The organism is Pseudoalteromonas nanhaiensis, assembly GCF_051235485.1.
Lineage (GTDB): Bacteria > Pseudomonadota > Gammaproteobacteria > Enterobacterales > Alteromonadaceae > Pseudoalteromonas > Pseudoalteromonas lipolytica_C.
Genome location: NZ_JBPNYQ010000004.1, coordinates 57,672 through 173,014, shown reverse-complemented (window position 1 = coordinate 173,014; position 115,343 = coordinate 57,672). Strand labels below are relative to the sequence as shown.

The window sequence follows — 115,343 nt, the reverse complement described above, 5'->3', positions numbered from 1 at the left end:
GGGTGCCACGCTCTAAATCATCTTCTGTAAGTGGATAGTTGGCTGCTTTTATGCCGTACTGCAAAGCTAGATATAAACTAGTCGGTGTTTTACCACTTCGGCTAACGCCGACAAGAATAATGTCTGCCTCAGAATAATTTTTTATATTAGCGCCATCATCATTGGTCAACGCATAGTTCACCGCATCAATTCTAAAGTCATAGCTTTTCTCATGCATTGAATGTGTTCTATGTACTTTTGGTACAGGGGCAACATTGAGTTCTTGAGCGATTTTATCACTGTATTGCGATAAAAAGTCATAACATACCGCACATGACGATTTTATAATTTCACTTAATTCATGGTTCACAAAAGTGAAAAATACCAAAGGTTGCTCACCATCTCGTTGAGCTGTTGAGTTAATTAAGTTCCTAACTTCGTTTGCTTTTTTTTCTGTTTCAACAAAAGGAATTGTTTTGTGATTAAACTCCACAGGAAACATAGATAAGGTCGCATGACCAAAGACTTCGGAGGTGATAGCTGTTCCATCAGAGATATAAAATGCAGTTCTCATATTTAACCTTTTTATTACCTTTATCTGCAAAATAGGGGCTTCACGGTTTACGTGAGGTCTGTTGCCAGTGTAGAATGACTACGACCTTTTTAGAAGGTTTTCTTTCTTAACTCTCACAGTTAGTACTACAATTTGTTTATGGAGAAAGATCCGTGCAAGAATACGTTCTCTGGTATCAAGAGCTTGGTATGCAAGATGTTCCACGTGTTGGCGGTAAAAACGCTTCACTGGGTGAAATGATCTCAAACCTAGCTAACGCTGGTGTTCAAGTGCCAGGTGGTTTCGCTACAACCGCTGATGCATTCAATGAGTTTCTAGAGCAATCTGGTTTAAACTCAAAAATCCACGATATTTTAGACACATTGGATGTGGATGATGTAAATACACTCGCTAAAGTCGGTGCCGAAATCCGCCAATGGATTATCGACACACCATTCCAACCTAACCTAGACCAAGCCATTCGCGACGCATACAGCCAATTACATGGCGACGCATCTCAAGATGTATCATTTGCAGTTCGCTCATCTGCAACAGCAGAAGACATGCCAGACGCTTCATTTGCAGGACAACAAGAAACGTTTTTAAACGTACGTGGTATTGATTCAGTTATGACTGCAATCAAACACGTGTTTGCCTCACTATTTAATGACCGCGCTATTTCTTACCGTGTTCACCAAGGTTATGATCACCGTGGTGTTGCATTATCAGCTGGTATCCAACGCATGGTTCGTTCAGATAAAGCAGCTTCAGGTGTTATGTTCAGTATTGATACTGAATCTGGCTTTGAAGATGTAGTATTTGTAACGTCAAGCTATGGTCTTGGGGAAATGGTTGTACAGGGTGCTGTAAACCCAGATGAATTCTATGTTCACAAACCAACACTTGCTAACGGTAAACCTGCTGTAGTTCGCCGTAACATTGGTTCTAAAGCAATCCAAATGATTTACTCTGCAGATGAATCACACGGTAAGCAAGTTGAAATTGTTGATGTAGATTCTGCACTATCAAACAAATTCTCAATCACAGATGCTGAAGTTCAAGAACTTGCAAAGCAAGCTGTGATCATTGAAAAACACTACGGTCGTCCAATGGACATCGAGTGGGCAAAAGATGGTAACGACGGTAAGCTTTATATTGTTCAAGCACGTCCAGAAACTGTTCGTTCAAATGAAGACGCAAACGTAATGGAACGTTTCCAACTAAACGGCACAGGTGCTGTTGTAGTTGAAGGCCGTGCTATTGGTCACAAAATTGGTTCAGGTACTGTTCGTGTACTTAATTCAATTGACGAAATGGACAAAGTACAACAAGGTGACATCCTAGTTACTGACATGACTGACCCAGATTGGGAGCCAATCATGAAACGTGCCGCTGCGATTGTAACAAACCGTGGTGGCCGTACTTGTCACGCTGCAATCATTGCTCGTGAACTTGGTATTCCTGCAGTTGTTGGTTGTGGTAATGCAACTGATTTAATTAAAGCAGGTCAGGATGTAACAGTATCGTGTGCCGAAGGTGACACAGGTTATATCTACGAAGGTATTTTAGATTACGAAGTACTTACTTCACGTGTTGATGAAATGCCAGAATTACCAATGAAAATTATGATGAACGTGGGTAACCCAGATCGTGCATTCGACTTCGCGCGTTTACCACATGCTGGCGTTGGTCTTGCTCGTGTAGAATTCGTAATCAACCGTATGATCGGTGTTCACCCTAAAGCACTTCTTAACTTTGATGCTCAATCTGATGAGCTTAAAGCTGAAATTTCAGAAATGATGGCAGGTTATGAATCGCCAGTTGAATTCTATATTTCTAAACTTGTGGAAGGTATTGCAACACTAGGTTGTGCATTTGCACCTGAGCGTGTAATCGTTCGTATGTCTGACTTTAAGTCTAACGAATATGCAAACCTTGTTGGCGGCCAGCAATATGAGCCGGAAGAAGAAAACCCAATGATTGGTTTCCGTGGTGCAGCGCGTTATATCTCTGAAGATTTCCGTGACTGTTTCGCGTTAGAGTGTGAAGCAATTAAACGTGTTCGCAACGAAATGGGAATGACTAACATCGAAATCATGATCCCATTTGTACGTACACTTGAAGAAGGTAAACGCGTTATTGAATTACTTGAAGAGCACGGCCTTAAACGTGGCGAAAATGGTCTTAAAGTAATCATGATGTGTGAATTACCATCAAACGCTTTACTAGCAGATGAGTTCTTAGAGTATTTCGATGGTTTCTCTATCGGTTCAAACGACTTAACTCAGTTAACATTAGGTCTTGACCGTGATTCAGGTTTAATTGCACATCTATTTGATGAGCGTAACCCTGCAATCAAGAAACTATTATCAATGGCTATTAAAACAGCTAAAGCAAAAGGCAAATACGTAGGTATTTGTGGTCAGGGTCCTTCAGATCATGAAGACTTTGCAGCTTGGTTAGTTGAGCAGGGCATTGATTCTGTTTCTCTAAACCCAGATACAGTATTAGAAACTTGGTTATATCTTGCTAAAAAATTAGCCGACTAAGTACTTTATTTAGCTAAAATAAAGAACCTAATATAAAAAATGCCAGCAATTAGCTGGCATTTTTGTTTCTTCGAAGGACAACACGCGCTTTAGGGTAATAAAATGATAAACAAAAAAGCCCGGCAATAAAAAAAATAAGCGAAGGTCCAGGTACAACAATAAAAACTAAGCCCAGTAGTAAACTTAGTAAACCCAAACTGATTAATGCAATTTTCTTCATATCCATATCTCTTTGATGCTTTTATAAACAGTATAAAAGTAATGCTTTCAAAATCGATAAAAAGAGTGTTACAAACTGTAAAATCTTCAATTTAACTTAGCTACTAGCATGATATAATTTGCAAAATGTCTTAATTTGTCACCGTCATGATAGCAACAATAAGTCAACAACAAGTCGCATCTGAATTAGTCGCTAATTATTTAGAAACGATTAAAAAGCAAGGTTTTAACGGCGATACTGATGCAAGTTTTTCAACGCGTTTGAGCTTATCGACCGATAACAGCGTGTATCAACAAGTACCGCAGGGTGTTATCTTTCCAAAGTCAGCGAAAGATATACAGCTGGCTATGCAAATTGCCTCTCGTGATCCTTTTTTATCACTGACTTTTGGCCCGCGTGGCGGTGGTACAGGTACCAATGGTCAATCACTAACTCCTGGCATTGTTGTTGATTTATCACGATACATGCGTGAAATATTAGAAATCAATGTCGAAGAAAACTGGGTTAGAGTACAAACAGGTGTAATAAAAGATCAACTAAACGACTTTTTACGGCCTTATGGTTTTTTCTTTGCGCCCGATTTATCTACTAGTAACCGCGCAACAATTGGCGGAATGATAAATACAGATGCTTCAGGACAAGGCTCTTTGGTTTATGGCAAGACCAGTGATCATGTTTTAGGTCTTACAACTTATCTTGTTGATGGCACTGAAATGTCAACAACCCCAATGCCTATAGAAAAAGCTAAAGTAATTGCTGAACAAAACACCACGGTAGGTAAATTATATAAAACAGTTATCGATATTGGCCTTGATAATCGAGACACTATTTTAGAAAAGTTTCCACGCTTAAATCGCTTTTTAACCGGTTATGATTTAGAACATATTTTTTCTGATGATTTACAGACCTTTGATATGAGCCGATTAATTACTGGTTCTGAAGGTTCGTTAGGTATAGTTACCGAAGCAAAATTAAACATTACGCCAATTGCTGAATTTAAGACATTAATCAACATTAAATACGATAGCTTTGATTCTGCTCTTCGTCATTCGCCATTCTTAGTCGCAGCAAATGCGACTTCTGTAGAAACAGTCGATAGCAAAGTACTGAATCTTGCTCGAGAAGATATTATTTGGCATTCAGTATCGGACTTAATAACCGATGTTGAAAACAAAGATATGCAAGGCCTCAACATGGTTGAGTTCAATGCGGTTTCACCAGAAGATATTAAAGATAAAGTTGAGTCCCTATGTAAGCTACTTGATAAATGTGTCGAAGAGCAAACTAATGGGGTGATCGGTTATCAGTTAACCAATGATAAAGCTGATATTTTAAAAATTTATGCAATGCGTAAGAAATCAGTTGGACTTTTAGGCAATGTAAAAGGCAGTCAAAAACCGTTAGCTTTTGCCGAAGATACCGCTGTACCACCTGAAAACTTAGCCGATTTTATTGTAGAGTTTCGCGAACTACTTGATAGCCATAATTTGCAATATGGTATGTTTGGTCATGTTGATGCTGGCGTACTACACGTACGACCGGCACTTGATATGTGTGATCCTGAACAAGAAAAATTGCTTCGCCATATTTCAGATGAAGTCGTTAAACTGACTGCCAAATATGGCGGCTTAATGTGGGGCGAGCACGGTAAAGGATATCGTAGTGAGTATGGCCCTGAATTTTTCGGCGAGCATTTATTTACACAACTAAGAAAAATCAAAGCGGCATTTGATCCAAATAACAGAGTAAACCCAGGAAAAATATGTACGCCAATTGAAAGTAAAGACTCACTAGTTTCTGTTGACGATCAAAAGCGTGCCTGGTTCGACAAAGAAATTTCTATCGATGTTAAAACAGAATTTAATAACGCTATGACCTGTAACGGTAATGGCCTGTGTTTTAATTACGATGAAAAATCACCAATGTGTCCATCTTATAAAGTAACAGGTGACCGCCGTTATTCGCCAAAAGGTCGCGCAAGTTTAATGCGCGAATGGTTACGACTGCAAGAGTCTGAAAATATTGATTTACTCAATGTTGAAAAAGAATTGATGAATGGTGAAGTAATCACTTGGTGGGAGCGCTATCAACATAGTCGCGATAAGAAAAAAGGCGTTTATGATTTCTCTCACGAAGTAAAAGAATCAATGGACGAATGCTTAGCTTGTAAAGCATGTACTACTGCATGTCCTATCAAAGTTGATGTTCCTACATTCCGTTCACGCTTTTTAAATTTCTACCATAGTTATTATGCACGTCCTGCAAAAGATTACCTTGTTGCGGGTATCGAACAAACAGCACCGGTTATGGCAAAGTTTGCAAAAGTTATTAATCCGATAGTAAATAGCAAACTTGTATCTGGACTAATTAAAAATACCATCGGTTATGTTGATACGCCAAGTTTAAGCGTACCGCAACTTTCAAAACGTATTTCAAAAGATCAGCAATTCAATTTTGAATTACTAAATTCGCTCTCAAAAGAACAACAAGCCGAATATGTACTGATAGTACAAGATCCATTTACTAGTTTTTACGAAGCAGAATTAGTCGAAAGCTTTATTCAAGTAATTAAAGCGTTAGGCAAAAAACCGATGCTATTACCCTTTAAGCCAAATGGTAAAGCACAGCATGTTAAAGGTTTTCTAAATGAATTTAAAACGACAGCAAAAAATGCAGCAGAGTTTTTAAATTCACTCAGTGAAATTAATGCGCCACTTGTCGGACTCGATGCGTCTTTAGTTATGTGTTACCGAGATGAGTATGTATCAATTTTAAAAGAAGACCGTGGTGATTTTAAAGTTGAGCTTGCACATGAATGGCTTCAAACACAAAACTTCAATCAGCTTTCACTTACCACTAAGTCGAATTCTACTTTTAAATTATTAAGTCATTGTACTGAAACAACAGCAATGCCAAATGCGTCTAAAGTTTGGCAAACAATTTTTGCTGATTTAAATTTACATCTAGACACAACGAGTACGGGTTGTTGTGGTATGGCAGGAACCTATGGCCACGAAAAACAAAACCAAGAAAATTCACGTGCACTTTATGAAATGAGTTGGCAACCAATTATTTATAATAATGAGCCTGAAACTATTTTAGCAACAGGTTTCTCATGTCGTAGCCAAGTGAAGCGTTATGAAAAATTCAAACCAAAGCATCCACTGCAATTAATTGCAGAGCTACTTTAAAAAAATAGATTTTAATTTAAAGTAAAAAATTTAAAGGCGCTTAATGCGCCTTTATTATTGGTAACTTTTTGCGATGGGCTTGGTGCTCATACCATGAATGAACACGCTAAATAAAATTGTTGTTAAAGTTACTGTAGCAATTTGCTCTTTGTTCGCAATTGCAGTGTCCATCACCATTAAAGTGAATACGATAGATGCTAATCCTCGCGGACCAAACCAAGCAAACGTGAGCTTGTCTTTTAAATTTAAATTAGTAAACATCAGCGAAACTAATACCGGCACAATTCTAAAAACTGTCACACTTAATAATGCATAAAATACAATTGGCCAAGTAATATCATTCACAATTAAGTGACCACAAACAAAACCGAATAAACACCATATAAGTAATGCTACAAATTCAGCAATATGTTCAGAATCTTTAACTAATGTTGAACGAATTTTTTTAGGTGCTAAGTAATCAAATAAAAGCCCCGCTACAAATACGGCTATAAACCCACTGCCATGCAGGTTTTGTGTCAAAGAAAAAATGGCCATGACCAAGCCAATTAATAAAAATGGGCTGCTATTATTTGCAAAATAATGACGTGCTAATGCTACTTTTAATAATGGAATAAATATGGCCATTGACACGCCGGCAATAACAAGCGCCACGCCTAACTCTCGTGTAAAAACAAATAGAGTATCAAGCGTTGTTACAGCACTTTCTGGATTTTGAGCTAACAAAAGAAGAACTAAAAATATTGGAACACAAAGCCCGTCGTTTAAACCGCTTTCTGTATTTATTCCTTCTCGAACTTTTTCAGGTACAGAAGTACATTCTAAAATGCCTTTACTAAGCGCCGCATCAGTGGGCGTTAAAATAATAGCGATCAAGGCAGATTGAAAAAGTGACAACTCAGAAAAGAAAAATAATCCGCCAGCAACACCCAACATTAGTGTCATTGGTAAAGCAACAAACAGTAATAGGCTAGGGTATTGAAAACTATGTTTCAATACAGGCAGTTTTGATTTTGCAGCATCGGTAAATAAAAAAATACTTAGGGTTAATTCAACCAAAGGTAAAATGTCACTGAGTCCAGCTTCGCCTAACTTAAATTCGCTCGGCAAAAAATAAGTCATTGCGATACCAACAAAAACAAAAAACATTGGACCAGTAATTTCAGTTCGCTCTAGCTGACGAATTGTCAGAGAATAAAATAACAGGGCTAAACCAACAATCGCTAGTATTGTATATTCCATTAAACTTTCCTTTTTATTCCAGACTTTGCGCGTTCTTTTATATTTGTTTGAATATAAATTTGGTCTGTTGTGGCAATTTTGGCATGGCCTAAATCTTCAGATAAATGTTTAAGCGGCCTTGTTTGTGCATCGTGTGTTGCACCGGTATGTCGTAACCAATGTGCCGTCGCCGCTTCAAGTTGCTCAGCATCATCTTTAAAGCCATCGTCTAATAAAGATTGTTTTGCTAAATCAAAACTTTGTTGAACTAAACGTCGAATTTGCCTAACAGTCATACCACCTTTACCACGAATTTTATGAACTAATGGCTCCGATTCATCAACTCGGGGCAGGGCAGGTAAACCACGGTAAAGCCTATAACGTTTTAAATAAGTGATAAAATCTTCACTTAAAGTTACATCACGTAATTTATTACCTTTACCCATAATTCTTAAAAACCAAAAGCCATCATTGTCTTGCCAAAAATGCGACATAACCGGCGACCACTGTGGTCTTTCTGATAACTCAGAAATTCGTAAATACAATCCTTTTAAGCAAGCGAGTGTGAATAAATTTCTTTCTAAATTAGGTTGTTGTTCACATAAATCCCGGGTAACACCAAATACATACTCCCATTGAATATCACTGAGCGTATCTGGAATTTTAATCTGTGATTGCACAACTAGGTAAGGGCTGTTCTTTTTTACTACCGGTACAAAATTAGCAAAGGTTTTTTCTTCTAAAATCGCAAACTTATAAAATACATTAAGTGCAGTAAACATTGCAGCGAGTGTTTGTTGGCTCGCAATATTTTCTTTATTTATGAAGGGGCGCCAATTTGAATTTAATCGCCTAATACCTTGTTCATCTTTATAACGCCATTGCACCGAATCTGATAACCAAGCAGAGTCGGGATCAACCATGAAATCTACATAAGCTTCGATATCATCTCGTTTCAGATCAAATACTGATTTTTCAGCAACTAACCATGACCATAAACAAAAACGTTCAAGCTCATTTCGAAAGCGATTAAACGTTGCTTCAGATTTCCTGCCATAAACGTATAAGAATTGATAAACGAAACTTAAGTCATTTTTTGATTCAGCAACAGTCAATCCAACCTGATGTATAAATGTATCAAGTTCAGGATATTCTGTTGCGAGAGTATCATCTTCAAGATGGGCAATTTGGTAGCGAAGTTGTTTGAGTGTATCAACGAGAGCAACGAGCATAATATATAAATATCTTGTAAAATAACTAGTTATAAGATTACCATAAAGTCCGATACTGTCTAGTATTGGACTTAACATATCTGAAAATTAGTCTATTATATAGGTATCATTTTGCCATACGAGTATTCAAGGAATTAAGTATGAAAAAGTTATTAATCATTACCTCTGTTATTTTAACAACGCTTTTAACGGGTTGTGCCACAACAGGTAGTGCATCACCACAAGAAAAACGTGCATTAGTTCAAAGCATGAGAACTAATACACTTAACAAATTATATGCAGAAAAACCTGATGTTAAACAACAAATTGCAAATTCTGCAGGTTATGCTGTTTTTGATAACGCAAATGTAAATGTTGTTTTAGCGAGTTTCGGTGGCGGCTATGGTGTTGTAAAAAATAACCTAACAGGCCAATCAACTTACATGAATATGGGTGAAGCTGGTTTAGGTCTTGGTTTAGGAGTAAAAGACTTTAATGTAGTAATGGTCTTTCATAACCAGTCTGCATTAAATCGCTTCATTGAACATGGCTGGACCTTTGGTGGTAACGCTGATGCAGCCGCAAAATATGAAGATAAAGGTGGAGCATTAGTTGCGGAAGCCATTGCTGATCAAGTTACTGTCTATTCATTAACCGAAAATGGCCTTGCTTTGCAAGCTGTACTAAAAGGCACAAAATTTTGGGTAGATTCTGAACTGAATTAACTAAGTAAAGACCCTTCTAAAAGTGGGCTAGTTAGTAACCTAACGTCCACTTTTTATTATTTTATCCAATTTAACATAACGTAATTTATGGGCTATCTACGATACCGCAAATGCGGGGTCACTACCTGACCAGTTAGACTAGCAGCTGCAAGGATTCCCGCAATACACGCAGCGCTAATCTTTTTTACAATATCAGACCAAATTTTACCTTCTTCCTTCGATTTTGATTTTTCGATAGCAAGTTTTAATAAAGCTTCTTTTTGATCCATACCAACAGCGTTCGCCATTGCGATACACTGGTTCGCAGTTAAATGACGATTACCTTTTTTAATTTGAGACATGTTACCTGAGTTAAATTCAGTGAAATCTGAAATAACTTGTTTGTCCTGAGAGTAACCTTTAACTTCTTTATACTTTTCAATTAGTTCGTAACTAAAATTCATAGCGTTCTCCTCACTTACTTAATTATAACTGTCATTCTTGATAAATAAAAAGTTGACACCTGTCAAACCTGAATGTTAGATTCGCGAAAACATTCAAGATTGACAGTTTGACATATTAACAAGGATTACAGTTTGAAATTCTATCTCCAATACATAGCTGGCATTGAAGAATACGCGTTAGGTTTCAATAAAATTGAACACCCGCTTATGTATTCGTCACGCGCTGAAGCTATGGCTTTTTGCATAGACTATGCAAGTGGAGAACCTTTCGAAATCATCGATGTTGATGATTCAAACTGGCAAGAACTGTTCGACTCTGGAGCATTTGACTATGAACCAGACTTCTAAACAGTTAACCAAAATCGACTATTTAACCGTTGTTTTTTGCCCTGACGAAATTGCCCGTCTTCGCTTTGACGCCAAAATTGCGTTTGGTAAAGGTGACTTTGGCTCCTACAAAGAAGCTTATAACGCAATGCTTTGTGCTGAATTATTCGACCAACAAGCTACTGATGATTTAGACGTAGAAGTTAACGAATCGGTTGTTTATGACTCTGATTATTACTACGACCAGCTGTTTGAAAACAATCCTCGTTATCGTAATTACGGCTCTGTTGATGCTATTCCAAGTGAAGAACGGGCGCATTTTTTCAAGAACGTTGTACGTAAAACCAAACGTTATAAAACACTTAATTCATTGATTGAAGGTGATATTACTAAGTTTATGCACCTTCTAAATACTGAAGTTGCAACCGCTGCCGACCGCTTAACATCCGATGATTTAAGCTGGTCTTATCGCCACAATTCAGGCGGCATGTTCACCTATGAAAAGTCAGCCACCCTTTACCGCCATGATGTAAATTCGGGCGTTGTTGCTTGGGGTGCGAACAATGGCGGCGTGATGATTTCATTTTCTGGTGCAGGGTGTGCTGGTCTGGATATTCCAAAACTTCACGCCATGCTAAAGAAAATGCCGAATGTAAAAATCACCCGTTTGGACATTGCTTATGATGACTATGACGGCGAAAAGTCTGTTCTAAATTACTTCCAAAATTTAGAAGAAGGTGGCTTTTGTAAAACCAACCAAGCGCCCTCTTTCTCATGGATTCAAACTGGCGAACTGCAAAAATTATCTAATGAGCAACAAGCGCTTTGGAAGAAAAAACACGGCTGGCAAAAGCGGTATGACTGCGTAGCCAATGGCGGAAACACCCTGTATGTAGGAAGTCGCAAAAATGGAAAAATGGCGCGTATCTATGAAAAAGGCAAGCAAATGCAAAGTCAGTCTCAACCTAATTGGGTGCGTGCTGAGCTTGAGCTTAGGTCTATTGACCGTGTTATCTCCTTGGATGCACTTCTCAATACCGATGCCGTTTTTGCTGCTGCATACCCTGCTTTTGAGTTTGTTAGCGCTAAACGTCTTGAGATTAAAACCACCACTCGCAAACCAAAACACAACGGAATCTTAGTTGCTGAAAGACTAGAACGCTATTGCGCACAGTCTTACGGCAAGTACCTCAATTTCTTACGTCACGTTAAAGAACTGACTGATAACGAAATCATTAATCAATTAACTAAAGGCCTTAATCCGTGGGATATCCCCGACTCTATTAATCAGGCCTGTATATCACCACCTAATCAAATGGAGTGAACCCATGAAAGTAACATTATTATCTGCCGCAAATGGTAAAGGTATTTCTCAAAAAACTGGCGCACCTAAGCACTATGCGTTTTCGTCTATCAGTTACTTAGTACCTGAAAAGGACTTTATCCAAGGTGACCACCAAATCCAGAAATGCGGCTTTGAACCAAAGTCATTAAACATTCTTGATGAACAGTCTTTGTATCAAAAGTTTAAAAACATCCTAGACCAACACGGTATTTGTCAGGTTGATCTAACACTTCAACCAGACCCTGAAAACATGTCTCGTAATGTTGTATCTGATGTGAAATTTGCAGGCTAATCATGGGTGAAAACAAATACATTGCTATTTGTCCCGTTGCGCCTGTAGAGAAACAGTGTCCGGTGGAATTGGAAGTTGTGGAAACCCCCCTTCCCGTTCCGCTTGATTGGGACACCTTCAAAACTGAAGTTGCTCCGTCAATCATCGTCGTTCTTCTTACTGCTTATGGTTGGAAGAAATTAAACAAAATGGTTTGGAATAGATAAGGAACTTAACCATGAAAAACATCTTAAAAAGTAAATTAACAAAAGCTGGATTAGTGGCAACCTCTGTATTGGCCGCTGGTGCTGCTCATGCTGAAGCTGCTGCTGAAGTAACTGCTGCAACAACACAGTTTCAAACATTCTTTACTGATAACGCAAACTTAATCGGTGGTGTATTTCTAACTGCTGGTTTTGTGGCTATCGGCTGGAAATGGTTGAAAGGCACAATCTTTAGCTAATGTTCATCACATTAGACACAGTGCTAATTGTCTCAGGACTTTTAGCACTTTATATCCTTTTCGATGATTAAAACTAAGGCGCAATGATGCGAATACTAATATTTATATTGGCGCTAATGAGCGCCTTTTTTGTCTCTGCTGAAGAACCAGATTTAACAGATTTAAAAGAACCATCTTATAAATCACGCTATTTGTTGCAATGTGGTTATGGCGGTTCAGGCGAACACCCTACAGTTTGGTCTGATGTAAATTCTGGCACTGCCTGTCAGAGTATTTGGAATCAAAATATAAATTCAACTATACAAACTCATATTTCTTCGGGTTTCTATAAATCTGCTGGTGATATTACATGGACTTCTGACACGCATTATCAATATGAGTATGTTAGATGTAAATATGGTGATTGCGCCACCTATGGAGATGGCGATTCAGGCACTCAAAACGGATCATTTATTTTCATAGTAAAGGATGAAGAAAAAGCGTATCAATGTCCGCCTGATGGTTTTGGTGAATACACTATTCAAGTTCCAAAAGAGAACGCAACCCAAGAACCTACTTTCTCATGTGCTAAGCCATCAACCCTAAAAGATTGTCCTGCTGGTTATCATTCTAAAGGTGCATCTCAACAATTAGGTTCTACTGAATGTGTACCAAAAGAATGCCCTCCAGCTGGTAGTAGTGAAAGTTTATTCTCTTCACCAACAATTGGTGGTGCGCCTTTCGATGGTGGTGGTCTTTATTGCAATGATGGTTGTGCTTATAACGTTAACGCATCACAAATCTCATTAGGTAAATATGCAATTGGTGTCAGTCAAGGTGTGGCCTGTGGTGATAAACCTTATGACAATAAAAAATTAGCAGATGATGCCGATGCAGATAAATGCACTACTTCTACAGATGGAACTGTAAACGTCTTACAATGTCCTGACCACCATCAACCAGACCCTGAAGATGATCCTTTAGATAATTCAGATTCTAAAGTAGATGCTTCAAAAACACCTGATAAATCAAAAGAAACATGTGCCGAAGGTGATACCAGTTGTAACCTTAAAAATGTAGAAACTGAAATCGAAAACAGTATTAATAGCCTGATAGATAACGACAATGAATTACATAATAAAAAGATAGATGCTGACACTAAAAACGCGAAAGCATTTTTAAATGTGATGGAAAGTATCGATACGGCCATTCTCCTACAAACCAGCCAAGATGAACGTTTACATGCTGTAACGGTTGGTAAATTCAATGAGTTAATTGATGCTGTTAATGGTATTGAAACTGGCGGTGGCGGCGGTGGTGGTAATGGCACTGGTAACGGCAATATAGGCGGCCAAGATTGTGAAGGGTCTATCGAAGAATGTGCAGGTATTGGCTCTGGTGACGGTGTCGAAATTCCGCAAGAAACTAGAAACCTTGAACAATACGCACAGAAGTATAACAACTGGCTACCTAATGCAGAGTTACCACCTGAAAAATGTATCACGCTAACAAATGGTAAGTCACTGTGTTTTAGTTTTGAATATTTCATTGTTTTCTTCCAAGCCATCTCTGGGTTAATCGTCCTTAGCTCTTTAATTCATAGCGCTTCAATCATTGTGAGGTCTGTATAATGCCGTTTCTAATTCAAGCTTTTTTTACCGCACTTGCAACCCTACTCCCTAGCCTTGTTTCCAAGGTGCTTGTTGGTCTTGGCTTTGGATATGTTACTTACGAGCTAGGTTCATTTGGCATCGATTACATATTTAATTTGATTGTCGCTAATGCAGCCACTTTACCTGTTGAGGTAATTGCTGTTTTTAACTATGCAAAATTAGATCAAGCTATCGGCTTTATGCTTGGCGCTTATGCAGCTGCACTAACAATCCGTGGTTTAACATCGGGCGGCTCAGTAACGAAGATGAAATTGGGAGCACCTAACTCATGATTTATTTAAGAACAGGTGTGCCAGGCGCAGGCAAAACATTAAATACGCTGAAAGAAATTTGCCAAGACCCTTCTGTTACGCAAAAAGAAAAATTCTATAACAACATTAAGTGTTTTCTGCTTGATTTAGATTTCTTAAATAGTTTTGCAGGATGGTTCTATGGTTCGTTCTATCCAACCGTCCAACAAACTAAAAAAGGATCGCGTTATTCTAAGATTATTAAAAAAGCCCATGAGCAAGATAGATTGGTCGAGCTAACGGACGTTCCTTGGTTAGCGCCGTCTTATAAACAATATGATGAACAGGCCGCGATTTCTCTTTTCGTTAATTGGTGTCGTCGTTGTTATCCAAAACAAAATCTATCAGGATTAAACACCTATATAGCAGAAGCTGAACAACCAACCATTGAATCAATTAAACTGCTTAACTACCACTGGACGAAAGTAGACGACCCGACACAATGGTTCGATTTACCCAATGGCTCGATTAGTGTGTTTGATGAATGTCAGGATTACTTTTCACCAATGGCTAATAGTGCTAAGCGCCCTATTCATTACACCAAGTTTCAAACGCATAGACATTCAGGTGTTGATATTCACCTGATTACTCAGCACTACACATTTTTAGATAACGTTATCCAGAAGTGTACTAACTCCCATATTCATTACTTTAGGCCAATGGGCGGCTCTGCGATTACGCGTTTTCAAAGAGATAAACAATTTAATACTGATTACAAAGGCGACTTAGATAAATGTGCATCTAAGCTAATGCGCCGTGATGCTAACTTTTACGGTGTCTATTGGTCTGCTGATGAACACACTGCAAAGTTTAAACTACCGCCGAAGGCGGGTTTATTTCTACTAGCCATACCATTATTTATTTATGTCTTTTATAGCTTACTCGGTAGTTTAGGACTTACCGACTCTGACGAACCTGACACGGCCAGTACACCAGAAGCAAAAACAGTCGAAGTAAAACAACAACCAATAGTAAAACCCAAATTAGATTTAACGTATAAACCACAGAAGTTTGAACACCCATTAAATGATATGTGTGATGACTATGAATATGGTGGATATGTTCTAAAGAAAAAGCACGGTGTAGTCACTGTTGAGCATTACATTAACTGCGTTACTGGCAAGAACGTTGAAAGACAAAACACGACCATTTTGGGTGACGATGAAAATCAAACCGAGAAATCAGAAGTTATCAACGAGCCTGAAGTAATAACACTTAGCTCGAATTACTTAGAAAAAATCGGTTACTCAATCTACCTAACAGAAGATTTACCTATCTTAAAATTTTCTGACAAAAATATTTTCCTAAGACAGTTTTAACTAAGCAACACAAAGGCAGAAAGGCGAGCTTCGAGCCTCTGCCTTGTGTGCTTAAAACTTAGATCTACTACTTGTCACTGGTGACACTATGACTAGAAACCAAAAATACGAACAGAAACAAAAAGCTAAAGGATTAAAGAAAGTAACCCTTTGGATACCTGACGAATCAGAAGTTGAAATTAAACAGATGATAGAGTTTCTGATTGATAACCCAGACCATATACCTTTTATGGCAAGAAATGTCAGAACAGGCCGTATGAAAAAGGCCATTTAGTGGTACGTAATTTTTTACGTAATATTCGTATCGGTACGTAATAATGACCAAAATTATTACGTACCAGTCACCTTTGTATCTCCAGTTCTTGGAGGATGGCGTAGCCATGTCATACATTCCAGAAAATCATCATTTCATCGAGAATCTGTTTCCATTTTATAAACAGTTTATTAGGGTCGGGTATCAATTCAGTGATAGAGCCAATCGCACTCACTGCCCTAGTCTGTTTTCAACAAAAGTTGATTGCCTTCTGATAAACCATGCTGAGTTAAGGACGGCACAGCAGCCGAGGGAAACACCCTCCCCCCATATACTAATAGGGGGGGAGCGAAACCACTTACACCGATACCGAGTGTGCATTGTGATTTTAACAAAAAGGAGTAAATCACAATGAGCAACTTTAAATTGCAGTTCGTTACGCTATTCGGATATGACTATGCAAAAGGAGCTAAAGAACTCGGAGTAAGTGAACGTCAAGTAAGGAGATATGTAAAAGCTAACAAGGCCAGCAAACCAGTCGAAAAGCTTATTTGGATAATGTATCGCGGCTACTTACCTGATACTGGCCCGTGGGCAGAATGCAGCATTTCATATCATAACAACGTGATGACTACTCCTTGGGGGAAAGTAAAGCCATCAGATGTACAATTTGTACACCGTTACAAATGGTCAGCAAAAGAGCATGAATCCATGTATAAAAAGCTTAAATGTGAAACAAAAGTACAAGACAAGTATTTATTTGATCTTCAAGATAAATTGTTAGATATTGTAGGTGAACTAGCAATTAAAACAGGGAGTTAAGAATGGTAATCAATAGCGAAGTAAATAGGTTTTATAGAGAATTTGGTAGTCTGATGGTTGAGTTAGAAAATGGAACCATTTGGTGTTTTGTCGATGAACCCAAAATAAATTTATCTGGCAAAAAAGTTAAAATTTTTAAGGAAGGGGTTGATTTCGTATTAACGATAGAAGATCAATCTAGTTCATATGTTGTGACAGAGTTTTGATATGCACGATTTAACAGCACAAAAATCAACAAATATTATGTCTGATAGTTTTCTGAGGCAAAGAAGAAATTTATTAGTTGTTAATGGACTTATTTTATTTATGTACTTTTCTAAAGTAAAAGTAAATAAACTATCTGTCGCTGGTATGAACTTTCAAGACTTTGGTAATCCAACTGCAATTTATCTATTCATTTGGATAATTTGGATTTATTTTATATATAGATTTGCTCTTTACTTTAAAGAGGATGAGTTAAGCAAAGTAATTGATATTACAATTAAAATTTACCATTCTTGTCATGACAAATACTATTCAAAACTACTTAAAGGTAAGGGCTTTGAATCGAATATGGTAGATGAATATACTTTTCAAATTTTAAGGAGTAACAACTTTATTTGTAATGCTTACTGCGAGAAGAACCTTGGTGGTTATAGAAGTAATCAAACTGTGAAAGAAACATTACATTTCTCTTTTTTGGACTTCTTACCAGCAAAATTTAACTTCTGCTTTTACTTACTGCTAGCGACAACTATAACAACAAATTACATTGTGCCTCCATTTCTCAGTATTGTTACTTTCTATTTATCTTTCAATTCAACTTGGGAAGGTGCTTTAAAGAATGTCATAACCTCTTTATGATGCCAAACTGTCACACCTGACAGCAACCCTAACCAGTTAATAAAAAAGGGCTTTTTGCCCTTTCTTTTTATGTTACGTACCGTAATTTATGGGATGTTATTGGCATTTTAATTTTTAAGTATAATTATTCCATCAACCAAGCAATCAACATCATCTACATTTTAATGTGTTAATCATTTCATCTGTGTTCATAGATGAAATAGCTATGTTTCTACCTAACGTTAAAAACCTAAATTTTAAGCAATCTATTACCTCGCATAAGTTCAGATAAGAATGCCTTTGCTGTGCAATCAAGTTTCTTTACTGTTTATTACACTCTATTGAGTTTTTTAAAGTAATACAGCTTTAAAAATGCTACAAAAATAGCGCTAAATGTCAGCGAAGCTTTCAAAATTTCACCAATCCTTTTAAAGGATTGGTTATATAAATCATGATAGCAACGTATAAACAAACATCAAATCCAAAATAAATACTATAAGAAAGTTCATATTTTATAAATTTCCAACCTTTTATCTTTCTGATTTATCAGTCTGTTTTTAAAGTTTTATTGATTTTAATACTTGCTATAAATAAAAGTGTATATATCCGATTTCTAAGATATTTCAGATTTTCTTATTTTCAGCGAATACCCATTAAAAACTCAGTCGTTTGCTTTTAATATGTATTACAACCTTAATCTCGATTTTATAAATATTACTATCCATTTTTTAGTATCTTCAACAGGAGCTCATATGAGAAAAATTTTCTTACTAATTGTAATTGCTTTTGGAGCTTGGGCATTCTATGCAAATAATTACGGGGAAACTTCTGCTGTCGACACAATACAGCAGCAAATCATTGAGCCAATTCAAAATAAATATACGCATAAAAGACAAACTGATATTTCACAAGAACCTATCTATACATGTGATGGTAGGAAATACTGCAGTCAAATGAACTCTCTAGAAGAAGCTGTTTTTTTTATGCGTAACTGCCCTGATACAAATTTAGATAAAAATTTTGATGGTATTCCATGTCAGGATGAACCAAGGTTACATAACCGCTAGTATTTAAATATAATAAATCTTGCTACACCAACGGCTCTTGTTGGTGTAGTTAAATAACCATCTCCGAGCATTTAAATTCTAGTCATTTAATCTACCAAAAATTCCAAAATTCAACGTTAAATAAAGCTAAAATTTACTTAAAGAAGCTTGACACCTATGATTTAAGTAAATCACTTTTCAATTTGTAATTTTTTTAATGTTGTGTAGTTTATATTAATCTAAATAATTCAACAAATGAGAAATTTCCTACTTCTTTCGAATCAATTTACCGCTACATTATGTAATTAAATTCAACAACTTGCTTTAAATTGAGTTTTTAGTAATTAATTAAAATCTCAAATCTTAGTGTAGTTTCTTGTACAAATACCTCCTCTATTTCTGATTTGGATAATTTAAACGTGAAAATTGATAAAACAAACAATAAAGAAGTTAAATTTTCAGATTCTGACATTTTGCTTTCAACTACCGATTTAGATAGTTACATAACATATGCAAACCAAGAGTTTTGTAATATTTCAGGTTTTACATTAGCTGAAATGGTTAATCAGCCCCATAACCTAGTACGCCACAGCGACATGCCTAAACTTGCATTTGCTGATTTATGGCAACACCTACATAACGGTAGATCTTGGATGGGCCCTGTTAAGAATCGCTGTAAAGATGGTAGTTACTATTGGGTTAATGCATTTGTTACCCCCATCAAAGACGCCAGCGGCCAAACTGTAGAATACCAATCTGTACGTACAAAGCTTAATGATGACGTTTTAGCTAGAGCAACTGAAGAATACGAAAAGATTAATAAGGTTTCTAACTCAAAAGCACTGAAACAGCCTTTTGATTCAACTTTATATTTATCATGGTCTTTATTTTTAACTTTAATTCTTTCTTTTGTGCTTTTATTTACAAGTGGGTTTTCTGCAGTATCTTTATTATTACTTTGCAGTTTAGTTTCAATAAATCTAGGTTTGTTTTTTTGGCGAATGAAATATAAAGCGCTCATACAAAAAGCAAAAAGTATTTACGATAACCCTCTCATGGCTTATTTATATTCTGGTAGTAATGATGAAATTGGTTTTTTACACTTAGCTCTTGAAATGCAACAAGCAAAGTTAAAAGCTGTTGTTGGTCGAGTTAACGATGTGACCATGGGTGTAAATAACAATGCCCAGCAATGCGCTGATTCTGGGTTAGCTGTAACAGAACTTTTGACCAAACAAACTGATGAAGTTGCGCAAATTGTTGTTGCTACAGAGCAAATGACTGCTTCAATCAATGAACTTTCATCGAGTACTTCAGCGTCTACTCAAGCTGCTGAAGCATCTAAAAAATCAACAGAACAAGGAGTAACTTCTGTTCACCAAACTATTGATTCAATTTGTGAATTAGACAAAAAATTACACATTGCAAGTGAACAAGTGGTCGACCTTATTGAGGGAAATAAACATATTGTTGCAATTTTGAATGAGATTAATGCAATTGCTGATCAAACAAATTTATTAGCACTTAATGCAGCAATAGAAGCAGCAAGAGCAGGTGAACATGGACGCGGGTTTGCTGTTGTCGCAGGTGAAGTACGTGCCCTTGCCTATCGGACTCAACAATCAACAGAAGAAATTAAAACTGTCCTCAATCATTTAACTGAGGCTTCGCAACAAGCACAGCATGCGATGTCTGATGGCCTTGCTTTGTCAGCTAAAAGTGTTGAACTTGCTCATCAAAGTGGTGAGAGCTTAGAGCATATCAAAGCACAATCAGTGAAACTGAGTGAACTTAACAGCATTATTGCACACGCAATGACTGAGCAACTAACAGCAAGTCAGCTGATTGCAACAAACATAACCTCAGCACAAGAATTTACTCTTGAATGCACTGAGCTTGGCCATACTTCGCAACAACTCTGTGCAGCATTATTGAACAAGGTTAATGAACAAACAGCGCTAGTTAATCAGTTTAAGTAATAATTTGAATTTTTGGCTCTATAGGGTGCTCACAAAGCTTAACGAAGGCTTCGCCAAGGCGCTCTGTTTCGCTGAGCACTTGTCGCCAGTATTTAATACGTGTGTCAGCATCGAGTTCGGTGAAGTCAGTTCTATCGGGGATCTTGCCATAAGGTAATGACGCAATAAACTCAGCTGATGGGGTGATCATAACTACTTTGTCATAGTTTTTTGGTGTAATTCCGCGCTTTAAACTTTTATCAAACCACCCTGCTTTTGGTTTGTTATTAAAGTGCGGATACAAGATAAGCCCATCATTATGAATATTTAAATCAAAGTGATAATCGATGATACCACCATCACGATACATCCCTGGTGGTGTTCCTGTTATATTTTTAATACCTTGCATCACTAACGGAATAGAGCCTGAAGCAAGTAAAGCATCTGCTAAATTATCTTCGTTTAGCTCAATAGTATGGGTATTGAAGGTATTGTTATCTGAAAATGATAACTGGCTATCTGAAGGTTGAAACACATAACGCTCATACTGTTTGTTTAAAAAGCGTCTGTTTAATCTATTCGCTAAGTAACTTTTAGATAAACCCATTAACTGCATCAGTTTGTTTTCTGAGGCTACAAACCCATTCGATTTTGCAACAATAAAGTGGGCTTTAAAAACGGGGTTATCTATGATTTCTTGAATGCCGTTTTCAGCAAAAACAGTGCTTAATAACTCTCGTGCTTTTGTCGTTATTTCTTCAGGCTTTGCTTTATTTGATGAATAACGTGTTTCAGAGTATGACTTTGCTAATCGCGATATTGCTGCAACGGGGTCATTTTGAGCAAAACACGCAGCTCTAAATGCGCCAGCGCTTGACCCTAATAAGTTTAATGTTGTGTTTCGCTCTTTAAAAAACTCACCAAACAAATATTTATCAAGACCAAATAATGTAAACCATTTTGGACCACCACTCGCCCCTAAAAATGTGCTAAATAGGTCTGGTATCATTCCTTGTTCTTTAATCGCTTTTGCTGCGCTTGGGCCTACGTAAATATCTATCATGTGCAACTGCTTTTTGGTTATTGTTATCGGTTATTTTCGCCAAATGCCCAGTTCCGTTTGTCCTTGTACTTTTACTTTATCAGAATCAAAACTAGGCTCTTGTCCTGCTTCTCGTTGACTATGGTAGTCTTTAGTAACAGATAAGATAGTTGGCGTTAAGCGTATGATAGCGATAACGTTCACCACTGTCATTAGGCCAAGTGCTATATCAGCGAGATCCCATACTTGTTTAATGGTCGCCGAGGCGCCCCAAATCATCATTGATAAATATAAACTGGTATAAATACCTCGACCAAGTTTATTATCTAGCTTAAATAAATGCAGGTTACTCTCTGCATAGGCATAGTTTGCAACCACTGAAGTAAACGCAAATAAACAAATCGCAGCCGCTACAAAGTAAATGCCACCAGCGGCCATGTGTGCTGTCATCGCAGATTGAGTTAAACGTATTCCTTCCATTTCGCCGCTTATATCAATATCAGCTAATAGAATAATGACGGCTGTACAACTACACAGCACAATAGTGTCGAAAAACACCCCTAGCATTTGAATGTAGCCTTGAGTGACCGGGTGATTGGGTACTGGTGATGCACAGCCTGATGCGTGTGGCACACTACCGGCACCCGCTTCATTCGAATAAAGCCCGCGCTGAATACCGTTTTTAATTGCTGCGCCCATAGCTCCTGCGCCTGCTTCTTGTAAGCCAAAAGCCGACAGTAAAATATCTTCAATCATGGCAGGGACTTTGCCGATATTTAGTAAAGTAATTATGATGGCGGCTAGAACAAATAAAATCCCCATCACTGGCACGATACGTTCAGCAAAACGGGCTATAGCTTTAAAGCCACCTAAAATAATTGAGCCTGCCAGTATTGTGATCACAATGCCTGAATACAATGTTGGAATTTCGAATGCGTAATTGAGGGCATCAGTTATGGTATTTGTTTGCATGGCACTGAAGGTAAAGCCATAACCAAGAAACAGGCAAAAAGCAAAACACACCGCCAGTGCTCTGCTGCCTAGCCCTTGCTGGATATAATAAGCTGGCCCGCCCCTAAACTCACCGTTGGCATCCCTGACTTTATACACTTGCCCGAGTACGCTTTCTGCAAAGCCAGTGGCCATGCCCAAAATGGCAATGACCCACATCCAAAATATTGCGCCACTGCCACCTAACGAAATTGCTACGGCAACGCCTGCAAGGTTTCCTGTGCCTACTCGTGCAGAAAGGCCAGTACATAAAGCTTGAAATGAACTGATTGAGTTTTTATCGGTGCTGCTACTCGACTTTAACAAGCTAAACATATGGCGAAACTTAACCAATTGAATTGCTTTTAAGCGTACCGAAAACCAAATTCCAGCAAACAGTAGAATATAAATAAGAATTTGGCCTTCTCCCCAGAGAAGACCATTTATTGTCGATACCGCAGTGTTAAACATGGCAAGCCTTTATTGTTCTTTTAGATAAAAAATCACAAAAAGTGAATAGCTAACCACTTTAACTTTATTTACGAATATCTCAAGTAGGCAATGGGATTAATTAACTGTGCATGCTACCGACTAATTTAGCAGTTGCTGCTGTAAAAAGGCACGACCTGCCGCTAAGCCTAATTTGTGATCAAAGCGCAGATCTGAATCTGTACTACCCAGCAACTTACTGCGTAGTTTATCACCTGCAAAAATTTGCGTGATCCGCGCATCACTTGGTGGGTTAGCGATAAAGTCGAGTTCGTCTTGATAAGCTTGTTCATGCTGAACTAAGTAATCGATTGTTTTAGGGCAATAGCCAGAAACGCGAACAAATGATTTAAATTTATTCACCCACTCCGACTGAATTTGAAAATCTTGGTCAACGGTACGAATTACTACAATGTCCCGTGCACCACGATTATAAGCTTCTTTAACTGGCAAAGGTGCTGCTAAGCCGCCATCTAAATACATATCATGAACTAAATCAGTATTCGAACTTTGAATAATAGCATCATTAGCCGCTTTGGTTGTCATCCAAGGCGTTAAGTTCACACCATCTTTATACAAAAACGGTAAAGCGCTTGATGCCTTTAACAGTGCTAACCATTGCGTATCTTCTCCATTTGGGCTCAAGTAATACGGTTTACGATCTGCTGCATTTGTGGTTGTGATCAACAGTTCGCGATTACCTAAACTTTGAGTCGCGGTTTTAAAATCAAGGGCACGGTTCACTTCTTTGGTTTTTTCAAAATACCAATCAAGATCAACGATGCTTTTTCCGATAAGACCTCGGCCAAGTTGAAAGAAACGCTTATGGCGCGAAAGACCTCTAATTAAACGCTTTGCGTAGCCTTTTTGACGCGCTAAATAACTCGTTAAATTTTGTGAACCAGCTGATGTACCAATGAATAAATCGAATGGATCGTAATTATTTTCTAACCATGCATCGAGTACACCTGCGGTAAAAATCCCACGTTGCCCACCACCCTCAGCGATTAATGCTGTTTTTGTTTGTGGCTCTACTGCGGCAATTGTTTGAGATTTCACGGTGCACCTTCCTAGGGTTATGATTAATAAATATATTGTATTAAGTTAAATTCAATCCTTAAAACGGAATAATTAAATCAATTCAATCTAAAAAACCGTTTATTAAATAAGTAACAAGTTTTTTAAAGGCGCGTAATCGACTAATCACGCGCTCAAGTAGTGCAATGGCTGTTTATTTCATAATACCTGCTAGTATTTCCAGCGCATGCTGCCTGTCACTCAATTCATACAGGTCATTAGTAAAAATGAACTCATCAACCTGTAGCGTTTGTTTAATCATACTCAACTTATGCTTAACGCTCGCTTGACCGCCAACAACTGAAAGCCCTAAAAAGTTCTCTACTTGCATTTTTTCTTGTGCTGTCCATAACCCTTCCATAGTTTGAACTGGCTCTTTTAGCCAAAGTGGCTTGCCACGCATAAGTGCCAAAATACGTTGTTTTGCTGTGGTTGCTAAAAACTGTGCTTGTTCGTCTGTGTCTGCTGCAACAACAGGTAAGCCAAGCATCACATATGGCTTATCTAACACGTCAGATGGTTGAAATTCTCTGCGATATAATGCAATGGCATCTTCAACAAAGCGTGGTGCAAAATGCCCTGCAAATGCATATGGCAAGCCTTTTTTAGCTGCAAGCTGTGCACTATAAAGGCTTGAGCCTAGTAACCAGATAGGTACATTAGTGTCTTCACCTGGGATTGCGCGTACTGGAGAGTCACCTTTATATGGGCCAAGTAAACCTTGCAGCTCTGTCACTTCATTTGCAAAGTGTTCTGCCCTTTGCTCGTCTCTGCGCAGTGCGCGGCTGGTAATTGGATCACTACCAGGAGCACGGCCTAGACCTAAATCAATCCTTCCTGGATATAAGCTTTCAAGGGTGCCAAATTGCTCAGCGACCACCAGCGGTGGATGGTTAGGTAGCATCACCCCACCCGCACCTACGCGGATATTCTGAGTTTTACCTGCTATATGACCGATCAGTACTGAGGTGGCTGCACACACAATACCACGCATATTATGGTGCTCTGCCATCCAAAACCGATTAAAACCAAGCTTATCGGCTGTTTGCGCATAGGTAACACTATTAGCGAGTGTTTGCGAAACTGTTTCGTGCTCTTTCATTGGGCTTAATTCAAGCAATGAAAAAGGTGTATTTGTAAGGTCTGACATCCGCTCTCCAAAATTTAACTCTTTATAGTTAGTTAATGAGAGCGAATAGCTATTTTTCAAATGCTAATTAGGCACGGCTTTGTTGCTGTTTTTCCACCTTAAGGCCATCGGCATCAATACCACGCTTCCAATAGGCCGATGCAACAATGTGTTCATGGCCAATCGCAAAACTGCTTGTTACTAAACGGCGAATTGCTTTTACCAAGTTTGCTTCTAGTGCCATAAACACCATAGGTTGCGTGTTATAACCTGCACATAAGCGTGTTACTTGGTCGAGTAAATCTGTTTCTGGCTCATCTGTAACTAGCCATTCAACACTATGTTGAGTGTGTGCTTTAATTTGTTCAAGCTCAATGATGTCGGCTTTATCAGCAACATGAATAATGACATCGACAGTGGCATCTTGCGGCAGGGCTTGTAAATAGCCATTGATTGCATTTACAGAGGTTAAATCTGCCAGCATTAAATAATGTGCTTGCGTGAAGTCTGTGAGTTTTTTAGGGCCCGGGCCTGCAATACCCACCTCGTCGCCAACTCTCGCATTTTGTGCCCAGTTAGTTGCCACACCTTGATGTTGGTTAACCACAAAGTCGAGGGTAATTGCACCGTTAGCAGGGTTAATTTCGCGAATAGTGTAAGAGCGCATTAATGCTGGGTGTTCAGCGTGTAAATCAAGTTCAACCTTAGATTCACCGGCATGAGGAAGTAGTACCTTTACGTACGCACCTTTTGCGTCTTGTGGAAAATCGGCAAACTCGTCTGAGCCAACGACAATCCTTTGTAGATGTGGGGAAATACGTGTAGTACTTATTACGTTTGCACGACGAACTTTTCTAGCCATGTTGGTCTCCTAGCTGGTTAAATTGCACAACGCCCCAATAGTTGATATAGTCAACTATACACTTTTGATTGACTTTGTCAACTAACTCCACCAACTGAACTTAGGTGAACCATGCCACAAACCTCGCTTTCTTCTGCTTTATTTACACTGGCACAAAGTTACCGTGTTACTGTGCGCGAAGCCATTAACGCCAACGAGCTTGGCCTTAATGCGCTGCATGTACGCTGTTTACATATTATTGCCGAAACACAGCACTGTACCGCGAATGATATTGTTGCCAAAACGGGTCGTGATAAAGCACAAATAGCACGCTTATTAAAAGAGCTTATAAAACTTGAACTGGTGTCTAAATGTGCTGACGAAAATGATAAGCGCTGTTTAATTTTATCGTTTACTGAACAAGGTAACGCTCTGTTCTCGCGCTTAGAAGTTGCTGAGCAAGAGGTTGATGCCAAACTTTGCCAAGGTTTAACTGATCAGCAAGTACGTGATTTTATCGATATAGCCACAACCATGATCAAAAATATCAATAACAACACCCCGTGATCTTATTGGCAAGATAGCCACAAACCACTATACTGTACAAATATACAGTAAAGTGGTTTTATTATGCGCGTTATTCCTATTTATATCGAAGCTGGCGTGTGTGGTTTTGAATCACCAGCAGCACAATACAAAGAGCTTGGCCTATCATTAGATCAGCTGTTGATTAAACACCCTGATGCAACCTTTATTGGTATTGCCTCTGGCGAATCAATGCAAGGTGTGGGGATTTTTGATGGCGACTTATTACTGGTTGATCGCGCCGAAGACGTTAAAAATGGCGATGTCATCGTGGCGAATCTAAATGGTTTATTTGTTTGTAAACTACTAGATAAACACAATGCACAGTTATTATCAGCCTCGCCTAAATACCCTGCAGTGCAACTACGTCAATCTGATGAATTTCAATTAGAAGGCGTGGTCACCCGCTCAATTCGCTTACATCGCAGTAGTAAAGAGCTATTAGCATGTACGCCTTAGTCGATGCGGTGGCCTTTTATGCCAGTGCCGAAAAAGTATTTGATCCAGCTATTCGCAGTAAACCTGTAGTGGTACTCACCAACAATGATGGCTGTATTTGTGCTGTGTGTCCTATTGCACGAAAGCTTGCTATTCCAAAGTTTCAACCCTATTTTCAGGTAAAACAGTTACTCGAAGATAACCAGGTGGTGATCCGCTCATCTAACTATGAGCTGTATGCGGATTTAAGCGAACGGATGATGAACGTGATTGGCCGCTTTTGCGATAATCAGCACATATACTCTATTGATGAGTCGTTTTTAAACTTTACAGGTTTCAACAAGCTTGTTAATGATTGGCATAGTTATGGTCATCATATTCGCCGTACCGTATGGCGCGAAACAAAACTGCCTGTTGGAGTAGGTTTTGGCCCAACGGCAACCCTTGCCAAAGCCGCCAATCATGCAGCAAAAAAATTATCGGGCTTTGATGGCGTAGCAGTGATTGATTCAGAAGCGTCACGAATAGCCATTTTAAAAGCCATGGACGTACAAGATGTTTGGGGCGTTGGTCGACGCTTAGCTAAAAAACTCAAAGCAATGAATATAAATACAGCCTTTGATTTAGCTGAGCAAGACCCACGAAAAATGAAACGCCTGTTCAGTATTGTACTCGAGCGTACAGTAAACGAGTTACGCGGTAAAAGCTGTTTAGCCTGGGATGAAGTACGCCAAGACAAAAAAGAGATTTTTTCGACCCGTAGTTTTGGGGAACGTATCACCGATGCCACAGCGCTAAAAACCGCACTTATTAATCACGCCGTTATTGTTGCCCGTAAGTTACGCACACAAGGGTCACTCACACAACGTTTATTAATGTTTGTCGCCAGCTCACCTCATCAAGATGGCTATTATAAAAAGTCCTATATTTATGAGTTTAGTGTTGCCACAGCCGACAGCCGTGTATTTGCTAACGCTATCAGCGAAGTCTTTAAACACTTATATAAACCCGGCGTACCCTTTTACAAATGTGGTGTCGGTGCGCTAGAGTTATCGAGCCAAATGTTTCAGCAACCTGATTTATTTCAAGCACCTATCGATAACCCAAGCCTAATGAAATGTTTAGACAAAATAAATGCTCGTTACGGTGTTGGTACGCTTGCCCTTGCAAGCGAAACCACAACCACTCGTTGGCATATGAAGCGAGAGTATTTATCACCGCACTACACTACTCGCTGGCATAACCTACCAAAAATACACTGCTAAAAGTAATGGAAAAGCTGCAATTTAAATTGCTGTTCAGAACGTTGCCAATCTTGATAAATAGCTGAGCTTCTAAGCCCCCAATTCTGAGCCAACGCTATTTGCCAATGAGCAGAAAACGTCAGCTGATAATCAACACTTGGTTCATTCATCAGCCAAAAAGCCTGACCACTCAAAGCAAGCTTTTGTGAATCGGTAACTTGCCAAATAACACCTGCTTCGCTTCCTAGCCCAAACGACACAGAATCTATCAAATCACCTGATTGAACAACTGATGAGCCAAGCAAATAGCTTTGCAAGTGTGATGCATCACCAAAAGACTTACCATAGCCGCCTTGTAAAAATAGACGACCTTCTCGCTTCGTCTGTGTTGGTTGACGGTCAAACCCAGCACGAACATTCCATGACCAAGAATTAAATAAGCCATTGTCAGGTGCTAATGACATTGCATCAATTAAAAGCAAACGCTCGAGATGAAGATTCTCGTTACTATCTTGGTTTACCTCTAAGTCAAAAAAACTAATTTGCGCACCAGGAATAAAACCACCGGGATTATCAAGTAAATCATGATAAGCAACACGATATGTTAAACCGAACCGACTAGCGGTATGCTGATAATCATTAAATATTACACCAACACGACTAGAGCCATGACCATTATCAGGACTCACTCGAGGCTTTGGCGCAGGCTTGAAAGGCGAAACCACATGGAATTGACTGCGTTGATGCAACAGCTTTGTTAATCGAGGAGCAATTGCATCACGTGCTAATCCTTGATCATAATATTGGTAATTTAACCACTCATACGCCATCTCAAGGACAGGCACAGCCTGCTCAGGTGCGAGCGATAATTCATCTAGCGCTACTCCATCACGCAGTAAACGAGCAAGGAAAACCTGCTGCTCTGTGAGTTGGCTTTCATAATTGATCAATTTAGTGCCCGATGCAGCACGGTATCGAGGCGGCTGTAATAATCCATGTTGCTTAAGAGCTGCAACCGTATCTGATGGGATCGCATGCGAAGAAAATGGAGCAGTTAAAGACAAATCATCTCGTGCAAGTTGCAGTAATGCTAACAGCTGATACGAGCAGTTTTCATCAACAAAAAAATAATCAAACGTGGCCCACTGCATTTCCCATAAATGTAATAACACACGCTGAATTTCTTGTTCAGATAATGAGAGTTTATATTCCCATATATCACGAGATTCTAAGTCATTATATTCACGGACTTTGCGATAATACGGCATTAAAGTGAACTTACCTGGATATTGACCAATAATACCTTTTAAAGCATATAAAGCGGCATTATCAGTAACATCAGGCTCTGCAGCAAAGTTAACAGCAAAAGCAATGAGCTCTCTACTGCGAGTTTGGTCCTTCGCATCAATACGTAATAGAGTATGACCAAACATCGAGGACGGATCATTCATAAACGCGGTCGGGAAGACTAGAGTCATACCTTTTGGGTTGATAAGCTGTTGCCATGTTTCAATTTCAGGGCAAGAAAGTGCAGGCCAATTTGTAAAGAAATGTTCTTTTAGCCAGTTATAGCGAGCAGGAAAACGGCACTTTGCTTGGTTATCATCATCGCTTTTAAACGCCGCTATAGTCGCTAAAAGCTCTGCATGAGGGTCTGTTTTCCCCACCTCAGAAAAGAAAAATTCTGAGCTATCCACTTCACTTTCATACATAGAAAGAAAAGGCTGATTATAATGACCGAGCTTAAGCCAATAAGGATGATGAGCTATTTCGAGTGTCGGTGTTGTTGAATATGCTAAACAGCTGAATAACAAACAAGAAGAAAGTAAAATACCACGCATAATAGAATAAAAGCCCATTAAGGGCTTTATATTTAAAAAGTACACGCTAGATTAAGATAGTGTGTAAGTAGCAAGTTGCGCATCACTAGCAACAAGCGTATTAAGGTTCTCTAAAACTAATTGAGATGTCACATTTTCTGATGTGAATACGTTAGTAAACTGTGTCTGTACTAACTTATTGAATGCTGCTTTGTCTTGCGCTTGAACGCCCCATACTTCAGCCAGCGTATCAAGAGTTTCACCTTCGCCACGTGACATATCACGTGCAAGTTGTTCCATATTGCCATCAATGAATGTCGCAACTTTAGTTGAAGCTGTCACTGTACCATTACCGTTACAGCCTAAAGTACCAAACGTAATACCAAATGTTTGGTTACCTGAAATACCATTTGTCGTTGCACCAAGAACTTTAACAACTTTACCTTGTTGACCAGCAAATAACATTGAACCTAAACCACAACCGATGTCTTGATCAGCCATTGCATTTGAAAGTGGAAGTAGAGAAAGTGCAGAAATAGCAATAATTTTTTTCATATCCTGAATCCTTTAAGATAAATCGTTATTCGAATTAATAACGCATTATTAGCTTAGCTAGATTCAGATTAAGGACAAACTCTTTTTTAAAAAAAAATAAAATTAGTTACATCAAATGTTCAAAAATCAACCAATCCAGCATTTAATAGACTACACAAGTCATGGGGCTTAAGCGCAATTTCAAGGCCTCGCTTACCGGCTGAAACATAGATAGTATCGAAATTTATTGCAGATTGATGAATAAAAGTAGGTAAACGCTTCTTTTGACCAAGCGGGCTGACTCCCCCCAAAATATAACCAGTTGTGTTTTCTACTTTCTGCTGAGGAGCCATAGTTACTTTCTTTACTTTTGCTGCCTTAGCAAGCATCTTCATATTTACCTGTTGACTCACAGGGACTACTGCAACCAAAAGCTGTTGTTCGGCATCTTCAAGGACTAAAGTTTTAAACACTTGCTCAGCGGGCAAGTTAAGCTTTTCAACCGCTTCAAGGCCAAATTGGGTATGTGCAGGATCGTGATGATAACTCAGCACATCATAAAAAATACCTTTGTTTTTTAATAAATTGATTGCAGGTGTCATTAAAAGTTCCTTTAACAAAAAAGCGCCTGAACTTTATCAAAGCTTTGGGCACTTGGCATAGTAAGAAAATACAGGCTTTGCATAGTGAATATCCCGAAAAACCACACTGATAAGCTACACTAAAAGTATGAGCAATAGATAAAGCGTGGCAACTATGTCAAAACACATTAGTCTCTATTTGGCGAAACAATGTTTTATCATCATCACACTCTTGTATTCAATTAATTTTGTTTGCAATGAATACGTAGCATGGACCGCGTTTATAGATTGCCAAAGTAAATGCAAAACACTAGGAATAGAAAAAGGTCAGATTCAAGAAACAACCTTTAAGGACGATGTCATATTATGCCGATGCCTAGCTGAAAATGATTACTACGTAGTACTAAACTGAATCTGAAAATACCCACTAGGAATTAAAAAAATATAACGTATTATGAATTCAGTATTAGTTAAGGAAAGGAAACTACATGTTTTTAGACTACTTTGCACTAGCCATGCTAGTGTTTGTGACCGTCGTAATATTTTATGGTGTGATAGCCATTCACGATATTCCCTACGAAATTGCCAAAAAACGTAATCACCCCCACCAAGATGCCATCCATTATGCAGGCTGGGTTAGCCTATTTACCCTACACGTACTATGGCCATTTTTATGGGTTTGGGCCACCTTGTGGCGTGATGACCGCGGCTGGGGTTTTAACCAAATTCAAAAGGAACAAGAAGACTTAGCTGAGAAAGTGGCTAGCCTGACAGCCACAGTGGCAGCACTACAAGCACAAATTAATGCTCAATCGAATAATAAAGAGAAATAGAATATGGATTTGTTATTAATACTTACATATACCGCATTGTGCATTGGCATCTTCAAACTCTTTAAAATCCCCCTTAACAAATGGACAGTACCAACCGCTGTTCTTGGTGGTGTAGTACTGATCGGCGCATTAATTCTATTAATGAACTATAACCACCCACATTCAAATATGGCGAGTAGTGCGTATGTTACAACGCCGATTGTGCCAAATGTGCGTGGTATAGTAGAAGAAGTTGCGGTAAAACCGAATCAACCAGTTAAAAAGGGCGACTTATTGTTTCGCCTAGACGACACCTTATATCGAGCAAAACTAAATCAGGCTATTGCAGCTTTACAAGATGCAAAACAATCGGTACTTGGTTTAGAAGCTGCCTATAAATCAGCACAAGCCAGTGCGCTGATGGCTAAAGCTGAATATGACCGTAGTAAGAAAGAATACGAACGCTATGAAAAAGGCGCAAAAAGCGGCGCCTATTCAAAAGGCCAAGTTGATAATAAATTAGGAGTGTATTTAGCGGCAAAAGCAAGTTACGAAGCAGCACAAGCCGAAGAGTTACGTCAGAAACTAGCATTTGAGTCAGAAATTAACGGCGAACAAACAAAAATAGCCGCTGCTCGCGCTAATTTAGAGCAAGCCCAATTTAACTTAGACAGCACTAGCGTGCATGCACCCACCGACGGCTATGTCACACAACTGACATTACGTCCGGGGATGATTGCCGTGCCTATGCCACTGCGACCAGTGATGACCTTTGTGCATAAAGAAGACACTGTTTATGTTGCGGCATTTCGACAAAATTCATTATTAAGACTCGAACCTGGTTATAAAGCTGACTTTATCTTTAAAGCGATTCCAGGCAAAACCTTCGCTGGCGAAGTAATCGATGTGTTACCCGCAATTGGTGAGGGACAAGTACAAGCACAAGGAACACTGATGGGCACTGAATTTTTTGCCCGTCAAGGCCGCGCAATTGTTACTTTAAAAATCACTGACGATATGAGTGAATATCATCTGCCACAAGGAACAAGCACTGAAGTAGCTGTTTATTCAGAACATTTTGAACATGTTTCTGTGATGCGCAAGGTGTTGATCAGAATGAAAAGCTGGCAAAACTACTTATTCTTAGATCACTAAACTCAAAATTGAAGCGTAAAAAAAGGCGCTGAATAGCGCCTTTTTACTATCTAACTCAAGTTACTTAACTAGGAGTTACTTAGTTAGATCATCGAAGAATTTCTTCACACCGTCAAAGAAACCTTTTTCTTTTGGACGGTTTTTAGAGCCATCTTTACCCATGCTTTGCTCAAGCTCTTCAAGCAATTCACGTTGACGGTCATTTAAGTTCACCGGTGTTTCAATAACCACTTTACAGATTAAGTCGCCTTGTGCGCCGCTACGAACAGACTTAACACCTTTACCGCGCATACGGAACATTTTGCCTGTTTGGCTTTCTGAAGGGATCTTCAGTTTTGCGCGACCATCCAAAGTTGGTACTTCAATTTCGCCACCTAGTGCAGCTGTTGTAAAGCCAATAGGTACTTCACAGTACAGATTGTTACCATCACGTTGGAAGATTGGGTGCTCACGTACTGACACTTGTACATATAAGTCACCTGCCGGTGCGCCATGCATCCCCGCTTCACCTTCACCTGATAAGCGAATACGGTCACCTGTATCAACACCTGCTGGGATCTTCACTGATAAGGTCTTCGTTTTTTCTACGCGACCTTGGCCATGACAGCTGTCACATGGGTCAGAAATAATTTGACCGGTGCCCTGACACGTAGGACATGTTTGCTGAACCGCGAAGAAACCTTGGCGCATTTGTACTTGGCCAGCACCGTGACACGTAGTACAGGTTTTTGGCTTAGAGCCCGCTTTTGCACCGCTACCGTCACATGGTTTACAGCTAACCCAGGTTGGCACTTTAATTTCAACATCTTTACCACGAACCGCCTCTTCCAGGCTTAAGTCCATGTTGTAACGTAAGTCAGACCCACGCTGTTGGCGCGATTGTCGACGACCACCGCCACCAAAGATATCTCCAAACACATCACCAAAAATATCGCCAAAATCACCATGACCGCCGCCGAAGCCACCGCCATGACCACCACCACCTTGTTCAAAGGCTGCATGGCCGTATTGATCATACATCTGACGTTTTTGTGGATCAGTTAGTACTTCATAGGCATCTTTTACTTCCTTGAATTTAGTTTCAAGGTCTTTATCCCCTGCGGTACGGTCTGGATGATATTTCATCGCTAAGCGCTTATACGCTTTTTTTATGTCTCGTTCGCTGGCATCTTTGCTCACGCCGAGAACTTCATAATAATCGCTTTTTGACATATCTATCACACTACTCTTTTTACTGCAGTTACACTGCGTAAGGTAAGTCGAACGACTTTACCGTTCATATACATGCAAAAGGCGCGTCAAGCGAAATCGCTGGCGCGCCTCAATCATTTCATCCTAACTTAATTGGCTAAACAAAGCAGCCATTATCGCGTTAGGCAGAAGCGAAACGAGCAATTACTTGTCGTCTTTCACTTCTTCGAACTCTGCATCAACAACATCGTCGTCTTGTTTTGCAGAAGATTGCTGTGCACCTGCATCAGCACTACCTTGCTGTTGTGCTTTCGCTTGCGCAATTTCCATTAGCTTTTGTGATTTTTCAGCTAGAGCTTGTGTTTTCGCTTCAATCTCTTCTTTGTTATCACTCTTAATCGCCGCTTCTAGCTCAGTAAGCGCAGCTTCGATTGCTTCTTTATCTTCTGCTGGTAATGCATCACCCGCTTCTTCGATTTGCTTACGTGTACCGTGAACCATTGCATCAGCTTGGTTACGAGTAGCTACTAGCTCTTCGAATTTTTTATCTTCTTCAGCGTGTGCTTCAGCATCACGAACCATTTTTTCTACTTCTTCATCACTTAGACCTGAAGAAGCTTGAATCGTGATCTTCTGCTCTTTACCTGTATCTTTATCTTTAGCAGATACGTGTAAGATACCATCCGCGTCTACGTCGAATGTTACTTCGATTTGTGGTGTACCACGTTGCGCTGGGCGGATACCTTCTAGGTTAAATTGACCTAGAGATTTGTTATCGCTTGCACGCTTACGCTCACCTTGTAGTACGTGAATCGTTACCGCTGATTGGTTATCTTCAGCTGTTGAGAATACTTGCGATTTCTTAGTAGGAATCGTCGTGTTTTTCTCAATTAGTGCTGTCATTACTTGACCCATAGTCTCGATACCTAGTGATAACGGAGATACGTCAAGTAGTAGTACGTCTTTAACGTCACCAGCTAGTACACCACCTTGAATCGCTGCACCTACTGCAACGGCTTCATCTGGGTTAACATCTTTACGTGGCTCTTTACCAAAGAACTCAGCAACTGTTTTTTGTACTAGAGGCATACGTGTTTGACCACCAACAAGGATGATGTCATTTACATCGCTTACTGATAAATCAGCATCAGCTAGTGCACGCTTAAGTGGCTCGATTGACTTAGTTACTAAGTCTTCAACAAGAGACTCAAGTTTTGCACGAGTAACTTTAACGTTCATGTGCTTAGGACCAGTTGCGTCAGCAGTCACGTACGGTAAGTTAACTTCTGTTTGCTGTGCAGAAGACAGTTCAATCTTCGCTTTTTCAGCAGCTTCTTTAACACGTTGCATTGCAAGTGGGTCGTTCTTAAGGTCGATACCTTGATCTTTCTTGAACTCTTCAACTAAGTAGTTGATAACACGGTTATCGAAGTCTTCACCACCTAAGTGAGTGTCACCGTTAGTTGCAAGAACTTCAAACGTGTGCTCGCCTTCTACTTCGTCAATCTCGATGATAGAGATATCGAAAGTACCACCACCTAAGTCGTAAACAGCAACAACGTTTTCACCTTTGTTTTTGTCCATACCGTATGCAAGTGCAGCGGCTGTTGGCTCATTGATGATACGTTTAACTTCAAGACCAGCAATACGACCAGCATCTTTAGTAGCTTGACGTTGTGAGTCATTGAAATAAGCAGGTACTGTGATTACTGCTTCTGTTACTGGCTCACCTAAGAAGTCTTCTGCTGTTTTCTTCATTTTCTTCAGCACTTCTGCTGAAATTTGTGGTGCAGCACGCTTTTCGCCACGCGCTTCAACCCATGCATCACCGTTATCAGCTTTTACAATTTTAAAAGGCATGATACCGATATCGCGTTGTACTTCTTCGTCTTCAAAACGACGACCAATTAGACGCTTGATGGCAAATAATGTGTTAGTTGGGTTAGTTACTGCTTGGCGTTTTGCAGGTTGACCAACTAATGTTTCACCGTCTTGCGTGTATGCAATGATCGATGGTGTTGTGCGATCGCCTTCCGCGTTTTCGATAACGCGTGCTTTATCACCGTCTAGTACTGCTACACAAGAGTTAGTAGTACCTAAATCGATTCCAATAATTCTACCCATGAATCTTCTCCAACTTCAAAATTCGTTAAAACGTTCGATGACTAGTAAATAGGGGTGCAGGAAACTGAATTCAACTGTAAAAATGAAAAAAATTTACTTTTTTTTGAAATATTTTCCAAATGGGTATTTTTTCCTCAAAAAGAGGGGTTTTTTAACACTTCTAGCAATACAAACAAACTGGTCTGATGACTTTAGCTGTGCTATAACCTTGTCCATAGCAATAAATGTTAAGGAAAATTATGCATTTTGATCAATTACTCGCCATGGCAACAGAACTTGGCAAAGACAAAACAAAAGTAATGCAGTTTCCAGAAAACTGGTGCCAAGGTCGCACTGCGTTTGGTGGTTTATCAGCAGCTTTATTATATCAAGCAATTCGTCAACATATCGACAACTCTCGTCGTTTACTATCTTTAAGCACTAACTTTGTTGGTCCGTTAATCGCTGACTGCGACTTTTCAATTGATGTTGAAGTTTTACGCGAAGGTAAAAACAGTGCGCAAGTACTTGCTAAAGTAATTCAAAATGGCGATGTTTGTGTTATCACACAAGCCTGTTTTGGCGCTAATCGAGAATCAGCAGTACGCGTAGATGTGTCAAAAAGCATGCAGCTTAAACCAGTAGACGAACGTTTTACTCTACCTTATAAAGAAGGTTTAATGCCGGCATTTTTCCAGCACGTCGCGCTATGCTTACAAGACGGAAATATGCCATTTTCTGGCGCTGACACATCACATTTAGGCGGCTGGATGAAATTTAAACATAAACCAGAACACATGAGCGAAGCGCATATCATTGCCCTTACGGATGCATGGCCGCCTACCTTATTACAAATGTATAAACAGCCAGCCCCAGCCAGTAGCATGTCGTGGTATATCGAGTTTGTTGAAGAGCCAAACATCGCTGATGATGCTTGGATTGGCTATGAAGCAGTTACACATCATAGTAAAGATGGTTACGGTCTTGAAGATGGCTGTATTTGGAGTGATGATGGCAAGCTCATCGCACTAAGCCGCCAAACTGTTGCTTTATTTGCGTAATTCATTGCTGCTTATTTGCGCATATTCAGTGCCATCAAGGCGAATTATCGCTTGATATTCGCCAGATTCTACAATTTGGCCTAGACCTGTATTAAAGGTATCCTTTAAAACTTCACTATTGAAAAATGCAGGTCGAGGTGCTTCATTAAATATTGGATGCACAACGAAAGGTTTTATTTCGGCTGTCTGCTTATATTGCTCAAGATAATATAAAAAAACACGTCTTTCGAGAATGATAACGTCAACCCATCCCTTCATTAAATGGTCAACTTGTGCTTCTTGGTTTACTACCTCATCATAAGAACGAAGTATGCGTGTCACCGATTTGAAAGGTGCTTCAATAAAATTGGTCGCATTTTGAAAACCCAGCACACTTTTACCAGCTAAATCATAAATGCTGTCTATTTTTAAATTTTGTTCAGCCAAACTTATCGCTACATTTTGATAGCGTAATAGTGGTTCACTTTGGTAAATATTTGTACTCGCTCCAGAAGCGAAATTTAAAGCTATATCAACTTTTCCTTGCAGCAACTGCTGCTCTACACGCTTGTTTGGCATGAATTGCACAACAATGTTACTGATCCCTTGAGATTTAAACGCTGCTTTTAATATTTCTAATTGAATACCACTGTCGTTATCTTTAATAACATAAGGAGGGAGATAAGAACTGGCTGCAACAACAATAGGGTCTTCTCCAGCTTGCTCTGATAAACATAGGCCCTTACAACTTACAAACAACAAAAGGATAAAAAAATGTTTCACTACACACCTTAATAGACAGTTGCATAGTTAATCTATGCACCTTTGCGTAAATTCTAGCCTATTTTAGGAAAGGGTGCATTTGAATTTATCGAGTTATTGATGCAAACTAAACTAAGTTCTTGTTTATGAGACCCTAAGTTTGCAAACAGCCTGTCCTAGCTGCGACCTTGTCGTTGAGATCCCACATTTAAGTGCGAAACAAGTAGCGGTTTGTCCTCATTGCAAAACCAAACTGTCTTGTTCGCAAGCAAATCAAGATAGTGCTGTCGTAGCGCTGAGCTTAAGTGCGATCTTAATGCTGTTAAGTAGCATGTTTTACCCGTTTTTATCTTTTTCAAGCAGTGGCATCACCCAAACTATAACCCTACCTGATGCGGCACGTATTCTGTTTAACTACGACAATGACTTTTTAGGATTATTCATAGATATCAGCATCATAGGCTTACCTATGTTACTGCTTGTACTGATAATCCCATTACATTTAGGGTTACTTAAGATACTCCCTTATCAATGGGGAAAAAGGCTCTTAAAAACAACATTTGCACTGCAGCCTTGGATTATGTCAGAAATATTTTTAATTGGTGTCATGGTCAGTATGGTAAAAATAATGTCGATGGCTGATATTGAATTCGGTGTGAGCTTTTGGGCTTATGGCGCATTTGTTATTAGCTATATTGCCACCACTGCTAAGCTCAATAAACAAAATCTATGGTATCAACTCAAAGAGCCTGTTTTTATAGAGCAAATCAAGCCGAATACTCGTGCAATCGACCAAGGCCTTAGGGCTTGTCATGTATGTGGTCAACTATGCGACAGTGAAATCTGTTCTCGTTGTGAATCTAAAACATACACTCGTAACCCTTTTAGTGTACAAAAAGCGGCAGCATGGCTGATCACTTCCGTTGCCTGCTATATACCTGCAAATATTTACCCAATCATGTACACCACTAGCCTAGGTGATGAAACCCCCTCAACCATAATTGGTGGGGTGATGATCTTGTGGAATAGTGGTTCTTATCCTATCGCAATGATCATCTTTTTAGCGAGTGTTGTCGTACCACTTGCAAAAGCTCTCATTTTGAGTTTTTTATGCTTTATGGTGATGCAGCCGGCAAACAGACAAACCAAAAGCTACACACGAATTTATCAATTAACTGAATTTATTGGAAAATGGTCAATGATCGATGTATTTGTTGTGGCAATTTTAGTAGCCTTAGTACAGTTAGGAAATTTGATGTCAGTAACGCCTGGTATAGGTACTATATTCTTTACAACAATGGTGATTTGCCAGATGCTGGCAGCCCATGCATTTGATCCACGTTTATTGTGGGATTCCCCTAATAACTTAAATAAAGTAAAACAAGAGACCTTGGCATGAGCGAAAAAGCAAATATAAAAACAGCGCCAAACATATCGGCAATCTGGATTATTCCTGTAATCGCTTTATTCATCGGCGCATGGATGCTGTATCAATACCAAGCAAATAAAGGTACAACAATCTTTATCAAAATGCCCCATGCTGAAGGTATTATCGCAGGCAAAACAGAAATAAAGGTACGCAGTGTAAAAATCGGTCAAATTGACCATGTAAGACTCTCAGATGAGCAAGATAGTGTAATTGCACGAGCACAAATAGATAAACACTATGAAGACCTTTTAACGGATGATGCGAAAATTTGGGTTGTTAAACCTCGCATTGATGATACCGGTATTAGTGGGATGAGTACCCTATTGTCGGGTGTTTATCTGGAGTTTGCTCCAGGCGAAAGTAAAGAAACATCCGAGCGATTTGAACTACAAGATGAACCTGCGCTAATTGCCAATGATGTAAAAGGAGGTCGCTTTATCCTCCATGGCTATAACGCTGAAGTGCTCGATGTGAGTACAGGTATCTATTTTAAGGATTACAAAATCGGGCAAATAGAAACGGCTACCTTTGATTGGAAAAATCAAGCCATGAAATATGGTATTTTCATTAATGAGCCTTATCAAAACCTGATCACGCTTAATTCTATCTTTTGGGTTAACTCAGGTATACAAATTGATTTGTCTGCCGATGGTATTAATGTCAATACGGGCTCTTTGAGTAAGTTACTTAAAGGGGGGATTTCTGTTGGTATTCCTGAGCAACAGAAACCGGGGGAAATTGCCACAAATGGCCATAGCTTCTCACTAAGTAATAGCTACAAAGCTGCTCTTGAAGAGCGATTTTATGACTTTGATTATTATCTAATTGACTTTGAACAATCAATTCGTGGATTACGTCCTGGTGCGCCAGTTGAATATCGAGGGATGCGCATCGGTACTGTTGTTGAAGCACCTGCAAATGTCATTATAAATGGCAAACCAGCCCACTTTAGGGTCGATAACACTGCAGTGCCAGCGCTGATTAAAATTGAGTATGGAAGACTCTACCATGACAATGTTGCAGCCAGAGAGTTCTGGCAGTCAAGTTTAGATGGCTGGATTAAAAGTGGTTTAAGAGCCTCATTAAAGCCAGGAAACTTATTAACAGGTGCAGTGTATGTGGACTTGGACATTTATGATAATGCTGAACCTGCAGAATTAACAACTATTGCTGACTATACAGTATTCCCGAGTGTTTCAAGTGGAATTACCGTCATTGCTGATCAAGTCTCTGATGTATTAAATAAAGTCAATAATCTCAAAATCGAAGACAGTTTGGCACAAATGCAAACGACCTTTGCAGAATACCAAGCACTTGCACATGACATGCGTGAATTGCTTAATAAACAAGATACTCAAGACTTACCGGGTGATATTAATCGCAACTTTGCTGAGATGACCAAAAGCATGCAACAGTTCGATAAGACAATGAAGCAATTTGAAAAAACTATGGCAAGTTACGAACAAGGATCAACATTCCATGAGCAATTACAAACAACCTTGTCTGAATTTAAACGTTTAAGTGAAGAGCTACAACCACTTACACGTGGTTTAAACCAGCAACCGAATATGTTGATCTTTGATAAAGAGCTACCTGCAGATCCAACGCCGAGGAAACAATAATGAACTTTAAACTCTGTGCTTCAATTGCATCAGTGCTGTTACTTTCGGCCTGTAGCCAAACTTCATTCTCAACCATTGAGTATTATCAATTTTCGCAGCCGATAGTGGCAATGCAACGCTTAGCGGAGAATACCCAAGCTCAGCTCAGAATTAACACAGTAAAGTTACGTGGTGCGCTAAATAATCGTGGTATCGCCATGGTGCTTGATAACAACAGAGTGAATGCTGCTAACTATCATTTATGGAGTGAATCTCCTGATTTGATGTTAACTGCCAGTGCTCATCAACAACTTTACACTGAGCTTGATAATTGGATGGTTATAAAAGGCTTACCTGTGATCACCGATTTAGACCAGCAAAGCTTTTATGAATTAGAGTATGAGCTACATCACTTTAACGGTGATGAGCAAGGTAATGCCAATATTGCAGGGCTTTGGCGCTTGTACTATACAACTCCTGAATCTGGCAGAAAGTTGAAGGCGGTCAATTACTTCAATGAGCTTACACCTTTACAAGCAAGTGATTACGAGGGACTTGTAGCCACCCTTGAGTCAACTTGGCTAAAGGTTAACAAACAAGTTGCAAACGAAGTGTCAAAGCTTGCTATTTAGTAAGAGTTTAAGTGGCTGATTGTCATCGTTAATGATGACATCGCCTATAAACTCAAAGCCTAGTTTTTGTAGTACCTTTTGCGAGCCAATATTTGTTTGCGAGGTTATTGCTGCAAGCACCCCAAGATCTAATACGTGTTTTTTGGCCATCAACAACCTAGCTGCCGATGTAATAATGCCCTTACCTTCATAGTTGGCTAACAACGCGAACCCTAAATCAGGAATAGCTAATGCATCACGCTGAAACAGCCCCACCATACCAACCGGTGTACCATTAGCTAAACAGACAATATAACTACCAAAGCCATATTGCTGGTGACTATTTATAAAGGTTTGTTGAATATAATGCTCTGCTTGTGCTGGTGTATTTATATTTTTATTTCCGATATGCTCTAAAAATGTTACTTGGTTCAAAAGCTCAACAATAAATGCCGCATCATCAGGCAGGCCAGCACGTAAATATATATTCGTCATATATTAAAATACCTTACTTACCACATCATTGGTAAAATTAAGACAATCTAAAACACGCTCTTTTTGCACTGCTGAGAGCTCATCAATGGCGAAATAAGCATACTCAGTATGCTCATTACTCAACACTATCTGGGCATCATTAGGCAGATATGCTCGAAAAATAAACGCATGAGAATTAAATGCAGTGTGATAATAAACACCACTTAAATAAGCGATATCTACCTCACTATTAAGCTCTTCTTGGCATTCGCGAAGTAACGCTTGATGAATTGTTTCGCCTTTATCTAAAGCGCCGCCAGGTAATCCCCAACTTTTTTGACCATAATTAGCTTTAAGTAATAGCACTTGACCTTGGTTGTTAGTTATAACCGCGTGACTACTGAGTCTGTATGTATCTGAAAATGCCATAAACCCTTGCTTAATTAAATTAAAAAAGTAACACCGTTGAAGAGTGTAAAATAATTATCATCGCAATAAAAATTCTTATTGACTAAATTTATATTCAAGATTATTTTTCTTTCGATGTTTTGGGCAAAACAAAAGCAGTATACCCTCTATACTGTCTGGCGCCAGCCAACGCAGGCACTTTCCCTACAGGGTCCATAAAAGTGTGTTCGCGTAAAGCAGTTACTTGAGTCGATAGACTTCGGATTTCTGTAAGCAATCTCGCATTGCTTAACTGTGTGAAAAATATAATGCAAGAACCTTCTGCGTTAAGTTTACTACCGCCAGTATTGGTGGTTGTTTTGGCCGTGTTTTTACGCCGCCCTATTTTATCTTTACTTGTTGGAGCTTTGTTTGGTTTAGCCATGCTTGGGCCAACAGCTATACTGTCAAACTTTGCTGATATATCGTTAAAAGTGATGCAGGATGAAACCATTGCCTGGCTAATTTTAGTCTGTGGCGGGTTTGGTGCCTTGATTGCCTTATTGGTAAGAACCGGTGGAGCAAGTGCATTTGCTGAATTAGCGTTAAAGTTTGCCAAAGGTCAACGCTCATCTTTGCTAATGACCTTTGTGTTAGGTGTGATTATTTTTATCGATGATTACCTCAATGCATTAACGGTTGGTGAAACCATGAAGCGTATCACCGATAAGTTTAAAATTAGCCGCGAAATGCTAGCTTATGTTGTTGACTCAACTGCCGCACCTATCTGTGTTCTTGTACCACTCTCTACATGGGCGGTATTTTTTGGTGGCCTATTAGTCGATAACAATGTTGCAGCAGAAGGCCAAGGTATTGCCGTATACATCGAAGCAATCCCTTATATGTTGTACGCATGGTTTGCAGTACTTGTTGTATTGCTTGTCAGCTTAAATGTGATCCCTGCTTTTGGGCCGATGAAAAAGGCACAACTACGTGCAATGAATAATCAAATCGAGATCTCAAATAGCCAATACACCGATGTACAAACAGCGGATGAATACGCTGTTAAAGCCGCAGAAGAGAACTTTGAAACAGCAGCATCCAATGGCAAACTCTATAACTTTTTAGTGCCGATTATTTTACTTGTTGCGTTTACTGTTTATTTCGACATTGACGTATATAAAGGATTGCTTGCAACCTTTGCTGTGGTGTTACCGTTCTATATGTTGCAAAAACTAATGACATTGTCAGAACTAGTGGAGCGTATGTTAGATGGTTTTAAAAGTATGATCCCAGCAATTGGTACTGTCGTTGCGGCCTTTATATTTAAAGATGTGTGTGACCAATTAATGCTTCCGCAATATGTCATTAATACTTTAAGCCCTTATATGACAGCACAATACCTACCTGCCGTGGTGTTTTTAGCAATGGCAGTACTTGCTTTTGCAACGGGTTCTAGCTGGGGGATTTTCGCAGTAACTATTCCAATTGTGATGCCACTGGCTTATGCAATTGATGCCAACATTCCTCTAGTAATTGGTGCTTTGTTGTCGGCGTCATCGTTTGGTAGTCAAGCATGCTTTTATTCTGACTCCACAGTACTTGCTGCACAAGGCTCAGGGTGTGACTTAGTCAGCCATGCGGTTACTCAATTACCTTACACCTTACTGGCGGCAACCGCTGCATTTATAGGGTTTTTGTTCATCGCCTAAATTAAAAAGCCCAAGCAATTGCTTGGGCTTTTGTTTATCAACTAATAAGTTACTTTTGGAATTTAATTCCTTTGTAATAAGTTTCTAAGTTTTCAACTTTTGTTTGATTTTTAAGATCTGCAAATGGCTTATCAGCGAACTTGCTACCACGCATTTGAATGTTCAAGCGTGGTGCTTCACTGTTCAGCATGGTTTTCTTGTAATAATCTTTCAAATCAGCCAAGGTTACTTTTTCAACTTCAGCAATAAGCTTTTCTTTAGAGTCAAAGTTAAAGTTTTCACGATACCAATCTGTGATAAGTGGTGACATTTCATCACTTAGATTCTTAGGTTGCTCTTTTAAAGATACCAGCGTTGCATTTTTAAGTTGTGAAAATGTTTCTTCTGTCATGTTATCAAGCTCTACTGCGTATTGCTTTTTAAACTCATCAAAGCGTGCTTGCATTTCTTGAGGGCCTTTAACTGGTGTTTGGATATAAAGACCTAGTGCAGAGTAATCTTCAATCGGACGGGCTAACGCACCAACAGCATAAGCAAGCTGCTCTTCGGTACGAAGCTTATCAAAAGCAATCGTTCTGAAGTGGCTTTGTAACACTTGCGCTTGAGCCTTTTGCTTATAACCCGGTGTTGGATGAACAACCATATCGATAATCGCTACATCAGCTACATCAATATCCTTTTGCAATACAATACGTTCACCTATTTGTGGCAACCAGGCTTTGCTGCGAGCAAACTCAGTAGATTTATGAGCCTTAGGTAATATAGCTGTTAGCTTATTAGCAATAGATTCAACATCATTTTGGTTGTAGTTACCAAACGTGAATACACGTAAATCATTTGCAGCAAGAGTTGATTGCTTAATAGCAGTAAAATCAGCAAGGGTTAGCGTATCTGCCGCCGCAATTAAGGTTTCGGTATCAAATTTACCACTTCGTGTAAGCTTAGAATATTCACCAAATGCTTGATAGAAAGGAAATTGCTTTTGTTGATTTAGTAAATCACGCTTATAACGGTCAATCGCTTGTGCAAAACCATCTTCTGATACATTTAAAGTCAGATTTTCAAGCGCCTGAGCCAATAATACGTCTTGCTTATCTGTAAAACCACTCAGTGATAATATAAGACCATTGCTTGGCTGTAACCCCAAACTCATACCTGCTACAGCCGCTTCAGTGCTTAATTTACTTTGCTCTAAGTTATACAGATCAGCCCAAATTGAGTAAAGTACCTGTGCTTTAACATCAACTAATGCATCAGGTGTGTTAATGTAAACTTCAACAAGCCCTTTAGGTTGCTCAGCAAATTGCTGACTTGCTTGGCGCCAAACTTTGACACCTTGCTTATCAAAGACCAGTTTAGGATGTGCTTGCTGTTTAAATTCCGCGGTCTTAATAGCAAAACTTTCTGGCAGTAAGCGGTTTACAGTAGGTAAAGCTAAAGCATATTCGCTTGGTTTATTCCAGCTTGCAACTTCTTCGTCGCTGATATCTTCAATACGATATTTACCATCGTAAAAATGTAGCTGCGAGTCTGTCTCTTCTTGCTTTGAAATATACCAAATACGTAGCGTCTCTTCGTTTAACTGTGAAAGCACGTTTTGCACAGCGTCAGCATCAAACTTTGCATAATAGTAAGGTGCATTAATTGCGTTGTTCACTGGGAACTTTTGCATACTATCAGTAAGGTTACTTACGTAGCCAAACTCATCACCTTTTTCAAGAAATTGAAACTCATTGTTTAACGAAGTACGAATTTCATTAAAATACTTGCTATCAACACCCTGCTCTTTAATTAACGCAATATACTGCATTACCATAGCAACAATTTCTTCACGGTTTTGCATGCCTGCGTCAGTTAGTTCAATACTTACTGTTAAGCTGCCGTAGTTACCATATTGTGTAGGTGAATCAGAAGCAGATAAACGTGATACCCAGCCTTTATCGCGTAATATTTGTGCCGGGCTGCCTTGCATTTCATTACTTAACAAGTAAGACACAAAGCGATTAGGTTTAACTGCAAACTGTGAACTGTTATCGGTGATTGTAAATTCAAGTTGTAATTGTTTAACATCTTCATTTGGTGAATAGTAAACACGTTTGCCACCGACTTTATCAAAATCAAGTTTATCTGTTACTGTTGGTTTTTCGATATGTTTATTTTCGATATCTGCAAAATACTGTTTAGCTTTTGCTTCCATTTCAGCTAGCGGACGGTTAGAAATCATCGCCACTTTCATGATATTAGATGAATAGTATTTATTATAAAAAGCAACCGTTTCTTTATGTAAATCACTGCCTTCTTTATCACCTAGCGTTTCTAGGTTACCAATTAAGAAACGGTTTGCAGGATGGTCTCCCATCATCTTGCGTGCTAATTTAAATTGTCCAAAAAAGTCCATTTCACGGCGCATCGACCATTCAGCATTAACCGCATTTTTTTCTTTATCAGTGTATTCAGGGTAAAGCTTAGGTGCTTTAAAAAAGTCAGAAAAGCGGTCTAATGCTTCATCATAGGCATCGTTATTTACTTTAAACATATAATTAGTGATATCTAACCAAGTGTAAGCGTTGTGCACACCACCGTTTTTGGTCATAAAGTCACTGTAACCTTTGGTATCAGGATAGCGGTCTGTACCTAGGAAAAGCATATGTTCAAGATAATGTGCCATACCTTGTTGCGACATAGGGTCGTGTAGTAAACCGACACCAACACTAAGTGCAGCTGCTGACTTTTCTACACTCGGATCTGAGATTAAAATAACATCAATCTCATTATCTAGTTTTAGTGTTTTATATTCCCGGGCATCGTTTGGACTGACAACCAAAGAATCAGGTATAAGACTGCTATTAGCTGTAGATGAAGTCATAGTAGATGTTGAAGAACACCCAGCTAACACAGCAAATGCGATTGCACTAAGGCCCATTATTTTTTTCATTATTATGTATCCATTAGATATTGAATCAATTTTTATTTATGATGAGTTTTCATCAGCCGCAATTCAATGCTTTTTAACAGACTAACACTAAAAGTTTGTAACACATTGTGAAAAAGCAATACAAAAGGCTAATAATCATAATAATTACAATATAAAAGGGTGAGTTATGGAAAAGTGGCTAATCGTAGCGATGTTTACTCAGGTATTACTTACATTCATAGTAATGTACATTATGGGCAAGCGCCGCTTTAGCGCGGCTAAGAAAAAAACCATAGAAATGAAAGACTTTCTAACAATGGATTTAGAAAAAGCAGGTGCGCACGTGCGTGTTGCAGATCGTAACTTTATAAATCAGTTCGAAATGCCTGTACTGTTTTTTATTGCGTGTTTAACTGCACTACAACTAAATGCTGTAGGTACTGTTTTTGTTGGCTTTGCTTGGGCTTATGTCGTTTTGCGCATAATCCATAGCTTTATACATTTAACCTCTAATACGTTAAAGCCTAGATATTATAGCTTTGTTATCAGTAGCTTTATTATGCTGATTATGTGGGTACTGATATTAATAACAATCTTTTAATACTTAGTAATACTAAGAAATAAGGCGCTTTTAAGCGCCTTATATATACCCAAGCCACCTCAAGATGCAGAATTCAGCGTTTCACAGGAGCTTAATATCAAGGCGTTACTTTGCAAGAATGGCATCCCCTTTTAAGAAGTAACAACGATGAGAGTAAGTGCCTGTGAAGCGCCCAAAGGGTTGGTTTAAAAGCGATTTATACTGCGTTATTGATTTTAACAATAGAACCACTATTACTTGCAATCAATGCCTTGCCTAAATCGCTTTTAATTCCAACTGCAACTCGCATCTTGAGGTGGTTTGGGTATACTTTGTTGGTTGGAATTATTTACGACGACAAAAGCCAAACAATGCTAGTAAAGACAGCATCCACGCCATACTACCACCTGAGCCACTGTCTAAATCACCTGATGGCTTATCTTGTTTGATCAGCGTGTTTTCTTTTGGTTTTAATAATTGAGAAGAGTTCGGATCATCGTCAAGAATAACCACACTATTAATAGTTACTAAATTCTCACCATTAAAGCCTGAGGTATCTGTTGGACATTGATCGTTATTTAAACCAACAACAGGAATATCACCACAGTGTGTGAGTTCAGTGATTTTATCTAACACCATTTGGCTTTCAGCAGTAATTTGACCGAACACAGTAAAACCACCATTTTGAAGATCTAAATTAGCGCTATTGTCTTTTAAATTGAAAAACCATTGGCTAGTTGCACTATTTGCATTACCACCTTGCTTAGCCATCGCAATGGTGCCTTTCACATTAGATAGTTTAGGCTCATTTTTTATCGCGTCATTTGTTTCAATAGCTTTAAAATCAGAATCAAATTTAAATCCTCCGCCTTGTAAAACAAAATTCTCAACAGAGCGATGAATGACACTACTATTATAATTGCCCTCTTCTACATAGTTTAAAAAGTTTTCTACAGTTATGGGGGTGTGTTGATCAAATAGATTAACTGTAATCGTGCCTTGGTTAGTTTGCATTTCAATGATAGTTGAGTTGGCGCTGTAGCTTGCAGCACAAAGCACAGAGGCAATTAAATATTTTTTCATTTTTTATCTTTCCTGATATTTTTATTCTAAAACTGCAGCAAGACTAAACAAAAACGCTAGGCGCTTAAATAGCAAACAAAATAGTTACACAAAACGCGCCAAATCAATTACAAGTTAGTTACATTTATTTACACTGCGTATTCATTATGGTTATAAAAAATATAAATCTTAAATCAAAATCGTCTTATCAAATACACTGAGTTTGTTAGTATTTGCATGACAACAAAGAACACACAGGAATAAACCATGGCGAATGAAGAAAACGCAATATGCGATTTTGGCTTACACCAAGGTGAGCCGTATAGTAAATTACCAGCGAGCTTCTTAAACTGGATGGTTGGTAATAACCATCAAAAATCACATTATGCAGAACAAGAGTTAATTCGTAGGCAACTCGCTGCGACTGGACAATTGAATACCGAAAATAGCAATAAAAATCTATAAAAGACATTTAATTTAAATATAAGTCGTTTAAACTAAGCGCTTAATTAACTACTGCTTTTAACAGGCAAACAATTATGCGCTTTTTTTTATCTTCTTTTTTACTGCTTACCTTAGCGGCTTGCAGCTCTTCTACACACACTGATTCAGTACAATACCTCACATTACTCCATACAAACGACAACCATGGTCGCTTTTGGCACAATGAGCAAGGCGAGTATGGTATGGCAGCTCGTAAGACCTTAATTGATCAATTAAGAGCTGATGCTAAAGCAAAAGGTCATGCAGTATTATTACTCTCAGGTGGCGACATCAATACAGGTATTCCTGAGTCTGACTTACAGCATGCAGAGCCTGATTTTAAAGGTATGTCTATCATTGGTTATGATGCCATGGCTATAGGTAATCATGAATTTGATAACCCACTGGCAGTACTTGATCAACAACAAAAATGGTCTAACTTCCCATTTTTATCTGCCAATATTATAGATAAGGCAACTGGCGAGACACGTTATCAAGGATATAAGATCTTTGAGAAGAATGGCCTAAAAATAGCTGTAATCGGTTTAACAACCACAGATACAGCTAAAATAGGTAACCCTCAATATATTGGCAACCTCGAGTTTAAAGACCCAACAGCAGTTACAGCAAAGCTAGCTCCTGAAATCGATAAACAATACAACCCTGATATCACTATTGCAGTTACACACATGGGCCATTATGTTGATGCAAACTTTGGTATTAATGCACCGGGTGATGTAACAATGGCTCGTAACCTACCAAAGGGTACACTTGACATAATTGTTGGTGGGCATTCACAAGAACCGGTCTGTATGAAAGAGGCCAACGTCGCAGATGAGAGTTTTATACCAGGCAAAGAGTGTAAGCCAGATCAACAAAATGGTACTTGGATCATGCAAGCACATGAGTGGGGTAAATATGTTGGTAAAGCTGAATTCAAATTAGAAAATGGTCAACTAACACTACTTAATTACGCGCTGATTCCGGTAAATCTTTATATCAATGATGAAAACGGCAATAAAAAGTTGGCAGCTGATTACATCGAACCAAACAAAAACTTACAAGATGTACTTGCGGTTTATCAAGCAAAAGGGGCAGCGCAAATTGCTGGAAAGATTGGTGCAGTTGATGAAAAGCTAGAGGGTGACCGTAACAAAGTTCGTTACGAGCAAGTAAACCTAGCACGGGTAATAATTGCTGCACAAATGCAATCTGTTGGTGCTGATTTTGGTATAATAAGTGGCGGTGGTATTCGTGATAGCATTCAAGCTGGCGATGTGAGCTATAAAGACATTTTAAAAGTTCACCCTTTTAAAAACCGTATCACCTATATTGATATGACCGGGAAGGCATTATTTGATTACCTATCTGTTGTAACTTCTTTCCCACCTGATTCAGGTGCTTACTTGCAATATTATAAATTAAGCTTTAAGCGTGAAAACGACACATTATCTGATGTTAAAATTGCTGGTAAACCACTTGATATGACTAAAACATATCGTATGAGTATTAACAGCTACAACGCCTCAGGTGGTGATGGCTACCCTACTCTTACAAACAAAGAAGGCTTTGTCAGTACAGATGATACTGACGCACAGGCATTAAAACGTTTCTTTGAGCAAAATAGTCCTATTAAAGCGGCCGATTTCGCGCCTAAATAAACAAATTAAAAGTAAAAAGGGAAGTCAATGACTTCCCTTTTTTAGTTTTACTTACCTATCACTTCAATATCTTCTAACGTTATGTTCTTTAATCCATAATGATGTAAACGTGAACGCGAACCTTCACCATGCGCTTTCGGTGGATAATAAACATCTTTAACTTCTGGTTGATCTTGCCAAACATCATCAAGCGCAGCGCGGATTTCACTCAAGGTTTTTTCTAAACTATTGGTAAAATTTGGTCTTTTCCGAACTGTATGACCTAATTCAACTAACCGGTAAAAATACTTATTAGCAAGTGTAAGTAACTCTTCAGGAACATCCTTATTCTGATTGAGCACTACATCAGGATTTTCAGTACAAAACTCAACCAAAGCCAAATAAAAACATAACGGCTTATTGGCTAATGCAACAGGTTTATCAGGGCTACAATTTGCTGCCAACGTTTTATTTTGAAGATCGACAATCAAAATAGGTTTTGTTTTACTATTCGATTCAGGTTCGGGAACTTGTTTTGCTACTTGTAATTTTGTGCGTTCACTTAAGAAGACTAAATAACTAATCGCAAGTGAAAACAAACATACCAAAATAAATACTGCAATATCATTTTTATTTAAAATATTGTTATTAATAACAAAACTAATAGTAAAAACTTTTTGTGGTGTTTGAAGTTGCTTTTCAATCAGATCTGCTCTTGCTGGAAACTCTGTAATTCCTTCGATGGAATAAACAAAAATCGGGGTTTCTTTGAGCTGCGAATTAAGCTTAGCAAGGTAGTCAATAACAGCCTCTTTACTACCAGAATGCTTTAAAAAGTCATCAGGAAGGTTTAAATGCGTTAAATCTAAGGCGATTCGCTTCTCTATATTTGCCAAGCTTAATTGATTATTCTCTGTTGACTTAACCGCTTTTACAAGAATATAGCTACCAAATAAGACCAAACAAATAACAAAGAATAAACAACCATAAATTAGCTTTACTCTAATTGGTAGCATTGTTTACCTCAGCATTTATTCGCATCGAGTGTTGCGTTTTACAGTTAAAGAATGATTGAACGTGATTGAAATAATGAGAATTTTGGTCATGCGCTAAATCAATTAAACGTTTTTGAACAGCACAGAGAAGATCTGTGTTTTCGTCTTGCATTTTAAGGTACCAACGGCTGCCACTAATGTTGTCACTGATGGGAGTAATATAATTGATTGAAAAACGTTGCTGGTCTATGTCTTGCCAATAAGAAGAAATTAGATCAACTTTACCGCTTGCTAGTAATTCTCTCAGCTCTGAATGAGAGCCAGCATAGGTAATGTCTAAGTTCTCTAAATTTATATCTAACTTTTTGAACAACTGTTTTGGCAAAATATGACCAGAACGGCTTGTAGGGTAATCTAAAAGGCCAATTCGTTTGTCAAGAAAATAACTTTTATCTAGCCGCGGCTTTTCTTTGCTTGAAATAAAGTAGGCGGTGTAATCAGGAAAACCAACAACGGCTTTATAGTTGTAAGTTGATTCTGCCATAAAAGCGTTAATTAAGTTTTCTTTTGCGAGGATCAAATCTGCTAATCCTTTACCCAAAAACTCAACTGTATCAGATGTCTTGTAACCCCAATAAGAGATAACCTTGCCATATTGCTTACTGATAGTGTCGTCTTGACATAATGAAAACGCGACATCTTCAGCTAGCCGTTTACCAGATGAATATACGACAAGTTCATTAAGATTAACCTCAGATTTAGTATCACATTGAAAAGAAGTTTCAATAAACGTATCGATATCAGATATAGGCTTATTTGCTTGTAAAATTCCCACAAAACAAAACAAGCCAAACGACAGAAACAAAAATGTAACAATCAAAGATTTTTTTATTAGTATTGTTCTTAAATTCAATTTTTATAGCCAACAACGCACCCTTGCCTCTATTTGAACAATTATTCTTACTTATTACAACAGGTAATTTTACCTGAAATAAATAACTCATTGTTTTTAAACATATATGAACAAGAAATTATGAATCTTATTGAGTCCTTTCTATTTGTTTTAAAATTCAGGAGAATTAGCACCAAGTAATCGTGCTTCAGGGCACATTCATTTTTGGACACTGAGTCAATGTTACAAAAAACAATAAAGATGTTGCTGTTATCGACACCTGTTATTTCAGCGGTGTTAAGTACTCCGGCTAATGCATGGGGACAAAATGGTCATCGTATTGTTGGTGAAATTGCATCTAAGCATATTACTGACACCACGAGGCAAGCATTAATTCCTTTACTTGATGGCGAGTCACTCCCTCAAATTGCCACTTGGGCCGATGAAATGCGCTCTGCCCCTGAGCAATTTTGGCAAAAAAAGTCATCTCGCTGGCATTACATCAATTTCAAAGATGGTGATGCTGATCCCCATTTCGACTCTCATGCCCACCACAATAAAGACACAGTGTCTGACATCCTTGAAGGGATGGAATATTCAATTTCAGTTTTACAAAACCAAAAAGCATCACTTGCAGAAAAACAGTTTGCTTTACGCTTTTTAGTTCATCTTGTTGGTGATAGTCACCAACCATTCCATGCAGGTCGCAGTGAAGATCGTGGCGGCAACAATATTTCTGTCACATTCTTCGGGCAAGATACCAATTTACATAGCCTATGGGACTCAAAACTCATTGAAAATGAAAATTTGTCCTATACTGAATTTGCGCAATTTATAAATACAACAAATCAAGCGTTGATAATGGACTACCTTACCAGTTCACCTAGCGATTGGTTAATCGAATCACATAATATTGCAAATTCAATCTATAAAGAAAATGAAACAAACGTAAGTTATAGTTATATCTATAAAAACTTACCAATTGTTAAAACTCGCCTACAGCAAGGCGGGATAAGATTGGCCGGTTTATTAAATAGTTTATTTGATAAATCAGCAAAACCGTTAGTAAAGGCACTTAAGATGCCAACTGACAGCAAACTATAAATGAAACATAACCTCTAACACGGGAAATAACATAATGAAAATCCAACTCCGCAAAACAGCTCTATCACTTGCTATTGCAGCATGTGTTGGTGTGAGTGGTGCAGCGTTAGCAAATGAAACAACATCTGCTATCAAGGGTCAAATCAAAGGTCCTAGCGGCAACCCTGCTGCTGGCACTAAGATTACTATCGTTCACTTACCTTCAGGTTCAACTAAAGAAACTGAAACGAACGATGCGGGTTACTTCACAGCTAAAGGCCTACGCGTAGGTGGTCCTTACCGCGTTGTTGTTGATTCTGACGTATTTGCAGATCAAACTTTCAACAATATTAACCTACAAGTTGGTGCTGACTACCCTGTTAATGTTACGTTAGAGCCGCAATCAGACATCGAACAAATCGTTGTTACAGGTCGTCCTATCAGCCGTATGTCTGGTGGTACAGGTCCTGCTGCGACTTTCACACTTGAAGATTTAGAAAACCAACCAGCTATCAACCGTGACTTAAAAGATATCATTCGTATCGACCCACGCGTAACAATCGATGATAGCCGCGGTTCAATCAACTGTGGTGGTGGCAACCCACGTTTCAACAGCTTAACGCTAGACGGCGTTCGTATGAACGATAACTTCGGTCTAAGCTCAAACGGTTACCCAACAATCGGTGCTCCTTTCTCTTTCGATTCAATCGAGCAGGTTGCCGTTGAACTAGCGCCTTTTGATGTTCAATATGGTGGTTTCACATCATGTAATATCAATGCTGTTACTAAATCTGGTGGTAACGAAGTACACGGTGGTGTTTTCTTCGATTACACAAATGATTCAATGAAAGGCGATAAAATTGAAGGTGAAGACTACGATAACGGTGATTACACTGAAAAACGTTACGGCTTCAACGTTGGTTTACCACTAATTAAAGATAACCTTTTCTTATTCACATCTTATGAGAAAGTTGAAGGTGTTAAACAGTACGAATACGGCGGTTTAAATACAGGTAGTGTTTCAGCTGCAGACGTAGCTCGTGTACAACAAATCGCTCAAGATGTTTACGGTTATGACGCAGGTGGCATGCCATCGAGCGCACCAGTTGAAGATGAGAAAATCTTAGTTAAGTTAGACTGGAACATCAATGACGATCACCGTGCAAACTTAATCTATAACTACAATGACGCTTTCACGCTATCTCAATCAGATGCATACAGCGATACAGTAGCTTTAGAAAACCATTTCTTCAAGCAAGGTGCTGAGTTTACATCAATCATCGGTTCACTTTACTCAGATTGGTCAGACAACTTCTCAACTGAAGTTCGCCTAGGTAAATCAGAGCTAGATGCAACTGTGCAATCTTTAGATGCAGCGAGCAGCTTTGGTGAAATGCAAATTGATGCTGCTGGTGGTGGTACTATCTATATCGGTCCAGATGACTCTCGTCAATCAAACGACCTAGACTATGAAACAACAACTGTAAAAGTTGCTGGTACATATTACCTTGATCAACATACGATTACTGGTGGTTATGAGTACGAAAAGCTAGACGTATTTAACCAATTCGTACAGCAAACTCAAGGTGAGTGGCGTTTTGATTCTGTAGATGATTTTGAAGCTGGTCAAGCTGCACGTATTTACTATAACAATGCTGCTGGTACTAACAACCCAACTGATGCTGCTGCAAGCTTCTCATATGCTCAACACACTTTCTATGTTCAAGATGAGTACAGCTTCACAGATTTAGATGCGACATTAACATTTGGTCTTCGTTACGACAAATACACAAGTGACGACAATCCTAACTACAATGAAAACTTCACTAATCGTTATGGTTTTAGTAACCAAGCAACATTCGACGGTATCGATTTAATTCAACCACGTGTTGGTTTTGAATGGTATGCAACAGATGCATTAGAAGTACGTGCAGGTGTTGGCCTATTCTCTGGTGGTAACCCGAATGTTTGGTTATCTAACTCATACTCTAACGACGGTATCACAAACATTGGTACTTACCGTGAAGATGTTGATTTATTCAATACACCGACAGTGAATGGTGGTACACCAGGTTACGAAGTGCCACAAGATATGTTTGATGAAGTTGCTAATACAACAATTGGCGCGGGTGACTCATCTGTAAATGCTGTTGACCCTGACTTCGATATGCCTTCAGAGTGGAAATACTCAGTAGGTGCAACATACACAACTGAAGATGAGTATGTATTCTCTCTAGATTACTTATTCACTAAACGTAAAGATGCTGCAATTATCCAAGACATCGCGTTGCAAGATTCTGGTGAAACAACGTTTGATGGTCGTCCAATTCTTAAGTCTAAAGAAGGCCGTAGCGGGGACTTATTACTTACTAATGTGAGTGGCGACAGTGGTGAGTCTCATATCATTTCTGCTGCAATGAGCAAGCGTTTTGATAACGGTATTAGCGTACAACTAGCTTACGCTTACACAGATTCGACAGATGTTAACCCAATGACTAGCTCTGTAGCTAGCTCTAACTACGGTAACATGGCGACATACGATCCAACTAACCCGGGTGCACGCACATCTGATTACGAGATCCCACATCGCTTTACTATGACATTAGGTTACACAACTGAGTTGTTTGATGGTTACAGCACACGTTTCAACCTATTCAGTGAAACGTACAAAGGTCTACCTTACAGCTACACATATAACGGTAGTGACAAAGTTTGGGGTGATAGCAACTCAAACCGTAGCCGTCAGCTAATGTATATCCCTGAAGTAAATGACCCTAACGTTGTTTATGATATGACTGCTGATGAAATTAATGAGTTTAACGAGTGGATTTCTGCTCAAGGCCTTGAGCGCGGTGAAATCGTTGGCCGTAACAGCCAAAACGCTGATTGGTTCACGAAAGTTAACTTTAAAGTGACTCAAGAGTTACCTGGCTTTATGGCTGGTCACAAAGGTGAAGTATTCTTCGTTATCGATAACTTAACTAACATGTTAAACGATGACTGGGGTGTACTTAAGAAAGGTAACTTCGTTGGTAACCGTATGATTAAAACATCAATCGATGACCAAGGTCGTTACGTTTACTCAAACTTTAGCCCTAACAATGGTAAAACTGCAACACAAAGCAACGCATCAGTTTGGGAAATGCGTGTAGGTGTACGTTACACATTCTAATAACGAGTTAACCTTGTTATAAAGCAAAAGCCCGCCCCTACTGGCGGGCTTTTTACGTTTGGCAGAAAGTGAGCGAGTAACAGGTTACTAGGGGAAAGTTAGCAAGCAACAAGAGTAAAGTTAGCAAGTTGCTAGTAGCGATTTTATATCGCGTTTGATGGCTGAGGGCTGATGTTAAACTCGATCCAGCGTTGTTATGTAAGTCGTCATTTATGGCGACAAATCTTTAAACTTGAATGATCACGGACTAAAGCCCGACCTACCCTGATATGAAAATGCAGGCCAATTTGACCTGCACACAAAGTTTTATTTAAGCTGCGTAAACCGCAAGTGGATGGGTTGTATTGATTGAAACATGCACAGCATCACCCGGGCGCACTATCACTTCATGGCTCACACGGCTTGTCACCACAGTATCGCATGCAAGTTTAACAGCGCATAATCGGCTGCCACCCTCATAACGTACCCAGGTCACTTCACCGTTATTTGTATTAGCATTATTAATTAGATGCACATCATCAGGGCGCAACAATACATCAACCTTTGCTGCATCATGATCTATTTTGATTGCTGGTGCATTGCCTATATCTGTTGTGGCTGTATCACCTACACAATTACCGGCAATGAAACTTGCCTCACCTAAAAAGCGTGCCACAAAACGATTACTTGGCAAGCTAAAGCAACGCTCAGGAGTATCAATTTGCTGAATTATCCCCTCTTTAAGCACCCCTACACGGTCACCGACAGATAAGGCTTCCTCTTGGTCATGGGTCACCCAAATAGCGGGAACACCTGCAGCCTTTAAAGCATTTCTAATATCCCATCGAAGAGTATCTTTTAGAGCTGCATCTAGGTTAGATAATGGTTCATCAAGTAAAACAAAGTCTGGTTCATGAGCAAGAGTTCGAGCGAGTGCGACACGCTGCTTTTGACCACCAGATAAGGTTGCCGGCTTTTTATTTCGAAATGCTTCAAGACCTAGTAGCTTTATCCAATGATCGGCTTTAGAAGTATCGTTAAGTCTAAAGCAAATATTCTGTTCAACAGTTAAATGTGGAAAAAGGGCAAAATCTTGAAACACCATTCCTACTTTACGTTTTTCCGGGGGAACTTTTAGTTTTGGCGTAGCTCGCCATGAACCTAAATTTATTTCGCCTTCGCTAATAGGAATAAGCCCAGCTAACGCTTGTAAAATTGTACTTTTACCACAGCCAGTTGGACCAACTAGCATGAGGATCTCACTTTCCCCAAGTGATAAGTTAAGTTCACTTACCACACGATTGCTACCATAATCGATAGACAGCTTACTAACTGATAGCATTAAACTGATCCTTAATGTTCTAATTGACTGCGCTTTTCACCAGAGAGCATTATAGCCAAGCCGCAAGCTGATATCACTACCAACAATAAGCCAGGAATAGCAGCACGGCCAAAGTAACCGGCTTCATAAACACGCCACAAATATGTTGAAAGGGTTTCAAAACCCGTTGGGCCAAGTAAAAGTGTTGCTTCAAGTTCACGCATTGATTCTAAAAATACCAAAGCAGCACCTGCGATAATACCGCGCATAGTTAAGGGTAAAGTAATTCGCATAAATGCTTCACGAGGGCTGGCACCCAGTACTCGTGCTGACTTTATTAAACTTGAATCTAGATGCTCAGTACTGGTTCTTACAGAGCCAACTGCAAGCGGCAAAAAGCGCAGCACATAAGCAATTACTAATAGAGCTAAGGTTTGATAAAAGAGTGGCAACTGTAGACCGCCATATACCAATGCCGTTCCCATCACAATACCCGGAATACCAAATCCAAAATAAGTTACACGCTCCATAATACGCCCTGCTTTTCCACTCAACGCTGCATGAGCAACAGGTACAGCAACAACAACAGCAACGATAGCAGCAATACCCGAAGCATAGGCTGAATGCCAAGCAATACTGAAGTCAAAATCTGCAACTCCATCACGGGCAAGCCAAAGTGAAAAAATTGCCAAAGGTAAACAAATCGCAAGTAGCAATACTGGTAAAAATGTCAGTAACATCGCAACTTTTTGACCATTCGATGGAAATAACATCAATGAACGGCCATGGCGTTCTGAAGCTGTTTTAATTTGTGACTCGATAAACAATAAAAATCCGACGATAACCATCAGTTGTAGCGATAACATTGCCGCACGACTCAAACCAAAAGCGTTGTATTCTACATAAATAACCCGAGTGAACGTATCTAAACGCATCATCGCCGGTGTACCAAAGTCTGATAAGGTATAAAGCGCAACCAGTAAAGAGCCTGCCGCTATACCATTGATAACCCGAGGTAAAATAACTTTAAATACACTCATTGTCATCGACATACCTAAAGTACGTGCAGCATTAACCATGCTGGCATCTAAGCTAAGTAAAGATGATCGAGTTGTTAGCATTACAAAAGGAAACGTATACAGGGTCATTACAATGGCAGCGCCTGTTAGCCCATACATAGGCGGCGTTTCGAAGCCGAGCAGCTGATTTATCTCACCACCAGGGCCAAATGCAGCATACAAGGTAAACGCACCAATATAACTTGGGATTGCCAGAGGAGCAGCAAACAGAACAAGCCAAAGCTTTTTAAAAGGAAGTTGAACATAGGCACTAATAAACGCCAGTGGTACGCCAATTAAAATAGAGCCTATTACCGTTAACACCATAAGTGATAAGGTGTTACCAAGAATTTTTAAGTTATGACTATCAAATACAGCAGTCGCATCACTTGCTAAAGTGATCAGAATATAAACTGGCACTAACGCCAAAAGCGCTGCAAGCAGCGCCATGGGATAAGAAGCAGGTATACGCATTATAAAACACCGCTACTGCGCATAAGGTCGAGTGTTGGCCTTAAATCTGCCAATTGAGTTAAATCGATTTTCGGCGGTGACACATCCGTTAATGCTGGTAAGCCAGCTGGTTGTTCAATGCCTTGGATCAGTGGAATTTCATAGGCTTCACGGGCTAAGTAACCTTGTACTTCAGAACTTAGTAAGTAACGCATAAAATTCATCGCATTAGGGTTATCTGTTAACGATAAAACACCTGATGCATTAACTAAACAACCGGCATCTTGATTAGTAAAAGCAAGGTCAAGATTAGCATCTGGTTTACCTGACTTAAGTCGTAATGTGTAATAGTGGTTTGCAAAGCCAATATCGACTTCACCACGTTCAACTGCCATTACTACACCAAGCTCACCAGCGTAGGTTTTCGAACGTTTTTGAACTTTTTTAAGCCACTTAGCGGTTTTATCTTCACCTTCAAGAATACGCATAGCCGTTACGAATGATTGAAAAGATGCGTAAGCAGGTGCCCAACCTATTGATAAATCGCTGTCAGCAATCGCCATGATACTGTCGGGGATATCATCTTTGCTCAGACGCTTGGTGTTATAAGGTAGAGTTCGAATACGCCCGGTAACCGGTGCCCAACCAGGGTAACGGAATTGTGGCTGTAACTGTGCTGCTAAATCACTTGGTAATGGTTTAGCCAAACCCGCGTCGGTAATTAAACCAATCGCACCTGAGTCAACAGCCCAAAATAAATCAGCACGTTTAACTCCTGCTTTCGCTTCAGCGACAATCATATTGCCAAGCGCAGCAGTTGGACCACGGCGAATTGATAAATTCAATTTTGGATTATTCTTTTCGATCGACTGCAGTACGTTTTCGTACAAGCCGCCTTCGCCGCGGCCTAAATATAATGTTAAGTCACCCTCAAGGGCGGGTAAGTCTTTTACAGAAACGGGGCTTGCAGCACTGGCTGCGAAGGCACGAGAAAGAGGTAGTGGCATTGCGCCTACTACCCCGAACGCAGCAAGTCCTTGAATAAAGGTTCTACGCTTCACTAAAATACATCCTTACGAGCTTTTTCGGCTTCTTCTAATAACACCTTAGCGCGATCTAGCTTTTCTTGCATATCAACAACCACTGCACGTACTTGGTCAACAGACCCTTTATCAGAAATCGCTTTTGGCAGGGTTACATTAAAATCTTTTTCGAGCACTTCGACTAACTTCGCATCTTTTTCGATAAGTGTACCTTCAACACCCTCGAATAAATGCAAGTAAGTATCATGTACGATTTGTGTTGCTTCATCGCTTAAACGCTCTGCGTACTTTGCAACAACACGGTCTAATTTGTGTTTGATTTCATCGATGGTAGCACTTTGCGTCATTTCTTCTGAAGCAGTCGCTTTTACAGCTTTTAACAAGCCTTTTTGCTGGAAATCCGCGGCAAGTTTAACAGCTCCTAAACCTTGCCACAAGGCGGCATTCAACGCCTTTTGATGAGTGCGAACCTCAGCTGCAGGTTTTTTATCATCAATAGCCATTTTGATGCCATAAATACTTTGCCAAATTGATGCATAAACCGGTACATAGTTTGTTTCAATTGCACTATGGAACTTTACTGATTCCCAGTATTCGATTAGGTCATCACTTTTTACAGCTTTAGCACCTTTGATTTCGTAATCACTCACCATGACATCGACTTTGTTGATCATCCATTCAACGTCATCAGAGTAATCTTTTAAATTTTCTTTTAGATGATTAACGTGCTCACCAATTGGGCCATTTGCCAATACAGGTTGGGCAATAAAAGTAGATGCTAATACTAGGCTTAAACCTAGTGTCTTCACGGTGTTTAACGCTAATTTCATAACAGGAGACATCCAAATTGCTAATTGTAAATGATAGCCATTATCATATACGTATCGATTCCCTAAATCAATTGCTATAATGCATTGATTACAGATTTACACATTTTTATTTAAGTAATTGGAAAGCTTACTAAGAGTGTTCATAAATTGTTTAATTTCTTGGCTATCTAATTCACTCACTAAACTTGCTTGCCATTCGTTTGCTAACGGAACAATTTGTTTATGAAAACCTACTCCTGCCTCTGATAACGATAACAAGTTTGCGCGTTTATCAGTTGGGTTCGCTTTTGCTGCGATAAGGTTTCTTGTTAATAACGACTTTACTGCACGGGACACCGTTGATTTATCCATTTGTGCCATATCACACAACTGTTTAGCAGTGCATTCACCGTATTGAGCTAGGTTCGCGATTACTCGCCATTGTGGCACGGTTAAATCAAACTGCTTTTGATATAGCTCACTAAATTGCTCACTCATCTGCATTGCAATATTGGTTAATGAGTAAGGTAAGAACTGCTGTAAATCGAGCGTTGGATGTTTCTTTGTTGTCATTGCTTCACTACTGTCAAAAATTATTTACACAAGTAAATTCAGTGCAGTTTGAATTTAGTCTCACATGAGAGTATCTTACCTAAAACCTTTCAGGAGTCTAGTGATGAATAACGAATTACAATATATGACAGGCTTTGGTAATGAGTTCGAAACCGAAGCATTACCCGGTGCATTACCTATCGGTCAATTCAGCCCTCAAAAAGTAAAATACGATTTATATGCTGAACAGTTCAGCACAACAGCATTTACAGCGCCGCGTGCTGATAACCGCCGTACTTGGTTTTATCGTATTCGCCCGTCAGTAGTACAAGGTGATTATACACCTATAGACAATGGCCTTATTCGTACCGCTCCTATCACAGAAGTCCCAACGCCGCCGACAATGCTACGTTGGGATCCAATTGAAATTCCTGAGCAGCCAACAGATTTTATTGATGGTTTAATCACCATGGCAGCTAATGGCAGTGCTAATGCACAAACAGGTATAGGTATTCATATCTATGTAGCCAATAAATCAATGCAACACCGTTACTTTTATAATGCTGATGGTGAAATGCTGTTCGTACCACAACAAGGTGAACTATTACTAAGAACCGAGTGTGGAAAACTAACAGTCCGAGCTGGTGAAATTGCCGTAATTCCTCGCGGGATTAAATTTGCTGTTGATTTATTAACGGACACAGCCCGCGGCTATATTTGTGAAAACTATGGCCATGCCTATATTTTACCAGAGCGCGGCCCTGTAGGAGCTAATGGTTACGCCAATGACCGTGACTTCCACTACCCTGTTGCGGCTTATGAGGATGTAGAAGGTGACTTTGAACTAGTTGCAAAGTTTAATGGCAATATGTTCCGCTGCGATATTGGTCATTCTCCATTAGATGTCGTTGCATGGACAGGTAATAGTGCGCCATACAAGTATGACCTTGCTCGTTTCAATGTTATGAATACCGTGAGTTATGATCACCCGGATCCTTCAATCTTCACCGTACTAACGTCACCATCGGGTACAGAAGGTGTCGCAAATATCGACTTTGCTATCTTCCCTCCTCGTTGGATGGTGGCTGAAAACACATTCCGTCCACCTTATTACCACCGTAATATTATGAGTGAATTCATGGGGCTTATCGAAGGCGTATACGATGCAAAAGAGCATGGTTTTGTGCCTGGGGGTTCAAGTTTACATAATTGCATGTCGCCACATGGTCCAGAAGCAGATGTATTTGAAAAAGCATCAAATGCCGAACTTAAACCACAACGCTACGAAAACACCTTGGCATTTATGTTCGAATCGCGTTACGTTATTTCACCAACTAAATATGCTCTTGAAGGTAAAGAGCGTCAGCCTAACTATACTGACTGTTGGCGCACTATTAAAAAACATTTCACAGGTAAACAGGACGCATAATGAAACTTTATAGCTATTTTCGTTCATCAGCCGCTTACAGAGTTCGCATTGCTCTTTATTTAAAGAACATTGATCATGAGTTGGTCACTGTTAATTTATTAAAATCAGAGCAGCAAAGTGATCAGTACCTAGCAAAAAACCCACAAGGATTATTACCGGCACTTGAAACTGATCAAGGTGTGCTTGCACAATCGCTAGCTATTTTAGAGTGGCTTGAAGAAACGCACCCAGAAACACCGCTTTTAATAGGTGATGCATGGCAAAAAGCCCAGATCCGCAATTTATGTTATGCCGTAGCGTGCGATATCCACCCTATCGATAATTTGCGAGTATTAAAGTACTTAGCTAATGATCTTGGTGTTGATGAAGAAGCAAAAACGACCTGGTATAAGCATTGGGTAGAAGTTGGCTTTGAGAGTATCGAAAAGTTACTTGATGAAGCGAACACTTTTTGCGTTGGCGACAAACCAACACTTGCTGATGTCTGTTTAGTGCCGCAAGTATTTAATGCCTTACGCTTTAACGTTGATATGAGTAAGTACCCAAAAATCGCCACAGTTTATGAGCATTGTAATAAGCTAGATGCCTTTATTGATGCGGCTCCTCAGAACCAACCTGACGCAATCTAATTCGTTGTTATTAAAACTAAAGGCCCAATCATTTTGGGCCTTTTTATTATCTAATTTTTATCTCAGTGCGGAATTAATAACACTCACGTGATTGATCAAATCTAGCCCTAAATCCGTTAAATAGCCGCCATCAGGGCTATCAGTAATGCCTTTGTCATAAAGACGTTTTGCAGCATTTTTTACTGTTTCTTCTGCATCAGAGTGGATTTTAATGCCTTGCATTTGTGAGTCGCGGGGAAACTTAGCAAGCAGGGTTAATTCGTCAATCATATTTTTATTAAATTGCATGTGTTCACCTTTTTATTATCACGTCATTGTGCTTTTATAGAATACAGTCATAAGCTTAGTGTAGATACAAAAAACTGCACAATGAGAGGTGTATTTTGTTTAGAAAGATTTTAATCTTAACTACCTTGTTTATTTTATTGTTTTCACAGTTCGTTTTAGCAAAGGATAAAGCATTAGTTGTGCTAGATGGCCAAGAAGCACTTAACAACCACAAAGTGTGTTGGTATGAAAATAAGCGTTACACCGAAGGCGCTTATATTGCTGTTGGCGATATAACGTTAATTTGTGCAGCCAAACAGCCAAATTTTTCAAACAGCGACTTAGCGTGGTTAAGACTGGATAAAAACGGCGATATTGTCTATCCAAAACGAGACAAGAGTATAAACGTCAATTAGCTTAAAGACGCTAGATACGTTACTATTACTCTGTTTAGAAATAACCAAAGATTAAGCATGGACAATCAACCAAATAACCCTTTGCACGGTATCAAGCTTGCCGACATCGTAACCCAACTTGAAGAAAAACTTGGCTGGGAAGGCCTAGCTGAACATGTTGATGTGCGCTGTTTTCAAAATGACCCAAGTGTTAAATCAAGCTTAAAATTTTTACGTAAAACACCTTGGGCCCGTGAAAAAGTTGAACAACTATACATTGATACTTTCTCCTATCAAAAGGCCGATGATGACGCACCTTTTGAATGGAAAAGTATTAAAAAATAACTGTTAGGTTTCGGCCATTATCACCGAAAGTGACTTCGGTGATACCTCTACCACCAGCTTTTCTGCTGTTTTAACCTCACCATCAATTACATAACTAATGTCTTTTTCTGCACTTACAGAAACTCGTTTAGCATTTGTATGATGGCTATTAATGGCAAAGCTTGTTTGCGTTATGCTTGAAAATACTAATTCAGCAATACTTAACGTACTGGCTTTCGCCTCTGAGTTAGGCGTTAACCAATTAACATCAAGTAAACCATCATTATGATCTGGCTGACCTGCTGATTGAGCCAACAATGTAGTAAACGGCGCTGCATTTGCAATGATTAAACTATTGGTATTTATAGACTGAGGTTCATTGTCGTCTAATGTAACTGTATAATCTTGCGCTTCATGTTCGCTTAGTGCCTGCCAAAATCCTTGTAAATAAGCTAGTTGGCCGGACTCATTTTTAGCATCTCGATGCGCCTTTTCAATCATTTTCTGCTCAAACCCAATTCCTGCTAATAACAGCATTCGCTCGCCATTACACAAAGCGGTATCGATCCGACTTGCCTGTCCCTCAATAATAAGTTCACAAGCTTGTTCGACTGGGATTAACTTAGATTGGATCCCCATTAATACATGAGCTAATGCATTAGCAGTGCCTAAAGGGATAATGCCTAACTTACAGTCGGTATTGACTAACACACTGGCGACTTCTGTCACTGTACCGTCACCACCACATGCGATAACAACATCGGGATTTGTTTCTATAGCCTCTTTAGCTAATTGAATGCCGTCCACTTCTTCTGTTGTAGTGTGTACAGTTAAATCATAGTATTCACTTAACCTTGCGGTTATCTGCTTTTTCTTTTCTTGCCACAGCTTTGTACCAGAGACTGGATTAGCAATTAATACAGCTTTGTTTTTAATTAGTAAATCGCCTCGACGATGACGTTTTATTAAGTGACGAAGTTGGCGCTTGTTTAAATTAGCAGTTTCTCGAGTTTCTTTGATTTGCTCCAAAACAGTATGAACATCTGCATCTTTATCTTGGCTTAGTAAGTATGCAGCCATAACAAACACTGAACGTCCGCGACCTAATGCGCAATGCACAACAACACGTCTATCAGCCTTTACTTGATGGTGGATCCAGTTAATTGCTTGATGTAATTGCGCACGAGTTGGCACACTGTGGTCTAAAACGGGGATATTCAAATAGCGAATATTTTCTTGGGTCGATGACCATTCAAGGCCATCAAACTCACAGGTAACATCTAAGATTGCTGTAATCCCTAACTCTTTCATGGTGTCAATATCTGATGGAAAGAGCCTGCAAGCTAAAAACAGATGTTCATTTATTTGTTGTAAAGGAGGCACTTTATCATGCTTACGAGACCAAGCATTGTATATTTGAGCCCCTAGTAAAAAGGGAATAAACGCCCAACGAATGTAAATTGGTATTACACCGTTTTCACGCTTTCTGAAAATTCGCGCAATATTAAAAAAATAAGCGCCACTGACTAGTAGTAGCGACAATGCAGCCCAATAAAAAAATAGCGCAAAATAAACGAGCTCAACCCGAATAGCCACGATTATAAAAATAATTGCCAGCGCAAGATAGCTAATTGCTGCCCACATAGTCACTCCTTGTTATTTTAATCATATACATTAATGCAAGTTTCTTTCCACACAACAGATAAGCCCTAAACAGGCACTTTAGATGAAAAAATAAGCTCTTAACTTTATTTCCTATCAATAAGTTTAGGACATTTTTTCATTATGCTATGAATAACTTACACATTTTTGTACTTAACTTGATTTTCTGAGCTTGAGAAAACAGATTTCTATTTAAAGTGCTATATGTTGAACTTGCAAACACAACTAGTTGGTCAAAAATGATTAAATATTAACGCGGATTGGTATCAATGTGATGAAAGTGAATGCGTAATAAAAAACTTCACCGAATCACTTTACTGAACAGAAGTAAGGGAATAAATTACCTTGCAGAGCTTAATCTATTCCCTTATCAAATGGTAATAGAAGCGTTTTCATCGCTGGACGAAGTGCTTTTAAAAGCTCACTAATGTTTAAAGAAGGATTAAGCATTTTACGTAGTAGTAAGCCCCCCATCACAGAAAACATCACTTCAATACGGGCATTCACTTCTTCAAGTGCGGTACCTTGTAACGGCCCTCTTTCACCCACTAATAATTCGCGCATAGAATCACGGGCGTGGCTATCTGACTCACGCAGTAAGTTAGCGACTTTTTCATTACGTGCAGCTTCTGCGAGCATTTCTAAATCAAGCGCACCTTGATTTAAATCGGTATGGCGCTCAACACCTCTATCGAGTCCATCTAGCAACACGGTGACACGATCGCCCGGCTTATCTGCAAACTCTTTAAAGATTGAGAACATTTCTTCCATATCACGTTCAACAATCGATTCTATAATCGCTTCTTTACTAGCGAAATAATTATAGATATGGCCTGCGCTCATGCCTGCTGTTTTAGAAATTTCAGCCATTCCCGCGCCATGATAGCCCTTACGTCGAAAACAATCCGCTGCAGCACAAAGCACTTGATTACGTCTTGCCTCAGCAAGCGCAGGGTCATTGTGTCTTTTCGTTTTTTGCGTCATGGTTTCTCCAAGCTCTTTTGAAATGGTTAACTTTTACTTAAACAAGGTTTACAGGATCTTAATATCACAGGAGAGTCAAAACAACTAAGATCCTGCAAAACCTTAAATAAATTATGCTTTTGCTGTTTTAATGCACATTTTTTTGCGCATTCCAGCCACCACCAAGTGCTTTATACAAATTAATTTGGCTAGCAAGATACGCTTGTTTACCCAAAATTAACTGTTGCCCAGCACTGTACCAATTTCGTTGCGCATCCAACACTTGCAAGTAACTGTCTGCTCCTTTTTGAAAACGCGCATCTGATAAAGTAAAAGATAACTCATTACTTTGGTACAAATCGTTGAGTGCATCTAGCTGATGCATATAACCTTCTCGATCAGCAAGGGCATCAGATACTTCTTTAAATGCTTGTTGTATGGTTTGCTCATAGCTAGTAAGCGCCATTTCTTGTTGTGCCTTTGCAACATCAAGATTGGCTTGATTACGACCCATATTAAAGATAGGTAAGTTAATCGATGGTACAAAACTCCATGTACCTGAGCCCGAATCAAAAAGATTACTCAAATCAGCAGAGGCCGTTCCAGCATTGGCGGTTAAACTTATACTCGGATAGAATGCCGCTTTTGCCACACCAATATTTGCATTAGCTGCCAGTAAATCATGCTCAGCGGCCTTAATGTCTGGTCGTTGCGTCAGTAACTCTGACGGCAACCCCACAGGCACATCCGGTAAGTTCAGTACATCATCTATATTTTGATTTGGTAGTAAATCAGCAGTGACGGTTTTACCCACTAGAAAATCGAGAGCATTTTTATCACGCTTTAGTAAGCGCTGATAGTTTGCAATATCGACCTTAGCGGTTGCTACTGTACTTTCCAGTTGCGATAGCGTTAACTGAGACGCAGCACCAAGAGCAAATGTTTTACGGGTTAGTTCTAAAGACTCCTGCTGAGACTTTAACGTCTCGTTTGCAAGCGCCAATAGCTCTTTATCCGTCGCATAGTTAAGCCACGCATTCACTAATTCCGAAATCAAGCTAATGCGCACACTGGTTAAACTGTATTCAGCGGCATAGAGGTTTTGTAAAGCTTGCTCTGATTGGTTGCGCACTTTGCCCCAAAGATCAATTTCATAAGCAGTTAAGCCAACAGTCGCTGAATAGTTTTCAGAAATAGTCGCTTGACCAGTACCAGATAAATCTGCCGGAACACGCTGACGGGTTCCCGATGCATTTAAATCAATGCTTGGGTAAAGCGCAGAATCTTCAATCTGATACATCGCTCTTACCTGCTGCACATTAAGTGCAGCAGTTTTAATGTCTTTGTTGTTTTCAAGTGTTAGCGCAATCAGCTGTTGCAGCTGAGTATTAGTGAAAAATGACTGCCAATTAAGTTCATTGATATCACCTGCAGTACCTTGAACATCATAGTTTTGAGCAACGGGTAATTCACGTTGCTCCATATCTGGCGCCATATTACAGGCAGATAACATAAGTGCAGCAACAGACACTGAGATAAGTTTAGCTTTCATTATGCCAGCTCCTCTTTGGTTGACTTTGTTTTGCCAGGGAATACACGGCGCACCAATACAAAGAACAATGGCACAAACAACACAACGATGGTCGATGACGCAAGAGTACCGCCAATAACAGCAATACCTAGTGCGTTTTGTGCACCCGAACCCGCACTTGATGCAATTGCAAGTGGTAGTACACCACACACAAATGCCATTGATGTCATAAAGATTGGACGTAAACGAAGGCGAATAGCAGCAACAGCAGCATCGACAAGTTTCATACCCTCGTCCATTTTATGAATCGCAAACTCTACAATTAAGATGGCATTTTTTGATGCCAGACCAATAGTGGTTAATAGACCCACTTGTAGATAAATATCGTTTGATAAATTAAATACAAATGAGGCAATCGATGCACCAAATACCCCAAGCGGTACAATTAGCATAACCGCCGCAGGCACTGACCAGCTCTCGTATAACGCCGCTAAACAAAGGAATACAACTAACAATGAAAGTGCATAAAGTAATGGTGCTTGACCACCGCTTAAACGCTCTTCATATGAAATACCTGTCCATTCGAACGCCACACCTGGCGGTAACTTCTTAACCATTTTCTCAACTTCGGCCATCGCTTGACCTGTACTATAACCCGGTGCAGCAGCACCTTGGATTTCCATCGCTGAAAAGCCGTTATAACGCTCAAGACGTGGTGAGCCATAAGTCCAATAAGATTGAGCAAACGCAGTGAATGGAACCATATCGCCATTGGCATTGCGCACGTACCACTTGTCTAAATCTTCTGGCACCATGCGTGATTCAGGCGTACCTTGTAAATACACTTTTTTAACACGACCACGGTCAATAAAGTCATTTACATAGCGACTACCCCAAGCCGTTGATAACGTATTATTGATATCTGCTTGAGTCAGACCTAATGCTTCAGCTTTGGCTAAGTCAATATCAAGCTCCAGCTCTGGTTTATCTTCTTGACCATTTGGGCGCACACCCGATAACACAGGGTTTTGTGCCGCCATACCTAAAAACATGTTTCGAGCTTCAAGTAGTTTGTCATGCCCTAAACCAACACGGTCTTGTAGGTATAAAGTGAAACCATTTGCAGTACCAAGCTCAACAACCGCAGGCGGTGGGAAAGCAAACACAAATGCTTCTTTAATGGTTGAGAAGTATCCCATGGCTTTACCAGCAACAGCGCCTACTGATAAATCAGGGCGTTGACGTTCATCCCAGTGTTTCAAGCCAACAAAGCCGATTGCTGCGTTTTGCCCAGAACCTGCAAAGCTGAAACCTGTTACCGTAAAGATAGATTTAACCGCTTCTGATTGATCTTCTAAGAAGTGGTGTTCCATCTTTTCAACAACTTTTAAGGTTTGTTCTGTTGTTGCTCCAGCAGGTAGGCTTACTTGGTTAAACAAAATCCCTTGGTCTTCATCTGGTAAGAATGCCGATGGTAATTGTGAGAAAATAAACACCATGCCACCCACGATTAAACCGTAAATAAGTAAATAGCGTTTACTGTGTTTGATCATACGAGACACAAAACCTTGTGTACCCGAGTTTGTTTTATCAAAACCACGGTTAAAACCAAGGAAGAAACGACCAAATAAAGACTTATCATTATGAACATGACTTGGTTTTAGCATTGTTGCACAAAGGGCCGGTGTTAGAATTAACGCAACCAGCACTGATAAACTCATTGCCGTTACCAAGGTGATTGAGAACTGACGATAAATAACACCTGTAGAGCCCGGGAAGAACGCCATAGGCACAAATACAGCCGAAAGCACCATGGCAATACCCACAAGCGCGCCTTTGATTTCATCCATTGATTTACGTGTCGCTTCAAGAGGAGACAAGTTCTCTTCTGTCATAACACGTTCAACGTTTTCAACAACAACGATCGCATCATCAACCAGTAGACCAATGGCAAGGACCATAGCAAACATGGTGAGAGTATTAATTGAGAAGCCAAACACTTGTAAGATGGCAAACGTACCTAGCAATACAACAGGTACTGCAATAGTCGGAATAAGTGTTGCTCTGAAGTTCTGTAAGAATAAGTACATGACCAAGAACACCAGCACAACAGCTTCGATTAAAGTGCTTACTACTTTCTCAATCGAAAGTGATACGAATGGCGTCGTATCGTAAGGAACAACCGTTGTTAAACCTTCAGGGAAGAAAGGCTCAAGCTCAGCAAGGGCGGCTTTTACGCCATCTGCTGTATCAAGTGCATTAGCACCACTGGCAAGCTTAACACCTAAACCTGATGCCGGTTTGCCGTTAAAACGCGCAACAACACCATAGTTTTCACCACCTAATTCAACATCGGCAACGTCACTTAAACGAACAACAGAGCCATCAGCATTGGTTTTTACAAAGATATTTCTAAATTGCTCAGGTGTTTGTAAGCGGCTTTGCGCAGTCACTGTTGCATTCAGTTGTTGGCCACTCACTGCTGGCAAGGCACCAAGTTGACCTGCCGACACCTGTGCATTTTGGGCACTGATTGCAGCGCTAATATCAGCAGGAGTTAATGAGTACTTAAGTAATTTAGCTGGATCTAACCAAATACGCATTGCATATTGAGAGCCAAAAAGTTGTACTTCACCCACCCCGTTAACACGAGAAATAATATCAAGTACGTTAGATGAAACATAGTCACCGATATCGATGTTGTTCATGCTACCGTCTTCAGATACAAAGCCTACAACCATTAAGAAGTTACGAGCCGATTTTGCAACCGAGACACCTTGACGTTGTACTTCTTCTGGTAATAAAGGTGTTGCAAGCGACAATTTGTTTTGCACTTGAACCTGTGCGATATCAGGGTCGGTATCTGCACTAAAGGTTAACGTTAAAGTCGCAGAGCCGTTCGATTCAGAGGTTGACGACATGTAGAGCAAGCCATCGAGCCCTTTCATTTTTTGTTCAATAACCTGTGTAACCGTATCTTCTAAAGTACGGGCCGACGCACCAGGGTATGAGGCTTGAATACTAATTGCAGGCGGTGCAATTGATGGATACTGCGCAACCGGCAAACTTCTAATTGCTAAAATACCTGCCAGCATAACAACGATAGCAAGTACCCATGCAAATATGGGCCGATCAATAAAAAATCGTGACATTAAGTTTCTCCGTTACTGGCTGTTAGCTACTGATTCTGCTGGCATTGCGTTTACTGGGGCACCTGGGCGGATTTTCTGTAAACCTTCAACAATCAGCTTATCGCCATTATTTAGGCCATCTGTCACTAACCAGTTTGAGCCTACAGTACGGTCAGTTTTCAGCACACGTGCTTCAACGGTGTTATCTTTACTTACGACCATGGCAGTAGGTTCACCTTTGGTGTTTCTGCTCACACCACGTTGTGGTGCTAAAATCGCATCACTTTTCACACCTTCAACAATCACTGCGCGAACATACATACCCGGTAGAAGTAATTTTTCAGGATTAGGAAATTCAGCACGTAAAGTCACAGAGCCTGTACTTGGATCAACGGTTACTTCAGAAAATTGTAATGTGCCTTTGTGTTGATAAGTGCTGCCATCTTCCATTATTAATTCAACTTTTGAATGTAAAGCGGCATCTTTATCAAGCTCACCTGCGGCGATAGCTTTTTTCAAACGTGTTAGTTCACTGCTTGACTGTGTTAAATCAACATAGATTGGGTCAAGCTGAGTGATAGTAGCTAATGCTGTTGCTTGATTAGCGCTAACAAGGGCACCGGCAGTGACATCCGATTTACCAATTTGACCACTAATTGGTGCTAACACTTTGCTGTAGTTTAAATTAATTTCAGCGGTTTTAAGCTGTGCTTGAGCAGTCAATAAGTCGGCTTTTGCACTTTTGTATGCCGCATCCGCTTCATCATAATCTTGCTGACTGACAGCTTTGATATTCAATAGCTCTTTATAGCGTTCAGCTTTTGCTTTGGCATTAGCAATACTTGCTTGAGCTTTAGTAATAGCGGCTTTGCTGGTAGCGACCTCTGCTTCAAATGTAGATGGGTCAATTTGATATAAGGCTTGGCCCTTTTCTACTTCAGCACCTTCAACGAACATACGAGACTGAATAATACCGTTAACCTGTGGACGAATTTGCGCGATACGTGAAGCAGCCACACGACCTGGCAATTCTTTAGTTAGCGTAAGTGGTTTGCTTTGCATCTCAATAACACCAACAGGTACAGCTTGAGCTGCCTGCGATTGCCCTTGAGCCGATTCTGATTGGCCGCAGCCTGATAATAAAACAGCACCAGCCAAAGCTGACACTGCAAAAAATGGAATGCGAGAGCGCTGCATGTGTAGTTCCTTAATTTAGAATGAACGATCATTCTAAACTAAAAAAGGCACAGATCAACCACCTTTAAGTATCTTTACATTAAATATTTTGCTTGCTTTGCAGTGTGTTTTTTGTGCAACAAATAAGTTGCTAAATGAATAATTTAGCAGCTAGTTAAGAAAATCATTTTAAAACTATCAGTTAGAACTGCTTATTAGTCACCTAAGCACATACCCATTGCGCGGGCACTGCTTATTAATGAATGCTCTAAAGGGATAACACGATATTCAGAAGTTGCGGCTTTTAAACTGATTGGTTTAATTTCACCCTCTTTACTTACGGGGATAAAACCAAACTGGCCTTTCTTAACAAGTTCGAATGCTTGCACCCCAAACTCTGCTGCAAGCACCCTATCAAACGCATTGGGTGTGCCACCACGTTGAATATGCCCCAACACAGTGACTCTTACATCAAGGTCAAGTGCAATACGGATCTGTGAGGCTAGCTGCTCAGCAATTCCACCTAGCACTGGGTTTTCGTAGCCAAACTCACTTGATTGTTTACTTACAACACTTCCTGCAACAGGTTTAGCTCCCTCTGAAATAACGATATTTGCAAATCCATGGCCATTATCAAAACGTGATTTAAGTTTTGCTTTAATCGCTTCAATATCGTAGGGAATTTCAGGAATAAGTGCTACTTCAGCGCCTGCTGCAATTGCTGAATGTAAACAAATCCAACCCGCATCACGACCCATAACTTCCGTCACAATCACGCGATTATGACTTTGCGCAGTTGGTATTAATCGATCAATGGCTTCTGTTGCAGTGTCAACGGCAGTTTGAAAACCAATTGTGTAATCAGTGCCATATAAATCATTATCAATGGTTTTTGGCACGCCTACGATATTTAAGCCATGCTCAAATAAATGCTGAGAAATTCTGTGAGAACCATCGCCCCCGATATTAATGACTGCATCAAAACCCAATTGTTTAACAATACTTATTAACTCATCTGAACGGTCAATAAATACTTGCTCGCCTGCTATCTCTGCAGGAAATGCGGTAGGATTCCCTTTATTAACTGTTTCTAGAATTGTGCCGCCACGAACATGAATACCGGCCACTACTTCACTAGTTAAGTGAATAATATCATTTGGCTTTTCAAGAACACCACAGTAAGCTCTTCGGCTTCCATATACCTGCCAATTGCCATCATGTTCGGCTGCTTTAACCACAGCTCTGATCACCCCATTTAGCCCAGGGCAATCACCCCCACTTGTTAATAGCAGTAATTTTTTCATTCTATGACCAACTTCGTTCACTGATTAATTAGAGATTAGCTTATATGTTGAACTTTCGCGTATGACTTACATCAACTAAAGTTCGGTTTTTTATGATTAGAAAACAGCGCTACAAAAAGTATTAATAATAGATACTTAGGCAAACTTGCAAGCAAAGTCGTATTATCAAAAATTGCAGAAAAGGTATTAAAAGCAAAATATAAATGCAGTGCTAAAAAAGGTATCAGTAATATAAAATATGAATACGCTTTGTCTTTTAGGTAGAGCCATTTACTTAATAATAAGAACACAAAAAGTAATGCTATTAGTGGGATACCTAACGTAACAATATCAATCACTGTTAAAGCAAATTTAGGTGACAAATCATAAAGAGGTGTAAGAATTTCGCTAGGGATCGCTAAAGCTGAGCCAACCCCAACTACTGGAATAGATAAATAAGCAAACAAACAGCCAAAAATAAATAAAAGTAGTAGATTATGTTTCATTAACTCATTCCATGATTTGTTCGTTATTAGTGTTACGCTAACTAATAACGAACAAATAATCTACTACTTTTTCAGTAATTTATAGTGTTAAAAGGATTTAACACTAAAGGCTAGATTCTCTACAGCACAGCCCGTACTACTTTTATTAACACGGTAGTAATGCGTAACTTCAGTAGCATTTAAATCGAGTAGAAACTCATCATGCTGGGCTACAGCTTGTTGTTCTTGAGTTAAACACATAGCTTGCACAAGCGAGCGCAATTTAGCATCAGAGAAAATAGTGCCAAAACGCTGCATCGGTAATCGCGGAATTTTAATACTAGGCAGTGCATTATCAACAGTTCGCTTCGCAAGACTAAAACCATCCTTTGTTACATCAATAACCGTCCCTGCAGGCCAATAACTGATTGCTCCTTTGTTTTTAGCGTCTGATTGAACATGTACTACACCACTTTTACCAATCACCGTCATTAATGCGGTTTCACCTGCTCGAATTGATACAAGCGCCGTAGTTTCATCAATGCCAAAACCATGTTTTTGCCCTGAATCTGCCAGTAGTCTAGCCAAGCGCATGGTTCTGTTGCGCTCGCTAAAATGAGTATCTAGAACCCCGTAAGTAAAGCTACCTAAACCGCCTTGTTTTTCATAGGTTAATGAATCTGCTGAAAGGCTATTATCACATTTATTTTTACAGCGCTCACTCGGTGGTGAAACAGCAAATGCTCCAGCTCTTAATGCTGCTAAACTAGTCCCATTAGAAATCATAGGCACCGAACCATAGGCATTCTTACCACCACTTTGCACCGCTGTTCCTGCGCTAGTACCTACAAGTAATGGCCTTTGTAAAATTGCACGAGTCCAAGGGTATTGCTTGCCGTTATCATCAAAAAGCACCTGTCTGGTTAAGCTCTGATCACCACCGTTAAACATAATGCCCGTTGCGTTTTCAATCAGTTTAACTAAATGCTCTACCCCTTGATCACAAAGCGCTTTTTCGGCCTTAATTCGGTCAGGATAAATAGTCCCACGGTTAAAAACAGCCATTGTCTCAGTACGTAAAGCATCTAAACTCTCACATTGCTTACTGGTAATCGCTCTTGCTAAAGCGGGTGTTAAAGGTAACCACTTCGATTCGACACCATTAAAGCTTAATAATCCTTCATAAAAATCTGCTGATTCATAAGGGTCTCTGCTTGAAGCTGTAACCGCTAAAATGGTTGGTGATTCATCCGTTGTTTTTAACGAAGCAGACACAAAGTCTAAAATATCACTTGCTGCACTTTCATTGTTATCCGGTACACTAACTTGCTCTTTTTGTCTTGTAGAATCGGCTGTTAATACAGGAACTTCGAGAGTATCTAGCACGAAGTTATACTCTTTATCTGTTAACGTGTTCAATAACGTATTATCTAAATCACGCCATGCCCATAAAATATCACTTTTAGTGTTCACCTCAGGCTGTTGACGTGCAATCTGTGCTAATACCTTAAGCGTTTGCTGGCGATTTTTTTCATTATTTGTTGGCCAGTTTGTCTTTATTGCAGATAAAGCATCATTATTTAATCGAAATTGATTAGTTTGTTTACCACTGATCTGTTTATTAGAAAGGCAATTTTTAGGGCTCATACTTGAGCAGGTTGTCAATGCCCCACCAATTAAAACTAACGTTTGCTGTTGCTCACTTGCATTAACTTTACTGCCAAATGACGCGAAAACAACACTAAATACCCCAAAAATAAACCCAATGTGGTATTTAGCACTTTGCTCCTTAAAGATGTTCATATTGTTACACTCTTGTAAAAAAATATTAGAAAATTACTTGCACAGCTTTTTGTTGCTTGCTATAAAAAAAAGGAACATTTAAAACGCGAGTAAGCTAGCACTGTATTACTAGCTTTGTCAAAAGACCTTACGGATTGGAATTATGTTGAAAAACGCATTATCGCTTTGTACATATTTCTACTCTCCACACTACCTTTCGGAGTGGTTTGACGAGTAGCCACACCTCACTTCCTGTGAGGGGCTAGTTGTGTCTATAACCCACTGCCCTGTCTAAAAAAATTATAAAAATTATTTAAAATGTCACGGTTTTGCCGTGGGTATTTAATACCAATTCGCTTAATTAAGCATTTTTGCGGATTGGTATAAGACAAAGGTAAATCAATATGTTTCGTCAGTTATCAATTGCTGTAGCAATCAGCGCTGTGCTGTGCCCAGTTCATGCTGTGTATGCTCAAAACGACCAACAATCAGAAAAAATTGAACGAGTAGAAGTAACAGGATCACGAATTAAAGGGGTTGATCTAGAAGGAACCATCCCGCTTACCGTGCTTGACCAAGATGCAATCAAGCGCTCAGGAGCGAACACCATTCATGAGTTATTAAAAGATTTATCTGTATTCAAAGGCGGATCAGGTACCTTTTCGACGTCTGAAAGCGGCGGTACATCAACCTCAACGCCAGCGGGCCAATCTGCTGCCAGCCTTCGTGGTATGGGGCCCTCAGCTACATTAACACTGATTAATGGCCGTCGTGTCGCGCCGAGCTCGTTCGCAGCAGGCACTGAAAACTTTGTTGATGTGAACTCAATTCCACTTGCCGCAATCGAGCGCATTGATATTCTCGCCACTGGTGCATCGGCAATATATGGGGCTGATGCTGTTGCTGGTGTTATTAACTATATTCTTAAAGATGACTTTCAAGGAGCTGAAGTAAACACTTCTTACACTAATAGTTTTGACAGTCATGACGAAGGTAAGAAACAACTTAACTTAGTTTACGGCACGAATATAGGTGAGAGTAACTTAACGGTATTTGCCGATATTTACGATCGCAATGCCTTTAAAGCGACCGACAGAAGCTATACCGCAACCCCAAATTTAGTGAATGGTTACTCATACTTACCCAAACTTGAGAACTCGCCGAACATTTATTACTACAGTAGTCGAGATGGCAATGAACTACCAGCGCCAAACTGTAAAACAGAGCTTGTCACGACTGAGTATGGTGAGCAAATTTGTGCTTACTATGCAAACCAAGATGATTACCTAGAAACCCCATTTGAAAGCCTTTCAACTGGCTTTATGTTTAACAGCACCTTAGGTGATTTAGATTGGCATACCGATTTCTTCTATAGCCAAACTAAATCAAAAGCCTATTCATCACCTGCATCAATCAATCAAATAAACGACGATGATGGTCCGTTTATCATAGAAGATGCGCTATTCATTTATGATAACGCTGATGGCAGTAACGACTTAATGGACCAGCTTTATATTGATCCATTTACCACTCAAGCGGGTCGAGAAGTGTATGGCTTTGCATTTGATGCGCGCTTTAATTCACCACGAACGGTTGAAGTCGAAACCAAAAACTTTCGCTTAGTCAGTAGCCTTGCCGGTTACATTGGTGATTGGAGTTGGGAGTCGGGAGTAACCTTCTCTCGCTCTAAGTCAGAGCAACAAGCAATTGATGGTATTTATAACCGCTATCAATTTCATGCAGCTATCACTGGTGAATTATGCTCTGACGGATCATTAGCTACATACGATGGAACACAGCTCAATTGTGCACAAGGTCAGTTAATGCCGTTCTACAACCCGTTTTTACAGGGGGATAGTAATAACGATGCAGTGCTTGATCTTGCAAAGGCAAACCCAAGTAGAAGCGGTGAAAGTACAGTATACGGTTGGGATTTAAACTTTAATGGCGATTTATTTACGTTTAATGAGTTACCCATTTATGCTGCATTTGGTATTGAAGCTCGACGAGAAGAATTAAAAGATATTCCATCGTTAGACTCACAAGCCCGTCCTGAAAATGGTTATTTGGTAGATGTATTTGGTTTCGGCTCTAGCTTGTCTGAGGCCGATCGTACTCAGTACGCTGCATTTTTAGAGTTGAATGTGCCACTCACTGAGCAGCTAGAACTGCAAGTCGCTGGTCGCTACGATCATTACGATGATTTTGGAGGAACGTTTAACCCTAAAGTTGGTTTAAGCTATCGTCCTTCAGATTCTCTTATCATTAGAAGTTCTTGGTCAACGTCGTTTAGGGCACCTTCATTAACTCAAGCAGGCGTAAAATTACGTACCACACAATCACGCTTCGATTGCGGTGCTAATCAGGCTGTTGCAGATTTATATTGTATGGGTGATGGCACCGAGGTCAGTGTTAACAGCCTAGAACTCGGTAATCAAGCACTCAAAGCCGAAGAGTCTGAAGCGCTCAGCATTGGCTTTGCATGGAGCCCATCTATAAATACTAACTTAACGGTTGATTATTGGCATTTTGATCACGAACAAGTTATCGATACCAATATGACTGCAGTGCTAGATAGAGCTATAACAGATGCTTCTCTTCGTCACTGTGGGCTAGTACCACAAGGTCAAGAAGGTATTTCGTACGAGGAGCAGCTGTGTGAAGTAACCGATAATGCTGGACTCAATATCGAAAGTGATGGCGCTAACCTTTCAGAGATCCTCACAAACTATATTAGTGAGTTTAACCCGCGAGAAGATGAGCTATTCCTGCCATTATTTAGAGACCATGTTATTCCTCTTGAAAATACCGGCACCCAGACATTAGCAGGTATCGATTTTAAATTTGATCATCGATTTAATTTTGCAAAAGGCAATTTAACACTCGCTTTCGATGGTACACACTATTTAGAGTTTGAGCGAAATAAACCTGGCTCAGATGCAATCGAAAAATTAATCGGTACTTATCGCTACCCTGAAAATGTAGGCAGATTTTCTATTGATTGGGAAGCTGAGAGTTATTACTTAAATCTCGGTGCCAATTATACCAGTAGTTATGAGGATGATATCGAAGGGCTGCGTGGTCGTGAAATAGACGAACTAGAAGAGCTTGGAGAGCTTAACGAGGAGTTAAAACGTGACGTTGATGACTGGTTAGTATGGGATTTATCAGCTGGCTATTTTGTCAATGATGCATTATCAATCCGCGCTCGTATTGATAATATCTTCGATAAAGAACCCCCTAAGCTATATGGCTCAAGCCGCGGGTTTGATTCAATCAATCATAATGCATATGGCACTCGCTATACGTTGAGTCTGAGCTATCGCTTTTAACATTAATGTGGGCGGCTCTATGTCGCCCACATTGCTAAGTTTGTGTTATTAATAACTCAAACTCGCGGCTCTCAGTGTTAATCTTTCTCAGCAAGGGCTACAATAACTTGCTTTTCTCACATTCTTCGAACAATCGTTAAGTGACTTTATGAAAAACAAACAGTTTGCGATGCCTGATGCGAGCATCATTTTGTTATGCGTCGCAGTCATCGCCTATTTAGCCAGTTTATTTATAACACCCGGTGTGTTTAATGCCGAACAAGATAGTCACAGTGTTGAATTATCACAGTATCAAAAAGCAACAGAACATACACCACCTGCCCTTTTTGCAGAAGGAGGAGGCATTGGTCTAGCCAATGTATTGTTTGAAGGCTTAGTCTCTGGTGACAAATATGGTGCAGCCATCGGGGTAATGGCATTTATTTTAATCACAGGTGGCGCCTTTGGCGTTATTTTAAAAACGGGTGCGATTAATAACGGCATTATGGCGCTGATTAATAAAACACAACACGTAGAGTGGATATTCATTCCTTTGCTATTTGTGCTTTTTTCATTAGGAGGCGCAGTATTTGGTATGGGTGAAGAAGCCATCGCCTTTTGTATTGTGTTATTCCCCATTATGAAACAACTCGGTTATGATGCAAAAGTAACTGTATTAACAACTTATGTTGCGACACAGATTGGCTTTGCTACCTCTTGGATGAACCCATTTAGTATCGCAATTGCTCAATCAATTGCAGAGATCCCGGTGTTTTCTGGTGCAGGATTCAGAATGGTTACGTGGCTGGTTTTTACCTCATTTGGCCTTCTATTTACTATCCGATATGCTAATTCAATCAGATCGGCAAAGAACCTAAGTGCTCAAGAAAATAACAAGTCAATTAGCTTAGACAGCGCAGATAAGCTTATCTTAATAACCTTTATTGCAGGTATTATTTGGGTTATTTGGGGTGTTATGGCAAGGCAGTATTATATTCCTGAATTAGCTGCGCAGTTCTTCTGCTTAGGTGTAGCCTCTGCTGTGATTGCTAGTCTATTTAAAAAACAAACAGCAAATGAAAGCGCAAATGCATTTAAAGAGGGTGCACAAGAACTCCTGCCCGCAGCGCTTTTGGTTGCTTTAGCAAAAGGCGTTATTTTAATACTTGGCGGTAGCGATTTAACATCGCCTTCAACTCTAAATACTTTGCTTTACTATAGCGCCACCAGCATCTCAGTTGTACCAGACTATATCGCCGCTTGGGGTATGCTATTATTTCAAAGTGTGTTTAACTTTTTTGTATCTTCAGGTTCAGGACAAGCAGCAATCACAATGCCGCTAATGTCACCACTGGGTGATCTATTAAATATTTCACGGCAGATTGTAGTGCTGGCGTTTCAATTAGGTGATGGACTAACCAATATATTTATTCCCACCTCAGCAAGCCTCATCGGCTGTTTAGGCATTGTCAAACTTGATTGGAGTGAGTGGGCAAGCTTTATTTGGCGTTTTACCTTAGCGCTATTTGGCCTTGCTAGTTGTTTTATTTTTCTCGCACATTTTATTAACTATCAGTAAAAGATTTAATTATGTTAACACTTATAAAAGGCGCAGATATTTTCGCTCCTTCGCCGCTTGGAAACCAAGATGTTTTAATCGCGGGCGGAAAAATCGTGGATATACAGCCTGAAATTAATATCGAAAATTATCATGGTGTTACCATCGTTGATGGATCTAATTGCATTTTAACTCCGGGGTTTGTTGACTCTTTAGTCCATATAACAGGTGGTGGCGGTGAGGCTGGTTTTGCTAGCAGAACACCTGAAATGAACCTAACAGATGCAACATTGCATGGTACAACAACGGTTGTCGCTGCCCTTGGTACTGACTCAAGTAGTCGAACCCATAGTAATTTAATTGCAAAAGCAAAAGCACTTAAAGAACGAGGATTAAACGTATTTTGCCATACAGGTTCATATCACTTACCTGCTAAAACACTGACTGGTTCAATAACAAATGACATTATGTATATTGAGGAGTTTATTGGTGTCGGTGAAGTCGCCATTTCTGATCATCGCAGTAGTCAGCCAACGGCTCAGCAACTTGCTGAACTAGCCGCTGAAGCAAAAGTGGCTGGCATGTTAAGTGGCAAAAAAGGCACGGTTAGTATTCATGTAGGTCCAGTAGATAGTCACTTATCTTTATTACATGAGATAGATAGCTTAACTGATATTTCGCTTAGCCAGTTTTATCCTACGCATATGAATCGAAATCTTGCTTTACTCAATGCGGGTGTGGCGTTTTGCAAAGCGGGTGGCACTATCGACTTTACAACAAGCACGACAGAGTATGATCTTGCCCATGGTGAATATTCAGCCGCGCAGGCACTGGCTTACTGCCTTAAAAATAATGTACAACCGACTAAGCTCACCATGAGCTCTGATGGTCATGCAAGCTTACCTATTTTTGATGATAACTTTAATCTATTAGGTCTTGAAGTTGGTAAAGAATCAACATTGCATAGCTCGTTTGTAGAAGCCGTTCAAGAATATGGTGTATCGGTTGAACACGCATTAATGGCTATTACCTCAAATCCAGCTGATGTGCTTGGTATTAATAAAGGTAGAGTGACTATCAATGCAGATGCAGATCTGGTGTTACTTGATAATGCATCACTGCAGCCCATTGAGTGTTGGTCAAATGGCGTACACATGGTGCATCAAGCTAAGGCAATAGTGAAAGATACTTTTGAATAAAGGCTGCATGAGCAGCCTTAATTGCTTTCTTCTGAAATTCGAGTAACTAAGAGTTGCTCGACCTTCACTCCTTCAACATCAACAACTTCAAATTTAAACCCGCCAAAATGTATAAACTCGGCGCGCTTCGGAAGTCGTTTCATCGTATAAATAAGGAATCCGGCAACAGTTTCATAATGTGATTGATCAGGAAACTCTTCTATCTCTAACACTTTAGCAAGCTCAACCACTGGTGTCAGGCCATCCACTAACCATGAAGTGTTATCACGTTGAATAATTAACTCTTCGCCCTGATGACTGATCAAATCACCCATAAAGCCTTTCATTAAATCTTTAACAGTGACAATGCCAACCATCAGTGCATATTCATTAACAACAACAGCAAATGGCTCAGCTGCTTTTTTAAAGGTATTTAATGCTTCAGAAAGACTGAGTGTTTCTGGTAAGTAAAAAATATCACGGCTGATTAACTCACTATCTATCTCAGCAGTTTGCCCTTTAAGTACTTTACGAAGGATATCTTTTGATTCAACCGAACCAATTAATTTGTCTAAACTACCATCACACACTAAAAAGTGATTATGCGGGTGCTCAATAATTTTGGTAGCGACTTCTTGGGCATCAGCTTTTACATCAAAAAATACAATTTGATCACGTGGAGTCATCACACTCGATAAAAACCGGGCCTCCAAATCAAACACATTGCCTATTAACTCATATTCCTGTTGCTGTAGGCTGCCATATTCAGCCCCAGCATCCATCATAGCAACGATGTCTTCTGTGGTAACAATATCTTCTCGTTCAGCCGGAACTTTAAAGGCGCGTAAAATTAAGTTTGTAGTGCCATTAAAGAACACAACAAATGGCGTTAATGCAAAGGTAACCCAACGCATTATAGACACCACATTGACAGCAACAGCCTCTGGCATAATCATCGCTAGGCGTTTGGGCAGTAAATCTGCAAATAAAATGAATAATGAGGTTATGCTAAAAAACGAAATCAAAAAGCTAATTTGACTTAGTAACGGGCCTTGATAAATCATCCCTAAAATTTGTTCAATATAAGGTGATAAAGCTTGCTCACCGACAATACCACCTAAAATAGCAATCGCATTTAAGGCAATTTGTATCATCGCAAAAAATGCCCCCGGCTGCTCTTGCAACGTTAATACTGCCTGGGCTTTTTTATTGCCTTCGTCGACCATGACCCTTAATTTTATCTTACGTGATGCAGCAATAGCTATTTCGCTCATTGCAAACAACGCACTGATCAAAATTAATATCATAATAACGAGTAAGTCACTCATTGTGGCTCCTAGTAAAAAGCATTCAGACTGTTGAATGCAAACAACTTTTTGCTCACTTATGCTGTTTAGAGTTTGGCGAGAATGGTCAAAAAGCAGCTGATTATAACTGCTTTATAGCAATCAACAAGTGCTATTTTAAATCACTGGAAACAAAGGCTTTATTGAGCTTATCTAAAGTCACTGGGTCGATATTTCCGTTACAAGCAAAGTATAAATCAGCGCGTGCAACAGGTAGCTGATAAACAGGCTCTAGAAAAGAAAGGCTTTGATCATTTTTACTTTCAAATTGATATTGTTGGTCACTTAATACCACTAAATCAACAGTTGTACGACGACTCTTAAGAATGTCGTAAATATTTTCAAAGCTATCAAGCAGGATTAACTGTTTATTTTCATTAAAACCCTGCTCTTTTAAATAAACATGGGAGTAGTTATTTTTTAGAACTGCAGTACGATATTTTTTCGCATCATCGAGGTTACTGATACTCAGCCGATTTGATTTAAATGCATAAAAAGATGCTGAAAAGCCTTCAAGTTTATGTATCCACTTAAATTTTTTCTCTCTGGAAGGAATACGTGCTAATGAAAAAATACACGTGTTTGCGTCACGTAAAGCAGCATTGTATGTAATTGACCAAGTATTAATTGATATGTCGTACTGCATCCCTGATTTTTCGAGGGCAGCTTTAACTTTGCCCACGACAGAGCCAACTAACTCGCCTTGTTCGTTCTGATATTGGAAGTTTGGAAAGTTTTCAGTTACCACTGTTATTGCTGCAAAACTAGGTTTAGCAATAATAAGCAATAACAAGGCTAGAGATTTCCACATCGCAGACAAACCAAATTTATAATTATTTTTTATAATAATATAGCGTGTAGTTAGGAATAATGGAATGTTTTTAAGACTAAGGAATGAGTAAGGGGAGTAACACACTCCCCTGTTGCATCAAGGCAAATTACTTGTTCATCGCAGCAATTAAAAAGGCAGAAATTTTTGCACCTTCTTTAAGCGTTGTTTCAGAACTCGTTTGACCAATCAAAGAGCTGTCTGTAAATGGTGCAATTTCCATCATATCAGCCCCAGTAATTGGAAACTCATCAGCTAAAGCAACCAAAATGTCTAATGCATGCTGTGGTGTTAAGCCACCTGCTTCAGGTGTGCCTGTCGCAGAAGCAAATGCCTCGTCTAGTGCATCAATATCAAAGCTCACATAAAGCTCATCAACTTTATCAGCTTTAAGTTGGGCAATTACTTCTTCAGCAACAGCTTTAGTACCACGCTCAATAATTTCATGCGCCCAATGTTGCTTAACACCAAAAGTCTCTTCCCAGTGTTGTTTCGGTTTACCACTTGAACGAATACCAAATTGAATAAGGTTACGCGGTGCAGGTAGGTACTCAAGGATATGTGTACACCATGAACCAAAACATAAATCGATACCTAAGCGCTCTACAAGTAAATCAGTGTGGGCGTCAAAATGGATAATTGCAGTGCGTTTACCTGCATCACGCTTTGCTTTCAAATACGCTTTAGTCAGCGGATAACTGATTGAATGGTCACCGCCAATCCCGAAAATACCTTTATCTGGGTAGTTGGCATAAAAGCCATCACACACATCTTCAGTGATAGACAATGGTGATACATGGTATTCGCTGTTTTCATCAGCATAGAGTGCTTTTTGACAGTTTGTGATTGTAGCTTCGTTTAGGTATTTATCATGCAATAAATGAGGAATAACACGAACGTCACCTAAGTCGAACGCGCGAGCCTGTGGTTGTTGATCAATTAAGGTAGAACGTAAAAATAACGGGCCCCAGTTAGCACCACGTAAAATACCCCCACCACAATCAGAGCTGATCCCAAGAATCACAGCTTTATGTTCTGAGTCGGCTAGTGTCTCTAATGACTCTTTCCAAAGAACGTCTACGTTCTCTGTCTGACCGTATAATTTTGTTCGTAAGGCATCTTTACGTTCTTTCGCTGTATTTACCGTAAAAACACCATCGCCTGGTGGGCAAAGACATTGACTTAGTTTTTCGTGAAATGCTTTTTGTGTGTTACTCATTTCTACTCCGCTGCTAAATAACTGCATATTCATTCGTAATCGTTAAAATTACGCTTTCTCATAATCTAGAAACCGCGATGCAAGCATCACATTTATCATGAGAAGAAGGAAAAATTAACCTCTTGAAATTTATAGTTTATTATTTCTAAAGAGACTCATTATGGGTGCTCAATAACTCAATGAGCGTGGTATTTTGGCAGGTATAACATGCACGGAGGGAAAGTCAAATTTTGCAGCAACCTATTAGATTGCTGCAATAGATTTATATTCAAGCAAGGTGAATACTCATTATTCGTAACCCCTTGGCTTCTTAGTTTTTATCACCGCAATGTAAGCATGCCAACTCGCGTAGCTCAATAATGGCATAATAACAATGAACCCTGCCGTTCCAGTGACAAATCCCAGAAATACCATGAATATTATTAAAGCAGCCCAAACAACCATTGCGCCTACATTGGTTTTTACTGCATTCATCGATGAGATAACCGCCGTCATTATATCTACGCGTCTTTCCATCATTATCTGCGGGGTAAATGCTGAAATAGCAAAGACTGTTACCAGCAAAATGCCGCCAACTATCGAGCCAAGCGTAAGAAACGCAGATAGCTGTTCAAAGCTAGGATCTACAACATTCGGATACAGTGCGTGGATCAATGCAGCAAGTCTCATCCACACAATCATAATCACCATTAATAATACTGCAAATCCCCATTCACCAGCGGGGTTTCTAAACATTGATTTTAAACTGTGCATTAAGGTCGGTTTATGCCCTTTTTCTAGCTCCCAAGCAACATCGTAAAGCCCAGCCGCAAATGCAGGGCCAATAAGAGCAAAGCCAACAACCGCTGGTAAAATTACAAGATGTGTATCAAATTGATACACAAAGTACATTATTGCTGCTGGTATTAGTGTAAAAACTAAACCGTACACTAAGCTTAGGATTGGCGCATTGGCAATATCTTTAAACGCTAAAGCAAGCCAATGAAACGGAGCAGCCATAGAAACATGAGCACTCTCTAAACAGCGAGCAAATTCATGATGTTTACTCATAGATGATGAAGCAGGCATAATAGGTCCTCTTTTATCGTTACATCTTTAGGTTTAGGTTATCTGTGCAAATCTTGCAACATTCGTAATCTAATAGGACATCTGTCCTGTACTTTAAACACGTATGATTAAAGTATTACGCTTTAGACAAAAATAAGGTTTAATAATGGAAAAGGTATTTCATTTAGGGCTCACTCGTGAGGACTTAAACGGTGCAACACTGGCAATCGTCCCTGGTGATCCTGATCGCTCTGCCCGCATTTCAACACTTCTCGATAACCCAAAGTGCTTAGCGAAGACCCGTGAATTTCATGTATATCGTGGTGAGTTAAATGGCCACAGCGTGGTAGTTTGTTCAACCGGTATTGGTGGGTCATCTACATCAATTGCTGTTGAAGAGCTTGCCCAACTAGGTATTGATACCTTTTTACGCATTGGTACAACAGGTGCTATTCAACCACACATTAATGAAGGCGACATTTTAATTAGCCAAGCATCTGTTCGTTTAGATGGTGCAAGTCATCACTTCGCGCCATTGAGCTACCCTGCGGTATCTGACTTTTTTGCAACACAAGCTATGGTTAATGCTTGTGATAATTTAGGCATTAATTTCCATATTGGCATTACAGCTTCAAGTGACACCTTCTATCCAGGCCAAGAACGTTACGATACCTATTCAGGCTATGTTCCTAGCTCATTACAAGGCAGCTGTGAAGAGTGGCAAAAGCTTGGCGTGATGAACTATGAAATGGAATCAGCAACACTTTTCACTATGTGTGCAGCACTAGGCTTACGCGCAGCGTGTGTTGCAGGTGTATTAGTAAACCGTACTAAGCAAGAAATTCCTAATGTTGACCACGGCGAGATTGAGAAAAAGTCAGTCGCCGTAGTCATTGAAGCTGCAAAACTATTGCTAAACTAATCTTTAACTAGCTTAGCAATACAGTGCTCAAATGCTGGTGGGTTATCAAAACTTGCCAGCACACTTTTAGCCACCTCATACTGATTTTCGGCCCCTTGTGTTTCTAACAAGGTGATCGACTTAACCGTCTTATCATCAAACTTTAACCCAGCAAGATAAAACTGACTTAAAGCACTTTGAAGCGGTGATAAACTTGGGCTGTAAGCCGCATTTTCAGCATAGCTTCCGTAAAAATTACCGTTTTCAAAAGTCGTGATTTTAACGCTACAGTAGTTCGCCGTATAAGGTACGTAAGCCTTTAGCGCTGTTTCAGCTAATTTCTGATCGAGCTCATTAACACTATCGAAATGACCGTCGTTTTTTTCCTGTGAGAATAAGCTTTCGTTATTCCCTAAGTCTGTTGGCCCAAACGAATACGGTAAAAGCTCATGTAAAGTAAAGTGTCTTTCAGGAAGTAATATTTCGAGTGATTGCGCTGTGCTGAGCTCATTCATAAACTGGCGACAGTATCCACAAGGGGCATCACTGATCGCAATTTTATCTATTGATTGAGCACCGTTTAACCATGCATTATTTATCGCAGATTGTTCTGCGTGAACAACTAAACTTAGCGCTTGATGAGAAAACTCCACATTAGCACCAAAATAGAATGTCGTTTCACCTTGCTGATTTTTACCTTGTGCAATAGCACCGACATAGAATTTTGAAATTGGTGCGACAGAAAACAAACTCGCAACAGGTACACACGCTTTTAAGAGTTGTGACTCTGTTAACTGATGTTGCTCACAAAGTAATAAAATATCAGCTTGAGATAAGATGCCACGTTGGCTTTTCAACTGACTAAAAAGAGATTGCTTTTGCTCATCACTGAAGTCAAAAGGTGTTGTTCTTGACACAGAATTAGATACGTCTTTCCTAGTTACTGTCATAACAAATTATAATTATTAATTGGCTAAACAGTTTAAAAGGTTATGCATTTAAATACTAGGTTTCAACGCGCTGTGTCTCGAAATTTACAACAAAAAAGTGTTAAATAGGCATTTTTTGTAAGCGCAAATATACACAGAAAATGAATTTCAGCTAGTTTCTCTGTTTATTGATGAACTAGCCAATTTTTAGCTTTACTAAAACACTCAAAATTCTCGGCTTGAAGGTTGTAACGTTTAGCTTTTTGCACAAATAAGTCATGCATAAAGCCATCGAAACTCACCACAATAGCTAATACAGCTCGCTTTAACGAGTTAGCAATCACTGGCATTATAGTAAACAAGTCTGTTGGTGCGAAGTCATGGGTTAACTCAGATACATCAACAAGAATTTTTTCTGACCCATATAATACTGAATATTGATGGGCTATTTGGTAAAAATTAATCACATCCTGTGCACTTGCAGTCCCTCTTAACGTCATCATCACTAAAGACGTCGATGCATCATAAGTGATGCACGTTGACACGTTCGACATAGGTTACTCTAAAATGCGTGGGTAAAGGTAAAATTAATGGTTGCTGAATAAAAGCCGGGCTATTTTATGGTTCTGCCTTGCTTAGTCAATACCTAGCAATAAAATAGGTATGACCAGTTGCAAAGTTCACACTTAAGGATTGGATTTATACCCGCAAATGTTACCTACTTTCATAATCTATTTACCTTTTGAACATGTATGAGTTTTCTAATCCATTATTAAGCTTTTTCGTATAACTCTATTTCTAATTAAAATCCATAATAAATAACCTCACATATGTAGACGAAAGGATTATGCACTTTCCATCCTTACTCTGGTTTGTATAAAGGATTATTTGTAATGAAAATTCGTTTTCTGTTTTATCTATGCTTGATGCTGTTCACAAGTACTGCTCTGTCACAAGCAATCACAGAAACTGAATTTAAGGAAATAGAAACCTCAATTACTAAAACCTATGCCAGCTCCCCTACCAATGCCCTACAGCTAGTCAATTCATTATTATCCTCCGACACAGTAATATTTTCATTAGAACAACGAGCAATAATCACAAATTATAAGGCTTGGTTTTTACTTGAAAACGATGAATTAGAGCAAGCCATGAAAACACTAGTTCATTTCATGGATATAGCATTACAGTCGAGTAATAAGGATTTAATGTATGGCTACTTAAACATATCTGGCGGTATTTATGCCCGATTAGGCATGTATCAAGATGCATTACACTATTATAGCGATGCATTACCTGTGGCAAAAACAATCGGAAAGCACCTTTTACAACAAACCGAAATCAATATTGCTCTGATTAACCTCAATTTAAAACGTTACCGTGACGCTACCATCGCTTTTGAACAATACAGAGATACCGCAAAAATAGAGAATCAGCCCCTAGATGAGTCGTTTGCAAGTACCCACCTTGCAATAGCGCTAATTGGTTTAGGTGATTTTGATCATGCATTAGATGTATTAAATGACGCGATAATATTACAACAACGCCACGATTTTACTGCTCATCTAAGTAAAAGTTTTGTATTGAAGGGAAAGGTATTACGTTTAAAAGGTATGTTAAATGAATCAGAAGAATTTCTAACTGATGCTGTAGAGCTTATAAAAACTCAAGCCTACAGCGGTGATTACCTAAGTGTGGTTTTATGTTTAGCGCAAACATACGATGCACAAGATTCAGCGAACAAAGCTCTAAATTTACTCGCTTCGATTGAAACAGATACTTTTAAGCTCTCTGATATCACGACTCAGCTTGAAGTAACCAAGTTGACTGCACAACTACTTGAAAAGCAAGAACAGTATGCTGAAGCACTGATTGCATACAAACACTATGCACAGATCAATGCGGAAATTTTAAAACGCCAAGCAAATGTTAATTTAGCTAAAGCGTTAGCGCAGGCTGATGCAAAAGCCAAAGAGCTCAAAATTGCAGAACTTACACGCGCAGAGCAATTAAAAGCAACAAAAGCGCAGGCGTTTAAAGATCTTACTATCGTCATATCAATATGCTTGGTAATTATCTTGTTTGGTTCTTTTATCGCGATAAATAATATTGATAAGCGAAAACAAGAACTTGAAAAGATACTAGTACAATTAAATGAAACGCAGGATCATTTAATTGAAATCGAGAAGATAGCCTCTTTAACCTCATTAGTCTCTGGCATGGCCCATCAATTAAATACACCAATAGGCACAATTGTCACAGCAAGCTCACTCATCGACGAATATTTAGAGTCTTTGTCAGATAAATTTAAACAACAAAACTTATCAAGCAAATACTTCCATGAATTTATTACCAACACCGACAAGGCCAAGGATCTTGTTATTTCTGCTATTAACCGCTTAGCAGGTATTGTTGAGGAATTTAAAGCACTTAATGTGTCTATTAACTTAGACAAACCCTTATCGAGTATTCCATTAAAAAACTTTATTCATCATAAACTAGAGCCTATGAGTAAATATTTAGGTAAGAAAATTACTTATCATGTTGATGGAGACAGTGTAGCCATTACTTCCTGCCCCTCAATTTTAGAGGATATTCTAAAAACTCTGGTTATTAATTCCTATGAACATGGTTTTACACATACAGCAGAAGGAAAGGTAGACATTACCATCCGCGCAGGTAATGACTATGTCAAAATTATCTATCAAGACAACGGCGTAGGTATTAAGGAATCAATCCTGCAAGAAATTTTTACCCCATTCTATACCACTAATTTAGGTGGCCATCACTTAGGGCTTGGTTTGAACGTGGTTTTTAATGCTGTGAAATATAACTTGAAAGGCAATATATGCGCCGTACCATCAAAGCACGGCGCACGGTTTGTGATTACATTACCAATCGATGCACGATTAGTTGACGACATCAATTAACCTGTATTACGCATACCTGCAGCAATACCAGTCATTGTAATCATTAGGGCATTATCGATATCACCTTCAGAGTTTTCATCTGCTGCACGTGAACGACGTAATAACTCCACTTGTAGTAAGTTAAGTGGATCAGTGTACGGGTTACGCAGTGCAATCGACTCTTTGATCCAAGGTTGGTCAGCAAGTAAGCTTTTTTGTGGGCTTAATGACTGCACCAGCTCAATTGCCTCACTCAATTCTTGGCGAAGCTTAACACCAAGTGGTTTATATTGCTCAGTTACCAATGCATCATCGTAATGAGCACTTAACCAACTATCGGCTTTACTAAATACCATTTCTAGCATCTCTAATCGAGCACGGAAGAAAGGCCATTTTAAACTCATTTCGTGAAGTGTCTCGATGCCATATTTATCTAAAGCAGCTTTAAGACCTGTTAACGCACCTAACCAAGCAGGCAGCATTAAACGGTTTTGGCTCCAAGCAAAAATCCATGGAATTGCACGAAGGCTTTCTACACCCCCATTTGGGTTACGCTTCGCAGGGCGAGAACCCAGTGGTAGTTTAGAGAGCTCTTGCTCTGGCGTTGCCATTCTAAAGTAAGGTACAAAGTTTTCATCATGACGCACAACTTGGCGGTAATGCTCACACGAGTCAGCACTGATAAGTTCCATCACTTCACGCCACTCGCTTTTCGGCTCTGGCGGTGGTAGCAGGTTACTTTCAAGTACTGCACCGGCATAAATATTTAAGCTTTGTAGAGCAACAGCTGGTAAACCAAACTTAAAGCGGATCATTTCACCTTGCTCTGTTACACGCAGACCACCTTTAAGTGAACCAGGAGGTTGTGAGCGAAGTGCTTGCGCAGCTGGCGCGCCACCGCGACCAACCGTACCACCACGGCCGTGGAATAAAATAAGCTCAATACCGCGATTCTCGGCTAATTGAACCAGCTTATCCATTGCTTCATATTGTGCCCAGCCTGCAGCCATCATACCTGCATCTTTTGCAGAATCTGAGTAGCCAATCATGACATTTTGTTGGTTTTGAATATGACCACGGTACCAGGTGTTATCAAGTAAACATTCAATAACATCTTTACCATTATTTAAGTCGTCTAACGTTTCAAATAATGGTGCAACCGGTAAGTTAAACTTACAGCCGCTTTCTTTAAGCAATAACTGCACTGCCAGTACATCAGATGCAGTACGAGCCATCGAAATAATATACAGGCCGAATGTTTGTGCATCTTGCGCTGCTATTACATCAAATGTATCAAGCACTTCTTGTACTTCAGGGCTCGGTTGCCAATGTTTTGGAATAAGCGGACGACGAGAGTTTAGCTCAGCAAGTAAGAATGCTTGTTTGTCTTCTTCTTGCCATTGATGATAATCACCTAAGCCTAAATAACGTGTTAACTCAGAGAAAACATCACCATGACGCGACGAATCCTGACGAACATCTAATTTAGCAAGGCGTAGGCCAAAGCTGTTAATACGACGCAGTACATCAAGCAGCAAGCCATCGGCAACTACCTTCATATTGGTTTTAATCAGCGAGCGATAACACACTTCGATTGGGTGTTTAATTTGCGCTATATCTGTAATTAAATCTTCAGAATCAGTACGCTTTTTCTTAATTTTAGCGCCTAAATGCGTCACCGTTTCGGCAATTTGATTCTTAAGTTTTTTAAGTACCGCACGATATGGTTCAAAGTCTTGGCCTGCAAGTTCAATAAGCTCATCACTTGCATCTGACATTGATAGCTCATTGCTTAGCGTTTCGATATCACGCGAATACAAATCAAGTGCCATCCAGCGGCCATGATCAAGTACTTGCTGTGTCACTTCAGCAGTTACAAACGGGTTACCATCACGGTCTCCGCCCATCCAAGAAGTGAACTCAATTGGGCTGTAATCAATCGGCAACTCTAAATCGAGCTCAGTTTTTACATCTTCGCTAAATTCACGTAAGAAACGCGGTACGGCATGCCATAAGCTATTTTCGATAACAGCAAAGCCCCATTTTGCTTCGTCAATTGGCGTTGGTCGTGAACGGCGAATATCGTCAGTATGCCATGCTTGGCTAATTAGCTGAGCAATACGGTTTAATAGGTCAGCACGTTCGCTTGGCAAATTGTCTTTACGCTCTAAAGATGCAAGACAATCACTAAGTTCAACGTGTTTATTAATCATAGTTCGACGCGTCACCTCTGTTGGGTGTGCGGTTAGTACAAGGTTTATGTGGAGTTTTGAGAGTGTTTGTGCCAAGTGATTTGGATCTACTTGACCTTGTTTTGCCGCTGTTGCTAACGCTTTTAATGTTTGAGTGAGAGGGTTTAGTTGGCAAAAGCCAATATCATTAAAACGCGATACGGTATGAAATTGTTCAGCAACATTAGCAAGATTCAAAAAATGATTAAATGAGCGTGCAACCGGTAATAGTTCTTCATCTGTGAGAGCGTGTAGTACATCGATAAGCGCTTGTCTGTCGGCTTCGTTACCACTACGTGACGATTTAGATAAAGCGCGAATTTCTTCTACCTTATCTAAAATGGCTTGTCCTTGTGCATCTTTAATGGTTTGACCCAGCATTTGTCCAAGCATACTAACATTACCGCGAAGTGCAGCATATTGTTCACTCATTCTCATACTCCTTTCTTTAGCTAAGTTGAAAGTACTTACTGCGCAGTATTTAACCAAGCACGAACGCAGCTAAATACTGATCCTTTCTATTAATATCATTGTCGGCGTTAATTTAATAGATCGAATTTTCTAACAAACTCGTAAAAAAGAATAACCAATCTATCAACATAAAAGTGTAATAAACACGCAGTTTGTTTTGATAGAAGGGTTAGCGACACACATAATTGGTAAAATGGACTTACCAATTAAATTGTCAAAATACGCGTAAATTAAGGCATTCTTAATATCAGTTTGGTCAAATTTTTACCGAGCCTTTTTATCTACTTTAGTTTAGGTAAATTAGATTCTAAATCGCTATCGCAATACTTATTGATGATAGATTGAGCTAAAAAAGTTTTTTAAATATTTTATAACAGGTCAAAAATGCAACTCTTTATTCTGTGCGGTGCAAGCAGTGAAATCGCTAAAGCCTATTTCACAACATTAAAAAAACAAATCAGTCGTGGTCATATCGTCACCATCAGCCGTAATAAATTTAATGCTAATTTTGATGAGACATCGAACAATGAAATCAGCCACCAGCATTTTATAACTGATTACTCAGAGCAAAGCTTAGGTGAAATTGCCAAAGAACTTGCCAACAGCCAATATGACTTAGCTCAACTGATGATATTTAATGGCCTATTACATGATCCAGATAATGCGCCTGAACGTAAACTTGAACAAATATCTGAGCAGCACTTTATCAATAGCATGCATACAAACGCCCTACTGCCAATTCGCTGTGTGACTTTATTCTCAACGCTTTTAAAGCCGCAAGTAGCAACAGTGATTTGCGCTCTTAGTGCGCGGGTTGGCAGCATTAGTGATAATAATCTAGGCGGTTGGTATAGCTACCGTGCCTCGAAGGCAGCTTTAAATATGTTATTTAAATCTGCAGCGATCGAACTTAGCAGGCGCTATAAACAATGCCACTGCGTGTTATTTCACCCAGGTACCACTGATACTCCGCTATCAAAGCCGTTTCAGGCAAATGTACCCGAAGGAAAGTTATTTACCCCTGAGTTTGTAGCCGAGCAGCTGTATTCATTGATAAGTGATGCTGATTATTTACAACAATCACCCAGCCCAGCCTACTTTGACTGGCAAGGAAAACCCATAGACTGGTAACAGGACAATTATGCATTTAACCAAGCAAGCCATTGTAGATCTAGAAAGCCGCTACCGCGCCCATTTAATTAATAGTTTGTCGGGATTTAAAAGTGCTAACCTAGTCGGCACACAAGATAGTAACGGCCAAACTAATTTAGCCATTGTTAGTTCAGTATTTCATCTTGGCGCACATCCCCCTTTAGTGGGTATGATAATTCGCCCTCATTCAGTGCCTCGCCACACCCTAGAGAACTTACTAGCGACTAAGCAATATACGATTAACCATGTCAACAAAGACATTTATAGCAAGGCGCACCAAACATCGGCTCGCTACGATAAAGACGAGTCTGAATTTGATGCTACAGGGCTTACTACTCAATACCTAAATAACTTTACGGCGCCTTTTGTTAAAGAAAGTAAGCTTAAATATGCTTTAGAACTCAAAGAACACCACCACCTTGCCATCAATGGCACGGAACTTATCATAGGTGAAATAACTGATATCTACTTAGATGAGGCGTGTCTGCAAGAAGACGGCTTTGTCGATATTGAAGCCATTGGCACAGTGGCCGTTAGCGGGCTTGATAGTTACCACGTAACTGATCGTTTAGCCCGCTTAGCCTATGCTAAAAAATGAATCTTAGATTGTGAATGGCTTAGGCGCATGAGTAAGCACCTCAAAGCCTGACTCGGTGACAACTATGTCATCTTCAAGGCGCACACCACCGTAGCCTGGTATATAAATTCCAGGCTCAATGGTGATCACATTTCCTACTTCAAGGTTGTAGTCTGTCAGTGTGTTGATAAATGGCACTTCATGTAAAAATAACCCTAAACCATGGCCAAGACCTTTACCTGCGTACTCGCCAAAGCCCGCATCAGCAATTACCTTGTTTGATATGGCATTTAAATCTAAACAATTAACGCCCGGTTTAACCATTTCTAGTGCTGCATTTTGTGCATCTAGAACAGTATTATAAATACGGGTTTGTTTTTCTGATGCTTCGCCAATAATGTAACTGCGAGTCATATCTGAGCGATAACCATTTACAACTGCACCAAAATCAAGCGTTACAAAGTCACCTTGCTTTAACACCTGATCTGAGGGATTACCATGTGGCAAGGCAGAACGCTCTGCAAACAGCATAATGGTTGCAAACGACATACCCTCTGATCCTAGTTTTTGCATTCTAAATTCAAGCTCTAAGGCAAGATCACGTTCAGTTACACCCGGTTTAAAATAAGGTAGCGTTTGTGCTAATGCTTCATCAGCGATGGCTGCGGCAGCCTTGATTTGCGCCACCTCCCAGCTATCTTTAACGCGTCTTAGTTTTTCTATTAAGCCGTTTACTGCTGTTAAAGTATGGCCGCTAAGCTCATCTGCCACACCTTGCCAAATTGCTACTGTGACATAACTTGCATCAAATGCGACATGGCTGTTTGGGCTAAGGTGCCTGTTAATACAATGACCAAGAGTTTCGTTGTCTCGATCACGGCAAACAACTTCAAATCCTGTTGTTTCTGCAATTGCTCGTTGGTGGTATCTGTAATCAGTGATCAGCACACAATCATTTTGAGTAATTAATGCATAAGCGGCATTACCACTAAAACCACTTAAGTAACGAATATTTTCATGACCAAGTACTAACATGGCGCTGTAACCTTGTTGTTCTAGCAAGGCTTTAAATTCAGCTTGTCTTTTTAAGTAATTAACTTGCATTGTCGCTCCTTATTTTTTGCGCATGCTAACAATAATCGCAACAAATACGAATATTATGCGATTAGTCGCAGTGAGTTTGCATCAGATGTTTACTCAAGCCACAATGCACAAAAAACCAAGGAGTACACAATGACAACATATGGTATTGGCACACAAACGCCAGAGCAGGCGCTTGATTCTTTGTCAGATATGACAACAGATTTAACCCCTATTCAAAACGACGAATTTCATGCGCGTATCGCAAAAGCACAAGCGTATATGCAAGCAAACAATATTGACGCAATTTACTTAAATGCAGGTACTAACCTTGCCTATTTTACGGGTATGCGTTGGTACGCAAGTGAGCGTTTAGTTGGCGCGATTTTACCTGCTAAAGGTGATGTGCAATACATAGCACCATTTTTTGAAATCGGCAGCTTAAACGATTTTATGGTGATTGATGGCCCAATTCGAGGTTGGCAAGAGCACGAAAATCCTTACCAACTGTGTGTAGATGTACTTTCAGAAATGGGCATTAGCAAAAATGGCACCCTTGGTATTGATGAAAGCGCACAGTTTTTCATCTACGACGGCATTAATAAAGCTAATAGCAATTACAACATTGTTAACGCACAGTGCGTAACGGCTCACTGCCGCATGCATAAATCAGCCAGCGAACTTGCCCTAATGCAACGTGCTATGGACATGACCCTAGAAGTACACAAAGCAACGGCAAGTATGCTTTATGAAGGCATCACCACAACTGAGGTTGAAGCCTTTATTAAAAAAGCCCACCAAAAGGTCGGCGCACCGGGTAACTATTTTTGTATTGTGTTATTTGGTGTTGCGTCGTCTTTCCCGCATGGCGTTAAAAACCCGCAAACCCTTAAAAAAGGTGACGTGGTACTGATTGATACTGGCTGTAAAGTGCATGATTACCTCTCAGACATTACCCGTACTTATGTATTTGGTGAAGCAACCGAACGTCAACGTATGTTTTGGCAGCACGAGAAAAATGCCCAACTTGCTGCTTTTGCTGCTGCTAAAATTGGTGAGCCATGTGGCAAAGTAGATGATGCTGCAAGAAAGTACCTAGCCGAAAATGGCATGGGGCCAGAATATCAAACACCAGGCTGCCCACACAGAACAGGCCACGGCATTGGGTTAGATATTCATGAATGGCCATACTTAGTTGGTGGAAACCCTACCCCACTCGCAACAGGTATGTGTTTTAGTAATGAACCTATGATTGTCGTACCTGATGAGTTTGGTATTCGCTTAGAAGATCACTTTTATATGACAGACGAAGGCCCGCGCTGGTTTACCGAGCCTGCTCATAGCATTGATGACCCATTTGGTTTAGCTAAATAAAATTTCAATCATTATCAAAAGGCCAGTTTTCTGGCCTTTTTTGTATCTAAATTATTACAATCTTTAACAGTGTGTTTAGTTAAGAGACAACCTATCAGCTTTTATCATGTTATGATTTTAAGAATTTAACTTAAATACCTAACATAATTACGGAGAATAAATGGGTTTACGTTTTAAAGTTCCACATACCTTGATACTTCTGCTTAGCATGATGGTCGTTGCGCTTATTGCTACATGGTTAGTACCGCAAGGTTTTTTCACTACCACATTAAGTGAATCTGGCCGCGAAATGGTCGTTGCAGGCACCTATCAAACGGTTGCTGAGCGGCATTACTTAACCCCATGGGATTTATTACAAGCCATACCTCGTGCTTTTGCTGCTGCTCAAGATGTTATTTTCTTTGTGTTAATTGTTGGTGGCGTATTAGCTATTGCACGTGCGACAGGCACTGTCGATGCACTCATTGGTAGGCTTTTAGAGCGCCACGGTAAAAAGCCACAACGGTTAATTTTTATGGTGGTGTTTTGCTTTGCCTTGGCATCAAGCAGTATTGGTACCGCCGGTGAATATATTCCTTTTGTTATTATTTTAGTAGCGCTTTGTAAAGCAATGCGCTTAGACGCAATGACCGCCGTGGGTATGATAGTCGCAGGTTATGGTATTGGTTATGGTGTTTCGGCATTTAACCCATTTACCGTATTAATCGCACAGCAAATTGCAGGTATTCCTGTTTACTCTGGCCTGTGGTTACGTTTAGCCATTTTTATTCCATTCGTGCTCATTGGTTTTCATCATGTTTGGCAATACACCAAAAAGGTAGCTAACGACCCATCTAAATCAATGATGATTGGCGTGCCTTGCCCACTGGAAAATCAAACAGCAACAAGTTACCCAGCACTAGCCCTGCGCCATAAACTTATTTTAGGCAGCTTTATTATTACCCTTGCAATTGCAGTATGGGGCATCGCTACAAAGGGCTGGTACTTGTACGAACTAGGCGGTGTTTTTATTGCTTGGGGTGTGGTTGTAGCCATTTTAGGTAAGCTTTCTGCTGACGAAGCTGCAAACAAATTTATAGAAGGCGTATCTGATCTTGTTACCACCGCAGTGTTAATTGGTGTTGCACGTGGTATCGCACTAATTTTAGAAGACGGCCAAATCCTGCATAGCCTTGTACATGGCATGTCGTTACCGCTTTCTTATGTATCAGCTGAAATATCTGCAATTGGCATGTTGGTTATTCAAACCCTACTCAATACCTTTATCCCTTCAGGTTCTGGGCAGGCTTATGTCACTATGCCACTAATGGCACCACTAGGTGATTTAGTCGGTGTACCAAGACAAGTTGCCGTGCTTGCTTATCAATTTGGTGATGGCTTTTCAAATATGATCATTCCTACTAATGCCGTACTTATGGGTATTTTAGGCATGGCTGGTGTCCCTTATGGCCATTGGTTTAGATTCTGTTTACCACTGTTGATTAAACTAATGGTCGCAGCATCGGTTGTATTAGTTTTAGCAGTAATGTTTGGCTATGGCTTAGATGTCCAGCCCACACTAAATTAACTTAGTCGATTTTAAAAAAGCGCCGTAGGCGCTTTTTTAGTTTATATAAACTAATTTGTAGCAACACATTTTTAGATAGAAATGAGTTGGTGCTGAAGGACGACTTTGTGCCAAAATAATAACATTAGGCGTAACTTGATTCTGCCCCAAAACGAGTTAACGGGATCTATTTTGTAGAGGTAGTTAAAGGTTGAGGTTGGCTTAAAATAAGAGTTAATTGATTTCCATACTGTGTAGTATTTTCATATATTCAAGTAAATGAGCGTCGAGCGCATTTTTCTGAATATCCATAGGGCCAATAAAAATATTATTGTTGGCAATACATTACGTTATTTGTTAAAAGTAGATTTATTAATACATGAGCGTGACATCGGCAGAAAGGCGCGCGCTCTATAAAATTGTTAAGTGCCAAGGCTTGTGCAAACATTAAACGTGAGAGTAGTAATTGAGAATGGATTGGAATGTATTTTTTAGCACAATTAGTCAAACGTCAGGGGCAATAGTTGGAATATTTTCAGCATTCTTGATTACAAAAATTGTGTCAAACCAAACTACGCATGGACAAAAGTTAGGTCAAACATCGGAAAGTTTAGCTTTATCCAAAAAACTAGCGAACGAAACATTAATTAGATATTTTGATTGGTATGGCAAAAGAAAAGCTGAGGATGCAATAGAAAAAATTCGAGAAGATTATGAAAAGACAAAAGAGTTCAAATCACCAGAAGAGTATTACAAAACCGTTTACTTTTCTCCATTCGAGTCTAGAGCTGATTCATTAGAAATCATAAGAAATCAGATTAGCGTAATTGAAGCTGAGGAAAAGGATGAAGAAGAACGAATAAGAAAACAATTTGAAGTACTAGGCTTTGGCCCTGGCAGAGCAACCATGACTCCAATGCATACAACAATACCTAGAATGCCTAATCTGGATTTAATCAACAAGCTGAATGATGAAAGGGATCTTATAGATAATTTATATGTAAGGATTCAGCACCAAGCCGACATAAACAAAAACCTACTAACTGATCTAAACAGTGAATCAGAAAGTTCTAATTTAATAAGTGTTTCCATCTTTTCTGTAATCTTGCTGTTTTTCGCAGGTGTAATTTACCCTCTGAGCTTCCTTCCACTAGTTCCAAATGTTCAAATTTCACTTTCGTTATCAGCATTCTGGGATATTTTGTTTTCTCTGAAAGGAGTTTTATTGACATTGATTTCAGTAATATTTGGAGGTTTGATGCTGGTTTTTTATATTGCCAATAGAAGCCTTTCATACAAAGCAGAGATAAAGGCAGAGCTAGAAAAATACTCTAAGGCTACAAACTATTCGTTATATTTTGCAAACTATGAAGATAACAAGGGCACTTAACAAGCTAATAAATAAGGTCAAAAACAATTGGCTGTTTTCGTGCCTCAACATTTTAGCCAATAATTTTTGCCTACTATTAGGGCGTTCCCAAGGCCTTTCGTTTTTACAGAGCCGTCCTTCGGCTCAAACTCATTTATGTCCAATAGTGAGTTAAACCTAGCGCTTTAAGTTCTGTATAGCACTTTGATTACATGCCAACCAAAGCGCGTTTTAACTAAATGTGGCTCTAAGATTTCGCCGCTGAATGCTACTTTGTCAAACTGTGGCACCATTTGCCCGCGTCTAAATTCACCTAAGTCGCCGCCTTTTTTACCCGACGGACAGGTTGAATGTTTTTTAGCTAGAGTCTGAAACTTAGCCCCTTTTTTAAGTTGCTTGATGATGTCTTCAGCTTGTTCTTTATGTTTAACAAGAATGTGCAGTGCGTGCGCTGTATTTGCCATGGGAAATCTCGAAAATTAAAACGCGCGTATTTTATCACGGCAATCAACACTGAGCCACTGCGGCTATTTATGTATACTCGTTGCCTGCAAAAACCCTTTAATCAAACAATATTGCGCTAAATAATAACTACACATGATTGCGATATCTGCATGTATTATTTCAAAATAAAAGCGGTTTAGGCCAAGTATAGAGTCTGATATAACAAACACTGCGCCACCTAGCACTAATAAACCGTTCGATTTATCTGTCATCCAAGTTAGGCTTGCCATTATGGTGAGCACCAACATATAGAAAAGCACGGGAATGAGCATGTCATTTAAGTTTGGATAGAATAAGCAAAAAATGACAATTGCTAAAAATAGATAAAGGAGTACAACTTCTATTCGCCAATTTTTAATTGGCAACATGGTAATAATATAAAAAGCGTGACTTACAAAGAATGCTGCTAAACCGCTAATAAACAGCTGCCCACTATCGATTGCAAGTAGCACATCACCTAGTGCGGAAAAACTAAGTGCAAACAATAAAGTAATAAAAGTGCGATTTTGTAACTGACTGCGTGCTTTTAATACCATCACAATCAATATACCGATTGGTAAGGTTTTAAAAAGCGCCAGTAAAGGCTGAGGCAGTGATGGTTGTAAGAGCAGTAAAGCAATGTAAACCGTGCTTAAAATTAGAAAGAGAATGTTCATATTGTTATTATTGTTATTTGTTCCCAATAACGAGAGTAGCAAGCTTTACTTTAAATGTTTATAAAAAATGCTGCTTTTGTTTTTCGGTCAGTAACTTATATTGTGTTTGTTTGCCAAAAAACCGATAACGATTACGGCCAAGCCAATCATAAATACGATCGCGAAAGCCTTTTGGCAGTAGCTTGAACACCTTAGCCAAAGAGAATGGAAAACCTAATTTAGTTGCGATAAATAACACAGCGTCGCTTTGTTTATATAGCTGGTTTTTATCAATGACTAACATTGAGGAAAGTGGATCTTTAACTTTGTGAGCCTTTAATAAACGCTCACCTTTATCGCTTTGCATGGGGCATAACTTAAATGTTATTTGCTTATCAAAGCGAACAATAAAACGAACACAAAAATGGCACAGATTGCACTGACCATCAAACAGTATGATTGGGCAGTGAGTTTGCAAAATTAACCGCTTACTTGCACAACTTGTTTACCGGTAAAGCCACCAGCAAGTTGTTTATTTAATGCCGCTGAAACGGCCTCGGCGGTAAAGTCTACGGCATGGATTTGCGGCAATTTGATCTCGCCACGAGCTGCATTATCGAGTAATAAGTTACCCATAAAACTCAGCTTTTGTTGCGCACATAAGCTATTTGCAAGCCACGCTCCACCTAACGATACAATGCCAATATTTGGTGCGCGTCTAAACATCAGTTCTTGTTCAAACTTAGGTAATTCATTTAAACAGGCAATACGGCCACAAAAGCGCATTAACTCAACGTTACGAATGGTGGTATCGCCACCAATACAATCAAGCACCGCATCAAAGCCTTGCGGGCCTAATTCACGGCGAATTTTATCTTCAAGTTTTGGGTCTTTGTAATCAAACACCACATCAGCACCTAATTGCTTAAGTAACTTATGATTGTGTTTGCTGGCAGTTGTAAATACGGTTGCGCCACGTTGCTTAGCAAATTGAATAGCAAATTGGCCAACGCCACCTGCCCCTGCGTCAATAAACAGTGAATCCCCTTCGCTCAGCTGCAACTTATCAAGGGCAATTAATGCCGTCATACCTGAACAAGGTAAGGTTGCAGCGTCTGCAGGTGATACGTTATCTGGCACAACCGATACCGCATAATTAGGCACCGTGGTGTATTCAGATAACACACCTTGATCACCAAGGCTAGCGTGCCATACAACGCGTGCACCAACACCAGGGAATACACCTTTATTTGCCTGAACAACCACCCCAACAGCATCATGACCTAATACATGCGGGTAATGCCACTTACAAAAACCTTGCTTTGCAAAGTTGGCATCAACATGATTTAAGCCCACATATTCAACTTTTATCAAAAGCTCATTGCCTTCAGGGCTCGGTACTGGCAAAGAAAGCTCAGCTAACGCAATTGCGTCGTTGGGCTCAACCACTGCTAGCGCGCGCATTGTTGACGGAAGATCTGTAGTTTGTTGAATATGCGACATTTAATACTCTGGGTTAAAGGTTGTTTAGTTCAAAGCTCCAACGACCATTAAACGCTTGATAAGCACTTACTTTGGCCTGCAATGAAGCAATTGTTGAATCAACAGCGTTCTCTTGCGCTATTAAAACATCCTGTCTCGCATCTAACAACTCTAAGTAAGGAATTTGTCCTTCTTGATACATTGCTTGAGCTTGACCAAATGCTTTATTCGCATAATTAAAACGCTGATCAGCATAATTTAACTGTTGCTGCTGTTTGACTAGTCTTTGCAAAGTAAGTTCACTATCGCTAATCGCTTTTAATACTTTACTTTGATAGTCACTGTAAGCAGCTTCACTTAAAAACTGCTGTGCATCACGCTGAGCTAATAATGCAGGATAGCTGAGCAATGACCATTCAACTTTTGGCGTTACTTGCCATTGTTGCACGGTATCTTCTAAACCATTGCTGGTTAAACTCAACACACCTGCAAACCCTGCCAGACTAATATCTGGCAAAAGTGCTTTTGAGGCTGCAACACTCAATGAATAAGCCTGACTAAACTGATATAAAGCACTGGTGATATCTGGTCTGAGAGCCATTGCTTCACTTGCTTTACTAAACGACACGCTAAACTCGTGGCTTAATAATTCAGGCTCTTCAATCAAAGTTATGTCGCTTGCAAGTCGGCCGGTTAGCACCGCTAGGGTTGCTAAGTCGCGATATTGCAAGTAACTAAGCTCAGGAATAAGCGCTTGTTGCTGCTTTAACTGCGCGAGGGTGCGGTTAAGATCAAGCTCATTTGCAACCCCCTCTTCTACTCGCGCTTTGAGCACATCAATACTTTGCTCGAGTGCCTCGATTTGCATTTCAATGATAGCTTGCTTTTGCACATTACCTTGATAGCTTACATAGCCTTGCACCACAGCAGAAACCACTTCAACCTGTAATGCTCTTAGCTGCTCCGCTTGGTTTAATGCACCTGCATTAGCAGCATCGACAAGCGCGGTAATACGGCCAAACAAATCGAGCTGCCAATTAACATTAACCCCTGCGTTTGACTGGCGCGTAATTACGCCATCTAAGCTGCTACGCTCTGCGCCTACGCTTAGGCTGCCCTGCGGATAATAATCCGCGCGGGCTGCACCTAAACGGGCAATGGCTGCATCAAGTTGAAGTTGGCTGGTTTTTAGGTCGTGATTCATTGCTAATGCATCAGTCACTAAATTGTTTAACTGCGGCGAATCTAAACGGCGCCACCAGTTGTTTTCGCTCGCACCTTCGTTTTGTGCACCTATTTGTGTATCGCTAACAAATTGTGTCAGGCTCACTTGCTGCTCTTGCATATCGACGCTTTGTGCGCAGCCAGCCAGTGCACCGGCTAACAGCATCGCACTGACTAGTTTGCCTTGTTTAAAGATTGCATGAAGAGGCTTATGCATCGTGTTGCTCCTTCTGCGATTTTTTAGTAACTAACATATAAAACACCGGAGTAAACAATAAGCCGAACACAGTTACACCAATCATGCCTGAGAACACTGCGTTCCCCATGGCATGACGCATCTCAGCACCAGCACCTGTTGCTAAAACAAGTGGTACAACACCTGCCGTAAAGGCAATTGATGTCATTAATATTGGGCGAAGTCGTAATCGACACGCTTTGATGATAGCTTCAAGGTGAGACATCCCCCCTTTATGCTGATCTCTTGCAAACTCAACCATCAAGATGGCGTTTTTACTTGCTAGTGCAACCAGTACAATTAATGCGATTTGCGTGAAGATGTTGTTGTCATCACCGACAAACCACACACCTAACAAGGCCGAGAAAATCGTCATAGGCACAATCAAAATAATAGCCAGTGGTAATCTTAAGCTCTCGTATTGCGCCGCAAGTACCATGAACACAAGCAATACAACTAGTGGAAAAACATACACCATGGTATTACCCGCTAATATTTGCTGATAAGTTACTTCCGTCCACTCAAACTCAATACCATTTGGTAATGTCTCAGCAAGGATTGCTTCAATCGCATGCTGTGCTTGGTCAGAGCTATAACCTGGTGCTGGGCTACCATTTAGCTCAGCTGTAGGGTAACCGTTATAGTGCATTACACGATCTGGCCCTGTTGTTGGCGTTACCGTTAATACAGAGCCTAATGGCACCATCTCACCCATGCGGTTACGTACTTTAAGATTCAAAATTTGCTCAGGATCTTGGCGGTAATCAGCATCAGCTTGTGCATTAACCTGATAAGTACGACCAAACAAGTTAAAGTCATTGACGTACACAGAACCTAAGTACACTTGTAAGGCATTGAATACTTCATCAAGTGGAATACCTTGAATAAGCGCTTGCTCACGGTCAATGTCGATATCCATTTGTGGCACTTGAATTCTAAAGCTTGAGTAAAGGCCCATTAATGCTGGGTCTTGCTGCGCTTTAGCAATGGTTGCTTGTAAGCTATTAAAGAGTGCTTCAAAGCCTTTATTAGCACGGTCTTCAATTTGTAGTTTAAAGCCACCTGTTGTACCTAAACCTTGAATTGGCGGTGGCGGGAATACCGCAACAAACGCTTCATCAATAGCAGCAAACTTTTGATTTAACTGAGCCGCAATTGCCATTGCCGACATACTCGGATCTTGACGCTCTTCAAAAGGGGCAAGCGGAGTAAATACAATGCCGCTATTAGGACTATTTGTGAAACCATTCACCGATAGACCAGGAAACGATACTGTGTTTGCAACACCCGGTACTTGTAATGCAATTTTTTCCATTTCTTGCACGACTTCTTGGGTTCTATCTAAGCTTGCCGCATCAGGCAACTGTGCAACTGCCACTAAATATTGCTTATCTTGCTGTGGAATAAAACCACCCGGTACAGCATCAAACAATTTAACTGTGCCACCGACAAGTGCAACATAAGCAACTAATACAATTACACTCATACGAATTAGTTTTTGTACCAGCTTTTCGTAGCCATTAGCGCCTTTATCAAACAAGCGGTTAAAAGGTTTAAACAGCCAATTACCGAATACACGGTTTAATAACTTAGTTAAACGGTCTGGTTTTGCATCATGACCTTTTAATAGTAACGCCGATAACGCAGGCGATAGTGTTAGCGAGTTAAACGCTGAGATAACCGTTGAAATAGTAATGGTTAATGCAAATTGCTTATAAAATTGACCAGATAAACCCGTAATAAAAGCCGTAGGAATAAATACCGCACACAGTACAAGTGCAATGGCGATAATCGGCCCTGTTACTTCTGTCATCGCAACTCGGGTTGCTTCAAGTGGTGATAAACCTTGCTCGATATTACGCTCAACGTTTTCAACCACAACGATGGCATCATCAACAACAATACCAATGGCAAGTACCAAGCCGAATAACGATAAGGTATTAATCGATACACCTAACCATTGCATAACCGCAAACGTACCAATCAAAGACACCGGTACTGCAATCAGTGGGATTACCGATGCACGCCATGTCTGTAGGAACACCACGACAACGATTACCACAAGCGCGATTGCTTCTAGTAGCGTTTTAATAACAGCATCAATAGAGCCGCGTACGAAAATTGTTGGGTCATAAACAATGTCGTATTCAACACCTGCCGGAAAGTCTTTTGATAAACCTTTCATGGTTTCACGCACTTGATCAGAAAGCTCAATCGCATTAGAACCCGGGCGTTGGAATACTGGCATTGCCAAGGCTGGTTGACCATCTAACATTGCTCTTAGTGCATAGGTGTCTTGGCCTAACTCAAGGCGTGCAACATCACTTAGGCGTGTAAGCTGACCTTGCTCACCTACTTTGATGATCACATTTTCAAATTCTTCTTGTGAGCTTAAGCGCCCTTTTACGTTCATCAGAATTTGAAACTGATTACTTTTCGAGGTGGGTTGCGCACCTAAGCTACCCGCTGCAACTTGTTGGTTTTGCGCGCGTAATGCGTTAACAACATCCATTGCCGTTAAATCGCGTGCAGAGAGTGCATCTGGGTTTAGCCAAACGCGCATCGAGTACTGACCACCGCCAAACATCCGAACATCCCCCACACCCGGAAGACGTGCAATTTGGTCTTTGATATATAAGTCAGCATAGTTCGCTAAGTAAGTCGTATCGTGCGTTTTTTCAGGTGAATATAAATGAACCACCATGGTTAAATCTGGTGATGACTTTTCGGCTACAACACCTAAACGCTGAACTTCTTGTGGTAAGCGTGGTAGCGCACTGTTTACACGGTTTTGCACTTGGACTTGTGCACGGTCTAAATCAGTGCCTAACGCAAACGTTACCGTTAACGTCATGCGGCCATCACTGGTTGCTTGCGAAAACATATACAACATGTTTTCAGTACCATTGATTTCTTGCTCAAGTGGCGTCGCTACCGTTTCAGCAATCACCGTTGGGTTTGCACCTGGGTAACTTGCTGTCACAACAACCGTTGGCGGCACTACCTCTGGGTACTCACTCACTGGCAATTGAAATAACGAGATTGCCCCTGCAATGAGAAAGATAAGCGACAGCATCGCTGCAAAGATGGGTCGCTGAATAAAAAAGTGTGAAAATTTCATTTTGCCCTACTTCTTCGCGACTAGATCAGATTGATTATTTGAAAGAGTGAATGCAATTCCGTCGCTATTTATAGTGACTGTGTTTGGTGAAATAGGCATACCAGGGCCTACACGCGCAGGGCCATTTACGGCTATCACATCGTTTTCGTTTAAGCCCGATGTAATCGCTCGTAGGCTGCCGTAACGCTCACCAAGTGTCACTAATTTATATTTAAGAACATTGCCTTCACCGACAGTGAGTACAAAACGGTTTTTCAAATCTGTCCCAATTGCACGCTCTGGCACGATTACTTTTTCGCTTACTTTATTGGCTGCAAGCTTAATACGAGCAAATGAACCTGCTCGCAGTTGTTGCTCATCGTTTTCGAACACGGCACGAACACGAAGAGTACCGGTAGTTTCATTAATTTGGTTATCAATGAAGTTGATTTTGCCATTAAAGTTAAAGCTGGTTTCACCCACTTTTTGCATCACAACCGCTTGTTCGCTTTGAGCAGTCACATCAGCGAATGACTGATTCCACGTGCGCTCATCAATATCAAAATAGGCATACATTTGTTGGTTTGACACAATGCTTGTTAACACGCTTTGACCGGCAAGTACGTTGTTACCTTTGGTGATATTAGCGCGAGATACAACGCCATCGATTGGCGAACGCACTTGGGTAAATGCTAAATCAAGCTCAGCGGCAGTAAGCTCAGCTTGTAGAGCTAGCAATTGCGCTTCGCGTTGTCTTAGCGTTGATTTACGAGATTCAGCTTGCTCAGTAGAAATCGCTTTACGTTCAGTTAAGCGTTCTGCTCGTTTTGCTTCACTTTTTGCTTGCTCAAGTGCCGCCTTTGCACTCTCGATTTGCGCTTTTAAGCTATCAACCAGGGCAGCAAAAGGACGAGCATCAAGGGTGAAAAGCAAATCGCCTTCTTTAACGCTGTCACCTTCTTTAAAGTTAATTTTATCAATTACACCCGAAACTCGCGGCATAAGGGCAACTTCTTGTGGTGCTTCTAAACGCGTTGTATAGGTGTGCCAATTTTGTACCGGCTTAAAAAGTACTTGTGCTACATCGATAGGTTGTAAATGCTGTTGCTGCGCTGCTTGGTTGGCTTCTGTGCCACACCCTACAAGCGTTAAGCTCGCAATGGTCACTGCCACTGCAAGAATAGATTTGTTCATCACGACTCTCCTGTTAATAGATTGGAGACAATGTTACGGAACTAATTAGAGGATAAAAACGATAGATTTTTAAATTCATTAATGCCAGAATGGCACCAATAAAGTTTAAGGAACTGCTATGGATACCACCAGCCGCTTATTAATGTTACTTGAAGTGATTGAACGAGGCTCATTTGCTAAAGCCGCAGAGTCTAGAAATATAGACCGTTCAGTCATATCAAAACAAATTAGCCGTCTTGAAGATGAATTAGGGGTACGTTTACTTAATCGAACTACGCGTTCCTTTTCGTTAACTGCCGCTGGCGCTGAAATGGTAAAAAAAGCAGCTGAACTCAGAGATTTGCTATCAGATACCGTAAGACTTGCAGAGAATTACCACCAAGAACCCCGAGGTACGTTAAAAATTACCTCATCAAGTATTATTGGCAAACGATATATTCAGCCAGTCATTAATGACTTTCAAAAACGCTTTCCGCAAGTAGAAGTGGAGCTTCGCTTAGACGACAGACTGATTGATTTAGTGTCAGAAGGTTATGATTTAGCTTTTCGCGTTGGCGAGCCAAAAGACTCATCATTTATTGCCCGAAAAATTGCCCGCAACCGCATGTTACTGCTGGCCTCACCTGAGTTTATCGAAACTTACGGTATGCCAAAGCATGTTGAAGATTTAAAAGAGTTGCCTGCCGCTAGTTATTCAAGCCCAAGTAAACGCATTAGTGGTATTCGCTATCGTAATGTCGATGGCGATATTATTGAGCAAAACATTAAAAGTGTCTTTCGTGCAAACGATGCTGAAGTACTCTTAATGAAAGCTATTTCAGGCAATGCTTATGTTCTTGCCCCGGCATTTATTCTTGATGATGAAGTAAAACGCGGCGATTTAGTGCCCATTTTAACCGATATGGAATTACTCGATTACAGCGCCGTGTACGCGGTTTACCCACACAGAGACTTACCAGTAAGAACACGTTTATTTTTTGATGCTATGCGCGAGTACATAGGCAAAGATATTCCAATATGGGAAGCGAACATTCCTGATTTTGACACTATGTACAAGGGTTAAGTCTATATAGCGCTAGCTCGCTTTATTACACCGGGTTAATTGTTGGTTTAACTCATAAGCCGTTACGACTTTGTTTCGGCCTTGCTGTTTAGCTTGATAAAGTGCATCGTCAGCTCGTTTTATAAAGCTTTTTAGGGTTTGGTTTGGTGTATAGCAAGCAACACCGATACTCACAGTGAGGTTGATGGCTTGCTCGTCAATATTGTGAATTGTCGATGCTAACTGCTCCCTTAATTCTTGTGCAAAATCTAGTGCACCTTGAGGGTCGCTGTTTGGTAAAAAAATAGCAAACTCTTCACCACCAATACGAAACACATATCCTTTAGTAATCCTTTGTCTGAAAAACCTAGTCACCTCAATTAAAACGCGATCTCCCATTTCGTGGCCATAGTGATCATTAATTTTTTTAAAATAATCAAGGTCTAACATAAGGATAAACAAACCATGTTTATTTGTTTGTTCAATTTCAAAATAGTGTGTCATTGCTAAGCGATTACCAGCCCCCGTTAACGGGTCAAGTAAAGCTAAGTTTTCGAGCCGCTGTCCATACTCTGCACGACTGTTTTCAAAGGTATGAGACACCGCCCAAATACTGATGTAGGTGAAAGAAAAATTAAGTAAGAAATTAATAGTATTAAGGGGTTCTAAACTAGGTTTAGCTAATAGAATCGCGGCTTGAGTGACAGCGGCTATTAATGAAAGGTACAAACCAACTTGTTTACCTAATAGCAAGTAAAACAAAATAGGTAATGAACAGGTCCAAATAAACAACACGCTTTTTATGTTACTTAAATACGTGCCGAGCGTGATTAAAACCGTTAAAAAAATACATAATGTAACGGATTGCCAGCGATGACCATTGTGATTTCGTGTATAAAAGAAAATATAAAAACAGAACAGGGCGAAGATAACTTCAAGTGCCCCTAATAAAATCATGTTTGTAACAAGTAAATTAAAAACGGCAAAGATACTAGCAAGCACACCCAAGCAAAATCCCATCCATTTCAGAACGTTATTTCGTAAAGCCTGAGTACCTCTCAGTGCGCCGATATCCATTAGATTTCCTGCCGTAATTATAGTCAGCAGATTTTAACGTGATTCACCATAATTAGGAACATTTTATTACCAAACAGTGCATAACAATGCGCTTTTTTACCTACAATTGTTAAACATTTTAGCTCCAAAGCAATAACGGAAATACACCCCAAAGTGCTAAAATGAGTGACCATTGCAAAGCTGCTACCATTGCTAAACTATTTAACAAATTCATTTTACTCAACTTTTCATGAGTAAATATACGCCATAACCCGTAAGTCATAGCAAACGGTAATATTGTCGTGGCTAATGCTAACAATGCACTGGCAAGTGTAAACTCACCAATATTTAAAAATGATTGAGTTAAAAATAAAGGCAGCGGTACAAAAAGAAATAACGTCGCCGTAAAAGGCAATAATAGAGGTGACGACAAGCATAATTGCCCCTTAACCAAGCAAATAGCGCCATATACTAATATCCATAGTATGGCGATTACGCCGATGGCGAGGCTGAGCCACATCGGCAGTAACTTCCAAAGACTGGTTTGTTCATATGTTCGAAAACCATCACTGATCATATGTTGACCATTTTCAGAAATATACAGAGTGTGTGAAGGAAATCGCTTTGTTTCTTCACGAAACAAATTACCGCCTGTAGCTAGCAAGGTTTTTTGCTGAGACTGAAATGGTGACAGTGTTAGCGTTTCGCCATTTGAGCTCACTGTTGCAAAATGAAGTAGGCGATCAAAATAGGCAAATCTTTTCATTCTGTTTGGGGAAAGCGTGTAAAACCCTTGCCAATCATCAAGCGCTACTTGCGCTTTTGATGGAGCTATTGCATTGGCCTTATTTACACCAAGGTTGCTAATCAGCATGCTATCAAATTGTTTGTAATTTGCAGTTTCTACATCGGCATTAAAAGCGATAAAAAATGCTTTTTGTTGCTCAGGAAAAAAGCAAAAGTTAGTGCGGTAACCTAAAGTAGAGCCACTGTGGCATTTGCCAACCACATTATGCCGGTCGCGTGTAGTTACGCCTAGCGCATAGCCGATATCAGTTAAATTATTTAAGGTAGCTTCTGTTTTAAAAGGCTTTCCCATGCTTGTTAATAATGTCGGTTCAATAAATATACGGTCATTAATCTTGCCATCGCCCATTAAAAACTGCGCAAACAAAGCCATATCATAATCTGTCGTTGTGAACTGCCCTGCCGGTCTTAAAAACATTGGTAACGTGGCTTGGCTAACGCCATTTTCAAAATGGCCCATAGCAAGCGCAGGATCGCTAAACTGCCCGACTTGAGAAACAAAATTAAATGTACTCATGTGCATACCCAGCGGTTCAAGCAAGTGTTTATCTAAGTAAGATTCATAGCGCTCTTTAACAACGGCTTCAATCACCATAGCTAAAATTGCATAACCAAGATTAGAATAGGATAAGCGGCTTCCGGGGCGATTTCTAATACGCAACTGACTTTCAGTAAAGGTTTCTTTTAGAGCCGTATCAGGCTTTGCTTGTGTCGTTAATAATTGCCAAAGCCGAATGTCTTCAAGCCCTGACGTATGATCAAGTAAATGTCTAACCCGAACTGGTGTGTTCAAGGCCCAAGGATTTTGCAAGCCAATATCTGGTAATATTTCAGTAACCGGGGTATCCAAGGAGAGTTTTTTATCTGTTACAAGATGCAACACCCCAGTAGCAATAAGTGTTTTAACGATAGAGCCTGTTTGCACCTTATTAGCTGTCGTCATAGGTTTTAAATTCGTAAAGTCTGCATAGCCTTTTGCACCTTGCGCAATTTTATTTGCACTCACTGTTGACCAAACAACGCCTATTAGAGATTCGTTATGCAAAGAGTGTTCAATTTGATTACTTAACTCTATTTCTGACCCAAACTTTTCGTCAGCCAAGGTTACATGAGATACAAAAAATAATGCCGTTACAGCAATAACTAAAAATTTTACAAGGTGTTTCATGTTTTATTAAACCATTCCTTAGGCAACAAGAAGTTGACCTGCGGCGTATTTACTAACCGCAAGCTAGAA

At 39.8% G+C, this 115,343-nt stretch carries 100 protein-coding genes (1 of these 100 only partly in view); 47 read left to right on the top strand and 53 right to left on the bottom strand.

All coding sequences use genetic code 11. The features are described 5' to 3' along the window. Positions 1–553, bottom strand: the 5' portion of a protein-coding gene (gene ppsR / locus ACSFVZ_RS06070; protein ID WP_135926628.1) for a posphoenolpyruvate synthetase regulatory kinase/phosphorylase PpsR. Its footprint begins 257 nt before the window's first position; only the first 553 of its 810 coding nucleotides appear in the window; the start codon lies at positions 551–553; its stop codon lies beyond the left edge, outside the window. Between the two features lie 152 nt (positions 554–705). On the opposite strand from ppsR, the gene ppsA reads away from it, so the two are divergent. Further along, positions 706–3,081 carry a phosphoenolpyruvate synthase gene (ppsA, locus tag ACSFVZ_RS06065; RefSeq protein ID WP_435558365.1) on the top strand — a complete coding sequence of 792 codons (2,376 nt, stop codon included), beginning with the start codon at positions 706–708 and terminating at the stop codon, positions 3,079–3,081. A 49-nt stretch (positions 3,082–3,130) separates the two neighbouring features. Here ppsA and ACSFVZ_RS06060 read toward each other — a convergent pair whose 3' ends face one another. After that, a complete protein-coding gene (locus tag ACSFVZ_RS06060; protein WP_435558364.1) occupies positions 3,131–3,301 on the bottom strand; it encodes a PGPGW domain-containing protein in 171 nt (56 codons plus the stop codon). A 146-nt stretch (positions 3,302–3,447) separates the two neighbouring features. Here ACSFVZ_RS06060 and ydiJ point away from each other — a divergent pair, with 146 nt between their 5' ends. Further along, complete coding sequence (gene ydiJ, locus ACSFVZ_RS06055; protein ID WP_435558363.1) at positions 3,448–6,492, top strand: D-2-hydroxyglutarate dehydrogenase YdiJ; 3,045 nt, start codon at positions 3,448–3,450, stop codon at positions 6,490–6,492. A 54-nt stretch (positions 6,493–6,546) separates the two neighbouring features. Here the strand turns inward: ydiJ and ACSFVZ_RS06050 are convergent, their stop codons facing one another. Together ACSFVZ_RS06050 and ACSFVZ_RS06045 are read right to left on the bottom strand one after the other, a co-directional pair. Then, positions 6,547–7,734 carry a cation:proton antiporter gene (locus ACSFVZ_RS06050; protein WP_435558362.1) on the bottom strand — a complete coding sequence of 396 codons (1,188 nt, stop codon included), beginning with the start codon at positions 7,732–7,734 and terminating at the stop codon, positions 6,547–6,549. Beyond that, positions 7,734–8,945, bottom strand: coding sequence for a tyrosine-type recombinase/integrase (locus ACSFVZ_RS06045; RefSeq protein ID WP_435558360.1), 1,212 nt, complete (start codon positions 8,943–8,945; stop codon positions 7,734–7,736). The genes ACSFVZ_RS06050 and ACSFVZ_RS06045 overlap by 1 nt, the downstream gene beginning before the upstream one ends. A gap of 140 nt (positions 8,946–9,085) precedes the next feature. Between ACSFVZ_RS06045 and ACSFVZ_RS06040 the strand changes: the two genes are divergently transcribed. Beyond that, a complete protein-coding gene (locus tag ACSFVZ_RS06040) occupies positions 9,086–9,649 on the top strand; it encodes a lipid-binding SYLF domain-containing protein (RefSeq protein ID WP_135926622.1) in 564 nt (187 codons plus the stop codon). Between the two features lie 92 nt (positions 9,650–9,741). On the opposite strand, the gene ACSFVZ_RS06035 is transcribed toward ACSFVZ_RS06040, so the two are convergent. Continuing rightward, positions 9,742–10,092, bottom strand: coding sequence for a DUF3693 domain-containing protein (locus ACSFVZ_RS06035; protein WP_435558359.1), 351 nt, complete (start codon positions 10,090–10,092; stop codon positions 9,742–9,744). A 132-nt stretch (positions 10,093–10,224) separates the two neighbouring features. On the opposite strand from ACSFVZ_RS06035, the gene ACSFVZ_RS06030 reads away from it, so the two are divergent. The 14 genes from ACSFVZ_RS06030 (at position 10,225) to ACSFVZ_RS05965 (ending at position 20,681) form a co-directional block, all read left to right on the top strand. Next, positions 10,225–10,440, top strand: coding sequence for a hypothetical protein (locus ACSFVZ_RS06030; protein ID WP_235373181.1), 216 nt, complete (start codon positions 10,225–10,227; stop codon positions 10,438–10,440). Beyond that, positions 10,424–11,743, top strand: coding sequence for a replication initiation factor domain-containing protein (locus ACSFVZ_RS06025; protein WP_435558358.1), 1,320 nt, complete (start codon positions 10,424–10,426; stop codon positions 11,741–11,743). Before ACSFVZ_RS06030 ends, ACSFVZ_RS06025 begins: the two co-directional genes overlap by 17 nt. Before the next feature lie 4 nt (positions 11,744–11,747). Then, positions 11,748–12,056 (top strand): CTX-RstB family phage integration protein, encoded by a 309-nt coding sequence (locus ACSFVZ_RS06020; RefSeq protein WP_339980375.1) that lies wholly within the window; start codon positions 11,748–11,750, stop codon positions 12,054–12,056. Between the two features lie 2 nt (positions 12,057–12,058). Beyond that, the gene (locus ACSFVZ_RS06015) at positions 12,059–12,262 is read left to right on the top strand and encodes a hypothetical protein (RefSeq protein ID WP_281547095.1); all 204 of its coding nucleotides are present in this window, start codon (positions 12,059–12,061) and stop codon (positions 12,260–12,262) included. Positions 12,263–12,273: 11 nt separating this feature from the next. Further along, positions 12,274–12,498: a major capsid protein gene (locus ACSFVZ_RS06010; protein WP_435558357.1), complete on the top strand. Its 225-nt coding sequence runs from the start codon at positions 12,274–12,276 to the stop codon at positions 12,496–12,498. An 86-nt stretch (positions 12,499–12,584) separates the two neighbouring features. Then, on the top strand, positions 12,585–14,108 hold the full coding sequence (locus ACSFVZ_RS06005; protein WP_435558356.1) for a hypothetical protein: 1,524 nt from the start codon (positions 12,585–12,587) through the stop codon (positions 14,106–14,108). Next, positions 14,108–14,422 carry a DUF2523 family protein gene (locus ACSFVZ_RS06000; protein ID WP_435558355.1) on the top strand — a complete coding sequence of 105 codons (315 nt, stop codon included), beginning with the start codon at positions 14,108–14,110 and terminating at the stop codon, positions 14,420–14,422. The genes ACSFVZ_RS06005 and ACSFVZ_RS06000 overlap by 1 nt, the downstream gene beginning before the upstream one ends. Then, positions 14,419–15,759, top strand: a complete 1,341-nt coding sequence (locus ACSFVZ_RS05995; RefSeq protein WP_435558354.1) for a zonular occludens toxin domain-containing protein — start codon at positions 14,419–14,421, stop codon at positions 15,757–15,759. Before ACSFVZ_RS06000 ends, ACSFVZ_RS05995 begins: the two co-directional genes overlap by 4 nt. Before the next feature lie 88 nt (positions 15,760–15,847). Continuing rightward, positions 15,848–16,033, top strand: a complete 186-nt coding sequence (locus ACSFVZ_RS05990) for a hypothetical protein (protein WP_105180822.1) — start codon at positions 15,848–15,850, stop codon at positions 16,031–16,033. Positions 16,034–16,423: 390 nt separating this feature from the next. Beyond that, positions 16,424–16,834, top strand: a complete 411-nt coding sequence (locus tag ACSFVZ_RS05985) for a hypothetical protein (protein WP_435558353.1) — start codon at positions 16,424–16,426, stop codon at positions 16,832–16,834. A gap of 2 nt (positions 16,835–16,836) precedes the next feature. Then, the gene (locus ACSFVZ_RS05980) at positions 16,837–17,040 is read left to right on the top strand and encodes a hypothetical protein (protein ID WP_435558351.1); all 204 of its coding nucleotides are present in this window, start codon (positions 16,837–16,839) and stop codon (positions 17,038–17,040) included. A 1-nt stretch (position 17,041) separates the two neighbouring features. After that, a complete protein-coding gene (locus tag ACSFVZ_RS05975) occupies positions 17,042–17,677 on the top strand; it encodes a hypothetical protein (RefSeq protein ID WP_435558350.1) in 636 nt (211 codons plus the stop codon). A gap of 731 nt (positions 17,678–18,408) precedes the next feature. Beyond that, entirely contained in the window at positions 18,409–18,723 is a 315-nt protein-coding gene (locus ACSFVZ_RS05970) for an excalibur calcium-binding domain-containing protein (RefSeq protein WP_235403975.1), read from the top strand. A gap of 398 nt (positions 18,724–19,121) precedes the next feature. Then, a complete protein-coding gene (locus ACSFVZ_RS05965) occupies positions 19,122–20,681 on the top strand; it encodes a methyl-accepting chemotaxis protein (protein ID WP_435558349.1) in 1,560 nt (519 codons plus the stop codon). Here the strand turns inward: ACSFVZ_RS05965 and ACSFVZ_RS05960 are convergent. The 5 genes from ACSFVZ_RS05960 to ACSFVZ_RS05940 form a co-directional block, all read right to left on the bottom strand. Beyond that, a complete protein-coding gene (locus ACSFVZ_RS05960) occupies positions 20,674–21,723 on the bottom strand; it encodes a patatin-like phospholipase family protein (protein ID WP_435558348.1) in 1,050 nt (349 codons plus the stop codon). The genes ACSFVZ_RS05965 and ACSFVZ_RS05960 overlap by 8 nt on opposite strands. 30 nt (positions 21,724–21,753) lie before the next feature. Continuing rightward, positions 21,754–23,163 (bottom strand): alanine/glycine:cation symporter family protein, encoded by a 1,410-nt coding sequence (locus tag ACSFVZ_RS05955; RefSeq protein WP_138556539.1) that lies wholly within the window; start codon positions 23,161–23,163, stop codon positions 21,754–21,756. 120 nt (positions 23,164–23,283) lie between these two features. After that, positions 23,284–24,240: a patatin-like phospholipase family protein gene (locus ACSFVZ_RS05950; RefSeq protein WP_135926606.1), complete on the bottom strand. Its 957-nt coding sequence runs from the start codon at positions 24,238–24,240 to the stop codon at positions 23,284–23,286. Positions 24,241–24,412: 172 nt separating this feature from the next. Then, positions 24,413–25,408 (bottom strand): LLM class flavin-dependent oxidoreductase, encoded by a 996-nt coding sequence (locus ACSFVZ_RS05945; protein WP_435558347.1) that lies wholly within the window; start codon positions 25,406–25,408, stop codon positions 24,413–24,415. 67 nt (positions 25,409–25,475) lie between these two features. Next, a complete protein-coding gene (locus ACSFVZ_RS05940; protein WP_435558346.1) occupies positions 25,476–26,249 on the bottom strand; it encodes a siderophore-interacting protein in 774 nt (257 codons plus the stop codon). A 111-nt stretch (positions 26,250–26,360) separates the two neighbouring features. Here ACSFVZ_RS05940 and ACSFVZ_RS05935 point away from each other — a divergent pair, with 111 nt between their 5' ends. The 3 genes from ACSFVZ_RS05935 (at position 26,361) to ACSFVZ_RS05925 (ending at position 28,516) form a co-directional block, all read left to right on the top strand. Continuing rightward, a complete protein-coding gene (locus ACSFVZ_RS05935; protein WP_199526159.1) occupies positions 26,361–26,795 on the top strand; it encodes a MarR family winged helix-turn-helix transcriptional regulator in 435 nt (144 codons plus the stop codon). Between the two features lie 63 nt (positions 26,796–26,858). Further along, positions 26,859–27,272 (top strand): LexA family protein, encoded by a 414-nt coding sequence (locus ACSFVZ_RS05930; RefSeq protein ID WP_054552219.1) that lies wholly within the window; start codon positions 26,859–26,861, stop codon positions 27,270–27,272. Continuing rightward, the gene (locus tag ACSFVZ_RS05925) at positions 27,260–28,516 is read left to right on the top strand and encodes a Y-family DNA polymerase (RefSeq protein ID WP_199526160.1); all 1,257 of its coding nucleotides are present in this window, start codon (positions 27,260–27,262) and stop codon (positions 28,514–28,516) included. Before ACSFVZ_RS05930 ends, ACSFVZ_RS05925 begins: the two co-directional genes overlap by 13 nt. On the opposite strand, the gene ACSFVZ_RS05920 is transcribed toward ACSFVZ_RS05925, so the two are convergent. From ACSFVZ_RS05920 to ybaK, 3 genes are all read right to left on the bottom strand, one after another. Beyond that, positions 28,513–30,354 (bottom strand): Lnb N-terminal periplasmic domain-containing protein, encoded by a 1,842-nt coding sequence (locus ACSFVZ_RS05920; protein ID WP_244667090.1) that lies wholly within the window; start codon positions 30,352–30,354, stop codon positions 28,513–28,515. The two genes, ACSFVZ_RS05925 and ACSFVZ_RS05920, sit on opposite strands and share 4 nt — an antisense overlap. 33 nt (positions 30,355–30,387) lie before the next feature. Continuing rightward, on the bottom strand, positions 30,388–30,870 hold the full coding sequence (locus ACSFVZ_RS05915) for a DUF3015 domain-containing protein (RefSeq protein ID WP_135926601.1): 483 nt from the start codon (positions 30,868–30,870) through the stop codon (positions 30,388–30,390). A gap of 119 nt (positions 30,871–30,989) precedes the next feature. Next, on the bottom strand, positions 30,990–31,451 hold the full coding sequence (gene ybaK, locus ACSFVZ_RS05910; protein ID WP_435558344.1) for a Cys-tRNA(Pro) deacylase: 462 nt from the start codon (positions 31,449–31,451) through the stop codon (positions 30,990–30,992). Between the two features lie 467 nt (positions 31,452–31,918). Between ybaK and ACSFVZ_RS05905 the strand changes: the two genes are divergently transcribed. Further along, positions 31,919–32,263 (top strand): DUF3302 domain-containing protein, encoded by a 345-nt coding sequence (locus ACSFVZ_RS05905; RefSeq protein ID WP_135926599.1) that lies wholly within the window; start codon positions 31,919–31,921, stop codon positions 32,261–32,263. A gap of 3 nt (positions 32,264–32,266) precedes the next feature. Then, positions 32,267–33,397 (top strand): HlyD family secretion protein, encoded by a 1,131-nt coding sequence (locus tag ACSFVZ_RS05900; protein ID WP_435558343.1) that lies wholly within the window; start codon positions 32,267–32,269, stop codon positions 33,395–33,397. Positions 33,398–33,472: 75 nt separating this feature from the next. On the opposite strand, the gene dnaJ is transcribed toward ACSFVZ_RS05900, so the two are convergent. Both dnaJ and dnaK read right to left on the bottom strand, forming a co-directional pair. Continuing rightward, positions 33,473–34,609, bottom strand: coding sequence for a molecular chaperone DnaJ (gene dnaJ, locus ACSFVZ_RS05895; RefSeq protein ID WP_135926597.1), 1,137 nt, complete (start codon positions 34,607–34,609; stop codon positions 33,473–33,475). Positions 34,610–34,792: 183 nt separating this feature from the next. Next, a complete protein-coding gene (gene dnaK / locus ACSFVZ_RS05890; RefSeq protein ID WP_253038954.1) occupies positions 34,793–36,712 on the bottom strand; it encodes a molecular chaperone DnaK in 1,920 nt (639 codons plus the stop codon). Between the two features lie 239 nt (positions 36,713–36,951). Between dnaK and ACSFVZ_RS05885 the strand changes: the two genes are divergently transcribed. Next, positions 36,952–37,752, top strand: a complete 801-nt coding sequence (locus tag ACSFVZ_RS05885; protein WP_135926595.1) for a thioesterase family protein — start codon at positions 36,952–36,954, stop codon at positions 37,750–37,752. Here ACSFVZ_RS05885 and ACSFVZ_RS05880 read toward each other — a convergent pair. Next, a complete protein-coding gene (locus tag ACSFVZ_RS05880) occupies positions 37,741–38,514 on the bottom strand; it encodes a substrate-binding periplasmic protein (RefSeq protein WP_435558342.1) in 774 nt (257 codons plus the stop codon). The genes ACSFVZ_RS05885 and ACSFVZ_RS05880 overlap by 12 nt on opposite strands. 139 nt (positions 38,515–38,653) lie before the next feature. Between ACSFVZ_RS05880 and ACSFVZ_RS05875 the strand changes: the two genes are divergently transcribed. The 3 genes from ACSFVZ_RS05875 to ACSFVZ_RS05865 are packed head-to-tail and all read left to right on the top strand — an operon-like array spanning position 38,654 to position 42,155. Then, the gene (locus tag ACSFVZ_RS05875) at positions 38,654–39,892 is read left to right on the top strand and encodes a PqiA/YebS family transporter subunit (RefSeq protein WP_435558341.1); all 1,239 of its coding nucleotides are present in this window, start codon (positions 38,654–38,656) and stop codon (positions 39,890–39,892) included. Continuing rightward, a complete protein-coding gene (pqiB, locus tag ACSFVZ_RS05870) occupies positions 39,889–41,544 on the top strand; it encodes an intermembrane transport protein PqiB (protein WP_135926593.1) in 1,656 nt (551 codons plus the stop codon). The genes ACSFVZ_RS05875 and pqiB overlap by 4 nt, the downstream gene beginning before the upstream one ends. Continuing rightward, positions 41,544–42,155, top strand: coding sequence for a PqiC family protein (locus tag ACSFVZ_RS05865; protein WP_135926592.1), 612 nt, complete (start codon positions 41,544–41,546; stop codon positions 42,153–42,155). The genes pqiB and ACSFVZ_RS05865 overlap by 1 nt, the downstream gene beginning before the upstream one ends. Here ACSFVZ_RS05865 and ACSFVZ_RS05860 read toward each other — a convergent pair. Next, positions 42,138–42,629, bottom strand: coding sequence for a GNAT family N-acetyltransferase (locus ACSFVZ_RS05860; protein WP_199526166.1), 492 nt, complete (start codon positions 42,627–42,629; stop codon positions 42,138–42,140). The two genes, ACSFVZ_RS05865 and ACSFVZ_RS05860, sit on opposite strands and share 18 nt — an antisense overlap. A gap of 3 nt (positions 42,630–42,632) precedes the next feature. Continuing rightward, positions 42,633–43,037 carry an NUDIX hydrolase gene (locus tag ACSFVZ_RS05855; protein ID WP_199526167.1) on the bottom strand — a complete coding sequence of 135 codons (405 nt, stop codon included), beginning with the start codon at positions 43,035–43,037 and terminating at the stop codon, positions 42,633–42,635. A 287-nt stretch (positions 43,038–43,324) separates the two neighbouring features. On the opposite strand from ACSFVZ_RS05855, the gene ACSFVZ_RS05850 reads away from it, so the two are divergent. Beyond that, entirely contained in the window at positions 43,325–44,707 is a 1,383-nt protein-coding gene (locus tag ACSFVZ_RS05850; protein WP_435558340.1) for a Na+/H+ antiporter NhaC family protein, read from the top strand. A 49-nt stretch (positions 44,708–44,756) separates the two neighbouring features. Here the strand turns inward: ACSFVZ_RS05850 and ACSFVZ_RS05845 are convergent, their stop codons facing one another. After that, positions 44,757–47,642 carry an insulinase family protein gene (locus tag ACSFVZ_RS05845; RefSeq protein ID WP_435558339.1) on the bottom strand — a complete coding sequence of 962 codons (2,886 nt, stop codon included), beginning with the start codon at positions 47,640–47,642 and terminating at the stop codon, positions 44,757–44,759. A 166-nt stretch (positions 47,643–47,808) separates the two neighbouring features. On the opposite strand from ACSFVZ_RS05845, the gene ACSFVZ_RS05840 reads away from it, so the two are divergent. Beyond that, positions 47,809–48,222, top strand: coding sequence for an MAPEG family protein (locus ACSFVZ_RS05840; RefSeq protein ID WP_435558338.1), 414 nt, complete (start codon positions 47,809–47,811; stop codon positions 48,220–48,222). A gap of 324 nt (positions 48,223–48,546) precedes the next feature. On the opposite strand, the gene ACSFVZ_RS05835 is transcribed toward ACSFVZ_RS05840, so the two are convergent. After that, positions 48,547–49,284 carry a peptidylprolyl isomerase gene (locus tag ACSFVZ_RS05835; RefSeq protein WP_435558337.1) on the bottom strand — a complete coding sequence of 246 codons (738 nt, stop codon included), beginning with the start codon at positions 49,282–49,284 and terminating at the stop codon, positions 48,547–48,549. A 246-nt stretch (positions 49,285–49,530) separates the two neighbouring features. Here ACSFVZ_RS05835 and ACSFVZ_RS05830 point away from each other — a divergent pair, with 246 nt between their 5' ends. Both ACSFVZ_RS05830 and ushA read left to right on the top strand, forming a co-directional pair. After that, entirely contained in the window at positions 49,531–49,728 is a 198-nt protein-coding gene (locus ACSFVZ_RS05830; RefSeq protein WP_135926585.1) for a hypothetical protein, read from the top strand. Between the two features lie 74 nt (positions 49,729–49,802). Continuing rightward, positions 49,803–51,407, top strand: coding sequence for a bifunctional UDP-sugar hydrolase/5'-nucleotidase UshA (gene ushA, locus ACSFVZ_RS05825; RefSeq protein ID WP_435558336.1), 1,605 nt, complete (start codon positions 49,803–49,805; stop codon positions 51,405–51,407). 47 nt (positions 51,408–51,454) lie between these two features. Here the strand turns inward: ushA and ACSFVZ_RS05820 are convergent, their stop codons facing one another. Continuing rightward, positions 51,455–52,402 (bottom strand): hypothetical protein, encoded by a 948-nt coding sequence (locus ACSFVZ_RS05820; protein ID WP_435558335.1) that lies wholly within the window; start codon positions 52,400–52,402, stop codon positions 51,455–51,457. Further along, positions 52,389–53,294: a type 2 periplasmic-binding domain-containing protein gene (locus tag ACSFVZ_RS05815; protein WP_435558334.1), complete on the bottom strand. Its 906-nt coding sequence runs from the start codon at positions 53,292–53,294 to the stop codon at positions 52,389–52,391. Before ACSFVZ_RS05815 ends, ACSFVZ_RS05820 begins: the two co-directional genes overlap by 14 nt. A 219-nt stretch (positions 53,295–53,513) precedes the next feature. Here ACSFVZ_RS05815 and ACSFVZ_RS05810 point away from each other — a divergent pair, with 219 nt between their 5' ends. Next, positions 53,514–54,377 (top strand): S1/P1 nuclease, encoded by an 864-nt coding sequence (locus ACSFVZ_RS05810; RefSeq protein WP_435558333.1) that lies wholly within the window; start codon positions 53,514–53,516, stop codon positions 54,375–54,377. Between the two features lie 34 nt (positions 54,378–54,411). After that, complete coding sequence (locus ACSFVZ_RS05805; RefSeq protein ID WP_435558331.1) at positions 54,412–57,528, top strand: TonB-dependent receptor; 3,117 nt, start codon at positions 54,412–54,414, stop codon at positions 57,526–57,528. 310 nt (positions 57,529–57,838) lie between these two features. Here the strand turns inward: ACSFVZ_RS05805 and ACSFVZ_RS05800 are convergent, their stop codons facing one another. The 5 genes from ACSFVZ_RS05800 to ACSFVZ_RS05780 all read right to left on the bottom strand — a co-directional run bounded on the left by ACSFVZ_RS05800 (position 57,839) and on the right by ACSFVZ_RS05780 (position 62,764). Next, complete coding sequence (locus ACSFVZ_RS05800; protein ID WP_199526886.1) at positions 57,839–58,849, bottom strand: ABC transporter ATP-binding protein; 1,011 nt, start codon at positions 58,847–58,849, stop codon at positions 57,839–57,841. A gap of 11 nt (positions 58,850–58,860) precedes the next feature. Next, entirely contained in the window at positions 58,861–60,360 is a 1,500-nt protein-coding gene (locus ACSFVZ_RS05795; RefSeq protein WP_199526887.1) for an ABC transporter permease, read from the bottom strand. Further along, entirely contained in the window at positions 60,360–61,400 is a 1,041-nt protein-coding gene (locus tag ACSFVZ_RS05790) for an extracellular solute-binding protein (protein ID WP_199526888.1), read from the bottom strand. Before ACSFVZ_RS05790 ends, ACSFVZ_RS05795 begins: the two co-directional genes overlap by 1 nt. Beyond that, entirely contained in the window at positions 61,400–62,212 is an 813-nt protein-coding gene (locus ACSFVZ_RS05785) for a hypothetical protein (RefSeq protein WP_199526889.1), read from the bottom strand. Before ACSFVZ_RS05785 ends, ACSFVZ_RS05790 begins: the two co-directional genes overlap by 1 nt. A gap of 96 nt (positions 62,213–62,308) precedes the next feature. Further along, positions 62,309–62,764: a MarR family winged helix-turn-helix transcriptional regulator gene (locus ACSFVZ_RS05780; RefSeq protein ID WP_199526890.1), complete on the bottom strand. Its 456-nt coding sequence runs from the start codon at positions 62,762–62,764 to the stop codon at positions 62,309–62,311. A gap of 103 nt (positions 62,765–62,867) precedes the next feature. On the opposite strand from ACSFVZ_RS05780, the gene hmgA reads away from it, so the two are divergent. Both hmgA and maiA read left to right on the top strand, forming a co-directional pair. Then, the gene (gene hmgA, locus ACSFVZ_RS05775; protein ID WP_105180292.1) at positions 62,868–64,172 is read left to right on the top strand and encodes a homogentisate 1,2-dioxygenase; all 1,305 of its coding nucleotides are present in this window, start codon (positions 62,868–62,870) and stop codon (positions 64,170–64,172) included. Further along, on the top strand, positions 64,172–64,801 hold the full coding sequence (maiA, locus tag ACSFVZ_RS05770; RefSeq protein ID WP_435558330.1) for a maleylacetoacetate isomerase: 630 nt from the start codon (positions 64,172–64,174) through the stop codon (positions 64,799–64,801). Before hmgA ends, maiA begins: the two co-directional genes overlap by 1 nt. A gap of 57 nt (positions 64,802–64,858) precedes the next feature. On the opposite strand, the gene ACSFVZ_RS05765 is transcribed toward maiA, so the two are convergent. Then, positions 64,859–65,089 carry a TIGR02647 family protein gene (locus tag ACSFVZ_RS05765; RefSeq protein ID WP_105180290.1) on the bottom strand — a complete coding sequence of 77 codons (231 nt, stop codon included), beginning with the start codon at positions 65,087–65,089 and terminating at the stop codon, positions 64,859–64,861. Positions 65,090–65,184: 95 nt separating this feature from the next. On the opposite strand from ACSFVZ_RS05765, the gene ACSFVZ_RS05760 reads away from it, so the two are divergent. After that, positions 65,185–65,484 (top strand): DUF1496 domain-containing protein, encoded by a 300-nt coding sequence (locus ACSFVZ_RS05760; RefSeq protein WP_105180289.1) that lies wholly within the window; start codon positions 65,185–65,187, stop codon positions 65,482–65,484. 57 nt (positions 65,485–65,541) lie between these two features. Further along, on the top strand, positions 65,542–65,808 hold the full coding sequence (locus ACSFVZ_RS05755) for a VF530 family protein (protein ID WP_199526892.1): 267 nt from the start codon (positions 65,542–65,544) through the stop codon (positions 65,806–65,808). Positions 65,809–65,811: 3 nt separating this feature from the next. On the opposite strand, the gene ACSFVZ_RS05750 is transcribed toward ACSFVZ_RS05755, so the two are convergent. From ACSFVZ_RS05750 to ACSFVZ_RS05715, 8 genes are all read right to left on the bottom strand, one after another. Continuing rightward, positions 65,812–67,431 carry a diacylglycerol kinase family protein gene (locus tag ACSFVZ_RS05750; RefSeq protein ID WP_199526893.1) on the bottom strand — a complete coding sequence of 540 codons (1,620 nt, stop codon included), beginning with the start codon at positions 67,429–67,431 and terminating at the stop codon, positions 65,812–65,814. 372 nt (positions 67,432–67,803) lie between these two features. After that, positions 67,804–68,433: a TetR/AcrR family transcriptional regulator gene (locus ACSFVZ_RS05745; RefSeq protein ID WP_199526894.1), complete on the bottom strand. Its 630-nt coding sequence runs from the start codon at positions 68,431–68,433 to the stop codon at positions 67,804–67,806. Positions 68,434–68,560: 127 nt separating this feature from the next. After that, a complete protein-coding gene (locus ACSFVZ_RS05740; protein ID WP_199526895.1) occupies positions 68,561–69,964 on the bottom strand; it encodes an efflux transporter outer membrane subunit in 1,404 nt (467 codons plus the stop codon). Continuing rightward, a complete protein-coding gene (locus ACSFVZ_RS05735) occupies positions 69,964–73,095 on the bottom strand; it encodes an efflux RND transporter permease subunit (protein WP_199526896.1) in 3,132 nt (1,043 codons plus the stop codon). The genes ACSFVZ_RS05740 and ACSFVZ_RS05735 overlap by 1 nt, the downstream gene beginning before the upstream one ends. 12 nt (positions 73,096–73,107) lie before the next feature. Then, the gene (locus ACSFVZ_RS05730) at positions 73,108–74,271 is read right to left on the bottom strand and encodes an efflux RND transporter periplasmic adaptor subunit (protein ID WP_135926564.1); all 1,164 of its coding nucleotides are present in this window, start codon (positions 74,269–74,271) and stop codon (positions 73,108–73,110) included. 194 nt (positions 74,272–74,465) lie between these two features. Then, positions 74,466–75,554 carry a 6-phosphofructokinase gene (locus tag ACSFVZ_RS05725; protein WP_135926563.1) on the bottom strand — a complete coding sequence of 363 codons (1,089 nt, stop codon included), beginning with the start codon at positions 75,552–75,554 and terminating at the stop codon, positions 74,466–74,468. A gap of 71 nt (positions 75,555–75,625) precedes the next feature. Then, positions 75,626–76,039 (bottom strand): hypothetical protein, encoded by a 414-nt coding sequence (locus tag ACSFVZ_RS05720; protein ID WP_435558329.1) that lies wholly within the window; start codon positions 76,037–76,039, stop codon positions 75,626–75,628. A gap of 87 nt (positions 76,040–76,126) precedes the next feature. Further along, complete coding sequence (locus ACSFVZ_RS05715; RefSeq protein WP_235403959.1) at positions 76,127–77,821, bottom strand: cyanophycinase; 1,695 nt, start codon at positions 77,819–77,821, stop codon at positions 76,127–76,129. A gap of 383 nt (positions 77,822–78,204) precedes the next feature. Between ACSFVZ_RS05715 and ACSFVZ_RS05710 the strand changes: the two genes are divergently transcribed. The 3 genes from ACSFVZ_RS05710 (at position 78,205) to iadA (ending at position 83,868) form a co-directional block, all read left to right on the top strand. Beyond that, on the top strand, positions 78,205–81,132 hold the full coding sequence (locus ACSFVZ_RS05710) for a TonB-dependent receptor domain-containing protein (protein ID WP_339988614.1): 2,928 nt from the start codon (positions 78,205–78,207) through the stop codon (positions 81,130–81,132). Positions 81,133–81,280: 148 nt separating this feature from the next. Beyond that, positions 81,281–82,690, top strand: a complete 1,410-nt coding sequence (yfcC, locus tag ACSFVZ_RS05705) for a putative basic amino acid antiporter YfcC (RefSeq protein ID WP_199526900.1) — start codon at positions 81,281–81,283, stop codon at positions 82,688–82,690. A gap of 11 nt (positions 82,691–82,701) precedes the next feature. Further along, positions 82,702–83,868 (top strand): beta-aspartyl-peptidase, encoded by a 1,167-nt coding sequence (gene iadA / locus ACSFVZ_RS05700; protein ID WP_199526901.1) that lies wholly within the window; start codon positions 82,702–82,704, stop codon positions 83,866–83,868. 17 nt (positions 83,869–83,885) lie between these two features. On the opposite strand, the gene paeA is transcribed toward iadA, so the two are convergent. The 4 genes from paeA to ACSFVZ_RS05680 form a co-directional block, all read right to left on the bottom strand. After that, complete coding sequence (gene paeA, locus ACSFVZ_RS05695) at positions 83,886–85,175, bottom strand: polyamine export protein PaeA (RefSeq protein ID WP_199526902.1); 1,290 nt, start codon at positions 85,173–85,175, stop codon at positions 83,886–83,888. 130 nt (positions 85,176–85,305) lie between these two features. Further along, complete coding sequence (locus ACSFVZ_RS05690; protein WP_435558328.1) at positions 85,306–86,004, bottom strand: substrate-binding periplasmic protein; 699 nt, start codon at positions 86,002–86,004, stop codon at positions 85,306–85,308. A gap of 127 nt (positions 86,005–86,131) precedes the next feature. Next, positions 86,132–87,241, bottom strand: coding sequence for an arginase family protein (locus ACSFVZ_RS05685; protein WP_435558327.1), 1,110 nt, complete (start codon positions 87,239–87,241; stop codon positions 86,132–86,134). A gap of 288 nt (positions 87,242–87,529) precedes the next feature. After that, positions 87,530–88,309, bottom strand: a complete 780-nt coding sequence (locus ACSFVZ_RS05680; protein ID WP_199526905.1) for a DUF2189 domain-containing protein — start codon at positions 88,307–88,309, stop codon at positions 87,530–87,532. 145 nt (positions 88,310–88,454) lie between these two features. Here ACSFVZ_RS05680 and udp point away from each other — a divergent pair, with 145 nt between their 5' ends. Beyond that, positions 88,455–89,210: a uridine phosphorylase gene (gene udp / locus ACSFVZ_RS05675; RefSeq protein WP_435558326.1), complete on the top strand. Its 756-nt coding sequence runs from the start codon at positions 88,455–88,457 to the stop codon at positions 89,208–89,210. Here udp and cdd read toward each other — a convergent pair. Next, complete coding sequence (gene cdd, locus ACSFVZ_RS05670; protein WP_435558325.1) at positions 89,207–90,139, bottom strand: cytidine deaminase; 933 nt, start codon at positions 90,137–90,139, stop codon at positions 89,207–89,209. The two genes, udp and cdd, sit on opposite strands and share 4 nt — an antisense overlap. 164 nt (positions 90,140–90,303) lie before the next feature. Then, positions 90,304–90,672 (bottom strand): hypothetical protein, encoded by a 369-nt coding sequence (locus tag ACSFVZ_RS05665; protein ID WP_435558324.1) that lies wholly within the window; start codon positions 90,670–90,672, stop codon positions 90,304–90,306. A 339-nt stretch (positions 90,673–91,011) separates the two neighbouring features. Here ACSFVZ_RS05665 and ACSFVZ_RS05660 point away from each other — a divergent pair, with 339 nt between their 5' ends. Then, complete coding sequence (locus ACSFVZ_RS05660) at positions 91,012–93,048, top strand: tetratricopeptide repeat-containing sensor histidine kinase (protein WP_435558322.1); 2,037 nt, start codon at positions 91,012–91,014, stop codon at positions 93,046–93,048. Here the strand turns inward: ACSFVZ_RS05660 and ppc are convergent. Further along, complete coding sequence (gene ppc, locus ACSFVZ_RS05655; RefSeq protein ID WP_435558321.1) at positions 93,045–95,690, bottom strand: phosphoenolpyruvate carboxylase; 2,646 nt, start codon at positions 95,688–95,690, stop codon at positions 93,045–93,047. The two genes, ACSFVZ_RS05660 and ppc, sit on opposite strands and share 4 nt — an antisense overlap. A gap of 423 nt (positions 95,691–96,113) precedes the next feature. Between ppc and ACSFVZ_RS05650 the strand changes: the two genes are divergently transcribed. Both ACSFVZ_RS05650 and ACSFVZ_RS05645 read left to right on the top strand, forming a co-directional pair. Then, entirely contained in the window at positions 96,114–96,860 is a 747-nt protein-coding gene (locus tag ACSFVZ_RS05650) for an SDR family NAD(P)-dependent oxidoreductase (RefSeq protein WP_435558320.1), read from the top strand. 10 nt (positions 96,861–96,870) lie between these two features. Next, positions 96,871–97,479 carry a flavin reductase family protein gene (locus ACSFVZ_RS05645; RefSeq protein ID WP_435558319.1) on the top strand — a complete coding sequence of 203 codons (609 nt, stop codon included), beginning with the start codon at positions 96,871–96,873 and terminating at the stop codon, positions 97,477–97,479. 3 nt (positions 97,480–97,482) lie between these two features. On the opposite strand, the gene ACSFVZ_RS05640 is transcribed toward ACSFVZ_RS05645, so the two are convergent. Next, positions 97,483–98,562 carry a M24 family metallopeptidase gene (locus tag ACSFVZ_RS05640; protein ID WP_435558318.1) on the bottom strand — a complete coding sequence of 360 codons (1,080 nt, stop codon included), beginning with the start codon at positions 98,560–98,562 and terminating at the stop codon, positions 97,483–97,485. A gap of 129 nt (positions 98,563–98,691) precedes the next feature. Between ACSFVZ_RS05640 and ACSFVZ_RS05635 the strand changes: the two genes are divergently transcribed. From ACSFVZ_RS05635 to ACSFVZ_RS05625, 3 genes are all read left to right on the top strand, one after another. Continuing rightward, positions 98,692–99,912, top strand: a complete 1,221-nt coding sequence (locus tag ACSFVZ_RS05635) for a M24 family metallopeptidase (RefSeq protein WP_435558317.1) — start codon at positions 98,692–98,694, stop codon at positions 99,910–99,912. 160 nt (positions 99,913–100,072) lie between these two features. Next, positions 100,073–101,479: a YfcC family protein gene (locus ACSFVZ_RS05630; protein WP_199526912.1), complete on the top strand. Its 1,407-nt coding sequence runs from the start codon at positions 100,073–100,075 to the stop codon at positions 101,477–101,479. A 451-nt stretch (positions 101,480–101,930) separates the two neighbouring features. After that, positions 101,931–102,848 (top strand): hypothetical protein, encoded by a 918-nt coding sequence (locus tag ACSFVZ_RS05625; protein WP_435558316.1) that lies wholly within the window; start codon positions 101,931–101,933, stop codon positions 102,846–102,848. 164 nt (positions 102,849–103,012) lie between these two features. On the opposite strand, the gene ppiC is transcribed toward ACSFVZ_RS05625, so the two are convergent. From ppiC to ACSFVZ_RS05590, 7 genes are all read right to left on the bottom strand, one after another. Continuing rightward, positions 103,013–103,291 carry a peptidylprolyl isomerase PpiC gene (gene ppiC / locus ACSFVZ_RS05620; protein WP_055021968.1) on the bottom strand — a complete coding sequence of 93 codons (279 nt, stop codon included), beginning with the start codon at positions 103,289–103,291 and terminating at the stop codon, positions 103,013–103,015. 63 nt (positions 103,292–103,354) lie between these two features. After that, positions 103,355–103,987, bottom strand: a complete 633-nt coding sequence (locus ACSFVZ_RS05615; protein WP_435558315.1) for a lysoplasmalogenase — start codon at positions 103,985–103,987, stop codon at positions 103,355–103,357. A gap of 58 nt (positions 103,988–104,045) precedes the next feature. Continuing rightward, the gene (locus tag ACSFVZ_RS05610; protein WP_435558314.1) at positions 104,046–104,444 is read right to left on the bottom strand and encodes a thiol-disulfide oxidoreductase DCC family protein; all 399 of its coding nucleotides are present in this window, start codon (positions 104,442–104,444) and stop codon (positions 104,046–104,048) included. Between the two features lie 2 nt (positions 104,445–104,446). Continuing rightward, on the bottom strand, positions 104,447–105,469 hold the full coding sequence (locus ACSFVZ_RS05605; RefSeq protein ID WP_135926535.1) for a zinc-binding dehydrogenase: 1,023 nt from the start codon (positions 105,467–105,469) through the stop codon (positions 104,447–104,449). A gap of 13 nt (positions 105,470–105,482) precedes the next feature. After that, entirely contained in the window at positions 105,483–106,889 is a 1,407-nt protein-coding gene (locus ACSFVZ_RS05600) for a TolC family protein (RefSeq protein WP_435558313.1), read from the bottom strand. Then, a complete protein-coding gene (locus ACSFVZ_RS05595) occupies positions 106,882–110,028 on the bottom strand; it encodes an efflux RND transporter permease subunit (RefSeq protein WP_435558312.1) in 3,147 nt (1,048 codons plus the stop codon). The genes ACSFVZ_RS05600 and ACSFVZ_RS05595 overlap by 8 nt, the downstream gene beginning before the upstream one ends. Before the next feature lie 6 nt (positions 110,029–110,034). Continuing rightward, complete coding sequence (locus tag ACSFVZ_RS05590) at positions 110,035–111,201, bottom strand: efflux RND transporter periplasmic adaptor subunit (protein ID WP_435558311.1); 1,167 nt, start codon at positions 111,199–111,201, stop codon at positions 110,035–110,037. Between the two features lie 118 nt (positions 111,202–111,319). On the opposite strand from ACSFVZ_RS05590, the gene ACSFVZ_RS05585 reads away from it, so the two are divergent. Then, entirely contained in the window at positions 111,320–112,264 is a 945-nt protein-coding gene (locus ACSFVZ_RS05585) for a LysR family transcriptional regulator (protein ID WP_135926531.1), read from the top strand. 12 nt (positions 112,265–112,276) lie between these two features. On the opposite strand, the gene ACSFVZ_RS05580 is transcribed toward ACSFVZ_RS05585, so the two are convergent. Both ACSFVZ_RS05580 and ACSFVZ_RS05575 read right to left on the bottom strand, forming a co-directional pair. After that, positions 112,277–113,320, bottom strand: a complete 1,044-nt coding sequence (locus tag ACSFVZ_RS05580; protein WP_435558310.1) for a GGDEF domain-containing protein — start codon at positions 113,318–113,320, stop codon at positions 112,277–112,279. 118 nt (positions 113,321–113,438) lie between these two features. Continuing rightward, entirely contained in the window at positions 113,439–115,274 is a 1,836-nt protein-coding gene (locus ACSFVZ_RS05575; RefSeq protein WP_435558309.1) for a serine hydrolase domain-containing protein, read from the bottom strand. Between the last annotated feature and the right edge of the window lie 69 nt (positions 115,275–115,343).

Excerpts from the sequence above, each read along its gene's own strand:
- ACSFVZ_RS06060 (WP_435558364.1), bottom strand. The coding sequence starts at position 3,301 with ATGAAGAAAATTGCATTAATCAGTTTGGGTTTACTAAGTTTACTACTG.
- ydiJ (WP_435558363.1), top strand. The coding sequence starts at position 3,448 with ATGATAGCAACAATAAGTCAACAACAAGTCGCATCTGAATTAGTCGCT.
- ACSFVZ_RS06050 (WP_435558362.1), bottom strand. The coding sequence starts at position 7,734 with ATGGAATATACAATACTAGCGATTGTTGGTTTAGCCCTGTTATTTTAT.
- ACSFVZ_RS06045 (WP_435558360.1), bottom strand. The coding sequence starts at position 8,945 with ATGCTCGTTGCTCTCGTTGATACACTCAAACAACTTCGCTACCAAATT.
- ACSFVZ_RS06040 (WP_135926622.1), top strand. The coding sequence starts at position 9,086 with ATGAAAAAGTTATTAATCATTACCTCTGTTATTTTAACAACGCTTTTA.
- ACSFVZ_RS06035 (WP_435558359.1), bottom strand. The coding sequence starts at position 10,092 with ATGAATTTTAGTTACGAACTAATTGAAAAGTATAAAGAAGTTAAAGGT.
- ACSFVZ_RS06025 (WP_435558358.1), top strand. The coding sequence starts at position 10,424 with ATGAACCAGACTTCTAAACAGTTAACCAAAATCGACTATTTAACCGTT.
- ACSFVZ_RS06020 (WP_339980375.1), top strand. The coding sequence starts at position 11,748 with ATGAAAGTAACATTATTATCTGCCGCAAATGGTAAAGGTATTTCTCAA.
- ACSFVZ_RS06015 (WP_281547095.1), top strand. The coding sequence starts at position 12,059 with ATGGGTGAAAACAAATACATTGCTATTTGTCCCGTTGCGCCTGTAGAG.
- ACSFVZ_RS06010 (WP_435558357.1), top strand. The coding sequence starts at position 12,274 with ATGAAAAACATCTTAAAAAGTAAATTAACAAAAGCTGGATTAGTGGCA.
- ACSFVZ_RS06005 (WP_435558356.1), top strand. The coding sequence starts at position 12,585 with ATGCGAATACTAATATTTATATTGGCGCTAATGAGCGCCTTTTTTGTC.
- ACSFVZ_RS06000 (WP_435558355.1), top strand. The coding sequence starts at position 14,108 with ATGCCGTTTCTAATTCAAGCTTTTTTTACCGCACTTGCAACCCTACTC.
- ACSFVZ_RS05995 (WP_435558354.1), top strand. The coding sequence starts at position 14,419 with ATGATTTATTTAAGAACAGGTGTGCCAGGCGCAGGCAAAACATTAAAT.
- ACSFVZ_RS05990 (WP_105180822.1), top strand. The coding sequence starts at position 15,848 with ATGACTAGAAACCAAAAATACGAACAGAAACAAAAAGCTAAAGGATTA.
- ACSFVZ_RS05985 (WP_435558353.1), top strand. The coding sequence starts at position 16,424 with ATGAGCAACTTTAAATTGCAGTTCGTTACGCTATTCGGATATGACTAT.
- ACSFVZ_RS05980 (WP_435558351.1), top strand. The coding sequence starts at position 16,837 with ATGGTAATCAATAGCGAAGTAAATAGGTTTTATAGAGAATTTGGTAGT.
- ACSFVZ_RS05975 (WP_435558350.1), top strand. The coding sequence starts at position 17,042 with ATGCACGATTTAACAGCACAAAAATCAACAAATATTATGTCTGATAGT.
- ACSFVZ_RS05970 (WP_235403975.1), top strand. The coding sequence starts at position 18,409 with ATGAGAAAAATTTTCTTACTAATTGTAATTGCTTTTGGAGCTTGGGCA.
- ACSFVZ_RS05960 (WP_435558348.1), bottom strand. The coding sequence starts at position 21,723 with ATGATAGATATTTACGTAGGCCCAAGCGCAGCAAAAGCGATTAAAGAA.
- ACSFVZ_RS05955 (WP_138556539.1), bottom strand. The coding sequence starts at position 23,163 with ATGTTTAACACTGCGGTATCGACAATAAATGGTCTTCTCTGGGGAGAA.
- ACSFVZ_RS05945 (WP_435558347.1), bottom strand. The coding sequence starts at position 25,408 with ATGTCAGACCTTACAAATACACCTTTTTCATTGCTTGAATTAAGCCCA.
- ACSFVZ_RS05940 (WP_435558346.1), bottom strand. The coding sequence starts at position 26,249 with ATGGCTAGAAAAGTTCGTCGTGCAAACGTAATAAGTACTACACGTATT.
- ACSFVZ_RS05935 (WP_199526159.1), top strand. The coding sequence starts at position 26,361 with ATGCCACAAACCTCGCTTTCTTCTGCTTTATTTACACTGGCACAAAGT.
- ACSFVZ_RS05930 (WP_054552219.1), top strand. The coding sequence starts at position 26,859 with ATGCGCGTTATTCCTATTTATATCGAAGCTGGCGTGTGTGGTTTTGAA.
- ACSFVZ_RS05925 (WP_199526160.1), top strand. The coding sequence starts at position 27,260 with ATGTACGCCTTAGTCGATGCGGTGGCCTTTTATGCCAGTGCCGAAAAA.
- ACSFVZ_RS05920 (WP_244667090.1), bottom strand. The coding sequence starts at position 30,354 with ATGGGCTTTTATTCTATTATGCGTGGTATTTTACTTTCTTCTTGTTTG.
- ACSFVZ_RS05915 (WP_135926601.1), bottom strand. The coding sequence starts at position 30,870 with ATGAAAAAAATTATTGCTATTTCTGCACTTTCTCTACTTCCACTTTCA.
- ybaK (WP_435558344.1), bottom strand. The coding sequence starts at position 31,451 with ATGACACCTGCAATCAATTTATTAAAAAACAAAGGTATTTTTTATGAT.
- ACSFVZ_RS05905 (WP_135926599.1), top strand. The coding sequence starts at position 31,919 with ATGTTTTTAGACTACTTTGCACTAGCCATGCTAGTGTTTGTGACCGTC.
- ACSFVZ_RS05900 (WP_435558343.1), top strand. The coding sequence starts at position 32,267 with ATGGATTTGTTATTAATACTTACATATACCGCATTGTGCATTGGCATC.
- dnaJ (WP_135926597.1), bottom strand. The coding sequence starts at position 34,609 with ATGTCAAAAAGCGATTATTATGAAGTTCTCGGCGTGAGCAAAGATGCC.
- dnaK (WP_253038954.1), bottom strand. The coding sequence starts at position 36,712 with ATGGGTAGAATTATTGGAATCGATTTAGGTACTACTAACTCTTGTGTA.
- ACSFVZ_RS05885 (WP_135926595.1), top strand. The coding sequence starts at position 36,952 with ATGCATTTTGATCAATTACTCGCCATGGCAACAGAACTTGGCAAAGAC.
- pqiB (WP_135926593.1), top strand. The coding sequence starts at position 39,889 with ATGAGCGAAAAAGCAAATATAAAAACAGCGCCAAACATATCGGCAATC.
- ACSFVZ_RS05865 (WP_135926592.1), top strand. The coding sequence starts at position 41,544 with ATGAACTTTAAACTCTGTGCTTCAATTGCATCAGTGCTGTTACTTTCG.
- ACSFVZ_RS05860 (WP_199526166.1), bottom strand. The coding sequence starts at position 42,629 with ATGACGAATATATATTTACGTGCTGGCCTGCCTGATGATGCGGCATTT.
- ACSFVZ_RS05855 (WP_199526167.1), bottom strand. The coding sequence starts at position 43,037 with ATGGCATTTTCAGATACATACAGACTCAGTAGTCACGCGGTTATAACT.
- ACSFVZ_RS05850 (WP_435558340.1), top strand. The coding sequence starts at position 43,325 with ATGCAAGAACCTTCTGCGTTAAGTTTACTACCGCCAGTATTGGTGGTT.
- ACSFVZ_RS05845 (WP_435558339.1), bottom strand. The coding sequence starts at position 47,642 with ATGAAAAAAATAATGGGCCTTAGTGCAATCGCATTTGCTGTGTTAGCT.
- ACSFVZ_RS05840 (WP_435558338.1), top strand. The coding sequence starts at position 47,809 with ATGGAAAAGTGGCTAATCGTAGCGATGTTTACTCAGGTATTACTTACA.
- ACSFVZ_RS05835 (WP_435558337.1), bottom strand. The coding sequence starts at position 49,284 with ATGAAAAAATATTTAATTGCCTCTGTGCTTTGTGCTGCAAGCTACAGC.
- ACSFVZ_RS05830 (WP_135926585.1), top strand. The coding sequence starts at position 49,531 with ATGGCGAATGAAGAAAACGCAATATGCGATTTTGGCTTACACCAAGGT.
- ushA (WP_435558336.1), top strand. The coding sequence starts at position 49,803 with ATGCGCTTTTTTTTATCTTCTTTTTTACTGCTTACCTTAGCGGCTTGC.
- ACSFVZ_RS05820 (WP_435558335.1), bottom strand. The coding sequence starts at position 52,402 with ATGCTACCAATTAGAGTAAAGCTAATTTATGGTTGTTTATTCTTTGTT.
- ACSFVZ_RS05810 (WP_435558333.1), top strand. The coding sequence starts at position 53,514 with ATGTTACAAAAAACAATAAAGATGTTGCTGTTATCGACACCTGTTATT.
- ACSFVZ_RS05805 (WP_435558331.1), top strand. The coding sequence starts at position 54,412 with ATGAAAATCCAACTCCGCAAAACAGCTCTATCACTTGCTATTGCAGCA.
- ACSFVZ_RS05800 (WP_199526886.1), bottom strand. The coding sequence starts at position 58,849 with ATGCTATCAGTTAGTAAGCTGTCTATCGATTATGGTAGCAATCGTGTG.
- ACSFVZ_RS05795 (WP_199526887.1), bottom strand. The coding sequence starts at position 60,360 with ATGCGTATACCTGCTTCTTATCCCATGGCGCTGCTTGCAGCGCTTTTG.
- ACSFVZ_RS05785 (WP_199526889.1), bottom strand. The coding sequence starts at position 62,212 with ATGAAATTAGCGTTAAACACCGTGAAGACACTAGGTTTAAGCCTAGTA.
- ACSFVZ_RS05780 (WP_199526890.1), bottom strand. The coding sequence starts at position 62,764 with ATGACAACAAAGAAACATCCAACGCTCGATTTACAGCAGTTCTTACCT.
- hmgA (WP_105180292.1), top strand. The coding sequence starts at position 62,868 with ATGAATAACGAATTACAATATATGACAGGCTTTGGTAATGAGTTCGAA.
- maiA (WP_435558330.1), top strand. The coding sequence starts at position 64,172 with ATGAAACTTTATAGCTATTTTCGTTCATCAGCCGCTTACAGAGTTCGC.
- ACSFVZ_RS05765 (WP_105180290.1), bottom strand. The coding sequence starts at position 65,089 with ATGCAATTTAATAAAAATATGATTGACGAATTAACCCTGCTTGCTAAG.
- ACSFVZ_RS05755 (WP_199526892.1), top strand. The coding sequence starts at position 65,542 with ATGGACAATCAACCAAATAACCCTTTGCACGGTATCAAGCTTGCCGAC.
- ACSFVZ_RS05750 (WP_199526893.1), bottom strand. The coding sequence starts at position 67,431 with ATGTGGGCAGCAATTAGCTATCTTGCGCTGGCAATTATTTTTATAATC.
- ACSFVZ_RS05745 (WP_199526894.1), bottom strand. The coding sequence starts at position 68,433 with ATGACGCAAAAAACGAAAAGACACAATGACCCTGCGCTTGCTGAGGCA.
- ACSFVZ_RS05740 (WP_199526895.1), bottom strand. The coding sequence starts at position 69,964 with ATGAAAGCTAAACTTATCTCAGTGTCTGTTGCTGCACTTATGTTATCT.
- ACSFVZ_RS05735 (WP_199526896.1), bottom strand. The coding sequence starts at position 73,095 with ATGTCACGATTTTTTATTGATCGGCCCATATTTGCATGGGTACTTGCT.
- ACSFVZ_RS05730 (WP_135926564.1), bottom strand. The coding sequence starts at position 74,271 with ATGCAGCGCTCTCGCATTCCATTTTTTGCAGTGTCAGCTTTGGCTGGT.
- ACSFVZ_RS05725 (WP_135926563.1), bottom strand. The coding sequence starts at position 75,554 with ATGAAAAAATTACTGCTATTAACAAGTGGGGGTGATTGCCCTGGGCTA.
- ACSFVZ_RS05720 (WP_435558329.1), bottom strand. The coding sequence starts at position 76,039 with ATGAAACATAATCTACTACTTTTATTTATTTTTGGCTGTTTGTTTGCT.
- ACSFVZ_RS05715 (WP_235403959.1), bottom strand. The coding sequence starts at position 77,821 with ATGAACATCTTTAAGGAGCAAAGTGCTAAATACCACATTGGGTTTATT.
- ACSFVZ_RS05710 (WP_339988614.1), top strand. The coding sequence starts at position 78,205 with ATGTTTCGTCAGTTATCAATTGCTGTAGCAATCAGCGCTGTGCTGTGC.
- yfcC (WP_199526900.1), top strand. The coding sequence starts at position 81,281 with ATGAAAAACAAACAGTTTGCGATGCCTGATGCGAGCATCATTTTGTTA.
- iadA (WP_199526901.1), top strand. The coding sequence starts at position 82,702 with ATGTTAACACTTATAAAAGGCGCAGATATTTTCGCTCCTTCGCCGCTT.
- paeA (WP_199526902.1), bottom strand. The coding sequence starts at position 85,175 with ATGAGTGACTTACTCGTTATTATGATATTAATTTTGATCAGTGCGTTG.
- ACSFVZ_RS05690 (WP_435558328.1), bottom strand. The coding sequence starts at position 86,004 with ATGTGGAAATCTCTAGCCTTGTTATTGCTTATTATTGCTAAACCTAGT.
- ACSFVZ_RS05685 (WP_435558327.1), bottom strand. The coding sequence starts at position 87,241 with ATGAGTAACACACAAAAAGCATTTCACGAAAAACTAAGTCAATGTCTT.
- ACSFVZ_RS05680 (WP_199526905.1), bottom strand. The coding sequence starts at position 88,309 with ATGCCTGCTTCATCATCTATGAGTAAACATCATGAATTTGCTCGCTGT.
- udp (WP_435558326.1), top strand. The coding sequence starts at position 88,455 with ATGGAAAAGGTATTTCATTTAGGGCTCACTCGTGAGGACTTAAACGGT.
- cdd (WP_435558325.1), bottom strand. The coding sequence starts at position 90,139 with ATGACAGTAACTAGGAAAGACGTATCTAATTCTGTGTCAAGAACAACA.
- ACSFVZ_RS05665 (WP_435558324.1), bottom strand. The coding sequence starts at position 90,672 with ATGTCGAACGTGTCAACGTGCATCACTTATGATGCATCGACGTCTTTA.
- ACSFVZ_RS05660 (WP_435558322.1), top strand. The coding sequence starts at position 91,012 with ATGAAAATTCGTTTTCTGTTTTATCTATGCTTGATGCTGTTCACAAGT.
- ppc (WP_435558321.1), bottom strand. The coding sequence starts at position 95,690 with ATGAGTGAACAATATGCTGCACTTCGCGGTAATGTTAGTATGCTTGGA.
- ACSFVZ_RS05650 (WP_435558320.1), top strand. The coding sequence starts at position 96,114 with ATGCAACTCTTTATTCTGTGCGGTGCAAGCAGTGAAATCGCTAAAGCC.
- ACSFVZ_RS05645 (WP_435558319.1), top strand. The coding sequence starts at position 96,871 with ATGCATTTAACCAAGCAAGCCATTGTAGATCTAGAAAGCCGCTACCGC.
- ACSFVZ_RS05640 (WP_435558318.1), bottom strand. The coding sequence starts at position 98,562 with ATGCAAGTTAATTACTTAAAAAGACAAGCTGAATTTAAAGCCTTGCTA.
- ACSFVZ_RS05635 (WP_435558317.1), top strand. The coding sequence starts at position 98,692 with ATGACAACATATGGTATTGGCACACAAACGCCAGAGCAGGCGCTTGAT.
- ACSFVZ_RS05630 (WP_199526912.1), top strand. The coding sequence starts at position 100,073 with ATGGGTTTACGTTTTAAAGTTCCACATACCTTGATACTTCTGCTTAGC.
- ACSFVZ_RS05625 (WP_435558316.1), top strand. The coding sequence starts at position 101,931 with ATGGATTGGAATGTATTTTTTAGCACAATTAGTCAAACGTCAGGGGCA.
- ppiC (WP_055021968.1), bottom strand. The coding sequence starts at position 103,291 with ATGGCAAATACAGCGCACGCACTGCACATTCTTGTTAAACATAAAGAA.
- ACSFVZ_RS05615 (WP_435558315.1), bottom strand. The coding sequence starts at position 103,987 with ATGAACATTCTCTTTCTAATTTTAAGCACGGTTTACATTGCTTTACTG.
- ACSFVZ_RS05605 (WP_135926535.1), bottom strand. The coding sequence starts at position 105,469 with ATGTCGCATATTCAACAAACTACAGATCTTCCGTCAACAATGCGCGCG.
- ACSFVZ_RS05600 (WP_435558313.1), bottom strand. The coding sequence starts at position 106,889 with ATGCATAAGCCTCTTCATGCAATCTTTAAACAAGGCAAACTAGTCAGT.
- ACSFVZ_RS05595 (WP_435558312.1), bottom strand. The coding sequence starts at position 110,028 with ATGAAATTTTCACACTTTTTTATTCAGCGACCCATCTTTGCAGCGATG.
- ACSFVZ_RS05590 (WP_435558311.1), bottom strand. The coding sequence starts at position 111,201 with ATGAACAAATCTATTCTTGCAGTGGCAGTGACCATTGCGAGCTTAACG.
- ACSFVZ_RS05585 (WP_135926531.1), top strand. The coding sequence starts at position 111,320 with ATGGATACCACCAGCCGCTTATTAATGTTACTTGAAGTGATTGAACGA.
- ACSFVZ_RS05580 (WP_435558310.1), bottom strand. The coding sequence starts at position 113,320 with ATGGATATCGGCGCACTGAGAGGTACTCAGGCTTTACGAAATAACGTT.
- ACSFVZ_RS05575 (WP_435558309.1), bottom strand. The coding sequence starts at position 115,274 with ATGAAACACCTTGTAAAATTTTTAGTTATTGCTGTAACGGCATTATTT.